Below are 115,343 nucleotides of genomic sequence, written 5' to 3' on the forward strand. Positions count from 1 at the left end.
AGGCTAGGAGTTTTTATCTATAAGCGAATCAAGTTAACGTGGCGAATGAGCTCTCAACATTGTTTACTTTGTTCACTTATTATATGTAGGGATTTTAGCGTAAATAAAAGCAAAAAGCGAATTTGAATTTCGATATATAATATATTATACAACGACTTAGCATTTAGTTATGCATTTGTTAATCCAATATAAATTTAATGTCATGACGTATGTGGGTAAATGTATTTTGAACATTTTGAAAAGATTTGAAGATGATAAGAAAATCACTTCAATTATCGTTTTTTTAGTTAATTAAGAGCAATCTGAATTTAGGTTTAACACAATTATTGATCCTTTCTTGATTATCACAAATAACCCGATGAGATAATTAATTTTTAACTCATCATAATTTTAAATTTTTACTGTGAATAATGATGATAAATGAACCCAAACCAGGGTTTTATGGTAGATTAACGCGGTTTTGTGTTAAACGTGACAAATCGCGCCGTTTTTCGTTTAAATTACATCTCACTAACGAGAACACTGTATAATAGCCATGGCGCTGGAAAATAACTGATATAGGAACACTATGCCGAATAGTAGTCTGACTGATTTTAGGCATGTTGTCGCTCTTGGGGGCGGACATGGGCTTGGTCGTGTAATGTCTTCTCTCTCATCTTTAGGTTCTCGATTAACGGGCATTGTTACCACTACCGATAACGGTGGGTCGACTGGTCGTATCCGTCGAGCAGAAGGCGGCATCGCTTGGGGAGATATGCGTAACTGTCTCAACCAACTAATCACAGAACCTTCAATTGCCTCAGCTATGTTCGAATATCGCTTTAGTGGGAATGGTGAACTCTCTGGACATAATTTAGGTAACCTAATGTTAAAGTCATTAGATCACCTCAGTGTTCGCCCCCTTGATGCCATCAATTTGATCCGCAATATGCTAAAAGTGGATGCAAAACTCATTCCTATGTCTGAATCCCCTGTGGATTTGATGGCAATAGATGATATGGGGAATGAAGTCTATGGCGAAGTGAATGTTGATGCTTTAGTTGAATTGCCTCAAGAGCTACGTTTATACCCCAGAGTCAAAGCCACCGCAGAAGCGGTTGAAGCAATTCACCAATCTGACTTGATTTTAATCGGCCCAGGCAGCTTCTTTACTAGCCTAATGCCCTTATTGCTACTTGATGACATCACCGATGCATTACGTGAATGTAAAGCCCCTATGATTTATATTGGCAACCTTGGTAAAGAACTCAGTACCTCTGCTGCCAGTCTAACCTTAAAAGAAAAGTTACTGATGATGGAACAACATATTGGCTGCCAAAAAATTAATGCCGTCATCGTTGGCCCAAGAACCAATATTGAACCTATTCGCCATGAACGTTTAGTAACACAGCGTGTGTTAGAAGCCGACGATATCCCTTATCGTCACGACCGAAAATTGCTTTTGCAAGCGATTGAAGAAACAGTACAACTACTTTAATCATTCGTATAGCCGTCGACAATTTGCCACTCAAACGCTCTGAAGTTAACCACGAGAAAGGCATCTCGTGGTTAACGTTATCTCATCATGAATTAGCAATAAAACGTTCTCTGAGTTCTTGTAATTGATCGCGAACATTTGCAGCCGCTTCAAATTCCAAGTCTTGAGCATGTTTATACATCTGAGCCTCAAGCTGTGAAATACGTTGCTCCAATTCTTTTGTTGATAGCAATTGGATATCATCGCGATGATCAATTTTCGTATTCTCTTTATTGCGCCCTTTCGATTTTCCGCCCACTTTGTGGCCGATTTGTAGAATATCGCCGACTTTTTTATTCAGCCCTTGAGGAACAATACCATGCTGCTCGTTAAAGGCGATCTGCTTAGCTCGGCGTCGTTCCGTTTCTTTGATGGCTTTTTCCATCGAATTGGTAATTTTATCGCCATACAAAATCGCTTTACCATTTAAGTTACGAGCAGCGCGTCCTATTGTCTGAATCAATGAGCGTTCTGAACGTAAAAAGCCTTCTTTATCCGCGTCCAAAATCGCCACTAGTGAGACCTCTGGCATATCAAGACCTTCTCTAAGCAAGTTGATCCCGACTAAAACATCAAATTCACCAAGCCGTAAATCACGAATAATTTCAACACGTTCAACTGTATCAATATCAGAGTGAAGGTAGCGAACGCGCTCCCCATGCTCTTCAAGGTATTCTGTTAAATCTTCAGCCATCCGTTTTGTCAGTGTGGTGACCAACACACGTTCATTTTTCTGGGCGCGTATGCGAATTTCGGAAAGTAAATCATCAACTTGAGTCGCGACTGGACGCACCTCAATAATGGGATCCAATAAACCTGTTGGCCTAACCACCTGCTCTATCACTTCAGAGCCCGATTTTTCTATCTCGTAGTTACCCGGTGTTGCTGAGACATAAATCGTTTGTGGCGCCAACGCTTCAAACTCTTCAAAGCGCATTGGCCGGTTATCCAGTGCAGAAGGTAAACGGAAACCATATTCTACCAACGTTTCTTTACGAGAACGGTCTCCCTTATACATAGCACCAATTTGTGGAATGGTGACGTGAGATTCATCCACCACCAATAGGCCATCTGCGGGAAGATAATCAAACAAGGTTGGAGGTGGTTCTCCGGGAGCTCGACCAGATAAATAGCGTGAATAGTTTTCAATCCCAGAGCAATAGCCAAGTTCATTCATCATTTCAAGATCGAACTGAGTTCGCTGGGTAATGCGTTGCTCTTCTAAAAGTTTATTATTTTCGAGTAGCACTTTACGTCTATCAGCCAGCTCCACCTTGATTTGCTCCATCGCTTCTAAGATCCGATCTCTAGGAGTGACATAGTGGGTTTTAGGGTAAACGGTAAAACGAGGCACACGATGTTGGATCTGGCCTGTCAAAGGATCAAATAAAGATAGCCGCTCAACTTCTTCATCAAATAATTCAACCCGTAGCGCATATTCATCTGATTCCGCGGGGAAGATATCGATAACTTCACCGCGTACGCGAAATGTTCCCCGAGTAAAAGCTTGATCATTACGTGTATATTGTAGATCCGCTAAGCGGCGCAAAATAGCGCGTTGATCGATAATCATGCCATCGGTTAGATGCAACATCATTTTTAAATAGCTATCCGGATCACCAAGACCATAGATGGCAGAAACAGAAGCCACAACAATCACATCACGTCGTTCCAGTAAGGCCTTTGTGGCTGACAAACGCATTTGTTCAATATGCTCGTTAACAGAGGCATCTTTTTCAATAAAAGTGTCTGAACTCGGAACATAAGCTTCAGGCTGATAATAATCATAATAAGAAACGAAATATTCAACTGCATTATCAGGGAAGAAAGCTTTCATTTCGCTATACAATTGTGCAGCCAACGTCTTGTTGTGTGCCATCAACATGGTTGGACGGTTTTCTTTGGCAATCACATTGGCAATAGTAAAGGTTTTACCTGAACCCGTTACACCAAGTAAGGTTTGATGAGCTAGGCCATCTTCCAACCCTTCAGAAAGCCGACGAATGGCTTCTGGTTGGTCTCCTCCTGGTTGAAAATCAGAATACAATTTAAATACTTTACTCATTACCCACGCCTCTTAAACGATCATTCCCTTATAATACTGGATAAAAAACCAGCTTCAAGTACTGAATTTAAAATTTCTCTAGCACAAATTTTATTGTGGATAGCGTTAGGTTATCCCCAAAATTTTACTTGACCTAACGTTATTTATATATTTTATGCTGATGCCATTTCTGCTCTTATCTCAAATAAAAAATTGCGTATTGATTTTATTTAACTTATTGTATTTCAATACGATTATTTATGAGTCTGAAATCACATCAAATAAAGGCAAAGCCGCTTGTCACCTTGGATACGGTTGTTTTTTTAGATCTAATTCACAAGGTTATCCACAGAAATAGTGGATAACTCTGCAATCCCTTTAAGATAGTGCGTTTCCGTTCTACTCTAAAAACCACATAGACCAAATAAATGACAGAAAAATGGCAATTCAGTGAAAATTTTTTTACGCAGAATTTATCACAAAAACAATATTTATTCTGGTTTACAGGATCAGAGTTGACAAAAATGGCGGATTAACGATCCAGAATCACTTTTTACACTGCACAAACAGAAACATAAAAAATTATTCAGTAAGATCCATGAGATAGAACATGTCATGCTTTAATGGCATACGGAACATGCAAGTGTCATGGCGAAACAACTGGTGTTCGTCAGTATGTTTCCAACAATACCTGCGAACACTGCAAAACAAAAAATCCACTTTATTGTGGATTTTTTTGGCATTTAAATATTCCCACTCTTTAGCACTCATCACAACGCGTCAGCAACCGTCTCACATCAATATACTGACCAACATCCAAAAATGTATCGCTATTTTGATAGGGAATTGTACCAAGAGATGGGGCATTGATCGTGCGGTGTAACGTCTCTAAATATTCTGCTTGATAGATTCCTGCTGGCTCGACCTCATTAGCTATCCACCCCACCAATTTTAGTCCTGATTGCGCGATGGCCTGCGCTGTTAACAACGCATGATTAATACAGCCTAACTTGATACCAACAACCATGATCACCGGCAATTGTTGCTCAACCACCCAATCGGCATAACTGTGATGTGCTGATAGTGGCGTATACCAACCGCCAGCCCCTTCAACTAACACCCATTGGGCTTTTGATTGCAACTGTTTTAATCCATCAGTCATCACCGAAAACGCGATTGGTTGCCCGACTTTTTCACTAATAATATGCGGAGACGTTGGTGCTTCAAATACAATCGGATTCACTTCTTGGTAAGTTAATGGCAGTGTACTGTTTGCCTGTAAAAAGAGTGCATCACTATTACGTAGCCCTTGTGCCGTCTGCTCGCTACCTGAAGCGACTGGCTTATAACCCGCAGTTTGATAACCTAATTGATTAGCGGCTTGTAGCAATGCACAACTGGCTACCGTTTTGCCGACTTCAGTATCGGTGCCAGTCACAAAAAAGGTTTTAATCACGATAAATTATTCCAAATACAGTTTGATAAGTCAGTTCTAGGCCGTTCACTGACGCTGGGTAGGCATGTGTGAGTTGCTGTAATCGTTGCCTTGTCATCAATCCACCTTGGCGTCCTGCCGTAAGATGCGTCGCGCCTATCCCTTTTAATGAATTCAACAAGCGAGCTAAATCAGGAAAATACAGTTTATCGGGCTGAAGCAGTAATTGATGCTTCCATGGCTGGCAGCTCGCCGTAATCAGCTCAAAGCTCAAAAACTCATTCACATGTGAATAGCCATCTAACTTAGCCCAAGCTTGTGATAATTCAGACAGTGAGCCTTTCGCAAGAGTCGTAAATACAATAACGCCCCCACTTTTGGTCACTCGATGTAATTCCGTTAACGCTTGTGATAAGTTTGAGCACCACTGGATCGCTAAATTAGAAAAAACGATATCGAAGGTTTGGTCGGCAAAAGGCAGTAATTCCATATCTGCACAAATATATTGTGCAGCGGCCTTTTTATCGCGAGCAACCTCTAACATGCCTAATGACAAATCTAATGCGGTGACTTCAGCGCCTTGTCTTTTGATAATTTGGCTGAAAAATCCCGTTCCACAGCCAACATCAATCACTTTTTTATCACTTAAATTTACCTGCACTGAGGCTAATAAATCCAATAATTGGTGACCGCTGTTTTGCTGATAATACGCTATCGAATCATAGCGCTTTGCCGCTTTACCAAACGCAGAGGCAATTTTTTGCTTTTCATCACTTAACGGCAAAACCATGTAGCGCCTCCAACAGTTGGTCTATATCTTGTTGGCGATGAGCCGCACTCAGAGTAATGCGTAATCGTGCACTTCCGGGCGGGACAGTAGGCGGGCGGATCGCTTGCACCCAGAGCCCTTTTTGCCGAAGATAATTAGAAAGCTGAATACTGTCATCATTATCACCAACAATGAGCGGTTGGATTGCCATCGATGAATTCGCTAATTGCATACCACTCAACTGACTATTTTTTCTAAAATACGCAATATGCTGATTAAGCCGTTCCCTCTCGTCATCAGCGTTACGGATCTGTTGTAGAGCCGCTGATAGTGCAATAGCCTGAGCCGGTGGCATTGATGTACTATAAATAAGATGGCGAGCTGCTTGGATAAAATAATCTGCGGTAGCTTCATCACACAAAACCGCGGCCCCACTCAAACCAAAAGCTTTGCCGAAGGTGACAATCAGCAGTTCGGGTTTAATACCATCAACATCACAACTACCGCGCCCTTCTCGCCCTCGCACGCCAATACCATGTGCATCATCCACCATAAGCCATGCATTATGCTGTGTGGCAAGCCGCTGCAATTCAGCGAGTGGCGCACAGTCACCGTCCATACTAAAAACACCTTCAGTAATGACAAGCGTTTTCCCTTTTGCTGGAGGAGCGAGCAATTTTTCTAGTGATAGCGGGTTATTGTGGGTAAAACGCCGTAAAGTAGCGCGAGATAACATTGCTGCTTCAAGGATCGATGCATGGCTAAGTTTATCGGCTAAAATGCGGTCATCTTGGGTCATCAAAGCGGTGATTACCGCTTGATTTGCCGCAAAACCAGAGATAAAGAGCAGTGCTCTCGGATAGCCTAACCATTCAGACAGCGCATTTTCTAGCTGGTAATGGGCACGAGAGAACCCTGTAACATGCCCTGAACCACCGCTGCCTGTGCCATATTGAGCAGCGCCTTGCTGCCAAGCCTCAATGACTTTGGGATGGTGACTTAGGCCTAAATAATCGTTGCCTGAAAAATTCAGGTACTGATGGCCATCAACCTGCAATTCACGCCCCGTATTATGCTCAACACAGGTTCGTTTGCGCCAAATCGCATTCTGCTGGCGCTGTTTTAACTCTGCTTGAATAAAAGATTGCCAGCTCATTAGATCGCCGCATTGTAAAACTGTTGGTTGTCTGCGGTAAGGATTTTTTCCGCTAAATGCGCGGCTTGTTGATTGTCGCCTTCATTAACCTCAATACGTTCAGGGTTAATATTCAATTTTCTGAATAGTGCTAAATCTTTATTTTCATCTGGGTTTGGTGTCGTGAGTAACTTACAACCATAAAATACTGAATTCGCTCCTGCCATAAAACACAATGCTTGAGTTTGCTCATTCATGTATTCACGCCCAGCAGATAAGCGTACATAAGAGGTTGGCATCATAATACGTGCAACCGCAATAGTTCGAATGAAATCAAATGGATCGACATCGTCGTTATCAGCCATTGGCGTCCCTTCAACCTTCATCAACATGTTGATCGGCACACTTTCAGGCGGCTTAGGTAAATTGGCAAGCTGTACTAATAATGCAGCCCGATCGCTAATTTTTTCTCCTAAACCTAAAATTCCACCAGAACAAACTTTAATGCCGGCATTACGTACATTGTCTAGGGTATCTAAGCGGTCTTGATAAGTTCTCGTGGTAATAATGTTGCCATAGTATTCTGGTGAGGTATCAAGGTTATGATTGTAGTAATCGAGGCCTGCTTGCGCGAGGCGTTGAGCCTGATGATCGTCAATCATGCCCAATGTCATACATGTTTCCATGCCAAGAGATTTTACCTCTTTCACCATCATTTCAAGATAAGGCATATCTCTTTCACGCGGGTTACGCCAAGCGGCCCCCATGCAAAAACGTGTTGATCCTGCTTGCTTAGCTTTTTTTGCTGATTCAAGAACTTGCTGTACTTCCATTAAACGTTCGGTTTCTAAACCTGTTTTATAGCGAGCACTTTGCGCACAATATTTACAATCTTCAGGGCAAGCGCCCGTTTTGATCGACAGTAAAGTACTCACTTGCACCTGCTGTGGATCAAAATGCTGTCGATGCACTTGCTGAGCTTGAAATAGAAGTTCAAAGAAAGGCATAGAAAACAATTCATTAGCCTGTTTAGTTGTCCACTTTTTTAATTCGCTCACGGCAGTTCTCCATCGTAAAAAGTCGTTGCCAGTTTAAATATTGCGGTTATCATGTCAACCAAATTTAATAAAATAAGTTGACGATAAAATAAATGGACAGTTCAGATATTGCTTTCGATGCTAAACATATTTGGCATCCCTACACCTCGATGAGCCAGCCAATTCCAGCCTATCCTATTGTTGAGGCGAGAGGGGCAGAACTCATTATGGCTGATGGAAAAAAACTGGTTGATGGTATGTCTTCTTGGTGGGCTGCGATCCACGGCTACAATCACCCTGTGCTCAACCAAGCAGCAACAGAACAACTGCAAAAAATGTCTCATGTGATGTTTGGGGGTATTACGCATCCCCCAGCCGTCAATCTATGCCGTCAACTCGTTGACATCACACCTGAACCTTTAGAATGTGTTTTTCTTGCTGATTCAGGTTCAGTGGCCGTAGAAGTTGCACTAAAAATGGCGCTTCAATACTGGCAAGCGAAAGGAGAAAAACGTCAGCGTATTTTGACGTTACGTCATGGTTATCATGGGGATACCTTCGGTGCGATGGCGGTGTGTGATCCTGACAACTCTATGCATGGCCTCTACAAAGGTTATTTACCTCCGCATATTTTTGTCACAGCCCCCCAATGTGGTTTTCATGACCAATGGGATGATGATGACTTATTACCGATAAAGCAAGCATTGGCAGCGAACCATCGACACATTGCGGCGATAATACTAGAACCGATTGTTCAAGGTGCTGGTGGGATGCGTATTTATCATCCTCAATATCTGAAAGGCGTTCGCGAGCTTTGTGACTACTACGGGATCTTATTGATTGCGGATGAAATCGCCACCGGTTTTGGCCGTACTGGGGCATTATTTGCTTGTGACCATGCTAATATTTCCCCTGATATTATGTGTTTAGGAAAGGCTTTGACTGGCGGCTATATGACACTTTCAGCAACCTTAACCACTCGTCACGTAGCAGAAACGATTAGTGACGGTGAAGCGGGATGCTTTATGCATGGGCCAACCTTTATGGGGAATCCCTTAGCTTGCGCAGTTGCCAACGCGAGTCTGCAATTATTGCGTGAAAGCCCATGGCAGCAAACCATCGCCAATATTGAACAACAACTTTTTCAAGAACTTACACCACTTGCCCACCATGCCGATGTTAAGCAAGTTCGCGTTTTAGGTGCGATTGGCGTCGTTGAGATGCACCAGTCTGTCAATACTGCTGAGCTACAGAAAAAATTTGTTGCTGAGGGGGTATGGATCCGGCCGTTTGGGCGGCTCATTTATGTCATGCCACCTTATATCATCTCACCAGAACAACTGAGTAAAGTGACAGGGGCAATAAGAAAAGTGATCGAAGGGTAAAAGATCCCTTTATTTGTAAAGGGATCTTTTCATGCAATTTAGCGTGCAAGTACCGTTACCCACATAGGGCCTTTTCCTACTGGGTAGCGGCCAATTTGTGTGAGCTTACCGGTAATTGGGTCGATTTCACTGACCGAAATACTGTCGGACTTTTGTCCACTCGAAATCAAAAATCGTCCCGTCGCATCGATATTAAATCCACGAGGCTGCTCTTCAGTTGGATAAGTGCCCGCAAAGGTTAATTCACGGCCATCATCAGAAACCAGGAAGTGGCTAATATAACTATCTGAACGCTCACTCGCATAGAGATGACGACCATCTGGCGTAATATGAATATCTGCGGCCCAGCGTTGGCTGTCACTGCCTTGTGGATAGACATTGATATGTTGCGTTTGACGATAGCGTGTAAATTTATGGTAGACATTAATCGTCGAATCCAATTCATTAACACAATAAATCACTTTATGCTGAGGGTGGAAAGCCAAATGGCGAGGCCCTGCACCTTGTGCAGCACTAATTTGATCAGCAGAGGCTTCCGTTAAATAACCGTCAGCATGTAGATCAAATAAACGGATATGATCTTCCCCTAAACAAGGTACCCATAATTGCTGATTGTCTGCATCAACATGTGAAGAGTGCGGGTTACGTAACCCTTCAATAACTTGGATCGCCGTTTGCGGCACACCTGCGCTGTTTATTGGTAATACCGCCAAATTGTGTTGATGGTACGACGGCACAAACAGATACTTACCTGTGTTATCCAATGATAAATGTACTGGTGTACTTGGAATTGAGGTTTCCGCTTTGAAACTTAATGTGCCGTTATCTTCTATACGGTAAGTGATGACGCGAAAGTTGGGTCTTACCCCAATATAAAGATGTTTTTTATCATGGCTTAATACCATTGGCTGTACTTGGCCTGGCGTCGTCACAGTCTGCAACAAAGTAAGTTCACCGACTTCGTTCATAGACCAAACGTGGATCTGATGGCTTTCGGGGCTAGCAATATAGACAACCTGATTCATCCTGTCTCCTTTGTGTTTCATGATAAAGCGCTATTTTGTCATTATGACGGTTAATCTCTAGATACACTAGCGAATAACAATTAATAACGCTTTTTTAACGATATCAAGTTATTAATTTGTCGTAATATGACTAAAACAGTGGATTACCAATAACTTGACTCGATTCGTCAATACGCCACTTTAGTTAATCTCGAATATCCGCTAAGATGGTAAATTATACTCAACCTAGATTATTATCAGGCTAATCAGATTTCCCTTTCTGTTCAGCCTCCGACGTCAAAACCACCATATCGCCATTAAACCATGGCATATGTAACCTCAAATCACGTGGAGCCGTTTATGTCATACCGCGTTATTGCGCTCGATCTCGATGGAACACTACTTGATCCTCAAAAGAAGATTTTACCTGAATCTCTAGCTGCTTTGAATGAAGCACGCCGTCAAGGCGTCAAAGTACTGATTGTGACTGGACGCCATCATGTTGCTATTCACCCTTTCTATCAAGCTCTTAATCTTGATACTCCAGCGATTTGTTGTAACGGAACTTACCTTTATGACTATTTAGGTAAAAAGGTTCTTGCCTCTGATCCAATGACATTAGAGTCAGCAACACAAATGATAGAAAGGCTACGTGATACGGATATTCAACATTTAATGTATGTTGATGATGCAATGTTGTATAACGCGCCGACTGAAGGGATCAAAAGAACCCTTAGCTGGGCAGAAACCTTGCCAGAAGCACAGCGTCCAAATATTCAATTTGTCGAAAATTATGCTGATGTCATGCACGATTATCAATCGATCTGGAAATTTGCGGTAAGCTCCGAAAATCTGAATCAGCTTAAAGAAGTTGTCCATGGCATTGAAACTGATTTCGGTTTGGAGTGTGAATGGTCTTGGGTTGATCAGGTTGATATTGGGCGTAAAGGAAACAGCAAGGGCCTACGTCTCAAACAATGGGTTGAATCACAAGGCATGACCATGGATGATGTAGTTGCTTTTGGCGATAACTTCAATGACTTAAGTATGCTAACGACTGCTGGTCTAGGTGTTGCAATGGGCAATGCAGTCGATGAAATCAAACAACAAGCCAAGCTGGTCACTCGCGATAATACCCAACCGGGCATTGCCGAAGTGATCCGCAAGTATGTTTTGTAATTCCCATCAAGAAAATAATAATAAAGTGATCACTCAAAATACGTTAAGTTTTCACTAGGTTGCAATGGCGCGGATCCTGAGAAATCTATGGCTAGGATCCGTGTTCAGCATCAACAATACTATGACTTGGGGCTTGGAGTATGAAGCGTAATCTGCCGGCTGAGCGAAACACTCTTCACTTGAGCATAAACTTTCCGCCCTTTGCGGATAGAAAGCTCATCGCGCGCCCAGCGAGTAATTCGTGCCCATAAATAGTGCTGATCCCCTAAATCTAACTTCACGTCGACCTGTTCACCATCTTCTATCCACTCAACAACCTCCGCAGATAAAATATTACGAATACTGCTCACTTGAGGTTTTTCTAACACCAACGAGACATCTGAGGCATCAATGCGTAAACGTAACATGTGGTCTTTTTGAGTATCAATACGTGGGATCCACAGTTTTTGGTGACCTACCGTCACGGCGGTCATTGCATAATCAGGATGGTGACCATGGCAGATCACATTCAGCACACTACTTAATGTTTCTTGCTGCAACCAAGGACGTAATGCACTACTTGCCCATACCTCTTCTAACGGGCCGAAAGCTTTTACTTTCCCTTGTGCCATCACAATCACTTTATCAGCTAAACGTAAAATTTCATCAAGGCTATGGCTCACATACAAAATCGGGATTTTGACATCCTGAGAAAGCCTTTCCAAATACGGTAATAATTCACGTTTACGCGGTAGATCAAGAGAAGCCAAAGGCTCATCCATTAATAAAATTTCAGGGGCTGTTAACAACGCACGACCAATCGCAACACGCTGTTTTTCCCCCCCCGATAGCGTAATTGGAAAACGATTCAGTAATTTTTCGATCCCTAACAAACCCACGATTTCATCAAAACGCCCTTTCATCTCTGGCGCCATCCCGTAACGTAGGTTGTTTTTTACGCGATAATGTGGGAAAAGCCGAGCATCTTGAAACACATAGCCTATATGTCGCTGTTCAGGTGGTAAGCAGATCCCTTTTTCCATATCCACCAATGTGCGCCCATTAAGCACAATACGCCCACGATTCGGCTTGGTTAGCCCCCCAATGACATTGATCAAGGAGGTTTTCCCCGCACCAGACAAGCCAAATACTGCCGTTATGCTTTCTGTGGGTAATTCAGTGTTCACTTCAAGCTGTAAATCACCCAGTGTCTGTGAAAAATCAAGTTGTAACATATCAGGCTACCCCTAATCGCTTTTTACCCCAACGGGTTAGCCATTCTGAAATTAATAGTGAGATCAGTGCGAGCACTATCGCGATAACACACAGACGAGCAGCATCAACTTCTGCTCCCGGTGTTTCAATTAGCGTATACATCGCCAATGGTATCGTTTGAGTTTCACCTGGAATATTTGATACGAAAGTGATCGTGGCACCAAATTCACCTAAAGAACGCGCAAAGGCTAATACCGTACCCACAATAATACCGGGTAAAGAGAGCGGAATAGTGATAGTGAAAAAGACACGTAAAGGTGTCGCCCCTAGCGTTCTAGCGGCCTGTTCTAATTTACGGTCGACAGCCTCAAGCGCTAAACGAATGGCTCTCACCATCAAAGGAAATGCAACAACAGCAGAAGCCAAAGCCGCACCACGCCAACTGAACGTGAAGCTAAACCCAAACCAATGATACAACCACTCACCAATAAATCCACGGCGTCCCATACTGATCAACAGTAAATACCCCACTACCACTGGCGGTAATACCAGTGGTAGATGAATAATACTATCAAGCAGTGTTTTGCCAGGAAAATGGCAACGAACCAATACCCATGCAACTAATATCCCTAGCGGTAGGCTAAAGATCACCGCAACACTAGAGACTTTTAAACTTAGGTAAATCGCTTCCCATTCATAAGCACTTAACATCTGCAATACTATAATCTCTTAACGTGGAGTGAAACCGTAACGTTTGAATACCTCTGATGCCGCTGGCGTTTTCAGATATTCATAAAAGTCACGAGTGGCTTTATTATCTTGATCTTTCACAATAGCCATTGGGTATTCAACGGGTTTATGTGAGTCAGCTGGAAAGATACCGACAACTTTCACTTTTTGACTGGCAACGGCGTCAGAACCATACACGATACCTAAAGGTGCTTCATCGCGTTCAACAAGCGCCATACCGCTGCGTACGTTGTTTGTTCGCGCTAACATGGGATTGACAGTATCCCATGCCCCTAAGTAGTTCAACGCTTCTTTAGCATAAATCCCAACAGGCACATGATCAGGATCACCTACCGCAAGACGTCCGCCATCGAGCAGTTTTTTCCAATCAGTCTGTTTATTGATATCGACTTTTTCAATTTTCGAATCTTTTGGTGCAATAAGCACTAACTCATTACCTAATAAAGTGTAACGGGTATTTTCAACCATTAACTGCTTATCAATAGCATAATCCATCCATTGTTGATCGGCAGAAATAAATAGATTTGCAGGGGCTCCTTGCTCGATTTGGCGTGCAAGCGTTGATGATGATGCATAAGATGAAACCACTTCTACTTTGCTTTCTTTCTGAAATTGCTCAGAGATTTCATTCATCGCATTTGTCAAAGAAGCGGCAGCAAAAACGGTAATCTTCTCCGCAGCAACACTGTGGCTTGCCATTGAAAGCGTTATCGTGGCACCCGCCAGTAACTTAATTAAGCTTTTTTTCATGTTAATCCATCCTAAAATTTAACTGTCCCGTTATATATAACAGGACACAACGATAACTTAAAGTCATAGGATGCATAAAAGTGTGCTAGCGCAATGAATTGACCAAAAATTGGCGTCAATGGCACAAAATGCGGGGAGCCTACACTCAAATCGGATTAGTCAAAGAAAGGATGTTGAGTAGCCTGTTTCTTCACATTATCCGTCAAGAAACAGGCACACTTAAATAAGGAGGGAGAATTATTTATTCTCGGAGTGATGATGCGGAACGTGAGCTTTAGATAACAGGTTAAAGAAAGCCCCAAGGCCATAAATTAGCCCCATAATCAAAAACATCACAACTGGAACCATCAACAGGGCAAAACCCATGCTTTTTAGAATATCTAACATTAAAGCCTCTTCAGTGATACTGTGCCCACCAGCCAACTGATGCGCTGACGAGGGAAAATAAAGCTGAATTTAAATAATAACGTATATAATAGTGATAAAACAGCCACTATTGTAGACAAATTACATTTCAAACGACACACTAAACGTGCTTTTTCATCGCAGTTTCGTTGTTCATGGCGTCGTTCTTAACAGGAAATAGGAAGGGAGATATTTATGCAGGCAGAAATCTTACTCACGCTAAAACTACAAGGAAATTTATTTGCTGACCCTCGCCGAATTTCACTGCTTAAACAAATCAAAGCCACAGGATCGATTAGCCAAGGCGCTAAATTAGCAGGGATCAGCTATAAGAGTGCTTGGGATGCCATCAATGAAATGAATCAGTTGGCGGATGATATTTTAGTTGATAGAGCGACAGGCGGTAAAGGCGGTGGAGGAACAACGCTCACTCATTATGGTGAAAGGCTGTTACAACTTTACGATTTACTAGCACAAATCCAGCAAAAGGCATTCGATGTTCTCAAAGAGGACAATTTACCCCTTGATAGTCTTCTCGCTGCTATTTCTCGCTTCTCGCTACAAACCAGCGCACGTAACCAATTCTTTGGTACCTTAATTGCAAGAGACCATAGCCAAGTCCAACAACATGTCCAAGTGTTGTTAGCGGATAATAAAACCGTTATTAATGCCGCCTTAACAGAACAGAGTGCCAACCGCCTAGGCCTTGCCGAAGGTAAGGAAGTACTCGCTTTAATTAAAGCACCTTGGGTGAAATTGACTAAGCCGTCAGCAGCAACGGACGAATTTGATAATAAACTTGCAGGTAAAATCACAACACTTGAACGTGGTGACGAAAATAGCGAAGTTATCGTCACCTTATTAGGCGGTGAAACCCTGTGTTCAACACTCAGTAACCAAGAAGTCGATCAACAGCAGCTCCAGATCAATGACGATGTCACCGCCCAATTTAATGCCGATCAAGTGATCATCGCAACGCTTTGCTAATCAAACGCACTTATTTATTGCCACCATCATCCTCAATAAATAAGTGCCCTCATCTTTTTTTTATGCTTCATTTCTCAGTGAATTATTGACATTGTCTGCAATCATGATTATTTGTGGAGGAGACAGATAGGTAAATATAACATCGATACTCTAGCTAATTCGAGTTGGCAGCCAAAAAGCAAGTTAATGCATCACTAGGCATAAAGACAACAACCTGACTAGTGAGCGGGCGCTTAGCCAATATTATTCATACCGTGCAGCCGCTTGAAGCAGAGGGGTATATAAGAAGGAAGTATTATGGCTTCAATTACTCTGCGTCACAGTAGCTTTAGGCTCAATGACACGCAAACACTGGATATACCTGAATTAACAATTAATCAGCATGAAAACTGGGCATTTATTGGTGCTAATGGCAGTGGTAAATCCTCTCTTGCCAAGGCCTTATCAGGAGAACTGAAGCCGTTATCTGGTATCGTGGAAAATACGTTTAACACCCCCATTCGTCTCTCTTTTGAACAACTGCAAAAAATTATTAATGAAGAATGGCAACGTAATAACACCGACTTACTCGGCGAAAATGAAGATGACACGGGCTATACCGCCGCTGAAATTATTCAACTCCACCATCGAGATAATGAATATTGTTTAGAATTAGCCGCAAAATTTGGTATCAGTGATTTACTCTCTAGGCGCTTTAAATATTTATCTACGGGGGAAACCCGTAAAGTATTACTCTGCCAAACCTTAATGGCACAACCTGATTTATTGGTGCTTGATGAACCTTTCGATGGACTAGACGTCTATTCAAGAAATAATCTTGGCGAGTTGCTATACAGCCTATCTGAAAAAGGGCTAACCATTATATTAGTGCTTAATCGATTTGATGAAATTCCTGATTTCATTGATAACATGGGCGTTTTAGCTGATTGCAAGCTCAGCGTATCGGGAAATCGTGAGTCAGTACTTGCTAACACCCTAATCACTCAGCTGCAACACAGCGAAAACCTTAAACAACTCTCTATCCCTGAAATCGAAGACCCAACCGCACAAATTTCATTAGCAGACGATGTGCCACGCGTTATTTTGCGCAATGGCGTTGTCAGTTATAACGATAAACCTATTTTGCACGGTTTAAACTGGCAAGTTAACCCGAAAGAACATTGGCAAATTATTGGTGAAAACGGGGCGGGAAAATCCACATTATTGAGCTTAATTACAGGTGATCACCCGCAAGGCTACAGTAATGATTTAACTTTATTTGGTCGTCGCCGAGGAACGGGAGAAACCATCTGGGATATCAAACGCCATATTGGTTACGTCAGCAACAGTATTCACCAAGAGTATCGTGTCGCAACTAGCGTGATTAATGTCATTATTTCAGGTTTTCACGACTCTATTGGTTTATATCAAACACCTTCAGATCGCCAAGTACAATTAGCTTATGAATGGCTTGCTTTACTAGGATTTTCCGCACAATCCGCACAACAACCTTTTCATAGCTTATCATGGGGTCAACAACGCCTTGTACTCATTGCACGCGCACTTGTTAAACACCCAACAGTGTTAATTTTAGATGAACCCCTACAAGGGCTTGATGGCTTAAATCGTTTATTAGTACTCCGCTTTATCGATATCATGCTGAACCAAGGTTCGACACAACTGCTGTTTGTCAGCCACCACCAAGAAGATGCGCCTAGCTGTATTACGCATCGACTAAAATTTATTCCCGATAACGGCAAATACCGTTATGACATAGAAGTGGTTGAGCATCATCCCGCTTAATATCATGATAATCAGGGTCGATAATGTGATTTGATGATTTATCGACCTTAATTAATCTAATGATTGGCTTACCTATTCTAAAACAAAAATGTATAACTTCTTTATTTACGTTTACTTGTACAAATACTGTTTCCATATATTGGATTGATGCCTCGAAAAATGAGTCAAAATCATTACACTGTGCCGCTTTCAATAATTCTTAGTACGATTTAGGAGTATTTATGGCCGGCTGGCTTGTCTTGGCTATTTCACTTGCAACACTGGCAACACATCGATTTATCGCCCTATTTTTATTTTTTATTGCGGTCATTATAGCCTTGTTCACTCATGTCCTTAGCTGGCAAGCTATCTTACTGCTTCTTGTCATAACTATGATTGGAATAATTCGCTGGCGTTTTCAATACCATTTAGTCGTCAAAATCGTCAGTGAAATCGCACTGCTCGCCATTGTGGTTGGTCTATTTCTTCATGTATTCCCAGGTTTTAACAACCTCAAATACCTTGATAAGGTTATTGTCGGTGAGCAAAGCGCCCCTTTTACCCTGTATTTAAATTTCGACAAGGCAATAGTGCCTGTTGCTTTATTATTTTGTCTGCCTAATCTATTTTCTACTCAACCACTTAAAACCGCTAAACCTTGGCAATGGTGGATTTTAATATCCGCCGTTCCTGCATTACTGATTATTGCCGCGATCAGTGGAGGAATTGATGTTGAATGGCATTTCCCCACATGGCTGCCGATATTTATGATCAGTAATCTGTTGTTTGTCTCACTCGCTGAAGAGGCGCTCTTTCGCGGTTACTTACAACAACGATTCACCCAATGGCTAGGCTCCCCCTACCTAGCACTCATGCTCAGTGCCCTACTTTTCGGTGCAGCACACGCCGCTGGAGGCCCTTTATTGATCCTCTTTGCCACCCTTGCGGGGATTATCTATGGTTTAGCGTGGATGTGGAGTGGAAAATTATGGCTTGCTGTATCGTTTCACTTCGGGTTAAATCTATTACATCTATTGTTTTTTACTTACCCAGTCAAAATGGTCTCTGGATGAAAAATAAGCATAGAAGAGGATATTTTGCGGCTTCATCAGCGAAATTTTTGTCTAGTTAACGCGCTTACCATCACTTTTTTGATTTGGTTTGGGTAAAACATCAGTTGTGACTAGCGTTCGGATTGACTATCCCTATAATGTAGGTCAGCAATGATTCATTTTAATTTGAATGTACTGATAGGAGTTTAAGCTATGGCTGTAACTAAACTGGTTTTGGTAAGACACGGTGAGAGTGAGTGGAACAAAGAGAACCGTTTCACTGGCTGGACTGATGTTGAACTGTCAGACAAAGGCCGTGAAGAAGCAAAAATTGCAGGTCAACAGTTGAAAGAAGAAGGTTTTGTCTTTGATTTCGCATATACCTCAGTTCTGAAACGTGCTATCCATACTTTATGGAATATCCTTGATCAGGTTGATCAGCAATGGCTGCCTGTTGAAAAAAGCTGGAAACTGAACGAGCGTCACTATGGTGCACTACAAGGCCTAGATAAGTCTGAAACTGCGGCGAAATATGGTGATGAGCAAGTTAAATTATGGCGTCGTGGTTTCGCAATCACGCCTCCTGAGCTGACTAAAGATGATGAGCGTTACCCTGGTCATGACCCACGCTATGCAAAACTATCAAGCGATGAACTGCCAGTGACTGAAAGCTTAGCAACCACCATCGAGCGTGTTGTTCCTTACTGGGAGCAAGAGATCAAACCACGTGTTGCAGCAGGTGAAAAAGTGATTATTGCCGCTCACGGTAACTCACTACGCGCACTGGTAAAATACTTGGATAACATGGGTGAAGAAGAAATTCTCAACCTGAATATTCCAACCGCTGTCCCTTTGGTTTATGAGTTTGATGAAAACATGAAACCAATCAAGCATTACTATCTTGGTAACCAAGAAGAAATCGCGGCTAAACAAGCTGCGGTTGCCAACCAAGGAAAAGCGAAATAATTAACGCTTTATCCCACGTTGTCAACAACCTAAAGGGTTGGCAAATGCCAACCCTTTATATACGACATATCCCAATGAATAACAATGAGTTAATGTTTAAAACAGATATCTCACGCCCAGCACTAGCTCTTGTGATTTAAGATGCGCCTTCATTTGTTCATCCGTAGGCCACGGGCATTAGCAAAATTGTTCATTCCACTTTCGATCTTACCTAAATCAATATAACGGTAGCCTAAATCAAAATTCAGTCTTTCAATAGGCTCATAGCTGACACCCGCCCCAAGAGAGTATGCTAAGTTAGTATCGGTGTTACTGCCATATTGGCGTGAAGGGTTGCCTTGCCACCCTGAAGATTTCACTTTTGCAATACCGATACCCGCTGTACCGTACACTGAAACCCCTTGATGGATTTCATAGTCACGATAAACATTCAACATTAAGCGCTGTGATTCCGTTTTATGATGGTTAAAGCTTGTCGAAAAAATTGATGAACCACTCGTGTATTCTGCCTTTTTATTAAAGGTATATTCAGCTTCTGTACGCCAGCCATTACCATACTGATAACCCGCTGCCAGTGAAGCATTATAAAAATCATCTTTATCATCGCCCGAAACAAACTGACCAATTCCTGGGCGAAGACTCGTATCCATGCTATCCGCTTTTTGCCACACTTTCGCGAGTCGTGCAGCTCCGTAATATCCCTCGTGACCTGTTGATGCAATAGCACTACCAATCGAACTAATCAAAGCAAAGGCTAAAGATACAATTTGTACTTTTTTCATTAAATAATCCTATTTAGTTATAATTCCAGCTAGTGATTATTTAGCTTAAGTCAAATTAAAGATAGGGGACTTTTTTGAACGATTTGTTCATTTTTATTGAAAAAACAAAATTAAAATCTTGGAAGAAGATAATGTAAAGAATATAAAAAACGAGTAATCTCAGAACATTGATGATTAGGAATGTTCTTAAATATTGATTTTCTTGATTAACCCAAATAATGATAGAAAAAAACCCACCTAGTGGGTTGCGTTTTTTTCTGCCTACCATCAAAGAGTGCCAATAAATTTTGATTTATCGCGATAGCACTCGACACCCTACTTTTTTATGGCACAATTTATTTAATGATGAACTAATTGAGAATTTTATGAATAAATTCAATCTCTATGTTTGGGTTGGGCTGGCGCTTAATATTTCACTACTTGGCTCACTGCTGTATATGCTCCAAACAGGTGAACTGATTATTGATGGCTCTGACGGCGCCCAAAATGCACATTTAATGAGAATATTAATGATCATTGCGTGCGTTAGCTTTCCAATCCAGCTGATCAGCATGATGATCATGAGCTACAAACCCAGAGTTGCGATTGGTGTCGCGCTAATAAGTAGCTTAGCACTCATGCCAATCACGATTGTTTTCCTTTGTGGCATGATCTTTTCAGCGATACGTTGGCGTTTCCATCAACTGGAAAGCGTTGATCCAACCATCAAAGTTGATTTCGATACCAACCTTGTCTTTAACAATCGGCATAATACACTGCGGACCATCATCGTTGGCGTACTCGGCGCGATATTCGTGGTTTTGAGTCAAAGCTTAGGAATGTTCTTGATAGTCCTTGCGATTCTGCTATTTATTTTGGGAAAACGCATTCATGGCACACCTTACGTAGCAACCAAAGGTAGCTATTTTTATATCCGCCCCAGTTTATTTAGTCTCTATTACCGAATCCCATTAAAAGATGTTACTTACTTAAGACACGAAAAAAATACTGTTTTATTGCAAGCTCAAGCAGGACAAGGTAGCCAAAACATGATTCCTTTATCCATTTCACTGTCCCATTTAAGCGAAGAGGATAAAAACAAGTTGGGTGAAATATTAGAAAAAGTCGCTCATTAACCGATAAACCCCCTACAAAGCAAAAAGCCCGTGTCGCAAAATACACGGGCTTTTCTTTCGTATTACCGCTATCAGCCAGTTACTTCTGACGACGAGCAATCACAGCATCAGATAATTGACGTAGTACTTTTTCAGTATCATCCCACCCAATGCATGCATCTGTGACGCTTTTACCATAAACCAGTGGCTCACCAGAATCTAAGCTTTGGTTTCCTTCTACAAGATGACTTTCGATCATCACCCCTGTGATAGAACGATCGCCTTGGCGTAATTGTTCACTTACATCATCAGCCACAATCATCTGCTTCTCAAACTTCTTACTACTGTTAGCATGGCTGAAATCAATCATAATGCTTGGCGTTAGCCCTGCGTTGGCTAGCCCTTCACGTACCGCTTTAACATGCTCTGCGCTATAGTTAGGCTCTTTACCACCACGCAAAATAATGTGGCAATCCTGATTACCACTCGTATTCACGATAGCTGAATGGCCCCATTTGGTGACAGATAAGAAACAATGCGGCGAACGTGCAGAGTTAATTGCATCAATAGCAATTTTAATTGTGCCATCGGTCCCGTTTTTAAAACCGACAGGACAAGAAAGACCCGATGCGAGTTCTCGGTGAACTTGGGACTCCGTCGTACGTGCACCAATTGCTCCCCAGCTCATTAAATCAGCAACATATTGTGGGCTGATCATATCCAAAAACTCACCCGCCGTTGGTAGCCCCTGATCATTAATTTTGACCAATAGCTCACGAGCAATACGCAATCCTTCATTAATATCAAAGCTATTATCCATATGAGGATCATTAATTAGCCCTTTCCAGCCCACAGTGGTGCGTGGTTTTTCAAAATACACGCGCATCACGATTTCAAGTGAACCTTTAAGTTCTTCTCTTAATTTATTCAGGCGCTCAGCATATTCTAGAGCCGCTTTAGTATCATGAATAGAGCAAGGGCCAATCACAACAACAAGGCGATCATCTTCGCCTGACAAGATATTATGGATGGCGAGACGTGCTTCATGAACGGTAAACGCCGCTTTATCTGTTGCAGGAAACTTCTCCAGCAATGCAATAGGTGGCAATAATTCTTTTATTTGTTTAATTCTGACGTCATCGTTCTGATAATTCATACCCGTTAATCCAATGTTTATTTTTTTATACTGATGATTTACATACCCTATGGATCCCAATAGCAGAGCGATGGTAAACACTTACTTTAAGCGAAAAGATAATAATAAAATCCTTTTACCACTAACAAAGCTGCGATTAGAAAGACGGCAGGTATCGAAATTTTAATCTAACCGTTCAGCCGCCTTCTGTAAACAGCTAAACATGGTATGAAATTATCACTTTTAGGCTTTAAGATTATAAAATGAGGCTAAAGTCAATCAAATGGCGTAATAGCCCCATTTTTAGGATGATTTTTAGAGGAAAAAGAAACAAAAACGGCAAAACATCGATAATGTTACTTTCACCGTTTTATGATTAAATTTTGTCATGATGAGCGAGAAAGTGGCGCTGAACCATTTTGCTTCGCTGATTTCACCCACAATCTTGAACCATTCAACGCAATGCCTAGTAAGATTAAGTACTCTAAAGACATCGCATATACGCCTTGCTTATAGAATACAACAATACTAATCACGTTAATGATTACCCATAAAAGCCAGTTTTCAACATATTTGCGAGTCATTAGGACCATCGCTACCACAGATAAAACCGTCATAGTTGAATCCCAGAATGGAAACGCATCCGGTTCTAAGGCAGGTAACTGCAAGTTAGCGCCAAATAAATTTAATACGTCAACAGCCCATGTCGCCAATACCCCGAAAACCCTATCAATATTGTAAGTTAAGTAAGCGATTACTAACACAGAGACTAATAACGTTATCATTGCTTTCGGTAAACTCAGCCAACGAATTTTTAACTCCGTTTGCTGCTGATTATCAACACGGCTCCATGCGTACCAGCCATAGATATTCGCGATGAAGAAAAACACCTGTAACAGCAAGTTGGCGTAGAGTTGAATTTGAAAAAAGATCACCGCAAACAAGGTGACGTTGATTAACCCAAAAAAGTAATTGATGGTCTTTTCAAAACTGGCCAACAGAATGCATAATAACCCCGCAATCGTCCCTACCGCTTCGATATATGACAACTCATAAATACTACTCCACAACGGAATAGTGACTAAAATATTACTTGTGCTAAAGAAATCCATCCCAAAATCCTTATATTCATCATGTGTGACACTATAAATAGATTGCTCATCATCACGACACAGATAACAAAACGACTCCCTACCTATTTTAGACTCTCTGCAAAATCTAGCATTCTATTTAAGGGAAGCATTGCCTTTTCACGCAAAATATCACTCACATGAATTTGGTGCTGTTCACCATAGCTCTCTAACGCCTGTGTTATTGCCTTAAGTCCATTCATTCCCATCCAAGGGCAATGGGCGCATGTACGACAAGTCGCGCCTTCACCGGCGGTAGGTGCGATGTATAACGACTTATCTGGGCAAGCCTGCTGCATTTTATAAAAGATGCCTTTATCCGTCGCAACTATCATTGAAGGATTCGGTAACGTTTGTGCAGCTTTAATTAATTGACTGGTTGAACCAACGGCATCCGCAAGGTCAACCACGGCTTGAGGCGATTCAGGGTGAACTAATACAGCGGCTTCAGGATATAGCGCTTTCATTTTAGTTAAAGACTGAGTTTTAAACTCATCATGAACAATACAGGCCCCCTGCCAACATAAAATATCTGCTCCGGTTTGCTTTTGAACATAGCGACCAAGATGGCGGTCCGGCGCCCAAATAATTTTTTCGCCTAAACTATCAAGATGTTCGATCAATTCCACAGCAATACTGGATGTCACAACCCAGTCAGCTCGTGCTTTAACCGCTGCTGAAGTATTTGCATAGACTACCACCGTACGGTCTGGATGCTGATCACAAAAATGCGCAAATTCATCTTCGGGGCATCCGAGATCGAGAGAACATTCTGCGTCAAGTGTCGGCATTAATACCGTTTTCTCTGGGCTTAAGATTTTAGCCGTTTCCCCCATAAAACGCACACCGGCCACCAATAATGTGGAGGCAGAATGGCGGGCACCAAAACGAGCCATTTCTAAGGAATCAGCAACACAACCCCCCGTTTCTTCCGCTAATGCTTGAATATCGGGATCGGTATAGTAATGTGCAACAATAACCGCATTTTTTTCAATCAGTAAAGACTTGATGCGTTCACGATAAAACGCTTTCTCATCAGAGCTTAATCGTGTGGGTTTCGCTGGGAATGGGTAAACCGACTGATTAAAATCAATAAACTCGCTCATCTTCCGCCTCTGTTTAGCATAACGCAATTTTATTTCTAAAATTAGCGATAAAATAAGTAAAACAGCACCTTTTTGTTTTATATACTAAACAAGATACGCTAATTTATCGAGGAAGTCTCGTCGATTTTTCAGCCATTATTTTGTTAATTCAAACCAATAACTAAATAATAACATCTATAATTGTTATGTTTCTTAGCATTTCATTGACTTTACAGGTATCTTAACCGTTTTTATAAATTCGATGGGTTAGTTATGGAATCACCTGCATCTTTAATAAATAAAATTATTTCTGTTTCTTTAATCGATCCTAGAATTGAAGCGGTCATTTTAACGGGCTCTAGAGGAAGGGAACAACATATTGATCGCTATTCAGATATCGATATTGAATTAATCGGTTTAGGCGTAACAGACCTTTTTCATAACCCTAAATGGATTAATACGTTTGCTCAACCTTTGGTTGCATTGCATCTTATGAATGGCGGTGAAAATGAGCCTGAGTGGCCAACTTGTTTAGCGATTTATGAACAGGGCAGAAAGGTCGATTTTACATTCGCAGAACCCTCTCGACTGCAAAAAATGGCTCAACATGGGCTTGATAACACCTATGCACGCGGCTATACCGTGTTACTCGATAAAACGGGTATTACGGAAAAACTCCCTGAAAGTCAGCAAGCTCAACTTCCCCCCAAGCAACTTACCCAGAAGAAGTTTACATTTATCTGTAACGAGTTCTGGTATGAGGCACACCAAGTCGCTATCGCCCTGTCACGTGATGAACTCTGGAGTGCTTGGTCAAGAGATGTTGATATGAAAAAGGCCTTATTAACCATGGTTGAACTCCTCGCCTCTATCAAAAGTCATGGTCAGCAAGATGTGTGGTACCATGGAAAAGCTTATCAATCGTGGATGCCTGAACGGATACAACAGGCCACTCAAACCCTTTTTGACTATCGAACCCCACAGCAAGCGGCTCAATCTTTGCACCTATTGATGTCATGCTTCGATGAAGTCACAACCGAGATTGCTCAACACCTTAACTACCCTATCGATCATACATTGAGCCAACGTATGCAAACGCTAGTGATTGGTTTATTGCAGGATAATAGCCTACTCCCTGAAAATATTTGATTTAGACGCTTTCTATTAACCTCACCAACCACTTCACAATAAAAAACCGCCTTGCTACAGATAAATCAGCAAGGCAGTTCTGTTTTATCACAACTATTTTTTCAATTTAGCAAACTCATCTTTCGCTTTTTGTAGCTGTTTTTGAAACTCAGGATTAGAGTGCAGCGTTGCTACAGCCCCTGATGCAACAATACGTGCCGCATCAACATCACTTTGCCAATGGTAACCGCAAATCACACGGCTTTGACCGAGTTCATAACCGCGTTTTAAAATTTTGTCTTGGTTTTCAGGATTAATTTCTGATAGCACTAATGCTGAAGCCCAGCCAATTGATGTATGCCCTGAAGGGTAAGAACCATTTTTAGATAATTTATCTTGGTCTTTCGTGTTACAGGTTTCAACGCCATAGAATGCAAACGGGCGGATCCGCATGTATTTTTCTTTTGCAGAACGAGTCGCTAAATCCCCCGCATCTTCAATCATATTGGTGAGTAATTTATGAATTTCTGGCGAGTCTTTCTCAGTAATAGGGTAACCAAACGCCTCTGAGAATGCATTTGCCACCCCTCCAGCAGCGAGATCAGCATCTGCCGCAGCTTGTTTACCTCGCTCTGTGTTACGCAATAAACGCCCTTTTTCATACATTGCCTGATCATTTAAAAACAGAATACTGCCAACTTCGGGTGGTGGTGGTAGCAATGCTAAGCTATCAATCGCTTGAGCATTTTTTAAATAGTAAAGATCCGGTTTAGTGGTTACATCATTTCCTGGCGGAATGGCCGCAAATACACTCGTTGAAACAAATGCCCCTGCACAGAAAACCGCTAATAATTTTTTCATCCGTTAGTCCTTGCCTATGATTACTTAAAATAAATAACTTATATTTTACAATATGATCAATTATTTATGCTTTATTTAGACTAGTCTAAATCTGTATTCAATACCTTGAGTGAGTTCTCAAAAAAGGAAGCGTCATACGTTCGAATCATCGGGTCGTTGCCACAAGCGCAACGCGGTCTCGCTTCGCTCGGCTCGAACATGAACGCAGCGTCTCACCGGCATGTTTAGTGCGATCGGTAATTTCAACGTTTGCTGGATGATTTAGAGGAATAAGTGAGAGGGTGGGTCGTGCAGGATGATTTGGCCTTTGGCCTCACCCTTCGGGTCGTTGCCACAAGCGCAACGCGGTCTCGCTTCGCTCGGCTCGAACCTAAACGCAGCGTCTCACCGGCACGTTTAGTGCAATCGGTAATTTCAACGTTTGCTGGATGACTTAGAGAAATAAGTGAGAGGGTGGGTCGTGCAGGATGATTTGGCCTTTAGCCTCACCCTTCAGGTCGTTGCGACAAGTGCAACGCGGTCTCGCTTCGCTCGGCTCGAACCTGAACGCAGCGTCTCACCGGCACGTTTAGTGCAATCAGTAATTTCAACGTTTGCTGGATGACTTAGAGAAATAAGTGAGATGGTGGGTCGTGCAGGATTCGAACCTGCGACCAATTGATTAAAAGTCAACTGCTCTACCGACTGAGCTAACGACCCATCTGATATATCTGATTTTGGACTTTAAGATGGTGGGTCGTGCAGGATTCGAACCTGCGACCAATTGATTAAAAGTCAACTGCTCTACCGACTGAGCTAACGACCCATCTACTATATCTGGTTTTGAATTTTAAAATGGTGGGTCGTGCAGGATTCGAACCTGCGACCAATTGATTAAAAGTCAACTGCTCTACCGACTGAGCTAACGACCCATTTTAAAATACTTTTATCAACACAATTTATTCTTGTGTCAACGGCGGCTTATATTACTGATTTCTGACGATGGTGCAATGATTTTTTTGAAAAAAACGATTGAATGCACACTTATCATACGGTTAACCCCGAAATATTCGGTAACCACTTCTTCGGGGTTAATCATTATAACGAGCTGAGTTTCTTCTCCGCGAGCTTCGCTCCAGAGCTATTTGGATACTGCTTCAATACCTGCTGGTATACCGCTCGCGCTTTATCCTTTTGCCCTTTGTCTTGCATAATCAAACCGACTTTATACAAGGCTTCACTGCTTTTTTGAGATTTAGGGTATTCTTTGACAACAGTGGCAAAATAGAATGCCGCGTCATCTTTGCTACCTTTATTGTAATTAAGTTGCCCTAACCAATAGTTAGCATTCGATTGATAGTTCGATTTAGGATAATTTTTCACAAAGCTTTGTAGTGCACCGATAGCTTCATCGATTTGCGCTTTAGATTTGCTGTTCATCGCCAGTGTAACCGCAGCATTATAATCTTCTTTTTCACCGCCGCCCGATGCTGCTGGTGCTGGGGTGGCCGAAGAGGAAGAATTCGTTGCTGCTGAGTCAGGCGATGCTGCCGCTCCACCACTAACCTGATCTAGTTGCATATACAAATCTTTTTGACGCTCAACAATTTGATTCAGTTTATATTCACTTTCCTGAATTTGCCCACGCAACATATCAATATCGCGTTGGTTGTCAGCAATCTGTTGCTGGATTTGATATAAGATCTGGCCTTGAGAGTTAACTGCTGTCTCAAGCTGAGTGAGGCGGTCACCGGATGATCCGGATCCGACATTAATGATTGGCGCTTGGGCAATAGCGGCCCAAGGGGCCGCTACACCAACCAATAACGACAGACCTACAAATAAATGTCTGAAGTTACTGTTCATAAGAGATAATTCGCTTATTAATTAGTATGCAATTACTGCACGACGGTTTTTAGCGTAATCAGCTTCTGTGTGACCTAACACTGCTGGTTTTTCTTTACCATAAGAAACCAGAGAAACTTGATCGCCTGCTACACCTTTGCTTTGCAGATACATTTTAACTGCATTAGCACGACGCTCGCCCAGTGCGATGTTGTACTCAGGAGTACCGCGCTCATCCGCGTGACCTTCAACAACAACTTTAACAGATGGGTTGTTGCGCAGGAATGCAGCGTGAGCGTCTAACATATCAGCATATTCTGGAGATACGTTGTATTTATCGAAACCGAAGTAAACGATATTGTTATTTTGCAGCTCTTGCATTTGCTGACGTGCCAGCTCTTCCGCAGACAGACCTGAGTTAGTTTGGTTCATTGAAGAATCCGCACCATTTTGGTCATTGTTTTTGTTAGAGCTACAAGCTGCGACTGCCATGATTGGTAATGCGATCATCAGCCCTTTAAGCACTTTATTCAGTTGCATCGTTTTGATCCTTAATAGTTTGCCACACATTATTATTATGCATCACAGATACGGCGACCAAGCAGGGAATTTAACCTGTCCATCGGTAGCCGGAAGACGCGCTTTGAAACGCCCGTCGGTCGAAACTAGCTGCAATATAGTCCCCAAGCCTTGAGAGGAGCTATAAATAACCATAGTGCCGTTAGGTGCGATACTCGGCGTTTCATCTAGAAACGTTTTCGTTAAATATTCAACGTTACCCGTTGCCAGATCCTGTTTGGCGATATGCTGCTGACCGCCACCGGAACTGACCATTACAATGAAAGATCCATCCGGGCTAACATCAGCGTCCTGATTTTGTGTACCTTCCCAGGTCACACGTTCAGGGCTACCGCCATTAATATTAATTTTGTAAATTTGCGGGCGACCCGCTTGGTCTGAGGTATAGACCAACGTTTGACTATCTGGCATCCAAGTAGGTTCAGTGTTGTTACTACGCCCATCAGTCACTTGACGAATTTGGCCGCTCGCTAAATCCATCACATAAAGATTTAAGCTACCTGTTTTTGATAGTGCAAATGCCAGTTTAGTGCCATCTGGAGAAAATGCCGGCGCACCATTATGACGAGGGAATGATGCCACCTGACGAACAGCTCCAGTAGACAGTGTCTGAATAACCAGAGCAGAACTGCCACTTTCAAATGTTACATACGCCAAACGCTCACCATCAGGTGACCATGCTGGCGACATTAACGGTTCTGGAGAACGATGAACTGTAAATTGGTTATAGCCATCATAATCAGAAACGCGTAATTCATATGGGTATTGACCGCCTTTATTTGTGACCACATAGGCGATACGAGTACGGAATGCACCACGGATACCTGTTAGCTTCTCAAAAACTTCATCGCTTGCGGTATGGGCTGCATAACGTAACCACTCTTTGGTCACTTTATACTGATTCTGAGATAAAACAGTGCCTGGGCTACCCGCAACATCAACGAGCTGATAGCTAACCACATAACTACCATCTGCCGCAGGTTGAATCTGACCTACAACAACAGCATTGATTCCAAGTGTTGTCCAAGCCTCTGGCGTAACTTCAGAAGCGGTACCCGGTTGTTGTGGCATACGGCTAGGGTCAATAGGATTAAACTTGCCGCTATTGCGCAAGTCAGCACCAATAATTTGTCCGATTTCTTGCGGAGGCGTACCTGAGCCAGACCATTTAAAAGGCACAACACCTATTGGCTGAGCACTGTTTACACCTTCCGTGATCTCAATACGGATTTCAGCCTGAGCCACTGTTGCCCATAGCATTAAGAACCCGAGAACTACTTTAAAAGCCTGCTTCATCCTTATCTCCCTTACTGTGGAATTCACCGCCACAATAATTCGCTGAATTTTAACAAAGGTATACTAACAAAACTAGATATTGTAAGAACTATTTATGCTATAGCAGACATAAATTCAATACAGACAGCTCCGACTTATCTTATTTTGGACTAAATATAACTGTACTTCCTTGTTTTTTAAATGCTTCATACACATCTGGCGATGGACGCGGTAACGTGGCAAGTTTTGCTGCTCTGATTGCCGCATCACACAGCGCTGGGTCATTAGAAGCATTACTTTTAGGAGTAATGTTTACTAATAAACCATCCGATGCAATTTGTAACTTAAGTTCACACGTCCGTCCACGGTAAGTGTCTGAATCATAAAACTTACTCTGAATCGCTGCTTTTACTTTACCTGCATAACTATCGACATCTGCATTTGATGCTCCAGAGCGTTTTCCACCACCTTGACCAGCGGAAGCAGCACCACCTTGCTTACTTGGACCTGAAGCAGTCAAATCGCCGAGTAAATCATCAACGGAAGCCGAATTTTTAGCGGCCTCTGCTTTCGCTTTAGCAGCTTTGGCTTTTGCTTCTTTTTCGGCTTTAGCTTTCGCTTCTTTTTCAGCTTTAGCTCTGGCTTCTTTATCTGCCTTAGCTTTCGCTTCCTTCTCTGCTTTTTCTTTGGCTTCTTTTTCTGCTTTCGCCTTAGCATCGGCAGCAGCCTTGGCTTTTACAGCTTCGGCCTCTTTTTTCGCTTCAGCTTCCGCTTTTTCCTTCGCGGCAGCCTGCTCTTTAATCAAACGTTCTTTTTCAGCTTTTGCTTTTGCAGCCGCTTCTTCAGCAATTTTTTGCTCTTCCTTCGCTTTTTTCGCTGCTTCTGCCGCTTGCTTTTGCTGCTGCTCAGCTTGTTTTTGTCGTTCTTGAGCTTCACGCTCGCTCTGAATACGTTCTTGTTCAAGCTGTTGCAGACGCTTTTGTTCCTGCTCTTGCTTTTCCCTTAACTCAGCTTCTTGTTTCTGTTCTTTCTCTTTGCGCTCTTTAGCGGCCTGTTTGGCGCTGTTTTCTTGTTGCTGCATTTGATTATATTGTTGGACAACTGCGCCTGGGTCGACCATTACAGCATCGATAACAGTCCCCTCTTCTCCGCCACCGCCAAGTTTGACGACGGAGACTAAGGAACCAATTATAATTAGGCCAATCAGTAGCACGTGCAGTGCTACTGATGTCAACAAAGAGCGCCTAAAATTATCTTTTTTCTCTTTTGTCTTTCCCACAATTGGTATCCAAAAAAAGAATCGTTACTCACTCAAACTACATGGGTTGAGTCATTAAGCCGACGGATTTGATGCCTGCCTGATGCAAAATATTTAATGCCTTAATCACTTCATCATAAGGAACTTCTTTTGCACCACCGATGAGGAAAATCGCCTTTGGATTTTTCTCTAATTGAGCTTTCGCCTCTGCGGCAATCTGTTCTGGTGGCAGCAAATCTAATCGCTCACCATCAATTAACATATTATATTGCCCAACGCCCGCCACCTCTAAAATAATCGGTGGATTATCACTTGATGATACAGTTTGGGTATCTGTGGCATCCGGCAGATCAACTTCCACACTTTGAGAGATAATCGGTGCTGTCGCCATAAAAATTAGCAGTAACACCAACAATACATCCAATAATGGAACAATATTGATTTCGGATTTCAGCTCACGTCTGCGACTATTGCGCGCCATTCGCTTATCCCCTCGTATTATTTCTTGTCAGCAGAGAATGCTTGGCGATGTAAGATAGCCAGAAACTCTTCCATAAAGTTATCGTAGCTCTGCTCTAGCTTGTTCACACGCAGGTTCAAACGGTTATACGCCATAACAGCAGGGATCGCGGCAAACAGACCAATTGCAGTAGCAATCAACGCTTCTGCAATTCCCGGTGCCACCATCTGTAGCGTCGCTTGTTTCACCGCACCTAACGCGATAAAGGCATGCATAATTCCCCAAACAGTACCAAACAACCCAATATAAGGGCTGATAGAACCAACGGTACCCAAAAATGGAATATGCGCTTCAACAGATTCAAGTTCACGGTTCATCGAAATACGCATAGCACGAGACGCACCCGTAACCACCGCATCGGGCGCGTGAATATTAGCTTGGTGTAAACGCACAAATTCCTTGAAGCCCGCATGGAAAATTTGCTCTGCCCCACTTAGCGAATCACGGCGTGCCTGACTTTCTTTATATAAACGCGATAACTCAATACCTGACCAAAATTTATCTTCAAACGCTTCAGCCTCTCGAGTGGCCGCATTTAAAATTTTTGTTCTCTGTATAATGATGGCCCAAGAAGCGATAGAAAAACCAATCAAAACGAACATAATGATCTGAACCAATAGGCTCGCTTTTAGGAATAAATCCAGGATATTCATGTCAGTCACTGTTTAAACTCCGCGACAATAGACTTAGGAAGCGCTGTCGGCTTCATTTTTGATATGTCCACACAAGCAATCAGGGCTGTCGCCCCACAAAGCAGGTTACCTTGTGAATCAATTAACCTTTGTTGAAAGGTTAAAGAGGCACGCTTCATTTCCACGATTTGTGTCTCAATTTCCAATAAATCATCCAGCCGAGCTGCTCTCACAAAATCAGTTGTCATACTCCGAACAACAAATCCAATGTTCTCGGCTAGTAAACTTTGTTGATTGATATCTTTATCCCGTAGCATCTCGGTTCTAGCTCGTTCAAAGAAAGCAAGATAACGTGCATGGTAAACCACACCGCCCGCATCTGTATCTTCATAATAGACGCGAACAGGCCAACGAAATAACATAACAACCACTCCATCCTAGGTTAAATTAATTAACCGTGCCACTATACTCAAGACGGTGTCGCTTTGGAATGACCTAGGGGTAAAGTTATCAAAAAAAAATTATGGATCCGCAGACCCATAATTGACAATTAGATTAGCTGAGGACTTTAACCAAGCCCCAGATAAGGATGATGACAGCAGGTAATGGATGGAAAACTGTTCGCCAAATCAATTTGTTAGGTCTAAAACCAACCCCAAAGATCATCGCGCTACACGTTGCCCAAATAAGTAATAACCCTTGCCAAATTAGGAATGAACTGGTTTTTGCAGCGAATTGGGTCGGATCCCACATAACGCTTCCCGCAATCACCAAAGCTAATAAAAGGATAAGGAACCTTATCGGCCCCTTATCCAATAGCTGATAGCATTTATCCACCAGCATTATTTATTACTCGCCATCTTTAGCTGCGGCTTTGTCTTCCGCATGCTCTAACGCTAGAGCTGCAATCACTGCAAAACTACAAGCTAACAGCGTGCCGAGGATCCAGGCAAAATACCACATATGTTATGCTCCTTAATACAGTGAATGCTTGTTGCCTTCGATAAAGTTTTTGTCCAAACGGCCAAACATTTTGTAGTAACACCACGCTGTGTAAGCCAATACGATTGGAACAAAGATAATAGCAACAACTGTCATAACTTGCAGAGTAAACAGGCTAGATGTTGCATCCCACATAGTCAAACTTGCGTTTGGCATAATGCTTGAAGGCATAATGAATGGGAACATAGCAACACCGCAAGTTAAAATGATACATGCGATAGTCAGTGATGAACTCACAAACGCAAGCGCATTTTTGTCTGCTTTACTAAACAGCATCGTTAACAGTGGTAAAACCACACCCAGCGCAGGCAGAGCCCACAATACAGGGTAGTTGTTAAAATTAGTCAACCAAGCGCCAGATGCAACCTCAACTGTTTTATTCAGTGGGTTTGATACGCTTAATGTATCGATAGTTGACGTCACCACATAACCATCAATGCTCATCACTAACCAAGCACCTGCACCCGCAAATGCGATTAGGGTCAGTAATGCAGTGACATAAGTTGCTTTACGAACGCGTAGGTGTAGTTCACCCGTTGTACGCATTTGCAAATAAGTTGCACCTTGAGTCACAATCATCATTAAGCTAACAACACCCGCTAACAAGCCATATGGGTTTAGCAGACCAAACAGGTTACCTGTATAAGTCAGGTACTGTTGGTTATCGATTTGGAATGGAACACCTAACAGTAGGTTACCAAACGCCACCCCGATAACCAGTGGTGGAACGAAACCACCGATAAACAGACCCCAGTCCCACATGTTACGCCATTTTGGATTTTCCAGCTTAGAACGGTAGTCAAAACCGACTGGGCGGAAGAACAGCGCAGCTAGCACTAAAATCATAGCGACATAGAAACCAGAGAATGCAGCAGCATAAACTTGTGGCCATGCCGCGAACATCGCACCACCGGCAGTGATTAACCAAACTTGGTTACCATCCCAGTGCGGTGCAACCGCATTAATCATGATACGGCGATCAGTATCTGTTTTACCTAAAATTGGTAATAAGAAGCCGACGCCCATGTCAAAGCCATCCGTGACAGCGAAGCCAATCAGCAGAACGCCGATTAGAATCCACCACACAAATCGAAGAACTTCATAATCAAACATAAGTGGACTCCTGTTTACTGAACGTCTTGTGCAGAGCTGTTTTTCTGTTCAAAGTGATAGCGGCCAGTTTTCAGGCTGCTTGGCCCTTTACGAGCGAATTTGAACATTAGGAACAATTCAGCAATTAAGAACAGTGTATACAGACCACAGATCAGAGCTAGAGAGAAAATCAGATCATGGGTTGTCAAGTTTGAGTGTGCAACGGATACAGGAAGAACCTCACCGATAGCCCAAGGCTGACGACCATATTCTGCAACAAACCAACCTGATTCAATCGCAATCCATGGTAATGGGATACCGAACAATGCGGTACGCAGCAGCCATTTGTTTTGGCCGATACGGTTGCGAACAACAGAAAGGAAGGAGAGACCGATGATAATCAGTAGTAAGAAACCGACACCAACCATGATACGGAATGCCCAGAACAATGGACCGACATTTGGAATACTATCTTTAACCGCTTTTTGGATCTGTGCTTCAGTTGCATCAACAATGTTTGGTGCATATTGTTTCAGCAGAAGACCATAACCTAAATCTTTCTTATTTGCTTCAAAAGACTTACGTAATTCAGGATCTTTATTGCCCGCTAACAGCTCTTGCAGTTCACCGTATGCGATCATACCGTTACGGATACGAACTTCATGCTGCTTCATCAGATCTTTCAGACCTAAGACAGGCGTGTCGAGTGAGCGTGTTGTGATAAGCCCCATCACCCATGGAATTTCAATCGCAAATTTGTTTTCCATTTTTTCGGTGTCAGGCCAAGCAATTAGGTTAAACGCCGCAGGTGGTGCATGCGTTTCCCACTCAGCTTCTACCGCAGCCAGTTTGGTTTTCTGTACGTCACCCATTTCGTAACCTGATTCATCACCAAGAACGATAACAGACAACACAGCCGCAATACCAAAGCTTGCAGCAATCGCAAATGAACGTTTAGCAAATGCAAGGTCACGACCTTTAAGCATGTAGTAAGAACTAATGCCCAATACAAACATCGCACCAGTACAGTAACCAGCAGCAACGGTGTGAACGAATTTAACTTGTGCAACTGGGTTTAAGACTAGCTCAGAGAAGCTAACCATTTCCATACGCATAGTTTCAAAGTTAAAGTCTGCTGCTATTGGGTTTTGCATCCAGCCGTTCGCAACAAGAATCCACAGTGCAGAGAAGTTAGAACCTAAAGCGACTAACCAAGTAACTGCAAGGTGCTGGGTCTTGCTCAAACGATCCCAACCAAAGAAGAATAAACCAACAAAGGTCGATTCAAGGAAGAATGCCATCAAACCTTCGATTGCAAGAGGTGCACCGAAGATATCTCCAACATAGTGGGCATAGTAAGACCAGTTAGTACCGAATTGGAACTCCATAGTCAAACCAGTGGCAACACCTAGAGCAAAGTTAATACCAAATAACTTGCCCCAGAACTTAGTCATATCTTTATAAATTTGCTTACCAGACAGCACATATACCGTTTCCATAATCGCAAGCAAAAACGCCATACCGAGCGTTAATGGCACGAATAGGAAGTGATACATCGCAGTTAAGGCAAACTGTAATCTTGACAGTTCGACAATATCAAACATCTTGACTCCTTGCTCCTAGCAGGAAGACACCGACTTGCGGCAACCCAGCTTCCAATAAAATTAAAGAAAGCCTCTTAACTACCAGCAAAAAATGCCTCAAAACAACAAATAATTAACAAAATTCAAAACTCTAACGACACTATAATAATAGTACGCTTATCTTCACATACAATAAACTTCTTTTGCGTGATTCAGATTTGAATTCTGAATATATATCAATAATTATACCCTATAATAGAAAAACGAGTATTTGATCGAGCACCAATTTAAGCAATTTAGAAAAATAATGCCAGCACTAATGAATTGATTTACGTCAATTTTTTAAGCATTGTTAATTGATTATCCTTATCATCAATTAATGGTTAGTTAAATGTTAATTGAGTGTTATTGAGAATAGTACAAATATTCTTATTTTTCTAAAAGACTACCTAAAAAAATTAACTTTTGATTTGAAACTTCATAAAAAGATAATTTAATTTATAATTTTAGCCTATTTTGTTTTTATTATGACTTTTATTAATTACTAAATAAATTCTGATGACTTGCTATTTCTGATTAATTAATTCTGACCGACACCGTTATTATTAACGAAACACAATTCATCAGCATTATATCTGTTGATTGACAAAAAATAGCTTATTTAGCCTACCAAAATGACGAAATAACCAGCAGTTTATCCTTGATTGACTATCTATTTATTCAAGTAATCACAAGAATACTGCCATCAACGACGTGAGATACTCTTCAACGCCAAAGTATCCACAAGCGCATTCAGTCAGCATTGTAGCCTGTCAATTTACGCCCCCCTTGTTAGGACATTGCACGTAGCTTGCTTCGCTCCTAGCGCTATAGCAAGCATCAGCGGCTTCTTTTTAGCATACTGTTGATTCTGAATGATTGTTTGTGAAATAACTCGCTATTGAATAACGGTTTTATCATTTAAAGGAGAAACCTTCGATCGCCCAAATACCGCCAAACGTGCCACCGTACGGCAGAATACGGCTAGGCTTGCACTCCCTCCCCCACATCACCCAGTAAAACGGTTATCATGAGTGGTAGACATGCGTTCATCGTGTAGAAAGGGATACATACCGCCGTTGGCCGGCTTTACTCGCAAAACCCCTGATTTCACAATCAAAAAATATTCGAGTATTTAGGCGTTGCTCTCAATCATGACGCTTTTTTAAAGCCTATAGGCTAGAAATTTCTCTCGACCATACAAAGCGCGGATACACAAAAAATTGACCAATGGATGGATAACAGTCGCGCGTTTGATGCCAGGATGGATAGCGATAGATAGGTAAGTACGTACTCGAAGATGTTGTCAGCAACTCAACTTATGATTCAGCCACCTGATCTGAGTTCTGAGAATACACACTGACCACAGAGTTAATTGCGCTTGAACAGGAGTTGCAATTTCATCTTTTTAAATAAAAAGCCCGCGATTCGAATTTGAATGCGGGCTTAATTGGGTTTAATCGTCAGTTCAAACGACTAAACTTATTTTGCTAGCAGTGATTTTACTGCATCACCGATATCCGCTAAGCTACGAACCGTTTTAACACCGGCCGCTTCTAATGCAGCAAATTTCTCATCAGCAGTACCTTTACCGCCCGCGATAATTGCACCTGCGTGACCCATACGCTTGCCTTTAGGTGCAGTTACACCGGCAATATAACCAACAACAGGTTTGGTTACATGGTCTTTAATGTAAGCAGCCGCTTCTTCTTCAGCATTACCACCAATTTCACCGATCATCACGATCGCTTCAGTTTGTGGATCTTCTTGGAACATTTTCAGGATATCAATGAAGTTTGAACCCGGAATAGGGTCACCACCGATACCAACACATGTTGATTGACCAAGACCAGCATCTGTCGTCTGTTTAACCGCTTCATAAGTCAGTGTACCTGAACGAGAAACGATACCCACTTTACCTGGCATATGAATGTGACCGGGTTGAATACCGATCTTACATTCACCCGGAGTGATAACACCTGGGCAGTTTGGACCGATCATACGAACGCCAGCTTCATCTAATTTTACTTTAACAGTCAGCATGTCCAGAGTTGGAATACCTTCGGTAATCGTAATAATCAGTTTGATGCCCGCATCAATAGCTTCAAGGATCGAATCTTTACAGAAAGGAGCCGGAACATAGATCACAGAGGCGGTAGCACCTGTTGCTTCTACAGCTTCACGAACGGTGTTAAATACAGGCAGACCTAGGTGAGTTGTACCACCTTTACCTGGCGTTACACCGCCGACCATTTTTGTACCATAAGCAATAGCTTGCTCAGAGTGGAATGTACCTTGACCGCCAGTGAAACCTTGGCAAATTACTTTGGTGTTTTTATCAATTAAAATAGACATTATTTAGCCTCCGCCGCTGCTACTGCTTTCTTAGCTGCATCTGTCAGGCTATTTGCTGCGATGATATTCAAGCCGCTATCTGCCAGTTTTTTCGCACCTAACTCTGCATTGTTACCTTCTAAACGAACCACTACTGGTACATTTACGCCAACTTCTTCTACTGCACCAATGATGCCGTCTGCAATCAGGTCACAGCGAACGATACCACCAAAAATGTTAACGAAAACAGCTTTCACGCTCTTATCTGAAAGGATAATTTTAAACGCTTCAGTTACGCGTTCTTTCGTTGCGCCGCCGCCAACGTCAAGGAAGTTAGCTGGTGCACCACCGTGCAGTTTAACGATGTCCATCGTCCCCATAGCAAGACCTGCACCGTTAACCATACAACCGATGTTGCCATCTAGCGCAACGTAGTTCAGCTCCCACTGAGCTGCTTGTGCTTCACGCGCATCTTCTTGAGATGGGTCATGCATTTCGCGCATTTCTGCTTGACGGTATAGCGCGTTGCTATCAACACCTAATTTACCATCTAAACAAACAAGGTCACCCTCAGTATTAATCACTAATGGGTTAACTTCGATGAGTGCAAGGTCACGTTCTAGGAACATCGTTGCTAGACCCATGAAAATTTTAGCGAATTGGCTAACTTGTTTACCCGTTAGGCCTAATTTGAACGCTAACTCACGGCCTTGGAAAGGCATAGGACCCGTTAATGGATCGATAACAGCTTTATGGATAAGCTCTGGCGTTTCTTCAGCAACTTTCTCAATCTCAACACCACCTTCCGTTGATGCCATAAACACAACACGACGTGTGCCACGGTCAACTACCGCACCTAGGTACAGTTCTTTAGCAATGTCAGTCGCGTTTTCAACCAAAATTTGGTTAACTGGCTGACCATTTGCATCTGTTTGGTAAGTGACAAGGTTTTTACCTAACCATTTATCAGCGAACTCTTTGATATCATTGATATCATTTGTCACTTTTACGCCACCAGCTTTACCACGTCCACCCGCGTGAACTTGGCATTTAACAACCCATGGGCCGTTTCCGATTTTTTTTGCTGCTTCTACAGCTTCAGTTGCTGATGTACAGGCATAACCCGTTGGTGCTGGCAAACCATAGCGTGTAAAAAGCTGTTTTGCCTGATACTCGTGTAAATTCATGATGTTCTATCCATAATTGAGTCTGAAGAGGCGTTTATTCGCCTCCTGCAATTGTTACTGATTTAGCAACCGGCGAACCGGTTGCATCGGTTACTTCAGACCGGGCAGGTCATACCCTGCCCTGTTATGTTGCTATACGTCCAGCAGTAAACGAGTTGGATCTTCCAGCATATCTTTGATGGCGACTAAGAAGCCAACTGACTCGCTACCATCAATCAGACGGTGGTCATAAGATAGTGCAAGGTACATCATTGGAAGAATTTCAACCTTACCGTTAACCGCCATAGGGCGATCTTTAATAGCATGCATGCCTAAGATTGCACTTTGTGGTGGGTTAATGATAGGAGTAGACATTAGAGAACCGAATACGCCACCGTTGGTAATTGTGAAATTACCCCCCGTCAGATCATCAACAGTCAGCTTACCGTCACGACCTTTGACTGCCAGTTCTTTAATTTTCTTCTCAATATCAGCCATGCTCATTGCATCAACATCACGCAATACTGGGGTGACCAGACCACGTGGCGTTGAAACAGCAATACTGATATCGAAATAGTTATGGTAAACAACGTCTGTACCATCAATAGAAGCATTCACTTCAGGATAACGTTTGAGTGCTTCAACCGCAGCTTTAACATAGAAAGACATAAAGCCTAAACGTACACCGTGACGTTTTTCGAATGCTTCACCATATTGCTTACGCAGATCTTTAATTGGCTGCATGTTAACTTCGTTAAACGTCGTTAACATCGCGGTGTTATTTTTCGCTTCCAATAAACGCTCAGCAATACGCTTACGTAAACGCGTCATAGGAACACGTTTTTCGCTACGATGAGCCAGAGGTGCTTGTGGTGCAGCTGGCGCTTCAGCTTTAGCCGCCGGAGCTGATTTATTCGCTGCTAAGTGTTTCTCAACGTCTTCACGAGTCAAACGACCACCAACACCCGTGCCTTTAATGTCAGCAGGATTGAGATCATGCTCAGCCACTAAACGACGGATCGCTGGAGAAAGTGCATCATTGCTCTCTTCTTCCAAGCTCGCTGTTTGACGTTGTGCAGGTGCAGCTTCTTGAGTGGATTTCACTTCAACAGGCATCCCCGTGCTGTCACCTAAGCGAATACGACCTAACAGCTGTTTAGACAGTACAGTTGCGCCTTCATCTTCAACGATAGCTTCTAATACACCCGCTTCACTTGCAGGAACTTCTAATACAACTTTATCCGTTTCGATTTCAACCAGCACTTCGTCACGTTCAACGCTATCACCTGGTTTTTTATGCCATGTGGCAACCGTAGCATCGGCAACGGATTCAGGAAGATCTGGAACAAGAATTTCTACACTACTCATTTTCTATCCTTTAATTATTCAATGTTCAACGCGTCATTAACCAGAGCTTGTTGCTGCTCTAAGTGAACGGACGTATAACCAACTGCTGGAGATGAAGAAGCAGCACGACCTGCATAACGTAAAGTAGCCCCTGCTGGGATAGCTTCACGGAAGTTGTGTTGGCTGCAATACCAAGCGCCTTGGTTCAATGGCTCTTCTTGACACCAAACAAAATCTTTAACGTGCGCATATTGCGCCAGCGCTTGTTGGATATCTTCGTGAGGGAACGGATACAGCTGTTCAATACGGATAATCGCAACATCTGTTTGTTCGTTCTTACGACGCTGTTCTAACAGATCGTAATAAACTTTACCGGAACACAGAATGACGCGTTTCACGTTTTTCGGATTGATTTCATCTATTTCACCGATAACTGGCAAGAATTTACCATTCGCCAATTCTTCCATACTCGATACCGCTAATGGGTGACGTAGTAAGGATTTCGGTGACATTACAATCAGAGGACGGCGCATACCACGTAGAGCCTGACGGCGCAGCATGTGGTAAACTTGAGCAGGTGTTGATGGTACACACACTTGCATATTTTGGTCTGCACACAGTTGCAGATAACGTTCTAAACGTGCAGATGAGTGCTCAGGACCTTGACCTTCATAGCCATGTGGTAACAGCATAACTAGACCACACATACGACCCCATTTCTGCTCACCAGAGCTAATAAATTGGTCGATAACCACTTGAGCACAGTTTGCGAAGTCACCAAATTGCGCTTCCCAAATTGTCAGAGCACGTGGTTCTGTGGTTGCATAGCCATATTCAAATGCCAACACTGCGTTTTCAGTCAGAACAGAGTCCCAAACATTAAATACGCCTTGGCCATTATGGATATTTTGCAGTGGCACATAGACCGAACCGTTCGTTTGGTTATGTACAACAGCGTGACGGTGGAAGAATGTCCCACGGCCTGAGTCTTCACCAGACAGACGAACAGGGATACCTTCATCAACTAAGGTTGCATAAGCTAATGTTTCAGCAGCACCCCAATCCAACAGTTTTTTACCTTGCGCCATTTCCGCGCGGTCTGCATAGATTTTTTCTACACGAGACTGGGTAACCACTTCAGCTGGAATAGTACTGGTTTTAACTGCAAGCTCTTGTAAACGTTTTAAATCAAATGTGGATTTATACTCTTCATTCCATTCATGGTTCAGGTACGGTTCCCATGTATAAGAGTGCAGACCCATTTCACGCCATTCTTCAACGACACAATCACCTCTATCCAATGCATCGCGATATAAGTTAACCATTTCAGTAACTTCATCAGCAGTCACAACACCGCTTTCGATTAAGCGATCCGCATAGATTTTACGTGGTGTCGGATGTTTTTTGATTTTTTGATACATAATTGGCTGAGTTGCATTTGGCTCATCAGCTTCGTTATGACCATGACGACGATAACAAACGAGGTCAATCATCACATCACGTTTAAAGGTATTGCGGAAATCCAGAGCCAGACGAGTGACAAAAGCAACCGCTTCAGGGTCATCTGCATTGACATGGAAAATAGGTGCTTGAACCATCTTCACGATATCGGTGCAATACTCTGTTGAACGGGTATCTTTCGGGTTTGACGTGGTGAAACCAATTTGGTTATTGATTACGATACGCATTGTACCGCCAACTTCATAACCACGTGCCTGAGACATGTTCAGCGTTTCTTGAACAACACCTTGACCTGTTACCGCCGAGTCACCATGAATAGTGATTGGCAGAACCATATTACTACGACCTTCATCAAGGCGGTCGCGACGAGCACGAACAGAACCAATAACAACTGGGCTAACAATCTCAAGGTGAGATGGGTTAAAGGCCAGCGCTAAGTGGACACGTGAGCCCGCGGTTTCAAAGTCAGAAGAAAAACCTTGGTGATATTTCACGTCACCAGCACTTGAATGGTCTTTATGTTTGCCAGCAAACTCATCAAATAGTTCTGCTGGTTTTTTACCTAAGATATTAATTAATACGTTAAGACGACCACGGTGAGCCATACCTAATACGACTTCACGTGTATCTTGTTTACCCGCATGGTGAATCAAATCTTTCAGCATTGGGATCAGTGAATCACCACCTTCCAATGAGAAACGTTTTGCACCTGGGAATTTTGCGCCTAAATAGCGCTCTAGCCCTTCTGCTGCTGTTAGCTCAGCCAAGAAGCGACGTTTTTCTTCTTTAGAGAATTGCTCAGCGACATTCACTGATTCAAGGCGTTGCTGAATCCAACGTTTTTCCTCAGTATTAGTGATATGCATATATTCCGCACCGATAGAACCGCAATAAATGCGTTTCAGCGCGTCATACAAATCGCTCAGTTTCATGGTCTCTTTGCCAATTGCAAAAGAACCCACATTGAATGTTTCGTCAAAATCTTCTTTCGTTAGATTATGGAATGCTGGATCTAAATCTGGAACAGATTCACGTTTCCATAGACCTAATGGATCAAGATTTGCGTTTTGATGTCCGCGGAAGCGGAATGCGTTAATCAGCTGCAAAACTTTCACTTGTTTTGCATCGATTGCAGGATCGCTAACAGAGGTATGATAACGAGTCGAGTCTTTTGCTAAGCGACGGAAATAATCGCGTGCTTGTGAGTGGAATTGCTCAGCGTTGGTGCCTGCTCCAGGCAGTTGCTGGAAGATTTCTCTCCAGCCAGCATCAACAGAATTGGGGTCAGTTAGATAATCTTCATAGAGCTGTTCTATGTAAGTCTGGTTCGCGCCTGCCAGAAAGCTCGAATCCAGCCAGTCCTTCATTACGCCGTTCTGCATTGTGATCCCTTAAGCTTTGATAGCTTTAGTTTTCGCCGTGGTTAACTAATTGCCGCGTTTAGGCGGCCTCGATAAAGGTTCTTCTGGACGTGCTTTATGCATGTTCTCACTTTGGGTTTCCCTTTATCACTCCGGGCTCCCCTTCTAAGGAACCTTTAAAAACTGTCTGCAGTTTTTAAAGGCCCCTCGAGTCAGCTCGCGTCTTCATCATTTGCAGTTTGGCTTATTACTTTCACTTTTTTGCTTTTACTTTGTTACTATTCAACAGCCTGCGGCACTTAGGTGCCGCAGGTAATCACCGGTTTTATGCACTATGTTTTAGTAACATAGATTTAATATGACCGATAGCTTTCGTTGGATTTAGTCCTTTAGGGCATACATTGACACAATTCATGATGCTATGACAGCGGAAAACACTAAAAGCGTCGTTCAGATCATCTAATCGAGCATCTGTTTCAGTATCTCTACTATCAATTAAGAATCTGTATGCGGCTAAAAGACCTGCCGGACCAATAAATTTGTCGGGATTCCACCAGAAAGATGGGCAAGACGTTGAGCAACATGCACACAGAATACACTCATATAACCCATCGAGTTTTTCACGTTGTGCCGGCGACTGTAAATTCTCACGCGCTGGTGGATTCTTATTATCATTAATCAGATAAGGACGAATTTTTTCGTATTGAGTATAGAACTGGCTCATGTCAATAATCAGGTCACGAATCACGGGTAGACCTGGTAATGGACGAATAACAATTTTCTTCCCACCACGAATTAAAGCAGACAGTGGTGTGATACAAGCCAAGCCATTTTTACCATTCATGTTCAGACCGTCAGAGCCACATACCCCCTCACGGCAAGAACGACGGAATGATAAAGTGGGATCTTTTTCTTTCAGTTGGATCAACGCATCTAGCAACATCATGTCACGCCCTTCAGGAACCTCGAGCGTGTAATCCTGCATACGTGGTGCGTTATCTACATCCGGATTATAGCGATAAATCGAAAATTCAAGTTTCATAGTTCATTTCTCCGCAACTGGATTAACACCACGCATTAATAGGTACGTACTTTCGGCGGGAAGGCTTCACGCAACTTAGGTTGCATGTTGACTTCTCGGCGGGTCATCGTTTCAGATTGCGGTAAATACAATGAGTGACATAGCCAGTTAGCATCGTCACGATCTGGGTAGTCGAAACGGCTATGTGCACCGCGGCTTTCTGTACGGAAATTCGCTGCCTGCGCTGTTGCATAAGCCGTTTCCATCAAGTTATCCAGCTCTAAACATTCAATACGCTGTGTATTAAACTCGGTAGAGGTGTCGTCAAGACGAGCATTTTGCAGACGTTCACGAATCACTTTCAGCTCTTCCAAACCTTTCGCCATTGCATCACCTTCACGGAATACCGAGAAGTTGTGTTGCATGCAGGTTTGCAGTGCTTTACGGATTTCAACAGGATCTTCACCTGTACGCGCATTTTCCCAACGGTTAAAGCGAGTCATGGCAGCATCAATATCCGATTCAGATGCATCACGCATTGAACCTTGCTCCATCAGAGACTCTTTCAAGTGGAGACCCGCTGAACGACCAAATACCACTAAGTCAAGCAGTGAGTTACCACCGAGGCGGTTTGCACCATGTACAGATACACAAGCAATTTCACCCACAGCAAATAGACCTGGAATAACCTCGTCTTCGCCTTTTTCGTTATAACGAATTGCTTGACCTGTTACTTTAGTTGGGATCCCCCCCATCATGTAGTGACATGTTGGAATAACTGGGATTGGCTCTTTAATTGGGTCAACGTGAGCAAAGGTACGAGATAATTCAAGGATACCCGGTAGACGTGATTCCAGAACTTCTTTACCTAAGTGATCTAATTTCAGCTTAGCATGCGGGCCCCATGGACCATCACAACCACGGCCTTCACGGATCTCAATCATAATTGAACGAGCAACAACGTCACGACCAGCAAGGTCTTTCGCGTTAGGCGCATAACGTTCCATGAAACGTTCGCCATCTTTGTTCAATAGATATCCACCTTCACCACGGCAACCTTCCGTTACAAGTACACCTGCACCAGCAATACCTGTAGGATGGAACTGCCACATTTCCATATCTTGCAATGGAACACCAGCACGGGCAGCCATACCAACACCATCACCAGTATTGATGTGCGCGTTAGTGGTTGATTGATAAATACGACCTGCTCCACCTGTCGCTAAAATAGTCGCTTTAGCTTTGAAGTAAACCAGTTCGCCTGTTTCCATACAAATTGCAGTACAACCAACGACATCACCATCCTGATTTTTAACTAAATCAAGGGCATACCATTCAGAGAAAATGGTTGTGTGATTTTTTAGGTTTTGTTGATACAAGGTATGTAACAGTGCGTGGCCAGTACGGTCAGCAGCGGCGGCAGTACGCGCTGCCTGTTCACCACCAAAGTTCTTCGATTGGCCACCAAATGGACGCTGATAGATTCGCCCGTCATCAAGACGAGAGAATGGCAGCCCCATATGTTCTAATTCGAGGATCGCCTCTGGACCCGTTTTACACATATACTCGATTGCGTCTTGGTCACCGATATAGTCAGACCCTTTAACAGTATCGTACATGTGCCACTCCCAGTTATCTGGATGAGTGTTACCTAGTGCAACTGTGATCCCACCTTGCGCTGACACCGTATGAGAACGGGTTGGGAAAACTTTTGACAACAAAGCACAAGATAGGCCAAGTTGTGAAATTTGTAGTGCAGCACGCATACCAGCGCCACCAGCACCAATAACAATAGCGTCAAATTCTCTTATTGGCAGATTCATTTATGCACCCCACACCACAATTGTTCCGTAAATTAAGTAAGCCAGCAGAGCAACAACAATCACAAGTTGCAGCACTAAACGTAATGCTAGTGGCTTAACATAGTCAGTCAGTACTTGCCATAAACCAATCCAGGCATGTACTAAAATCGAGAACAATGTGAGGACTGTGAATACTTTTGTCACAGAAGAGGCAAAGAAACCACGCCATGTTTCATAGGTGATGTCATTAATGGCAATAAAGCCAACGAGATACAACACGTAGAGTACGATAACAATCGCAGAACCACGGATTAACAGCCAGTCCTGAATACCAGTACGGCCTAAAGCTGAAGCATTACTTACCATACTAATATCCCCGCCAGAATTGCCAGAATGACCGTAATAACAAACGTAATTTTTGCAGATGAATTGCCTGCAACAAGCGTTTCATCAATACAGCCGAAATCCATTAACATGTGACGAATACCCCCACAAATGTGGTACGCCAATGCCGTTAGAATTCCCCAAAGAATGAACTTAGCAAAAAAGCCAGTCATTATTTCGGATGCATATTGAAAACCTTCTGGAGAGGAGAGAGATGTCCCTAACAACCAAAGCAGAATACCTACTGCGATGAAAGTGATGACGCCAGAGACACGGTGCAAGATCGAAGAGATCGCAGTGATCGGGAAGTGTATCGTCTGCAGATCAAGGTTGACAGGTCTTTGTTTTTTCACAATTTTGCCCACACAGCTCTTTATTATTTTCCTTCCTCCGGACCTGGGGCGGAAACTGACAGCGACAGGGGTACAAAATGCAACTTAAGCTAAACGCTAATCCATCATGTTCAAATAGAGTTGCATACTGATTACGCTGGAACTCCTACATCAGGGTAATCCGGAGACCTGCCGTCAGTATAAAGTCTTCACATTGCTATTACAATTCCCACACAAAATGTTTGGTGACATTTAGCCCGAACAGTGAGAGGGATCACGATTTAAACATTTTATATAAATGTGCTTATCTTATTTGACAATGATTCAACATTTATCTTACATATATGGCTGGTAGAATTATTTGAACGTCGCCAGTATCTCAACCGGCGTAAAAAAACAAAAGTTATGAAATTCGTTTCCCTTACTAAAAATAATGATATTGTAGGGAAAACAACAAAAAGAACATAACATCTACACACTCGTAAACAACCTAAAAAAACATTGTCGTCGGTCGTACGGTTTCAGAATTTAATGTGATAGCTAGCTGATTTCCACAACACACCGGTAGAACAATGCGCAAAGACACAGTATAACGCTGGGTTCTGGTTGTTGGGTGTTGATTATCAAGCGCTAAGGAGACCGTAAATGGCTGATAACAAAGCTAAGCTAACGACTGAGAGTGCAAGTACAATTGAACTAGACATTCTATCCCCAACTCTCGGTCAAGACGTTATCGATGTCCGAACTTTAGGTTCAAAAGGGTATTACACTTACGACCCTGGATTTACTTCTACTGCTTCATGTGAATCAAAAATCACGTATATCGACGGTGATAAAGGTATTCTGCTACACCGCGGTTTTCCAATTGACCAATTGGCAACCGAAGCCTCTTACCTTGAAGTCTGCTATATCCTGCTCTACGGCGAAGCACCTACTCAAGAACAATATGAAACATTCAAAAACACGGTCACTCGCCATACCATGATCCATGAGCAGATCACTCGCATGCTGACGGGTTTCCGTCGTGACTCACACCCTATGGCTGTTTTATGCGGCGTTACGGGTGCATTAGCCGCTTTCTACCATGATGCTCTGGATGTTAATAATCCGCGCCATCGTGAAATCACGGCTTATCGCCTGCTGTCTAAAATGCCTACCGTTGCGGCGATGTGCTACAAGTATTCAATCGGCCAACCTTTTGTTTATCCACGTAATGACCTGTCGTATGCAGGTAATTTCTTGTACATGATGTTCTCAACACCTTGTGAAGATTATGTGGTTAACCCAGTGCTTGAGCGCGCGATGGATCGTATTTTAATCCTGCACGCTGATCACGAACAAAATGCCTCTACCTCAACGGTACGTACTGCGGGTTCTTCCGGCGCTAACCCATTCGCTTGTATCGCTGCGGGTATTGCCTCTCTATGGGGACCAGCTCATGGTGGTGCTAACGAAGCTTGCTTGCGTATGTTGGAAGAAATTCAAACTGTTGAGCACATTCCTGCCTTTATCGAACGTGCGAAAGACAAAAATGATTCTTTCCGCTTGATGGGCTTTGGTCACCGTGTGTACAAAAACCACGACCCACGTGCAACCGTGATGCGTGAGACCTGCCATGAAGTTCTTAATGAGCTAGGCCTCAATGACAGCTTGCTTGAAGTGGCCATGGAACTGGAACGTATCGCACTGAACGACCCGTATTTCATTGAGAAAAAACTGTACCCGAATGTTGACTTCTATTCAGGTATCATCTTGAAAGCAATGGGTATTCCTTCATCTATGTTCACCGTTATCTTTGCAATTGCCCGTACTATCGGATGGATTGCCCATTGGAACGAAATGCATGATGACGGACTGAAAATCGCGCGCCCTCGTCAGCTATACACGGGTTATGGCAAACGTGATTTTAATTCGAACCTAAAGGCTAAATAATTCAAAGGGCAGCTAAGCGATCATTGCATGCGCAACGATACACAGGCACTAGCATGTGAATTCGTGTAAACAGATAAAATCGCCAATGCAGCCACTTGAAATATAAAGAATTAGTCAAAAATAATATTCTAACTAAATAACAAGATACAACCCTACATACCAAAGCCCCATTTTCGGGGCTTTTCTATTTTTTATCCGCAAGGTGCTGATATTCTTTTGGGGTAACACCACTCATTTTTCGAAAGAAACTAATGAAAGCACTATCACTACTCAATCCCAGCTCTTGAGTAATAAAAGAGTAAGTTTTCCCTTGCGCTAATAGCTCAACCGCCTTGATAAAACGCCATTGTTGCCTCCATGCCTGATAACTCATTCCTGTTTCGTGTAAAAATAGACGAGTAATGGTTTTTTCACTCGCGCCTATTGTTTTAGCCAGTTCCATCAAGGGCGGAGGAAGTTGTTCCATGTTTAAATTTTTCATACGACGATCTTGCGGTATCGCTAGTAGCATTGGCTCTTTGCTAGCATGTTGTAATTCATCAATAAACACGGGTAATAAATTAGCAAGCCTTCCCTGCTGCCAATTGCTATCAAATGGAGCCACTGCGATACGCTCAAGTAATTCCCTTAATAATGCGGTTACCGTTAAAATCATCACCTCATCACCTACTTGATGAGCAATTTGTTGGTTCAAATACACTGAACGATAGCCAACCGAAGCCCTCATTTGTGCTCGATGGACAATATTTGCGGGGATCCACGCCACTCGTCCTGGCGGTAATAACGATAAACGATTTTCTAATGAAATAAGAATACAACCTTGCTGAGTGAACAGTAATTGCCCCATGTTGTGAGAATGAAATCCCGAATCATGCCGACCCATTTCTGCTGCAATACCCAAGATAGGCGCCTGATACCAATGGGTTTCAAATTTATCATGCTGATTAAGCCAAGCCATAACATGTCCTATTTTTGATATTTATTGTCTTTATTATTGTAATAAGACAGCGAAAATACAATTAAACTGCCCGCCATTAGTGACAACTATAGGATTATTAACATGAAACATCCTCTTTCATTATGGCTGGCTGTGGCCTTAATGATGTTTCCACAAATCGTAGAGACCATTTACAGCCCCGCATTGACCAGTATTGCCATTGCATTTCAGGTTAATGCCGAACAAGCTTCACAAACGCTTTCATTCTATTTCTTTGCGTTTGCATTAGGCGTGATATTTTGGGGAAGAATGTGTGACACATTAGGTCGCCGTCCAACAATACTTGCGGGACTTTTGTTATATGGCATAGCTTCCATATATGCTTTATTTATATCACATTTTTATTTATTACTCTTTTTACGTATGGTCTCTGCTTTTGGTGCGGCAGTAGGCTCAATTGGTACACAAACGGCCATGCGCGACAGCTACCAAGGCCATGAATTAGCAAAAGTCTTTTCAATTATGGGGATCGCACTTGCTATCAGTCCTGCGCTTGGCATGTTAGCTGGCGCTATTTTGGTCAGTGGCGGTGGCTACCAAGCCGTTTTTATGGGTTTAGCCGTTTTAGCAATAGGGTTATTGTTATGGTCTTGTTATCGCCTACCAGAGACGCGACCTGAAAATGTGATACGCCACCCATTTTTAAGCACGTTATTGGCCATGATTCAGGATAAAGAAATTATCAGAAATGTGATATTAATAGCATTTTTCAACATTAATTTATTCAGTTATTATCAGTTAGCGCCATTCCATTTTGAACAATTGGCGCTATCGCAACAACAATTTGGTCTAACTGGCATTTTATTAGCGCTAGGCGTAGGCATAGGTTCCATCGTAAATCGTCATTTACTGACTAAAAATTGGACAGCAGAAAAGTTAGTGAAGCTATCAAGCTTTATTTCACTGCTTAGCAGCTGCTTAGTTTTTATACTTATGCATTCCGTTTGGTTTGTTTTGCCCGTTATTGGGGTCGTAATTGGTTATGGTATTGCCATCCCAAACATTCTTGCTCACGCACTTAATCGTTATTCGAGCAATAAAGGGACTGCTGGCGCAATATTAGGGCTGTTTTACTATGTTGGACTTGCGATAGGTTTACTGATTGCGGGTTGGAGTCAACATTTAGGCGCTACTTTAATCATTTCTAGCATCATACTTGGCGTATCATCATTACGTTATCGAACCCATTAATCTAATCATGTGCAGCACATACTGTCTTGTGCTGCACTTCTTTTATTTTTTATTCTAAAAACCGTTTAAGCTGGATTATCGATATCCACAAACACGGCATCTAACCCATGATTATCGACCAACCATTGGGTGAGTGCTTTAATTCCGTAACGTTCCGTGGCATGGTGCCCTGCCGAATAAAAATGGATCCCCATCTCTCTTGCAATATGAATCGTTTGTTCAGAAACTTCCCCTGTCACAAACGCATCAACACCAAATTCAGCCGCCTGAAGAATAAAACCTTGCCCGCCACCAGTACACCAAGCAATTTGACGGATCTCTTGTTTACCTGTTTCTCCACAATGGAGTGTTTTACGATTAAGACGAGTTTCCAATCGTTCATTGAGCTCAGCAGGCGTAATAGGTTGATCAAAATAGCCAAAAGGCATTAGCGGGTCGATGTGCCCATCAATTTTTACCCCCATGAGGTGCGCTAGCTGAGTGTTATTACCAAGGTGGGGATGTGCATCTAAAGGTAAGTGATACCCGTATAAATTAATATCATTTTCAAGCAAAGTTTTTAAACGCTTCCTCTTCATGCCCTTGATAACCACAGGTTCATTTTTCCAAAAATAACCATGGTGAACAATGACCGCATCGGCATTCATCTCAACCGCTTTATCAAGTAGAGCTTGGCAAGCTGTCACCCCTGTCACTATCTTTTGTACATGTGAACGGCCTTCAACTTGTAAACCGTTAGGTGCATAGTCATGAAACTCGCTAACCTTCAGCTCATTATTGATAAGTTCTTCCAACGCTAAATTACGCATAATCGAGTCCTTTTACAGCATCATTTTGTCTTTACTGGATAAAAATGATTTATTCATTGGCAAAATTCAATACTGCCTAGCTTATAAGCCTATGCCATAAAAGGAAACGGCTATTTTAAACAATTCGTAGAGAGCTGATCTCTACAGAAACTAAAGATGAATCCGTCGTTTATCCTATGCTGCAATCACAAAGCGCTTGTCAATATGTTATCTAGCGCTTTTAAACACAGATAGCCTACCTCAAACACTTGCTCCCATATGACGCGAGCTTATTTCAATAAGAGGAATATTTTATGCAAACACTTTTAACGTCAATAACATTAAGTTTGCCCTGCAACCTCTAAGCAAAAGTAATGTTATTATCTTTAGGCATACCCCTCTTAAATAAGCGTAAAATCAGACTGGGTATTTTACGTCGTTTTTCCTCTAAAGATTATCTACTTTAAATTAATCATTAAAATAAAACCCTTATTACGAGTATATAAATCAACTTATCATAGATTAATCATTTTTTATTTTTAAACAAACGAACATATTAAAAACAGGCAACCTAAACACTAAAATAAAAACAACAAAAATGTGTTAAACCCATTTTCAATGATAACCCTCTGTTATACAAAACCATTAATAAACACACCAATATAAAATATAAATCAATCTTTTGAATTTATTACCTTCATTATGATAAACAACATAAAAAAACACAAATTATTTGTGTTTCCCCCGCATATATGTCAGCACCTTTTTATTTTATATTTATAGGGAAATTAAACGAAATTTAAATAATGTGTTATTTTTCGTTGCCATCAAAAACAATCTAAAATATTACTAATAATCCCATTCAGTCTTAATAGGTACTAATAATAATGATTAAATTACCCTTATTGGTGGTATTGTCTTTTTCTTTGGCGGGTTGTTCCTCAAGTGAGAAAATTAAAATTGGTTATCCTATTTTAATAACAGAAAGCACCAAACAAAAAATCAATGATATCATTAATAATGACGTCATACCGAACCAGACGTTGAGTTATGATGAAAAGATCAATCGTATCTCAGCTACATTTTTAGGCACGCCGTATGTTGCGAATACATTAATAGGTGGTCCAGAACAACAAGAAACCCTCGTCGCGAACTTTGAGGGTGTCGATTGTTTTACATATCTGGATTATGTCGTTGCACTTAGCCTTTCTAATAATGAAAAATCCTTTTTAAATTCATTGGTTAATACCCGTTATAAGGATTCCCAAGTCACTTATTATAAACGTAAGCATTTCTTCACAGATTGGTATGCCGTAGCACCTAAAAATGCCATTGATGTTACTGCAACAATTAGCCCAAATAGCATCACGGTAGAAAAAAATTTAAATATAAAATCAGATGGCAGTGAATATATAAAAGGATTAGGCGCTATTCCTAGAACAATCACTTATATTCCGGGTAATATGATCAACCAATCGGTGATTGATAACATAAAAACAGGTGACTATATTGGCGTATATTCACCAATAAGTGGTTTAGATGTCTCTCATACTGGCTTTGCGATTAAGAAGGATGGTCAATTATGGTATCGAAATGCCTCGTCTTTATCTAAAAATAATAAAGTCGTTGATACGCCCTTTCTTGAATATATGAGCACAAGGCCCGGTATTTTAGTTTTACGCTCGATATCTAAATAAATGCATATGAAAGTAAAGAGCCCCTTAACTTTTCACAAGTAATTTAAAACTGATAAAAACACTAAGCGCATTTTATTTTTCAACACCATCATTTCATATATTAAACGCTTTAATTAATACTGTTTGGAGGAATAATGAAATATACAATGTTACTTATATCGACATTTTACCTACTCCCTCTAACGGCAAAAGCAATTACCGTTGAAGGCAATGATGTTAAACCCATCAAAAAGATTGAATATTGTTTTGTCGATTGGGTTAATAACCCACTAAAATTACTCTCTTGTAGCTTAATTGGAGAAGTCCCACCTGATAGTGATAAATAAACCTATTCATCACTCGTCACGATACTCATTCTATCTTATGTTTGATTTATCAAAGAACATAAAAATTCATGATGAAAAATCGTCAGAAAAGGCGTGATAGAAAGAGGGAGATAACGAGTTAAAGTCATCGTTTGATTTAATCCCCTTTCCCCACAATATTTTGTCGTTATTGCGGGGACAGGGTCGCACTAATACGTATCGTTATTAACGATGCGTCTCCATTGTCATTTCAGAACGATCAAGCCAAACAGGCTTATCGCTTGTTTTTGCCCAAACTTTATGGAGATAACTATAAAACTTAGCGCGTTGTGGATAAAAAGCCATAACCGGAAATGCAAGTATGCCAGCGGTTAACGCTGCTGTGCGGCGTAAAAGCACCTGATTACGGGAATATTCGTGATATGTGGACATCGATATCCTCCTGTCAGTAGCCACATTATTTGCCGATTTTAACTTCTCTCTTTCACAACACATCATCTCATTGGAGAGTGACTAAAATCGGACAGATAGTATGAAAGGTAAATTAACTACCTTAATAATACTCTTCATTTGGTAATTTTACTACTGATCTGACCACTTAAATAAGAAAAAAATCACTAATTCACCCGTAAAAATGTAAGTTTATTACAGATCTTAACAAAATAACGAACAAAAGAAACAAAATAACCACAGAAAATTAACAATGTATTGTTAACAAATCAGGCCATGACTGCTTTTGATTGCGATTTTTATACTTTTTTTACACCGCTCTCTGGTTTTTTTTCAGCTTATTTACAACGCAATTCTTATGCTGTCTCCATGGGAATAATAAGGAGAAACTACAGTGTCATTACTTTCCATCCTCGGGACAGTCTTCGTTGCTTTACTGTTGGTCTATCTAATTTATGTTCTGCTTAATGCGGAGGAATTTTAAGATGGCCGTAACTGCGCTTCTACTCATCGCCAGCTTTTTGCTGGTGCTTATTGTATTAGCAAAACCATTAGGTTTGTTTATTGCTCGTTTAATTGAAGGTGACATGCCACGTTTTGTTATGAAAACTGAAGCCGTGGTATGGCGTTGCAGTGGACTAAAACAACCAGGTCGAGAAATGACCGAAATGAATTGGTCACGTTACGCTCTGGCGATACTTCTATTTAACCTTTTAGGTTTTATCCTGCTGTTCACTCTATTGATATTTCAAGGGCATCTTCCACTTAATCCACAACAGCTGCCAGGAATGAATTGGGATCTCGCGTTCAATACTGCGGTGAGCTTCGTGACGAATACTAACTGGCAATCGTACAGCGGCGAAAACAGCTTAAGTTACCTTAGTCAAATGGCAGGCTTAACAGTGCAAAATTTTTTATCTGCCGCGACAGGAATTGCAGTCGTCTTTGCATTAATCCGTGCTTTTGTACGCCACAATAGCAAAACGTTAGGTAATGCTTGGGTAGATATCACCCGCATTACCCTCTATTTACTCTTACCTTTAGCCATTATTTTTGCGCTATTCTTTGTAAGCCAAGGCGTCATTCAAAGTTTTTCCCCATACGCTTTAAGTGATAACTTAAATAGCTCCGCACAATTCATTCCAATGGGGCCAGTTGCATCCCAAGAAGCCATCAAACTATTGGGAACAAATGGTGGCGGTTTCTTCGGTGCTAACTCATCCCACCCTTTTGAAAACCCAACAGCACTGAGTAATTTTGTGCAAATGCTCGCGATATTCTTGATCCCAACAGCATTGTGCTTTGCTTTTGGTCGTACTGTTGGCGATAACAAGCAAGGCAACGCCCTGCTTTGGGTGATGGCCATTATCTTTGTTATTGCCGCAATGCTGGTGATCAATGCCGAATATGTTGGTAACCCTTTCTTAAGTGAGTTTTCCGCGAGCAGTACCGCCAATATGGAAGGTAAAGAAAGTCGATTCGGTATTCTTGGCTCTGCATTGTATGCCGTTGTCACTACCGCTGCGTCATGCGGCGCAGTAAATGGAATGCATGATTCGTTCACCGCTTTAGGTGGCATGATCCCAATGTGGTTAATGCAGATCGGTGAAGTGGTGTTTGGTGGTGTGGGTTCAGGCCTATATGGCATGCTGTTATTTGTTTTACTTGCCGTATTTATTGCTGGCTTAATGATCGGACGTACACCTGAGTATTTAGGTAAAAAAATTGAAGTCCGTGAAATGAAATTGGTCGCTATTGCCATTTTAGTCACGCCCACTTTAGTACTTTGTGGTACGACTCTGGCGTTAATGACCGAAACAGGACGTGCTGCCATTTTAAATCCAGGTGCTCATGGGTTTAGTGAAGTGCTGTATGCCTTCTCTTCAGCAGCAAATAATAACGGTAGTGCTTTTGCTGGACTCAGTACTAATACCCCGTTTTATAACACAATATTGGCGATTGTTATGCTACTAGGACGTTTTGGTGTCATCTTACCCGTCTTGGCCATTGCAGGTTCTCTGACCATGAAAAAACCACAAATAGCCAATACGGCAAACTTACCGACTCATGGCCCTGTATTTGTCGGCCTATTGATCTTAACCGTTTTACTCATCGGTGCGCTAACTTTCGTTCCCGCTCTCGCATTGGGACCGATAGCAGAACATTTGCAAATTAAGTTAGCAGCATAATGAGGGTCATTAAAATGAACAGTAAAAAAACTCAATTATTCGATAGTGCGTTAGTTCGTCAATCAATTATTGATGCAGTTAAGAAATGTGCTCCACAGGCGCAATGGCGCAACCCTGTTATGTTTGTGGTGTATATTGGCAGCATTATCACTACCTTGCTATGGCTAGCAATGTTAGCGAATTACGCAGAAGGTAATGCTTGGTTTAGTGGCATGATTACGCTATGGCTATGGTTTACCGTTTTATTTGCTAATTTTGCTGAAGCACTTGCAGAAGGACGCAGTAAAGCTCAGGCGGCGAGTTTAAAAGGCGTTAAAAAACGCAGTAGCGCTATCCGCCTTGCTGAGGCCAATTTAGATTCAGCACAAGAAACGGTAAATTCAGATCAACTTCGCAAAGGTGACATTGTTTTGATCCGTGCGGGTGACATCATTCCTTGTGATGGTGAAGTTCTGGAGGGGGGAGCTTCCGTCGATGAAAGTGCGATCACGGGTGAATCAGCCCCTGTGATCCGTGAGTCAGGGGGGGATTTCTCTTCTGTCACCGGCGGTACTCGTGTCTTATCCGACTGGCTGATCGTGGAATGTACCGTTAACCCCGGTGAAACCTTCCTTGATCGAATGATTTCCATGGTTGAAGGCGCACAACGCCGTAAAACACCGAATGAGATAGCACTCACCATTCTATTAACTGCTCTTACTATTATCTTTTTATTGGCCTGTGCAACCCTCTACCCATATACCCTGTTTTCAGCGGAATATGCTGGGGCAGGTAACGCCATTTCCGTTCTCGTGCTTATTGCGCTATTAATCTGCCTCATTCCTACAACCATTGGAGGGTTACTTTCCTCGATTGGTGTTGCTGGCATGAGCCGTATGTTAAGTGCCAATGTCATTGCCACCAGCGGACGTGCTGTTGAAGCTGCTGGTGATGTTGATGTGTTGCTGCTCGATAAAACAGGAACTATCACGTTAGGAAATCGACAAGCGTCGGCATTTTTACCGTTAACAGGCGTAACCGAACAACAATTAGCGGATGCAGCACAACTGTCCTCTTTAGCGGATGAAACCCCTGAAGGACGCAGCATTGTCGTCCTTGCAAAACAAAAATTTAATTTGCGTGAAAGAGACATTCATTCATTAAATGCTACTTTTGTTCCCTTTTCAGCAATGACACGAATGAGTGGAGTTAATGTGGGTGACAGAATGATACGCAAAGGCTCTGCCGATGCGATACGCCGTTATGTTGAAGCCAATCACAGTAAGTTTCCACTTGAGGCGGATCAATTGGTAGAAAAAGTTGCTCACCAAGGAGGCACCCCATTAGTTGTTGTCGATAACCAAACCGTCCTAGGTATTGTCGCTTTAAAAGATATTGTTAAAGGGGGGATCAAAGAACGTTTTGCTCAGATGCGTAGCATGGGGATCAAAACCGTGATGATTACCGGCGATAACCATCTAACGGCTGCCGCTATCGCTGCTGAAGCAGGTGTTGATGATTTCTTAGCGGAAGCGACCCCAGAAACGAAATTAGCCTTGATCCGCCAATATCAAGCAGAAGGTCGGTTGGTTGCCATGACGGGTGATGGTACTAACGATGCTCCAGCTCTGGCTCAAGCCGATGTCGCTGTTGCCATGAACTCAGGAACTCAAGCGGCAAAAGAAGCGGGTAACATGGTGGACTTAGACTCTAACCCGACTAAATTAATTGAAGTCGTACACATTGGTAAACAAATGCTCATGACGCGAGGTTCGTTAACCACATTTAGTATCGCCAATGATATCGCCAAATATTTTGCCATTATTCCTGCTGCTTTTGCCGTGACTTGGCCACAGTTGAACGTATTGAATATTATGAACTTGCATTCACCTGCTTCGGCACTGTTATCGGCAGTCATTTTTAATGCGTTGATCATTGTCTTTTTGATCCCCTTAGCCTTAAAAGGGATCAACTACCGCCCTATGAGTTCGCAATCACTGCTACAACGAAATCTCAGTATTTATGGTCTTAGCGGCTTACTCGTTCCCTTTATCGGTATCAAGCTTATCGACATGATTATTAGCTTATTTGGTTTTTAAGGAATAGATTATGAACACGATTCGTTCATCAATTGTGGTATTAATTTTATTAGCGATAATAACTGGTGTGGCTTATCCTTTACTTGTTACAGGACTCGCGAATGTACTGTTTCCTTGGCAGGCGCAAGGGTCGCTCATAGAACAAAATGGGCGAGTGGTTGGATCAGCATTAATTGGTCAACACTACCAGTCCGACCGCTACTTTTTCGGCCGCCCTTCAGCAACGGCGGAGTTCCCATATAACTCATTAGCCTCTGGAGGCAGTAATCTTGCGGTAAGTAATCCAGTATTATATGAGTCATTTGAACAACGTCGTGAACAACTGAGAAAACAAAATCCAGATGCTGGACAAGCCGTTCCCGTCGATCTACTAACCGCTTCTGCAAGTGGCTTAGATCCCAATATTTCGGTTGCGGCTGCACTTTATCAAGCGCCTCGTATTGCGAAAAAAAGAGAGATTGCGCTGAGGGAGGTTGAATCTCTCATTGCAGCACAAACTGAAAGCCCCCTCCTTGCCTTTATGGGAGAACCCGTTGTGAATGTATTGCAATTGAACATCGCATTGGATGAGCTTAAACCACAAACGCATCAGCCCACTCACTGAGGTTAATTATGGATAATCAAGACCCAGTACGCCCAAATCCAGATGAGTTGCTCGTAAAAGCAAATGAAACTGGCCGAGGCAAGCTTAAGATATTTTTCGGCGCCTGTGCAGGCGTCGGAAAAACGTATGCGATGTTACAAGAGGCTCAACGCTTACGCACTCAAGGGTTAGATGTTGTGATTGGCGTTGTCGAAACACATGAACGGGAAGAAACGGCGGCATTACTGGATGGGCTATCTCAGCTGCCGCCTCGTCGGTTAAACCATCGTGGGCGCCGCATGAGCGCCTTTGATATTGATGCTGCAATTGCAAGGCATCCAGCCATTATTTTAATGGATGAATTGGCATTTAGTAATCCAGCCGGTAGTCGCCATCCTAAACGATGGCAAGATGTGGAAGAACTTCTTGATGCCGGCATTGATGTTTTAACGACAATTAATGTACAGCATATTGAAAGTTTAAATGATGTGGTCGGTAGCATCACGGGGATCCGTGTGCGAGAAACCGTGCCCGATCATATTTTCGATGCAGCCGATGAAATTGTCTTAGTCGATCTACCTCCCGATGATCTCCGTCAGCGTCTTAACGAAGGCAAGGTCTATATCCCAGCACAGGCAGAACGCGCTATTGAGCATTTTTTTCGTAAAGGGAATTTAATAGCTCTAAGGGAATTAGCGCTACGTCGCACCGCGGATCGCGTTGACGACCAAATGCGAGAGTTTCGCGATGGTAAAGGACAAGCCCCTGTCTGGCATACGCGCGATGGCCTGTTATTATGCATAGGGCATAATCGTGGCAATGAAAAGCTCGTTCGTGCCGCAGCACGGCTCGCTGCAAAATTTGGGTCTGTCTGGCACGCCGTGTATGTTGAAACGCCAAAACTGCATCGGCTTCCAGAGGGGCACCGTAGAGCGATTCTTAAAGCATTACGTTTAGCTCAAGACTTAGGCGCTGAAACAGCAACGTTATCTGACCCTTCTGAAGAAAAAGCGATTTTACGTTACGCACGTGAACATAATCTTGGCAAAATTTTGGTTGGACGGCGCATTAAACGCCGTGGATGGTTAGGCTCACGCACTAGCTTTGCGGATCGATTAGGTGCATTAGGGCCAGATTTGGATTTAATCATCGTTGCACTCGAAGAAAAGAGTGATTGGGTGAAAGAGCCTGAACGGAAACCATTTTCTGAAAAATGGCGTACTGACATTAACGGTTTTTTAGTTGCGATCGCGATATGTGCGCTTATCACTGTATTTTCGCGTACTTTTTTACTGGCGCTCGATAAAGCCAACCTAGTTACCCTGTATTTACTCGGTGTGGTTCTTGTGGCGCTCTTTTATGGACGCAGACCATCCATTTTTGCAGCGCTTATCAATGTCATTAGTTTTGACCTCTTTTTTGTACAGCCCCACTTTTCTCTGGCCATTATGGACATGCAATACTTGGTGACCTTTACCGTAATGCTTATTGTCGGTGTGGTGGTTGGTAATCTCACGGCAGGTATGCGATATCAGGCAAGAATTGCCCGTTATCGAGAGCAACGGACTCGCCACCTGTATGAAATGACGAAAGAATTAAGCCAAGCGCTCACCGAGCAAGATATCGGTAAAGCAGGCTACCATTTTATTAACAATGCCTTTCAGGCGAAAACCTGCTTACTCTTGCCAGATGAAAACAATCAATTAATGCCATTGTTATGTGAAGGCCATAGCGCGATGCAAATTGATCAAGCTATCGCTAAATGGAGTTTTGACAAGCGTCAACCCGCGGGTGCTGGTACCGATACACTACCAAGTGTACCTTATCAACTACAACCCATTACCACGGTCGATCAAACGCTAGCCGTACTCGCTATCGAACCCAATAATTTGCGCCAACTATTGATCCCTGAACAACAGCGCATGCTACAAACATTTACAGGGTTGATTGCTAGCGCGCTAGCGCGTTTACAATTAGCAAAACAAGCGGAAATCGCAAAACTCAACATTGAGCGCGAGCAGTTGCGAAACTCTTTGTTAGCAGCACTATCCCATGACCTAAAAACACCGTTAACGGTACTGTTTGGCCAAGCAGAAATTTTGACCTTGAACCTTAGCGCAGAAAACTCCCCTTATACGGAGCAAGTTAACCAAATGCGCCAGCAAATACTCAGTACTTCCCGTTTAGTGAATAACTTGTTGGATATGGCAAGACTGCAATCAGGGGGGATACAACCGAATTTTGAGTGGCAATCACTGCAAGAGATCACAGGCAGTGCGATAAGAACCCTTGATTACACATTGCATAGTCATCCTTTATCCATTGAAATCCCAGCTAATTTGCTGCTCTACTGTGATGGTAACTTAATTGAACGAGTATTAATTAACTTATTAGAGAACGCCATCAAATACAGCGAAAAAGATACACCAATGGGGATTTGTGCCAATATAGAGGATAACCAAGTACACATTGAAGTTTGGGATGCCAGTAATGCGATTCCCAATGGGCAAGAAAAAACAATTTTTGATAAGTTTTCTCGAGCACAAAAAGAGTCCGCAATCCCTGGTGTTGGCCTTGGATTAGCGATCTGTCGCGCCATTATTCAATTACATGATGGCACCATTTGGGCTGAAAATAACAAAAAAGGTGGAGCCAGCTTCCATTTTGTTTTACCTTTTAAACAACTCCCTGATATTGAAGAGATAGCTGACTATTGTGAACCCCCATCAAATATTGATCATTGAAGATGAAAAAGAGATTCGTCGCTTTGTCCGATTAGCTTTGGAGGGGGAAGGCTGGAAAGTTTTTGAAGCGGAAAATGGCCATCGTGGGTTAATTGAAGCCGGAACTCGCCAACCAGATCTGCTTATACTGGATCTTGGTTTGCCTGATGGTGATGGCCTAAACCTCATTCGTGACCTACGCCAATGGAGCAGCATCCCAATTATCGTACTATCGGCTCGCGAAGAAGAATCACAAAAAGTCGCCGCATTAGATGCTGGCGCAGATGATTACCTCACTAAACCCTTTGGCATTAGTGAGCTGCTCGCAAGAGTAAGAGTCGCGTTACGCCGCTTCAGCAAAAATCAAGAAAGTTCACTATTTCAATTCGGTGATATCTGTATTGATTTTATTAATCGCATCGTCACTAAACAAAATGAAGAATTGCACCTCACCCCCATTGAGTTTCGCTTACTCAGTGAGCTAGTCGCCAATAGCGGTAAGGTTCTAACCCAACGCCATCTGTTATTGCAGGTTTGGGGGCCTAATTATGTTGAACACAACCACTACTTACGCATTTATATGGGTCACTTACGGCAAAAACTGGAAAATGATCCAGCCCGCCCGATTCATTTGCTCACTGAAACGGGGATTGGCTATCGCTTTATGCCATAGCGATTGCATATCAAACGACGGGTTCTGCCGCATTAATACAGTGGAGCGACAGAACGTTAATTAGCTTCTAAGACTAACACCCCAGACGCCGACGATTCGCCAGAAGATAATGCAACACCGGTTAAACTGGCGGTGACATTAATATTGATTGTTTTTAGGGCATTTAATGCAATACCTGAGCCATTCGCGCTAACATTAATATCATTAAGCGCTATTTTAGCTGCGACACCATTTCCAAAACTTAAATTTCCATTTGTATCTACCTTTGAAGAGATTAATTTCAAGGTATAGTCTCTTGCATTACCGCTAGTACAATTTATGGCTAAGTTTCTATTTTGCTTAGCGCTATTTACATCCAATGCGTTCGATAAAAAGTTAAAGTTTAATAATTGATCATTTAGCGTACAGATACTTTTTTGATTTGGCGGATTAATAATCTCAATTTCCCCGTTACGACTATTTCTACCTAGACCTGCTGAAGCTCTATTTATTGCATCATAACAAGCATAAATAAACTCTACATTAATATTTTCCATAAGTTCTAAATTTAGCGGATCACCAAATGATATCGCTGGAATATTTATTCTATTGTTCATGAGATTTGTTATTGTATTTATTGCTGCTGCCCGAGAGCCCAACCGACCATTACACTCATTAGTTGACAGCCTTTCATAATAGGCCGTGTAATTGCCTCTATTTGGAATATAACCAAAAGCTTCCAAACCAACCCTTACCGATGTAGGAAGACCCGTTCCCGGTCTGTTATAAGTTATAAATGTAATCTGTCCTGTACCACCATTACTGACAACCGCGTTCCTATAAGGCCTAGGACCAAAGTCTACCCGTGAATCAGCGAAAGCATCAAAACTGAGGATTAGTGGGAATATTAAACATAGATTGATCTTGATTTTATGCATTGCCATATATCACTTTTCATGAAGTTATAGAATATTGTGTTGCTGATTTATTACCATTAACTTAAACTATATTAAAAATTCACCTTTAATCTTTTTTTTGATTGATGAAAATAAATATCCTCGCGCATCGCTATCAATATTCTCACCGAGAATAAAATCACCTTAAATAAAGAAAATAACTCACATAATTACTAACACAATCTTAATAATAAATGACAACCAAGCTAGCGTGTATACCCCTCTATTGTTTTCACTATATAATGCGTTATTTATGAATTGCACGGTTATTTATGAATATATTTTAACTTTTTGAGATTTTTTAAAATTAACTTTACGTAATACGTTTTCTTTTTCATATCATGAATAGTTAATCGTTATAATAAATTAAATAATTATTAATAATATAAAATAGATGACTATCCCTCAATAAATGATAAAAAACACTGTAAAAATTATCAGGCATCACCATCAGAAAATCAACACCACCATTTATACCTATGAAAAAAAACACCGAACAAGGGTTTCTTTTTATATCTTAAGTTAATATATAACAATGAGTTATATATTAATCGCCATTTATCGTCTTAATAAGATGGTGATAAACGCTATTTGCTATAAAAAAAACAAAAAAGAACAATATATTAATCCAAAAATAATTATTATTAATAATTCCTCACCCTTTGACACATTTTACTCAACTCTAGCGTATTAACAGGCTATCACAACACATCTTAGCGCTTGGTTATTCTTTTGACACAACAAGGGCAACGTATTGTTATTCCGGTGATAGCCAACTATTCCTGCTGAGAACAAACCGCCCTTGATAAAACATTGCCATCCATTCAATCGCCAATAATAGAATTTGTACAGTAGGAAAAATTTTAAATTCCAATATGGTTCGTACCCGCCTTTTAATATTTCGACAGCCTTACCCCGCGGCTATGGCCTAAATAAATCATCCCGCGGTGCAGCGTTAAGTCAGCAACCTAGATATCCCTTCTTCCAGAAAAGCTAAGCTCAAAGAATTCGCTAAATAGCACCGGACACATAGTGCAATGATATCGGTTGGATCTTGGAGCCGTGTGAAGGCTTTTGGGTAAGTAAGATATGATATTTCCGTTCAATGGTGGCCCGCTTACCGTTATTGCGTCTTTCTTAGGCCGTCACCTTTAGCCACAATGGTTCTGAATACCGCACTGCCGATGCGGGATCACATCTACGCTTAAAACTGAGCAGAATACAAAAACGTTTGAAAATCCCTAAACAGTTTATCGATAATATTGCCTCAAAATCATCGTTTACTAGGTGAAGAGTATCAAGTTATCGGTGAAAAAAGTCAGGTGACCTTAGGCAGCAATGATCTTCATGATTGCTGAAATGAAAAGATGCCGCCCACAGCGCCTTAATGTATTTTATCGCCATAAAAAAATCTCAGGCTCCATTAAGAGTCTGAGATTTTTATTTGTGGCCTTGACATAGCAGACCATCATCGCATTTCCTTTCGATCATTCGTACCACAGCTAAGTGGTCAGCGAAGTCTGAGGAGGAAATTATTGAGCTTCGATCTTAGCCCAAGTATCGCGCAATCCTACTGTACGGTTAAACACCAACTTATCAGCACTGCTTAAACGATTATCGGCACAGAAATAACCTTCACGTTCAAATTGATATGGCTTATCTGTTGCTGCATCACGTAGACTTGGCTCAACAAAGCCTTGTCGAATTACTAATGACTCTGGATTAATCACCGATAAGAAATCATCTTCAGCAGCAGGATTTGGTACAGTAAACAAGCGGTCATAAAGACGAATTTCAGCTGGTAGTGCATGCGCTGCACTTACCCAATGGATAACGCCTTTCACCTTACGGCCATCTGCTGGGTCTTTATTTAGCGTTTGTGGATCGTAAGTGCAGTAAATCGTTGTAATGTTACCCTCTGCATCTTTTTCAACACGTTCCGCTTTAATGATATAGGCATTACGCAAGCGTACTTCTTTACCTAATACTAAACGCTTATATTGGCGGTTAGCTTCTTCACGGAAATCCGCACGATCGATATACAACTCACGGCTAAATGGCACTTCACGAGTTCCCATCTCCGGTTTATTCGGATGGTTAGGCGCGGTTAAGATCTCTTCACCTTCAGGCATATTTTCAATGACTAAACGAACGGGATCAATTACCGCCATCGCACGTGGTGCATTCTCATTAAGATCATCACGAATACAAGATTCTAGCGCTGCCATTTCAACGTTATTATCTTGTTTAGTTACCCCAATACGCTGACAAAATTCACGGATTGATGCCGCTGTGTATCCTCGGCGACGTAAACCGGAAATAGTCGGCATACGTGGGTCATCCCAACCATCAACTAATTTATCAGTCACCAGCTGGTTCAGCTTACGCTTAGACATTACCGTATATTCAAGGTTTAACCGCGAGAACTCATATTGACGAGGGTGGCAATCAATGGTGATGTTATCGAGCACCCAGTCATACAAGCGACGGTTGTCTTGGAATTCCAATGTACATAACGAGTGTGTAATTCCTTCCAGCGCATCAGAAATACAATGCGTAAAGTCATACATTGGATAAATACACCATTTGTTACCTGACTGGTGGTGCTCCGCAAACTTGATTCGATACAAAACAGGATCGCGCATAACGATAAAAGGTGATGCCATATCGATTTTGGCGCGTAAACATGCTTTACCTTCTTCAAAGCCACCAGCACGCATTTTTTCAAACAGCGCTAAGTTCTCTTCAACACTACGATCGCGGTAAGGGCTATTTTTACCTGGCTCTTTTAATGTGCCACGATATTCTCGAATTTGTTCTGGGCTCAGTTCATCAACATAAGCCAAACCTTTGTTGATCAGCTCAATCGCATATTGATATAGAGTATCGAAATAATCAGAAGAATAGTGAACTTTACCGCTCCATTGGAACCCAAGCCACTTAACATCTTCTTGAATTGAATTCACATATTCAACATCTTCTTTGACTGGGTTGGTGTCGTCAAAACGTAAGTTGCACTGGCCCTGATAGTCCTGTGCGATACCAAAATTCAGGCAAATTGATTTTGCATGACCAATGTGTAAATAGCCATTCGGTTCAGGTGGGAAACGTGTATGTATCGATGTATGTTTCCCGCTCGCCAGATCTTCATCTATGATCTGACGGATAAAATTGGTTGGGCGAGTCTCTGCCTCATTCATTGTCATCATTCCTCAATGCCAAAAGCGCGTAATAGCAAAATATATTCTACCATAATCTGTCAAGAAACAACCGTTTGATCAAATATGTATAATTAAAGATATATTAGCGGATATTTCTCGTACTCATGATGACTTAACCCAATTAATATTCAAATAATTAAGTTAACAACATGACAGCCAATACTATCAGTAATAGCAGTGGATAGCTTTGCGCATGGCGTTTATCACTCAAATATGGCATGAGTAAATTCGCGAAGCGGATCCCTAACCAAGAGCTGACAATTAAGATTAAAGCCCCTTTGACATAAATCATTCCAAGAAACCCATCACCTAGCTCAATATGCTGAGTAAAAGCAAAATAGAGATAAGTGAATGTTCCAGTCACTGCCATCGGTAATGTTAGCGGGTTAGCGAAAGCAGCGGCTTGGATCATACTCGCCCCACGACGGCGCATGAGTGGAACGGTCATCACGCTGCCACCTACCCCTAAAAATGCGGCGACAGCGCCAATCAATAAACCAATAGGTGTATCTGCAACATGGTGCCTATGTGAAGGTGTGATGCCCTCGCGCGATGTCTGCATAAACCCAGGCCTCAAGAAGCAATCTAAAATAGTGATAATAAGATAAATAATAAATAACCAACGGATCCATTCACTATTGACAAAAAGAGCAATAAAGGCACCTAAAACGCCCCCTAAAGAAATGGGGATAATAAATGGACGAATAATGTTCCAGTTTAAATGACCTTTGCGATAATGTGCACTCGTCGAAAGTGAAGCCGAAAAAATCATTACACAAGTTGAGGTCGCCACAGCAATTTGCATTGCCACATCATTCGCCTCATTTTGAGGCCCCCATACCAAGGTAATAAGTGCATAAAGTAGCGGAACGGTAATAAAGCCACCACCAAAACCAAACAAAGCGGTAGTGATCCCTGATATAAAGCCAAAAAGACACAATAATAAAACCACAACTAAATCTCCACACATGATTGTTTTATTATCATATCGAGAAGAATTAAAGCCGACTTACGCAAATCAGACAAACTGCATTGAGATTCCGCCAAATTAACATTGGCCTGTCGATCAAAAAAGGGAGGCGATTGCCTCCCTTTGCTCTGTCAATTATATCTTTGCAAACTCTTATTTTAGTACGTTGTAAATAACGGTTTCGCCTGCCGTTACATTACCACTAGCTAAAATTTCAACACCGGCAAAATCATCAATATTACTGATAATTACTGGGCTAATCATGGATTTTGCATTCGCTTCTAAGAAGGCGATATCCAGCTTCAGAATCGGTGTTCCTGCTTGAACTTCACTACCTTCTTCCACTAAACGAGCACAGCCTTCACCTTTTAGAGCAACGGTATCGATGCCCATGTGAACAATTAACTCAACGCCATTATCTGTTTCAATACAGAATGCATGGTTCGTTTCGAAAATTTTCACAACGGTGCCCGCTACTGGTGCTAACACTTCATCACTAGTCGGTTTGATCGCAATACCATCCCCGACGATACGGCTAGAGAATGCTTCATCAGGCACATCATCAAGAGAATAAACTTCACCACTCACTGGCGCAACCAGTGACAGAATAGTTTCACCTTTCGCCTTTGTTGGCTCAGTTACTTTTGTCGTTTGTGCCGCTGCGGCTGGCGCCGAACCGGCAATGGCCCCTTTCGCCATCACTTCTTTCATGGCAGATGCAACCAACTCAGCACGGGTACCAACAATAACTTGAACGCTTTGTTTGTTCAGACGAATAACCCCTGACGCACCAAGACGTTTTGCCATCGCATCATTAACAACACTAGAATCTTTCACACTTAAACGAAGACGAGTGATACATGCATCAATACCTGTAATGTTGTCACTTCCCCCCACTGCCGCAACATATTGGCGCGCTTCTTTTTGAATGTCGCTTTCTGAGCTATCGGCTGGGCTTAGATTCTCATCATAGCCATCGATAGTTTCATCACCAGCACTCTCTTCACGGCCCGGCGTCATCAGGTTGAACTTACGGATCATGAAGCGGAAGATAACATAATAGATGCAGAAGAAGACAAGCCCTTGAACAATCAGCATCCACCATTGTAATGCAAGAGGGTTACGTGATTGCAGCAGCATATCGACTAAGCCCGCACTGAAGCCAAATCCTGATAACCACTGCATTGATGCAGAAATAAAGACCGAAATACCGGTTAAGAATGCATGGATAACATACAATACTGGTGCCACAAACATGAATGAGAATTCAAGTGGCTCAGTGATACCCGTAAAGAATGCGGCAAAAGCACCGGCCAGCATGATACCAGCGACTTTCGCTTTATTTTCAGGACGTGCACAATGATAGATCGCTAACGCCGCCCCTGGTAAACCGAACATCATGATCGGGAAGAAACCAGCCTGATAACGCCCCGTAATACCTGGAATTGCCAGACCCTCTTCAATTGACTTAGCACCGCCAAGGAAGTTAGGAATATCGTTAATTCCTGCAACATCAAACCAGAACACTGAGTTCAAGGCATGGTGTAGACCGACTGGAATCAGTAAACGGTTAAAGAAGGCATAAACACCAGCACCCACTGAACCTAAATCTTTGATACTCTCACCAAATGAGACTAGGCCATTATAAACTACCGGCCAAACATACATCAGCACAAAAGCAAGGATGATCATTAGGAACGATGTCAAAATCGGGACAAGACGGCGTCCACTAAAGAATGACAATGCTTTTGGTAACTCTACCCCGCTATAACGGTTATATAACTCAGCAGAGAGCACACCAACAAGAATACCGACAAATTGGTTGTTAATCTTATTGAAAGCCGCTGGCACATTTTCAAGCGGAACATTCATAATCATGGAGTAAGACGCCGGTGAACATAATGTTGTTACCACTAAGAAACCGACAAACCCCGTCAGTGCAGCTGCACCATCTTTATCTTTTGACATACCATAAGCGATACCGATAGCAAACAGCACAGACATATTATCAATAATAGCTGCACCTGATTTTATCAGTAACGCTGCGATTGCACTATTGGCACCCCACCCATCTGGGTCAATCCAATAGCCAATACCCATCAGGATCGCGGCGGCAGGTAATACTGCCACAGGCACCATCAATGCCCTACCAATCCGCTGTAAGTAGCTAAGAATATTCACAAACTCCCCCTTTATAGCCCAGTATTGCCCCATTTACGGGATCTTATTGTTCATACACCTTGATAATAGTTTAGGTGATTGAGCGTAGCAATTTCATAGTCTAGTTGAATTCTTTCGCGATACAAAATAAATAGGTGTGATTTGTGATAAATGTCAATGATAAATTTCATTATCCGCCTAAATTAGTGGCTATTATTGAAAACTTATTTTATGATTAAAAATAACTTATCCACTGGATTTAGCTTTATAGCTAATAGAGAATCTGTACTCCCTGAAACATCCTATAGTTAATTAATAAAACTCAGGGACATAGCAACTGGAGAGTAGCGAAAGTGCATATCGGCAACGGAAAACAATCACGGAATTGCAACCTATGCCATGTCGATTAAGCTACGCCAGATAAAAAATATTCAAGATTTCATAGAATTAACAGACTGTTACTAGAGGTAAGTATCATGAGGCTTCTGCCACTAAAAACGGCTCACGCCGTTGGGATTTGGTCTGCACAATATATCGTAGACAAAATCAATGCATTTAACCCAACTGCCGAGCGTCCTTTTGTGCTAGGTTTGCCAACCGGTGGAACCCCGCTTGCAACCTACAAAGCGCTTATTGCTCTATATCAAGCTGGCAAAGTGAGCTTTAAGCATGTTGTCACTTTCAATATGGATGAATATGTCGGTATCCCAGAAAATCATCCACAAAGTTATCATACCTTTATGTATGAAAACTTTTTCAATCACATTGATATTCAAAAAGAAAACATCAATTTACTCAATGGTAATGCACCTGATGTTGATGCGGAATGTCAACGTTATGAAGACAAGATCAAATCCTACGGCAAAATTAACCTCTTTATGGGTGGTGTTGGTAACGATGGGCACATCGCATTTAACGAACCCGGTTCATCATTAAGCTCTCGTACGCGCATCAAGACGTTAACACCAGAGACTCGTATCGCTAACTCACGCTTCTTTGATAACGATGTGAACCAAGTTCCTAAGTATGCATTAACCGTTGGCGTCGCAACGTTAATGGATGCCGAAGAATTGATGGTATTAGCGACTGGTGCGAATAAAGCAAACGCTGTACAAGCCGCGGTTGAAGGTTCAGTCAACCATTTATGGACCGTCAGTTGCGTACAGATGCACCAAAAAGCACTGATCGTCTGTGATGAGCCAGCGACACTTGAGCTAAAAGTAAAAACGCTAAAATATTTCAGTCAATTAGAATCAGACATTATCGAAGCATTTAATTAATAATCATTCGAACACCCGACTTGTGAAAGCAAGTCGGTGACCCGAAGTTTATCTCTCCAGAAGTCAGGAGCCAAAGACTATGTATGCACTAACTCATTGTATTATATATACCGGTCATGAAAGACTAGATAATCACGCCGTCATCATTGATGGTGCTCTTATTAAAGATATCTGCCCATTAAACCAACTCCCAGCAGGTATCGAGCAACATGATTTACAAGGTGCGATTCTTTCTCCCGGTTTTATTGATCTACAAGTCAATGGCTGCGGTGGTGTCCAATTCAATGACAACAAAGAAAATGTGACACTGAAGCATCTGGAGATAATGCAAAAAGCCAATGAACGTACCGGATGCACAAGCTACCTACCAACGTTAATTACTTGTTCTGATGACCTCATGAAACATGCCATTGAGGTGATGACTGAATATCTAAAAACGCATCATCATCAAGCTCTTGGATTACATCTAGAAGGCCCTTACATCAACGTGATTAAAAAAGGTACTCACAATCCTGAGTTTATTCGTAAACCTTCAGCAGAAATGATAGCGCATTTAGTGGCGCATGCTGATGCGATTACCAAAGTCACTTTAGCGCCTGAAATAGTGGATGAGTCCTATATCCGACAACTCACTGACGCTGGTATTGTGGTTTCAGCGGGCCATTCAAACTCAACCTATGAAGAAGCTCGTCTTGGTTTTAAAGCAGGTATTGGTTTCTCGACCCATTTATTTAATGCAATGCCATATATCTCAGGGAGAGGCCCAGGCTTAGTTGGGGCAATTTATGATACTCCTGAAGTGTATGCTGGCATTATTGCAGATGGTCTTCATGTTCAATGGGCAAATATTCGTAACAGTAAGCGCTTGAAAGGTGATAAATTAGTTTTAGTTACGGACGCTACAGCGCCTGCTGGTATTGATCCACAAACTGGTGAAATGGATCATTTTATCTTCGCAGGCAAAACCATATACTACCGTGATGGATTGTGTGTTGATGAGAACGGAACCCTCAGCGGATCATCACTAACAATGATTGAAGCAGTTAAAAATACGGTAGAACATGTCGGTATCGCATTAGATGAAACATTAAGGATGGCAACACTTTATCCCGCAAGAGCCATTGGTGTCGAATCTAGCTTAGGCTCGATTGCACCGGGTAAGGTTGCAAACTTAACTGCGTTTAACCACGACTTCCAAATCCTATCAACTTATGTCAATGGAGAGGAAGTCTACAAAAAATGAGTATATAGCTGATGAACCATAGTCACTCGCTAAAGCAAATTGGTAATATTGATCTGGTAAAACAACTCAACGGTGCCGTGGTATATAGCCTAATTGACCAACAGGGTCCTATATCTCGCATCCAAATCGCAGAACAGAGCCAACTTGCGCCTGCAAGTGTCACCAAAATCACTCGTCAGCTACTCGAACGCGGCTTAATTAAAGAAGTCGACCAACAGGCCTCAACCGGAGGCCGACGTGCCATATCTATCGTATCTGAGTATAAAAACTTTCATACGATAGGTGTGCGCTTGGGTCGTTATGATGCTACCGTCGCACTGTATGATTTAAGCGGCAAACTGCTCAATGATGCCCATTACCCTATCTCAGCGCCATCCCAACAAGCCTTAGAGCAAAAACTGACTGAAGCGATTGAAGACTTTATTGCTCTCAATCAACGACGCATTAAAGAGCTTATTGCAATATCCGTGATCTTACCGGGCCTTGTGAACCCTCATAACGGTATCGTTCACTATATGCCGCATATCAAAGTAGATAATTGGCATCTCATTGATAATTTACAAGCGCATTTTAAAATTACCTGCTATGTGGGTCATGATATTCGCAGTCTCGCGTTAGCTGAAAGCTACTTTGGCGCCACCAAGGATTGTGAAGACTCACTACTGGTGAGAATACATCGGGGTACAGGTGCTGGGTTGGTTATCAACAATGAAATTCTGCTAAATCATCGGGGGAATCTCGGTGAAATTGGGCATATTCAAGTGGACCCTTTAGGTGAGCTGTGTCATTGCGGCAACTTTGGCTGTCTTGAAACAATCGCTTCCAATCAAGCTATTGAAAATCGGGTAAAACAACGCTTAGAACAAGGCTTTGTCAGCTCACTCTCACTGGAGCAATGCACCATTCAACAAATTTGCCAAGCCGCAAATAAAAATGATCCACTCGCAACGGAAGTCATTCAGCATGTGGGCCGCCAAATCGGTAAAGCTATCGCCATTTCAATAAACTTATTTAACCCTGAAAAAGTAGTGATTGCGGGTGATATCACCGAAGCTGAGCAGGTATTGCTACCTGCGATTCAAAGCTGTATTGATACACAAGCTTTGAAGGGATTTCGCGAAAATTTACCCGTTGTGACTTCACAATTGGTTCATAACTCGGCAATTGGCGCATTCGCCCTGACTAAACGTGCCATGCTCAATGGTGAATTACTCCAAAAACTCCTCGATAACTAGTCCTTTTTATCATTGTTCAAAAAAACCAGAATTTGCCCGTTGCACTTCTGGTTTTTTGTGCATTAAATTAGACAAAAAATAAAGACTCAGACGTTTATATCGTGCCATGTTCATGCTAATAAACGTAAAAACTAAGCCTTAATTCGCACAATACCGTTGAGAATTTTGACGGAGACTGTTTGTTTTCTAACTTCATTATTTACATCATAATTTATTACGATATATCGCAGCAGAGATAATCGCCTTCATGTGACACACTTCCGTTATTTTGATGCAAGTCTTGTTTTTTGCTGTCTTTATCGACAAAATGATTATTCATCAAACAAACGGACGCATTTTCACAAAAATAGTGAAAAAAGCAGTTGACTGTCTCAGCTGTAATTAGCATAATGCGCCCCGCAACGCCGATGAAGGTAATGCAAAAAGATGGCTATGTAGCTCAGCTGGTTAGAGCACAACACTCATAATGTTGGGGTCACAGGTTCGAATCCCGTCATAGCCACCATGTTTGCGGGAGTGGCGAAATTGGTAGACGCACCAGATTTAGGTTCTGGCGCCGCAAGGTGTGCGAGTTCAAGTCTCGCCTCCCGCACCATTTTCCTTCTCGGTAATAGAATTTAAGATTGGGGTATCGCCAAGCGGTAAGGCACCAGGTTTTGATCCTGGCATTCCCAGGTTCGAATCCTGGTACCCCAGCCATCTTAAATCAACAAATTTGAAGACATCCTCGGATGGGGTATCGCCAAGCGGTAAGGCACCAGGTTTTGATCCTGGCATTCCCAGGTTCGAATCCTGGTACCCCAGCCATCTCTCCTCTCCAAGGAATGTCTTAAAAATCCCATACAGTAACTTTATAAAGATAGATTAACTGTATAGATGGCTATGTAGCTCAGCTGGTTAGAGCACAACACTCATAATGTTGGGGTCACAGGTTCGAATCCCGTCATAGCCACCATGTTTTGCGGGAGTGGCGAAATTGGTAGACGCACCAGATTTAGGTTCTGGCGCCGCAAGGTGTGCGAGTTCAAGTCTCGCCTCCCGCACCATTCCCTTCTAGGGAATAAAATTAAGTATTGGGGTATCGCCAAGCGGTAAGGCACCAGGTTTTGATCCTGGCATTCCCAGGTTCGAATCCTGGTACCCCAGCCATATTTATATAGCCGGTCTTAGTACGGGTTATAAGAAACCATCCTTTATTAAGGGTGGTTTTTTTTTGCTTATTATTATTCGCCTTCCAATAGAAACACCTAACCCTGACTTTTATTTATTTCACTTCAATTATTAAGTTTTACTCACATTTTCACCAATTAACTTTCAGACTTTTCCCTATTTAAGGTAACTACCCCCCTCCTTTTAATAACCATAATGCTGGGGTTTACCTGTTCTTATTACCTATAAGCATCATAAAATAACAATTAGAACATTTTTTTTACTTTTAATTATCTCTGATATCAATTATGTGATTTTAGTCATTTTTTCATAACGACTAATAGTGGTAATCTCCAGTCAGATTTTGGTTAGTACCGATTAATGGCTTTCGGGATCCCTCTACCTTCCGCCATGACTCATGCATTATCCAACTCATGACCCCAAATAAATAAAAAGTTCTCACAACCTAATAATTATAAATTGCAGCAATGCAATACTTTACAGAGAAAATTTATGCAAAACATGATGAAACAACCACTCTATAAAATCCTATATGTACAGGTCATTGTCGCCATCGTGCTAGGTATCGCACTTGGTCACTTTTTTCCTGATATCGGAGAATCCTTAAAACCACTTGGTGATGCCTTCATCAAGATCGTTAAAATGATTATTGCACCAGTCATCTTCTTAACCGTCGTGACTGGCATTTCAGGCATGAGCAACATGAAGGCCGTCGGGAGTGTTGCTGGAAAAGCCATGCTCTACTTTATTACCTTCTCAACCATTGCACTTATCATTGGTTTGATCGTGGCTAACATTATTCGCCCTGGCTCAGGTCTGAATATTGACCCTGCAACTCTTGATAGTAGCAAAGTCGCAGGTTATGTAGAGAAAGCTCACGAATCATCGATTGTCAGTTTCTTGATGAATATCATTCCTGATACTGTCATTAGCCCACTTGTGAACGGGAATATCCTTCAAGTGTTATTTATTGCGGTGATTTTTGGTTTAGCACTTGCTGCTACCGGTAAGCACGGTGAGCCAATTGTGAAATTACTGCAAAACTTTTCTGAACCTGTGTTCAAAATGGTTGCCATGCTAATGAAACTGGCTCCTATCGGTGCATTTGGTGCGATGGCATTCACGATAGGTAAATATGGTATCTCTTCTATCGGCAACTTAATGATGCTGATCATGACGTTCTATATTACGTCATTATTGTTTGTGCTTATCGTATTAGGTGCGGTTGCTAAATATAATGGCTTCTCCATTATTGAACTCATCAAATATATTAAAGATGAGCTTTGGCTAGTCTTAGGCACGTCATCCTCTGAAGCAGCCTTACCGAGCTTGATGAGGAAGATGGAGCATGCAGGGTGTGAAAAATCTGTCGTTGGCTTAGTGATTCCAACAGGATATTCATTTAACCTTGATGGCACCAATATTTATATGACCATGGCAGCGTTGTTTATTGCCCAAGCAACAAATATTGACCTAACAATTTGGGAGCAAGTTTCACTGTTACTTGTGGCAATGATCAGCTCAAAAGGTGCCGCAGGCGTTACTGGAGCCGGTTTTATTACTCTAGCGGCAACACTAATGGTCGTTCCAAGTATTCCCGTAGCAGGTATGGCGTTAATCTTAGGTATCGACCGCTTTATGTCCGAATGTCGTGCACTCACTAACTTGGTGGGGAATGCTTGTGCCTGTATCGTCGTTGCACGTTGGGAAAAAGAATTAGATACCGACAAACTGGCTAGGGCATTTGCAGCAAAAGGGGAAAGTATCGATTCAATTATTACTGAAGAAAACGTTGAAATCCCTTCCCATCATGCTCAGCCATTTGATGTTGCGAAAGATAAATAATTAGCGCCTCGCGATAACCTCATCGGGGAAGCCTCATTGTGATGAGACTTCCCCTTATAGCTTATTAATTTGAAATGACGCTCAAAGCCCTAAAGCATACTTCAGTGCTAACTTCTTCGCTTCTCCAGCACGTTGCGCTGCCATCAAACCAAGATTTCTCAGTACTTTCAAACCTGGCAAGTTCTCACTAAACGCCATGTAAAATACATCCATGCCCGCTTGCATGACTAAATTATCAGGTAAACGACGACGCTGATAACGCTTTAGCACTTCAAGAGACGACCAAGGCTCTAGGTATTCTTTCGCTTGCGTCACCACGTTAAGTAACACATCGACATCGCGATAGCCTAAATTCACACCCTGTCCAGCCAATGGATTGATGGTATGGGCAGCATCACCAACCAATGCAAGCCCTTCGATAACATAGCGATTCGCATGGTGACGGGTGAGTGGAAACGCCCCAGAAGCAACCGCGACGACATTCCCCACACGTTCAGGGAAAGCTTCATAAATGGCCCCCGTCAGTTGTTCCATCGACATTGACTGCAAACGGCGAATTTTGGCAGGGCTATCATACCAAACCAATGACGCCCAGTTATCATAAAGCGGTAGAAATGCTCTAGGCCCCGATGGGAAAAATTGCTGCCATGTTTTATCTTGCTGTGGCTCAGACGTTTTCACTGTAATCAACATGCAAGATTGGCGATACTGCCAACCACGGCTGCCAATCCCCACCAATTTGCGCACTTGAGAATTGGCACCGTCAGCACCAATAACCAGCTTCGCTTGCAAATCACGCCCATCATCCAAAGATATCACCCAATCTTTTTGACCATGAGGTTGATAAAGATGTGTTAACTGTGCCGGACAAATTCGCTCGAGGTTGGTGTATTTTTCGCATTCTCGCCATAACGCTAATTGTAAAACGCGATTCTCTACCATAAAACCCAGTTCAGGTAGCCCCAAGTCATGGGCATCAAAAACAACGTTACTCCCCTGCTCTTCCCACGTTTCTAATTGCCGATAAGGCGCACTACGCATCGCTTCAACATGCTGCCAAGCGCCAAGTTGCTTGAGTAAATCGACAGATGAACGACTAATCGCAGAAATACGAACATCAGGTGAGCTGTTCACATCGAATGCTGCTGGTTCTGCTTTTTCGAGTAATGCAACACTCAGCCCTTCTTGAGCAAACCCCAAAGCTGCTGCTGCACCTGTCATGCCAGCCCCAACCACGACAACATCATAATATTCTGTTAATTTATTCATTACATTAGCTACTATTAACTGTTTGATTTATGTAGTGTACCGAAAAATTGTTACACTGACAGGGAATATCTCTATCACAGACTCTGGTCACTGGTGCTTCAAATGAATACAATACACGTTAATCTTAAAACAATGGGCGATAACCTGTCTTTGAGAGTGCGTACCGCATAGCCTTAGAATTTTCGAGCCTGGCTATTTTGACATTTTTCGTATCATAGAGTGATGTTTGTGATCAAAAATGCGTACGCCTTCCCAAAACGGGACAGGACTTTGGATTTATACACAAAATAATTCGAGCACGCGCGTATAGCACTGCTGCTTGAAGTATAACGGGTATACAACGCGTTTCGGAGTCCATTATACTAAGCCACTTCGAAAACACCGGATATAAACATGTCGACGAATAAAAAGTTATACATTAAAACATGGGGCTGCCAAATGAATGAGTACGACTCATCTAAAATGGCATCATTATTAGAAAGCACCCATGGTTATCAGATCACTGAAATTCCTGAAGAAGCAGACGTCTTACTGTTGAACACCTGCTCGATCCGTGAAAAAGCGCAGGAAAAGGTTTTCCATCAGCTTGGGCGCTGGAAAAATTTTAAAGATAGTAATCCTGATATCATCATTGGTGTCGGTGGCTGTGTTGCCTCTCAAGAAGGGGATTTTATTCGTCAACGCGCACCGAGTGTCGACATTGTTTTTGGCCCACAAACGCTACACCGTTTGCCTGAAATGATTAATCAAGTAAAAGGCACTCGCAGCCCTGTTATTGATATTAGCTTCCCTGAGATTGAGAAATTTGACCGCCTTCCAGAACCTCGCGCTGAAGGCCCTACCGCATTTGTTTCTATCATGGAAGGCTGTAATAAATATTGTACATTCTGTGTCGTACCTTATACACGTGGTGAAGAAGTCAGTCGCCCTTGTGATGATATCTTATTTGAAATTGCACAATTAGCAGCACAAGGTGTACGTGAAGTTAACCTACTCGGCCAAAACGTAAACGCTTATCGTGGTGAAACTTTCGATGGTGAAATTTGTACTTTTGCCGAATTAATTCGTTTAGTGGCGGCAATTGATGGTATCGACCGTATTCGTTTTACCACTAGCCACCCCATTGAATTTACTGACGATATCATCGAAGTCTATGAAGATACTCCTGAGTTAGTCAGCTTCCTGCATTTGCCTGTACAAAGTGGCTCAGATCGCATCTTAACGTTAATGAAACGTGCTCATACCGCACTCGAATATAAAGCCATTATTCGTAAATTACGAAAAGCACGCCCAGATATTTTGATTAGTTCTGACTTCATTGTTGGCTTCCCTGGCGAAACCGATGATGACTTTGAAAAAACCATGAAGCTCATCGCCGATGTCAATTTTGATATGAGCTTTAGCTTTGTTTACTCAGCACGTCCAGGTACACCGGCAGCTGACTTACCAGATGATGTTAGCGAAGAAGAGAAAAAGCAGCGTCTCTATCTCTTACAACAGCGCATAAATCAGCAAGCAATGAGCTATAGCCGTGCTATGTTGGGAACAGTGCAGCGTGTTTTAGTCGAAGGCCCTTCTCGTAAAAATGTTATGGAGCTTTCAGGACGTACTGAAAATAACCGTGTAGTCAACTTTGAAGGCTTACCCGATATGATTGGTAAGTTTGTTGACGTAGAGATTGTCGATGTTTATGCCAACTCACTACGCGGTAAAGTGATCCGCACAGAAGACCAAATGGACTTACGCGTTCACGAATCACCAGCTTCCGTCATCGCACGTACTCGTAAAGAAGATGAGCTTGGAGTGGGTAACTACCAACCCTAAAGATAGGATACTCAGTGACCGATAAAAAACCGTTGCAAATAGCAACACAAGAGATCTTTCTAGAGCCCGCAGATAACCAACGCTTAATGAGCCTTTGCGGGCCATTTGATGATAATATCAAGCAACTAGAACGCAGACTTGCGATCGAAATTAATCGTCGTGATAACCGTTTCAAATTATCAGGCAAGCCATTTAACGTTCAAGCTGCCAGTAAAATTTTACGCCAACTTTATGTTGAGACTGCCCCAATACGTGGCGTGATCCCTGATATTGACCCCGAACAAATCCATCTTGCTATCTCTGAAAGCCGCGTATTAGAGCAAGCCGCAGATAGCATCCCGGATTATGGCAAAGCCGTTAATATCAAAACCAAGCGTGGTGTTATCAAGCCGCGAACACCAAATCAAGCCCAATACATTGCGCATATCTTAGATCATGATATTACCTTTGGTATTGGCCCCGCTGGTACAGGGAAAACATATCTTGCCGTTGCAGCAGCCGTTGATGCACTTGAACGCCAAGAAGTACGCCGTATTCTCTTAACTCGACCAGCCGTTGAAGCAGGCGAAAAACTTGGTTTTTTGCCGGGCGATCTAAGTCAAAAAGTGGACCCTTATTTGCGTCCACTTTACGACGCACTCTTTGAGATGCTTGGGTTCGAGAAAGTTGAGAAACTCATCGAACGTAATGTCATTGAAGTCGCACCACTGGCTTATATGCGGGGTCGTACACTCAATGATGCCTTCATTATTTTAGATGAGAGCCAAAATACCACCATTGAGCAAATGAAAATGTTCCTGACTCGTATCGGTTTTAACTCTAAGGCCGTAATTACAGGGGATATCACTCAAGTCGATTTACCACGAGGCAATAAATCAGGCTTGCGTCATGCCATTGAGGTTCTCTCCGACGTCGATGAATTGAGTTTTAATTTCTTCCATAGCGAAGACGTTGTGCGTCACCCAGTGGTGGCGAAAGTCGTTATTGCCTATGAAAAATGGGAAGAGCAAGATAGCAAACGTCGTCAGCAACTCAAAGAAGAACGGGAACAACAAAAAGAATTAGAAAAGCAGGAAAACCATTAAATGCGTGAAGTCATTCTCGATTTACAACTTGCTTGTGAAGAAACAACTGATTTACCCAGCGAAGTCCTATTTCAACGCTGGTTGGAAGCTGTATTACCTAAGTTTCAAGCACAAAGTGAAGTCACCATTCGTATTGTTGATGAAGAAGAAAGTCACCATTTAAACCTGACTTATCGCGGCAAAGATAAACCGACTAACGTGTTATCATTCCCCTTTGAATCACCTCCGGAAGTTGAATTACCGTTACTTGGTGATTTAATTATTTGTCGCCAAGTGGTTGAACAAGAGGCCATTGAACAGCAAAAAAGTGCAGAAGAGCATTGGGCACATATGGTGGTACATGGCTGCCTACATCTGCTTGGTTATGACCATATTGAAGATGATGAAGCAGAAGAAATGGAAAGCCTAGAAACAGAAATTTTAGCTGAATTGGGCTATGCTGATCCTTATCTAGTAGAAAAAGAATGACCCATAGTCTATTTTTATGTTAAATATTAGCTGAGTAACTTTAAAGCCTGTCGTTTAGGGTGTAAATGTGAACAATATCACTTTTTGTTAAACACTCGCAGGAGTGTATTATCCCCCTAAACGACTGACTGGTTAACTTAATAAATCTTATTATTAATTGAGGAATAATTAATTAAACGCCATGAGCGACGATAACTCTTCGAGTAGTGACAACCCTGGCCCTAAGAAAGGGTTCTTTGCACTATTAAACCACCTCTTCCATGGTGAACCTAAAAACCGTGATGACTTGGTCGAGCTGATCCGTGATTCTCAGCAGAATGACCTTATCGATCCAGATACTCGTGACATGCTAGAAGGCGTCATGGATATTGCCGATCAGCGGGTACGTGACATTATGATCCCGCGTTCCCAGATTGTGACGTTAAAACGAAATCAAACGCTGGATGAGTGCCTTGATGTCATCATCGATTCCGCACACTCTCGTTTTCCTGTTATCAGTGAAGACAAAGATCATATTGAAGGGCTATTAATGGCAAAAGATTTATTGCCATTCATGCGTACCGATGCCGAGCCATTCAGTATTGACAAAGTGTTGCGCCAAGCTGTTGTTGTCCCTGAAAGTAAAAGGGTCGACCGCTTGTTAAAAGAGTTCCGTTCACAACGCTACCATATGGCCATTGTTATTGATGAATTTGGCGGTGTTTCTGGACTTGTTACCATTGAAGATATCTTAGAGCTTATTGTTGGGGAAATTGAAGATGAGTATGATGATGAAGACGATGTTGATATTCGTCAACTCAGTCAGCACTCCTATTCAGTAAGAGCGTTGACCCAAATTGAAGACTTCAATGACGCGTTTGACACTAATTTTAGTGACGATGAAGTTGATACTGTCGGCGGCCTAGTTATGCAAGCCTTCGGCCATTTGCCATCACGAGGTGAAACTATCACGATAGATGGCTATCAATTTAAAGTTGCAATGGCGGATAGCCGTCGGATTATTTTACTGCATGTAAAAATTCCTAATGGCGCTCCCGTCCCAACCTTAGATGAAGAAAAGAGTTAATGAACTTAGCGCCATCCTATCAAAGTCAGTGGTTACGCCTGTTACTGGCTTTAATTTTCGGAGCCAGTGGTACACTGGCTTTTTCGCCTTTTGATTTATGGCCTGCGGCACTCCTGTCGATTCTCTTTCTCCAATTATTAACCTTACATCGCACTGCCAAACAATCCTTTGCAATTGCCTTTGTCTGGGGCTTTGGCCTATTTGGCTCAGGCGTTAATTGGGTTTATGTCAGTATTGCTGACTTTGGCGGTATGCCGGAAGCCGTCAACGTTTTTCTCGTTATATTGCTCGCCGCATACCTTTCTTTATACACAGGGCTGTTTGGTTATCTACTCAGTCGATTTTTTCCAACAGCAAACGTATGGCGACTCGTATTTGCAGCCCCTGCAATTTGGCAGCTTACTGAATTTCTCCGTGGCTGGGTTCTTACGGGTTTTCCATGGCTACAATTTGGTTACAGCCAAATCGACGGTCCATTGAAAGCGCTTGCCCCTATTTTCGGCGTGGAAATGATTACCTTAATACTGTTTAGTATTAGTGGATTGATTGTTTTATCTCTCGTGCGTCGTCGTTTTAGTGTACTTGCCATTGCGGCGGTACTACTTTTTGCGCCTTTTGCGCTTAAAAATCTTCAGTGGTATACCCCATTAGAATCAAAAGCGACCGACGTCGCTTTAGTTCAAGGAAATATCCCACAGGCAATGAAATGGGAAGCAAGCTACTTACAACAAATTAAAGATACCTATCTTAAGCTATCTAGCCCGTATATCGGCAAAGCCTCATTAATTATCTGGCCTGAATCAGCGGTTCCGTCCGTTGAGCTTGATAACCAATCTTGGTTAAAATCACTGGATAAAGTGCTGGCAGAATCAAATACTCGGCTCATCACGGGGATTGTCGATGCTCGACCTATTGATGGTGAGTATGAGTTTTACAATACAATCATAGTATTAGGTGACAAAAAACCTTACCTATATCCGTCCCAAAATCGCTACAACAAACACCACTTAGTTCCATTTGGTGAGTTTGTTCCACTAGAAGATATTTTACGCCCTATCGCACCTTTCTTTAACCTACCAATGTCTGGTTTTAGTCGTGGTGATTATCAGCAAGCTCAACTTGCGGTTGGTAATATGCATCTGACTGCTGCAATTTGCTATGAAATTATTCTAGGTACACAGGTTCGCGATAACTTTCAACCTGATAGCGATTACCTGCTCACCATTTCTAATGATGCATGGTTTGGTAAATCGATCGGTCCATGGCAGCATTTCCAAATGGCACGCATGAGAGCCTTAGAGCTTGGGCGCCCGCTATTACGCGCCACCAATAATGGTGTCACCGCCGTTATTCGTGCAGACGGAACTGTTCAAGCTGAATTACCTCAATTTAAAGCGGCAACACTATCGACATCAATTATTCCAACCACAGGTTTAACGCCGTATGCGCGCTGGAGTAATTGGCCTATGTGGGGAGTGGTTGTCATATTTATATTCATCGCGCTGTCATTAGATCGCCGGCCAAAAAACAATTCAAATAAATAATAATCAACCCCAATAGTATGCCAAGTAAAACTACTGGGGTTATTATTTAACTTGTTTATTACTAAGCATTTAACCAATCAATTGCCCTTTTACCTTTGCAATACCAATAGAGGCAATGCAGCCCGAGTTGAAATGCAAATAATCGTCCTCAATCCCATCTGAAAAAATGATGCCATTTTCTGGCATAAGTGATTCCAGCTGAAGAGGTGAATGGCTATCAATGGCACCGAAAACCAATTTAACCCCTGTAGTTTTGCTCGGAAAAGGCTCCCTAACACTAAATTGCAATTTACTTTCCTCCCAAGAAAATCCTTGAGATAAAGGATGAGAGGTCTCCCCCATCACAGCTAAAGCGCCCGCTAAAATAGACTGGAACCACCCGGTTGAACCTAAGCCTGTGGAAACAATGATGCCAGATGAAGATTGAAATTCCTGCTGACCATTCCAGTTAAGTTTATAACGAGCAGATGTGTGACTCTTAGGACCAATAAAAAGATCATTCACGGCTAATAATGTCTGTCCATCGTTGGTTGTCGCCTGCGCAAACGTAATTGATTTACTCGGCATCTTTTCTTTTAATGTCTTTAAAACGGTTTCTCGAAGCTGACTAATCTCAAAGGGCAATAACTTACCATCCCAGCGAGTAGGGTCTGGATTTACTGCAATGACAGGCTGACCATTTAAATATTTCAATGCATTTGCAACCAATCCATCCTGCCCTATGACAATCACAATATCACGATGAGAAAACTGATAGCTTGGCAGCAATGAGCGTTCTAATAGTTGGAATCGCCCCAATGACCTAAGAATCGCTTCAGCCTCAGTTAATTGCTTCAGATACCGATTATGCTCTTCCAGATAATCATTGACCTCAACATGATTGTGTTCTAAATAAAACTTGGCTTGTGACCATGTATTAAAACGTTCAATCAACTCCTGCATACGCGTTTTGCGCATAATCAAAACAAAGCGAACATCATCTAATCTATGCATGTTTAGCGCCCTTTTTAACTATTTGGCTAAATAGATCAGGCGAAATATTTAACTCACCAATTTTTCCCGCATTTAACGCTAATGACTCGAATGCCATTGCCATTAATTGCTCTGGATTCATTTTTGCCAACGCCATTGCTTTTAAGTTTTCCACGGGGAGTTCTCGATAAGCCTTCATTTTTGCTTGGATAGCATACGCATCGGCATCGGATTGAATGCGTTGATTTTCAACGCTTAAAGCCACCAGCTCATTGCGTTTAGCTTCTTCATTAACTTTGGCAGCCAATCTTTCTTGTTCGAGTTCAGCGCTTTCACGCAATAGAGTACGTTCATTTTCTAAGCGCGCCTCTTCAATTTGTTGCTGCTTGTTTTGAATAGACAAGTCTGTTTCAAGTTCAGCCTCTTTCAGCATGCGTTCTTGTTCAACAGAAAATTTACGTCTAGCGTAAATAGCATCGTCGGCTTCTTTAAGAATTGACTCTCTAGCCTCTGCTTCAAGCGCTTTTAAAGTCTCTGGTGAAGGGGTAATTGCGCTTATCGAAATATCCAGAACCTCGATTCCTAATGTTGCCAATGCATCATGGACAGCCAACTGATGAGTTACTTCAGAAACTAATGTTTGCCCCATCAACAATGCATCACGCATTGAAGTGCGTTGAATTTTGGCTTGGATGAGCGTTTGTACACTACGAACGATTCTATCACTGAGCTTTAGAGGATCTTCAGAGGCATAAGACTGACCATCTTGAGCAAGATTATAGTTGAGCACATCCGCCGTTTTTTCAGGATACCTAATTTGAAATGAAACCTGCCCCTGAATCCGTAAACTTTGAAAATCAGCAGATTGCATATTAAAAATAAATGGCGCTTCAAGTGCATTCAGTGGTAATACAGAAATGGATGTTGTCGCAGAGTTATACCAAAAACTGAGCCCCTTACCTTGCTTAATCACTTTGCCATTGACTGATTTGATAATAAAACTCGAAGAATTGGCCTTGAAATAATTAATATTAAACATAGTTAACCTCTTTAGTGTCCTTATGACAATAATAGATTATTGTCCTATAGACACTAAACTGTCAAGCAATAAGTGTCTTAATGACACAAAGAAAATTTTAACGTATCATCATTACCATCAACATAAATCTGCTTTTATGGTCATAACACTATGAATGAACAAGAATATTTAGCTAAATATGACAGAAACGCCTATCTTTCCCCGCTTGTCACTGTGGATGGCGTCCTGTTTACCTACCATGAAGAAACGCTGAAAGTATTGATTGTTGAACGCGCGAATTATCCGAATAAGGGGATGTGGGGATTACCTGGCGGGTTTATTGATGAAACTCAAGACAAAACACTTGAACACGCTATTTTACGCAAACTGAAAGAAAAAACGGGGGTCATCCCACCTTACATAGAACAACTCTGCACTATTGGTAATGATAGCCGAGATAAACGAGGCTGGTCAGTAACGGTTTGTTATACCGCTCTTATCGCCTATCAAGCATGCCAACACGATATTGATAGTGTTGAGTCGGCTAAATGGGTGACAATTGACGAAATTGAAAATATGTCACTGGCCTTTGACCATAATGAACTCTATCGACAAGCACGTGAACGATTAAAACAAAAATCGCTATATTCAATTGTGCCAGGATTTGCCTTACCTGACGTTTTCACACTGACAGAATTGCAACGCGTTCATGAAGTTCTCATTGGTAAAACGCTGCAAAAAAAATCTTTTCGTCGTCGCTTAGAACAAGCCGACTTATTAATTGATACCGGAGAGAAACGTCAAGAAACAGGTAGACCAGCAAACTTATATCGTCTAAAACCGGAATCAGCAGATTACCGTTTTATCCGTAATTTGGAGTTTTAATCTTAATACTATAAAACCTTGTGTGTATTTTTAATACAGGGTTTTATATTACCAAACACTATACTGTCATACATCAATAAATATGATGATATATCCCAGTTCATTAATTGGTTGGCTCTGGTCGCTCAAATCATTGCAAAAATGATATCGCTCACGAGAAAATTAATTTGCAAATGAGTTTATTATGCTATATTCATTTTTTATTAAAAATAGTGGCATACTCAATATAAAAATGCGTTCTATTTCCCCTCCGCATCATTCATCCGCAAATAACATCATCTAATATGGCATTTTTTAAATTAAAGCATTTTTCTAACTCAGCTTAATAAGCTATAACCTTATTTTTTATTCTTATCGAGTAATGATGACTACTTCCCCAAGACTAGAAGACTTGTTTAATAAAAGTAGTCATCATCAATTAATTATTTTTTAAAATGATAATAGTGCTTATTTATATCGACAAATAGCAATACCAACCGTGTTACTCGGTACATTTTCATTAGGTGGAAGGAATATAATTTCCAATTCCATTTTATCTGCTGGTTTTGAGTTTAGTTTACACTCTGTATAATAGTTCCAGTACGCCATAAATACCTCTGCGGATCCACCAAGAAATTTGAGATCACCTTTAATAGGTGGTGATAAGAACTCACTACCATCCATTTTTTGGTAACTAAATTCAACCACGATTCCCTCAGAAGAAGTACCAGAAATAGAATATATATTTTTAACAATATTAGTCATCTTACATTCCTTTTTTAAATTAATATTTAACTTGCACCATTAACAATAGTATAAGTTGGTAAAATTTAAATTAAATAAAATCAAAAAAGACAATGTTTTTTATTTTCATTTTATTTTTTATCTTTATGCAGTTTGCGCTCTCATTAAGAACGACTACCCTGTTAAAATTCCACCATGATTTTCTTATTTAGATTTTCGATTTACCCATACTGAATTTGTTTATTCAAAATAAAGTTAAATTACTCAATTCCTTTTCGATTAATACTCATAATGTCTAACCAAATTAAATCTGTAACATTCTCTAATTCTGATTAATTAAAGTCGCCCCGCCAAATATTAACTTATTAAAAGCATTTTAATTCATTACTCGATTATTTATCGAGCATGTATTTTTATCAATATTAAAAATAGTCATTTATCTATTATCATTAAACACCTTATCTTGCCAAATAGTAACCATAAAAACAGATAAGCATTCCTAACAGAGTGATGCTATTACCGGTTTAATCAAAAAAAGATAAGTTACGTGGAGACGTGAGATAACAACGTCAATATAGGCGATAAGCAAACGTACCCAAAATACCATTATAGAACACGAGAAAAGCATTGTAACAGTAGGCTTTTCAAGCCCCTCAGCTAAGCTTAATGCGCCATTTAAGGATAAAAAAGCCTTACTTAGATTGAATCAAGAAAGGCTAATTTGATAATGAGTCACACCATGATGTATTAGCCGTTTGGGATAAGAGCGATACGTCTATATAAATTAAGGGCACAGTAAAGTAATATTTTTAAGCTGATAACCGCGCTCACTAACGTAAAAAATAATACGCTCCAAATCGCGTTAACACGTTTTAAATTCACTCATACAATGCTTCTTTGCAACGACGTATATCGCTCAGCCTAATCCCTCACGCAAATTTGATAACACTGTCAAACCTTCTAACGAAGACATTCATTAAAAAGAAGCCATCCACAGGCGTGCTTTAAGTCCCCAATAGCTAGTGTAGCCACTGGTAAAACTGACCATTTCACCTTTATCAATAATCATAAATGTCGGCGTAGCACTTATACCAACGGCATTAGCGAGTTGCCCATTCATGTCATTAATGACAGGAAAATTAAGGTCCTTTTTTTCCATTCCCACCAACAAGCGTTGGCTATCACCTGAACGTATCGCAACAGAAATAACAGGAACACCTGATTTGGCTATATCAGCAACAGTCGGTGAGGTGATTTTACACACCCCACACCAAGTTGCCCAAAAATAAACCAAAACAGGCTGTTTTTTGCTTAATTCTGCTAACGAGACACTATCGCCTGTTGCAAGCATTTGTGGCTCAAGCAAAACGGGAGCTAGGCTTTCAGGTTTTCGCCAAAAATCCATTACCGTAAAGACGATGAACAGAATCACCACCAAACCAATAATTTCTTTTGACCACTTTCTCAGTCTAGCCATATTTTCCTTACTTAACTTTTTCTAATTGCGCTTTAACAATTGCTTCCAGTTGTTGAGTATCAATAGCTCCTGGGATCATTTCATCGCCAACTAGAGTTGCAGGTGTCCCATTAACCCCCAGTTTTTCAGCCAACATCATATTCGTACGGATAGTCTCCATGCTCTTATCATTAGCAACCAGTTTCTCGTTACCTGTTGCCTTCAATGCTTGCTTAATGTTTTCATCCGTTAACATTCCTTGTTTTTGCATAAATTTTTGATGCAAAGCTTGGAATGCTTTTGGATCTTTTTCCCACAATGTCAGCGCTAATTGTGAAGATTCAACAGACGTTTTACCTTTAAATGGTAGTGGCTTTATCACCACCGCAACATCTGGGTATTTCTTCACTATCTCTTCTAACTGAGGGTCAAAACGCTTACAGAATGGACAGTTATAATCGGTAAAGTTAACTAAAACTAATTTAGCGTCTTTAGCACCGATACGAGGGCTTGCAGGGTCATTAAACAGCTTATCATGCTCAGCTTTAAGGGTTTCTTTCATCTGCGCTTGCTGCTTTTCGCCTTGTTTAGCTTGCAACGCAACAATCGCTTCTTCTAGTATTTCAGGATTTTCAACCAACGTATCACGTACCAGTTTGCGAACTTGCGCTTCTTGGTCTGCTGTTAATGGAGCCGCATGAGCAGTTGCACCAAACACTAGCGATGAAAACAGGACAGCTACAATCGTTTTTTTCATTTTTCGGCTCCTTTGGCCTCATTCATAATTGATAATAAAACGTCACGATCAAGTATTGTTGACAGTATTTCACCCTCTGCCAACTTAGGGCCATAAATTTGGTTAAATGGTACGGCCACTTGCCCACGCTTTTGTAAAAACGCGGTAATTTCAGGTGAGGGTTTAGTCCAATCCCCTCTTAATGCCACAACATCTGGCTCGTTTAATAATTGCTGTACATCATCTCTCAACAATACATTATATTTATTTGCCTTACAGGTCACACACCAATCAGCAGTTACATCGATGAACACACGCTTATTTTCTGACAGGGCTTGTGTTATCGCCTCTTCACTTAAAGGCTGCCAATTCACATTATCTTGTACAATATTGCGGCTACCCGTGGTTTGTTCCATGGTCACCCAAGCGAATCCAGCCGCGAGCAACGCAAACAATACAAATGCGACAGATGCCGCTCGTAAACTGTATTTTTTCCAAATAAATGCAACAAGTAATAATAAAAAGACAATAGCGATTATTAATGCAGCTATTTCACCGAAATGCGGGATCAGCAAACTGATCAACCATAAGCATGACAACAGCATCATCATACCAAGGATGATTCTAAGTTTATTCATCCACGCGCCAGGCTTAGGTAGTAGACGTGAAATCGCAGGGAAAGCAGCGATCAGTAGCCAAGGCAAACTCATTCCTAAACCAAGCGCAGTGAAGACAAGCCACAACTCTTCGATAGGTGCCGCCAATGCAAATGCCACTGCTGTGCCCAAAAATGGTGCGGAGCATGGCGTAGCAAGTAACGTCGCAAATACCCCTTGCCAGAAATGTCCACGATTACCCTGTCCCCCCGCAGTTGCTAAACGCGTGTTCGCCTTACTGCCTAAGTGGATTTCGAACAAACCAAACAAGTTAGCCGTGAAGATTCCGGTGATTAAGACCATAAACCCGATAAACCAAGGATTTTGGAACTGGATCCCCCAGCCTACGGCTTGCTGACCTACCCGTAATAACGTCATTAACAACGCGAGTAACCAGAAGGATACAAGGATCCCCGAGGACGATAGGAGGAACTGCCGGCGGATAGTTTTTTGTTCACCTTGCGGCACCATTAAAACTGAACCGAGTTTCATGGCAAGAACAGGCAATACACAAGGCATCAGGTTTAAAATCAAACCACCCAGCAAGGCAAAGGCGAGGATCTGCCACAGTGGAATAGCCTGCCCGCTATTTCCTTGATTAATTACCCCTGAAAAAGGCGTAGCGGGTACATCAATTTGTTGTGAGAGTTCACCCTCTGTGACAACAAAAGAGATATTTTTTCCTGTAAGATCAGGTGCTTTATCTCCCCAGTCATCACTGACGTCAATCGTCGCGGTCAATTTTCCATCCGCAACACTCACCTTCGGAACGCCTAACGTTGTTCCTTCTGGTGTGTCAGTGAAGATCCCAGCGTTGTGACGCCAAGGTTCCCCAGAGGCCTTTTGCAGCTCAATCACTAATTTATCGCCAGTGAATCCAACTGTCGGATCTTTCACTAAGCCTTTGGATGGCGGAACACTCCCCATCGCTTGATTAAACGCCCATTCAAAGTTTGAAGGCGCAGGCTCGGTTAAATCAAGCTCAAAAGGGTAATCCGTTAAGATGCAGACATTACTACAAGTCGATAGCGTTAACACACCCGAAAGTTTATTAAGCTTTTCATCCACATCGACAATAATAGGGAAAACAACATCCCCCATATAGCCCTGCGTTGAAATCCCTGCGACATCAAAACGCCCTGGAGCTGGCCACTGCCACTCCATATTCTTGATAGGTGATTGCCAATTGATCTCAGGGGCTATCCCCCCTTCTCCTGGAGAACGCCAATACGTTTTCCACCCATCCTGTAGTTGGACATCCAATAATAAAGCGACTTTCCCATCTTTTTGAGAAGCGCTTAAAAAACGTACTTTTGCGTGATCATTATGTTTATCTGTCAACCAGCCAGTATCCGCAGCATGTATCATGCCAGATAAAAGAGCAGACAAAATAATTAACGCATTAATAAAAAAACGCATAATTCCTCCAGAATAAAAAACACCAACATGCCGAACGCAATGGTGTTCTAATCTCGAAGATTACAATATTGTAGATGAAGTCTAACTTTAGGTGGTGGGTGCTTATCTTCACGATTTGTTCGACGTGAGAATAGATTAGAGCAAAAAAGACTTAATGCAGCGATTGATAGAAATAAAAAGAAAAAGGGTTCAATAACCGCTGGCGTTAATGTTAATAGGGATTTTGCACTCAACTCACAGGTAGACAGGTGAGAGCCTTTATCGTCTATTTGTGGGGTTTGGAAAATAGCTGACGGTGCATTCTGTTGCAGCTGTATAACAGGGGATTGAGGCGAAAAATGGGCGAAAAGACGCTCTCCGAGGGCTCTTTGGTTCATACAAAGTAAAACCATCAGACAGGCGAGTAATACTAATCCTTTGCCTAATTTAAGTTGCCTGTTCATGCGTGTCTCTATCTATTCGTCCTGAAATGCACACTGTTAAATACAGATTAGTTAATCCACTATTAAAATTTAACCAATTTACTAAAGGTTACATCTTACACAGCAAACGTCCTTACACAAGTAACATAATCTAACTTTACAAATCCTCGTCAGATTTATCCATTTTCTCTAAAAACTGGTACGTAAAATGCATTATAACTTTACGACATCGAAAAATAAGCTTGTTTTTCACTCTAATGGTGCATAACTCGCTTTTTTAGCGCATTTTTCCCAGCAATAGTGCAACAAATTAGGAACTGCCCAAATAATATGCGAGACAGCTCCCGATTTTGAAACAATTCGTTTTCATTATTTAACATTTTTATTTAGTTTTTAACAATAATAAAACATACAGCCGATGATCGCGACTCCAATTGAATCAACGAGACATCAGCAAGCACAACAAACAAGACAGATACCCGATCTCAGAAAGGAGCTGTAACTATGCGTATGAGCAAGATTGTATTATCTATGATGGTGTTAGGTGCGACCTGTGCCGTTCAAGCCGAAGAATTGACCGGTACACTAAAAAAAATTAACGACAATGGTGTCATTGTTGTCGGGCACCGTGAATCATCAGTGCCATTCTCTTATTACGATAACAGCCAAAAGGTGGTTGGTTATTCTCAAGACTATTCCAACGAGATTGTTAACGCGGTCAAAAAGAAACTTAATAAACCTAATCTTGAAGTTAAACTCATTCCAATCACATCACAGAACCGCATTCCTCTATTACAAAACGGTACCTATGACTTTGAATGTGGCTCAACTACCAATAATTTAGAAAGACAAAAACAAGCCGCTTTCTCAAATACTATTTTCATTGTAGGGACTCGCCTACTGACTAAAAATGACTCCGGAGTCAAAGATTTTGCGGATCTCGCGGGTAAAAACGTTGTCGTCACTTCAGGTACAACGTCTGAAATTTTACTCAATAAACTTAACGACGAAAAAAATATGAAGATGCGCATCATCAGTGCAAAAGACCACGGTGACTCTTTCCGTACACTGGAGTCTGGCCGTGCCGCTGCCTTTATGATGGATGACGCATTACTAGCAGGTGAGCGTGCGAAGGCGAAAAAACCCGATATCTGGGAAATTGTAGGTAAACCACAGTCTGAAGAAGCGTACGGTTGTATGCTGCGCAAAGATGACCCTCAATTCAAAGCACTGGTCGATGAAACTATCGCAAAAGTACAAACAGATGGTACCGCTGAGAAGTCATTTAACCAGTGGTTCAATCAACCTATTCCACCAAAAAATCTTAACTTAAAATTCACGTTATCGGATGAAATGAAAACACTATTCAAATCACCTAATGACAAAGCTCTAAACTAAATAAAAAAGACAAACAGGGTGTTACTGAAGTGAGATTTGCAAGGCGGTCGTTCCCCGCCTTGCACTTTCTTACCAGTAGTAGGGTCAATCTAATTGCCCACAGGAAGTAGAATTATGTCAATTGATTGGAATTGGGGGATTTTCCTACAGGAAGCCCCATTTGGGAATACCACCTATTTAGGTTGGTTATTATCTGGCTTAGAAGTTACCGTCGCACTTTCCATCTGTGCTTGGATCATCGCATTTCTCGTCGGTTCATTTTTTGGCATCTTACGGACTGTTCCAAATCGCTTTCTCGCGATGACGGGAACTGTTTACGTTGAGCTATTTCGCAATGTGCCTTTGATTGTACAGTTTTTCACTTGGTATTTAGTGATCCCAGAGCTGTTACCTCAATCTATTGGTGATTGGTTTAAAATGGATTTAGATCCTAACTATCAATTTTTTATCTCTTCTACGCTGTGTCTTGGTTTATTTACTGCTGCTCGTATGACTGAACAAGTCAGAGCCGCTATCCAATCATTGCCAAGAGGACAAAAAAACGCCGGCCTCGCGATGGGACTGACTTTGCCACAAACTTATCGCTATGTGCTGTTACCCAACGCATACCGAGTTATTCTGCCACCCATGACGTCTGAAATGCTTAACCTAGTCAAAAACTCGGCCATTGCTTCAACTATCGGCCTAGTTGATATGGCGGCACAGGCAGGTAAATTGCTGGATTACTCTGCGCATGCTTGGGAGTCATTCACCGCGATCACCCTCGCCTACGTTGGCATCAATATCGTCATTATGGTGTTAATGACCTTGCTCGAACGTAAAGTTCGCTTACCTGGCACATTAGGAGGGCGATAATATGTTCTATGAATTTGATTGGAGCTCCATCGTACCAAGCTGGCCATTCTTACTCGATGGCTTAATTATCACAGCGAAAATCACCATTACAGCGATTGTGGTAGGGATACTGTGGGGAACCGTTCTTGCCGTAATGCGACTTTCGACATTCAAACCAATTAGCTGGTTTGCGGCACTGTACGTGAACACCTTCCGCTCTATTCCATTAGTCATGGTGTTATTGTGGTTCTATTTAATTGTGCCTAACTTAGTCCAAAATGTTCTAGGCATATCGCCAAAAAGTGATATCCGTTTAATTTCAGCAATGGTAGCCTTCTCGCTTTTTGAAGCAGCCTATTACTCTGAAATTATTCGAGCAGGTATCCAAAGTATTTCACGAGGCCAAGCTTCTGCGGCATTGGCTCTCGGTATGACGAATATGCAAACCATGAGGCTAGTCATACTACCTCAAGCCTTCAAAGCTATGATCCCACTGTTATTAACACAAGGCATTGTGCTATTTCAGGATTCATCATTAGTCTATGTGCTGAGCTTAACGGATTTCTTCCGTACCGCCACCAATATTGGCGAACGCGACGGTACACAGGTAGAAATGATATTGTTTGCAGGCTTGGTGTACTTTATTATCAGTTTCGGCGCTTCAATGCTGGTGAATTATCTTAAGAAAAGGACTGTTTCATGATTACCCTGAAAAATATATCCAAATGGTATGGCCAATTTCAGGTACTTACTGACTGTACAACTGAAGTCAAAAAAGGTGAAGTTGTCGTGGTCTGTGGGCCATCTGGTTCTGGTAAATCCACATTAATAAAAACGGTGAATGGCCTTGAGCCTGTTCAACAGGGTGAAATTTTTGTAAATGGTATCCAAGTCAATGATAAAAAAACTGATTTGGCAAAACTACGTTCTAAAGTGGGTATGGTCTTCCAACATTTCGAGCTATTCCCTCACCTATCTATTATCGAAAATTTAACACTTGCCCAAGTTAAAGTGCTAAATAGAAGTAAAAAAGAGGCTGAAGCGAAAGGGTTGAAATTGTTAGAGCGTGTTGGGTTGGCAAACCATGCTAATAAATTTCCATCCCAGCTTTCCGGTGGTCAGCAACAACGTGTGGCGATCGCTCGTGCTCTATGTATGGACCCTGTAGCGATGCTATTTGATGAACCGACATCAGCACTTGACCCTGAAATGATCAATGAAGTGCTTGATGTTATGGTCGAATTAGCCAACGAGGGTATGACCATGATGGTCGTTACCCACGAAATGGGTTTCGCTAAGAAAGTCGCTAACCGTGTGATTTTTATGGATGAAGGTAAAATTGTCGAAGACAGTAAAAAAGAAGACTTTTTTGCTAATCCAAAATCAGAAAGAGCGAAAGATTTCCTCGCGAAAATACTGCATTAGTGGTGACTAATTCCTATTCCAAGCCATAGGGAGAGACTGTCTCTCTATGGCTTCCTCCCTGCACGACACGCTTATCCCTTTCTATTTTTGTTTATCCAAAGATTGTTGTCCCCTAATACATACTGATATAGATTAGAAATCCAATTAATATCAATTTAATAATCTAAGAACCATAATGAAAAATATTCAGCAAATAACAATTACCCCTTTGCAAGATGATGCTGTTCTAGATATTTCGGGCTGTCATTTTACTGTGATGATAACCGATGAGTTACTCCATCCCTATGAGGATATCAACAGGAAAAAAGCAATTAAGCCCTACCTAAAGGATTATCATTTTTCTCCTGAGCAATGGTTGAATGAACAAGAGAGTTTAAGTGCTTTATATGTTGCTAAATTGGGTGATAAAACTATTGGCTATGCCTGTGCAAGTCTTTGTTGGAATGGCATGGCACAACTTGATGAATTGGCTATCGATGAGCCATATAGAGGTAAAGGTATCGCCAAACAATTACTCGAAAAAATTGAAGCTTGGGCAATCGATAATGGCTTAACCCATATCAGATTAGAATCTCAATCCACCAATACCACCGCCGCTAAATTCTACTACAAGCACGGTTTTCGCATTCATGGTTATGATAAGTCACTCTATTTGTGTACGGAAAATGCGCATGAAGTCGCATTATTTTGGTATAAGACATTATAAACATTAACGCACCACGTTTACTTTTATAAATAAGTTGCCCCACCTTTCGGATGGCGATATTCCATCCCTCAAAACGATGCCAAATCAAAAAGAGAGACGCCTTCAGTGCAAGTCACGCTTACGCCTTATTCTTGTGGGCTTGCGCGTCGTTGATGGAAAGTATCAATTTCGCAAATTGAATAAAAAAATGGGCGGTTTGCTTTGTGTTAACCGCGTATTCCGTTCGTTTATCTTTTTCTTCTAAAATAGTGATGCCTCCCTACATCTTCAGCAAGCAGGCAGTGACATCTTTTTGCTCTGTTGTATCTATCTGTCAAAGCAACCTTAAATTTCACTGTACCACAATAGTATTGGGCGTAGATTTCAATCATCACTCTCTCCCTAATAGCATATGCAAAAACGCAATCAATAGATTAAGGTCGTTAAACAGATTGAATAGGTTTTCTTCATTGATTTGATTTATTGATGCTTTATTTGGTTTCTAGAGCATCTTTGCACTTTAGCACTAATAAAATAGAGTGAATAAATACGCCACCCTAGATATTGTGCAATATTTGCTAATTTTTTGCGTTTTTTTGCGTAAAACACTACCAATCTTACTGTTTTTTGGTTAAGTTTGATGCTCATCGGAATAAAATATTCTGACTCCGCCCCCCAAAAACAATATCCAGCTTCCCCCACCGGTTCAGCTAATCAACTATTGTTGTTTTAGGGTATGATCCGCTATGCTATGCGGATCTAAATTATAGAAAGACATTAACGCTACTGAGTAGCATTTATTCACCATAGGATTATCGGTGCCATGCAAGAACAATATCGTCCAGAAGATATAGAGCCTAAAGTACAGCGTCACTGGGATGAAAAAGCCACATTTAAAGTGACAGAAGACAACAGCAAAGAGAAGTACTACTGCCTGTCCATGCTACCTTACCCTTCTGGTCGACTACACATGGGCCATGTGCGTAACTACACTATGGGTGATGTTATCTCCCGTTATCAACGCCTTTTAGGTAAAAACGTCTTACAACCTATTGGTTGGGATGCTTTTGGTTTACCCGCAGAAGGCGCGGCTGTAAAAAACAATACAGCTCCTGCACCATGGACCTATGCCAATATCGATTACATGAAAGGCCAGTTGAAAATGCTGGGGTTTGGCTATGATTGGGATCGTGAAGTTACCACTTGTACGCCTGAATACTATCGTTGGGAACAGTGGTTTTTTACTAAGCTGTATGAAAAAGGCTTAGTTTATAAAAAAACCTCCGCAGTAAACTGGTGTCCGCACGATTTAACTGTTCTCGCGAACGAACAGGTTATTGATGGCTGCTGCTGGCGCTGTGATACGCCCGTAGAGCGCAAAGAAATCCCTCAGTGGTTTATCAAAATCACCGATTACGCTGAAGAATTGTTGAACGATCTCGATAAACTCGATGATTGGCCTGAACAAGTCAAAACAATGCAACGTAACTGGATTGGCCGTTCTGAAGGGGTTGAAATCACCTTTAATGTTGCCGACCGTGATGACAAACTAACCGTATACACAACTCGTCCAGATACCTTTATGGGCGCCACCTATGTTGCCGTTGCGGCAGGTCACCCATTAGCCCAAGAAGCCGCAGCAAACAATGCAGAATTAGCTCACTTTATCGATGAATGCCGCAACACCAAAACAGCAGAAGCTGATATGGCAACCATGGATAAAAAAGGTATGGCAACGGGCCTGTATGTTATCCATCCGCTAACTCAAGAGAAATTGCCAATTTGGGTGGCTAACTTTGTATTGATGGAATACGGCACAGGCGCAGTGATGGCAGTACCAGCTCATGACCAACGTGACTGGGAATTTGCACATAAATATCACCTACCACTTAAAGCCGTTATTGCTGACGCAGAAGGCAATGAGCCAGATATCTCCCAAGAGGCGATGACTGAAAAGTATGCGTTGATCAACTCAGGTGAATTTAGCGGTCTCGACAATACAGCAGGGTTCAACGCGATTGCCGATAAGTTAGTGGCTATCGGTGCTGGCCAACGAAAAGTGAACTATCGCCTACGTGACTGGGGCGTTTCCCGTCAACGTTATTGGGGAGCCCCCATTCCGATGGCGACATTAGAAGATGGCACGGTTGTACCTGTTCCTGAAGACCAACTGCCGGTTATTCTACCTGAAGATGTTGAAATGAATGGTATCACCAGCCCAATCAAAGCAGATCCTGAGTGGGCAAAAACAACCATCAACGGTCAACCAGCGCTACGTGAAACAGATACATTTGATACCTTTATGGAATCATCTTGGTACTATGCACGCTATACCTGCCCACAATTTGACGAAGGCATGTTGGATCCGGCAGCAGCAAACTATTGGTTGCCAGTAGACCAATACATTGGCGGCATTGAACACGCGATCATGCATCTGATGTATTTCCGTTTCTTCCATAAATTGATGCGCGATGCAGGTCTAGTCAACTCTGATGAACCGGCAAAACGCTTACTATGCCAAGGCATGGTACTGGCAGATGCATTCTACTATATCGGCAATGATGGTCAGCGCGTCTGGGTTTCACCTACCGATGCGATTGTTGAACGCGATGATAAAGGTCGTATCACCAAAGCGGTTGATAACGAAGGACATGAGCTGGTTTACACTGGCATGAGCAAAATGTCTAAGTCGAAAAATAACGGTATCGATCCACAATTGATGGTCGAAAAATATGGCGCAGATACCGTCCGACTGTTTATGATGTTTGCAGCACCACCAGAGTTAACCCTTGAATGGCAAGAATCTAGCGTCGAAGGTGCAAACCGTTTCGTCCGTCGTGTTTGGCGTCTCGTTCACGAACATTCACAAAAAGGGGCCACTCAACCGCTGAATATTGATTCATTAACGACTGAGCAGAAAGACTTACGCCGTGATTTACATAAAACGATTGCCAAAGTCACCGATGACTTTGATCGTCGTTATGCCTTTAATACGGCAATCGCTGCCATCATGGAGTTCATGAACAAACTGGTTCGTGCACCACAAGAAACAGAGCAAGACCGTGCATTAATTCAAGAAGCTCTGGAAGCCATTACCTTGATGTTGTCGCCAATCATTCCACATGCTTGCTTTGAAATGTGGCAAGCACTGGGTCACAAAGAGGATATCGATTTTGCTCGCTGGCCTATTGCTGACGAAAACGCCATGGTTGATGATACCAAGCTGGTCGTGATCCAAGTTAATGGTAAAGTTCGTGGACGTATCACCGTGCCTGCGGATGCCGAACAAGATTTTGTTTTAGATATGGCGAAAAATGAGTATAGCGTCTCGAAATATCTCGAAGGCGTGACTATCCGTAAAGTAATTTATGTACCAGGTAAATTACTCAACTTGGTTGTTGGCTGATAAGGAGGCCAGGTGCGCTATCTGATAACTTTATTGCTGAGCCTGTCGGTGCTAGTCACCGCTGGCTGTGGTTTTCGTCTTCAAGGAACAACACAGATCCCTGACGAGCTGAAAACATTACAGTTAAGTTCGAATGCACCTTATAGCTCTCTAACCAGAGCCGTTAGGGAGCAACTCAGGCTGAATAATGTCAAGCTAGTGGAAAACGGCAGCGCTGATATCCCGATTTTAAAAATTACGGGATCGTCAGAAAAAACGGAAACCGTCTCGATTTATCAGGATGGTAAAGCCGCTGAGAAGCAATTAACTTTCGTTCTCAATGCGCAAGTTATGATGCCAAATGGCTCAGTTTATCCATTACAAACCCAAGTTGAGCGTACCTTCTTTGATAACCCATTAGAAGCTCTTGCAAAAGATGCTGAAAATGAACTGGTTAAACAAGAAATGCGTGAACAAGCTGCACGTATGTTAGTACGTAAGCTGTTAATCGTTCATACCGCAGAACTTGAGAAGGCTAACGCTAAAACGACAGTCCCTGTTGTTGAGCCATAATGATCCGTATCTATCCTGAACAGCTGGCCTCTCAGTTACAAGATTCACTGAAAGGCCGCTATTTAATCTGGGGCAATGAGCCCCTATTAATTCAAGAGAGCCAAGATGCGATTCGAAAAACAGCCCAAAGTCAGGGGTTCGAAGAACATTTTACTTTCTCACTTGAGCCACAGACTGATTGGGATGAAATTTTTAGCCTCTGTCAGGCTCTCAGTTTATTCGCCAGCCGCCAATCGTTAACCTTAATTTTGCCTGAAAACGGGCCTAATGCTGCCATGGCTGAAAAGCTGACTCAGCTAGCTCAGTTACTCCATCCTGATATTCTGTTATTGCTGCGTGGACAAAAACTCACGAAAGCTCAAGAGAATAGCGCTTGGTTTAAAGCTATAAGCAATGAAGGTGTCTATGTCAGTTGCCTAACCCCTGAATACCAACGATTGCCGCAATGGGTAGCTAAGCGCGCCAATACTATGCACCTAACCTTAGAAACAGAAGCGAACCAACTGCTTTGCTACTGTTATGAGGGGAATTTACTGGCATTAGCTCAAGCCCTAGAGCGGCTATCATTACTTTATCCCGACGGTAAGTTAACACTGCCACGCGTCGAAACAGCGGTCAATGACGCAGCTCATTTTACGCCTTATCATTGGGTCGATGCACTATTAGCGGGTAAATCGCGCCGTGCTTGGCATATCTTAGAGCAGTTACAACGCGAAGATACCGAGGCTGTGATTTTACTGCGTGCAATCCAGCGTGAACTAATGCTTTTACTGACTTTAAAGCGCCAGTCAGCGACAGCATCATTAAAATCCTTATTTGACCAACACAAAGTTTGGCAAAACCGCCGCCCATTACTGACGGCAGCATTACAGCGGCTGAGTTTACATCAATTACAATCGGCTCTTCTTTTGCTAACCCAAGCAGAACTACATGCTAAACAAGACTTTAGTCACTCGGTGTGGCCAGATTTACAATCCTTGTCTATGTTAATATGTACCAAAGCCTTACCAGAGAGTTTTATACATGACCTTTAAGCACAAAGGCCTTCAAGCGTTATTTGGTGGGACATTTGATCCAATACATTACGGCCATCTACGCCCCGTTGAAGCACTGGCAAAACAGGTGGGCTTGCAAAAAGTGATCTTACTTCCCAACCATGTTCCCCCTCATCGACCACAACCAGAAGCGAGTCCAGCTCAAAGGTTAGAAATGGTGCGCTTAGCGATACAAGATCAGCCACTTTTTACCATTGATACGCGGGAACTTGAGCGTAATAGCCCATCCTATACCATAGAAACCTTAACCGCATTGCGTAAAGAAATGGGCCAAGAGCAACCATTAGCCTTTATTATTGGACAAGATTCACTCTTATCGATTAATACATGGCATGGTTGGGAACAACTGTTGGATAATTGTCATTTATTAGTTTGTTCACGTCCGGGTTATGCCGCAAATTTTAGCGAACCACAAATGCAAGCATGGCTCAACAAACACAAGACAGACGATACCAATAAACTAAGCCAAACACCAAATGGATATATTTTTCTTGGTGATACTCCATTAGTGGATATTTCAGCGACAGAAATCCGTAATAATCTAAATAATGGCAATGTAAATGAAAACCTTATTCCCGCTGCGGTGATGGCTTATATAAAACAACAGCACCTCTATCAAAATTGATGTAATGCTCTGACTTTTTCACATCCAGAGTAAGGGGATAAATAAAATTGCTCACTGAGATAGCTATCAGGATACTGAGTGAGCAATTGTAAAATCATCGATAACGGATTATTGATCGACAAATAGCCTTCTTGGTAATCGTTAATTAGCCATCTTAAACGTGTTTTTTCGTCCTTGGTCGCTTTATATTTAAAATAGCCTTGTATATGCGAAATGGCATTCACCTGTCGTTTCCGTGTGGGGGTCGTGGCTAAAATGCTGAGTAATTGCGTTCGATACTGGCGATAAAAACCCGTTAATTCACTCCCTTTTGGTATGCTAGCAACCAATTTTCCTGTCGTTTGATAGCCTTTGGGCGAATATGCCATTAACAAATATTTATACCTGCTATGAAAACGAATCACTTGATGATGAGTCAAATGACCGCTTAATTGAGCTAGACGATGTCCCGTATGCAACTGGATCAGGAAACGATCAAGATGCTCAGGGCATTGCCATTCAACGGTCGTTAATATAGGCGTATTTTCAGGAAAGTGCTCAAGTAGCTGCGCGCGAACGGCCTCACTGCAAATCACCCCGTGATATTTAAGCGGCATATCCAAAAGCTCACCCACGGGCAGTAAATTCATATGCTCGGTGGTTAGTTGAATAATATCCTCTGTGGGATAATCGATATCGCCAAACAAAACTACATCAAACATAATCATTTCCCATCTATTTTTATTTCGCTAAATTAAAACAAACCTTGCTGATTATTACCTGTATGGCTTTGTAAAGTTTGTACAAATCTCTTGCCCTAAGCGCTGGTTATTCATATAAATCACACTCGATAAGGAATATAAAATAATTTAGCCGATTTTTCTGAAAATCTAGGGTAAAATGTTCAAACCTTAACAGGTATATTACAAACAGTGTTTAACGTCGTTATATCCGCCATGCGTCAAGTTGTATCTGTATTGGCAACGCTAAGCTATTCGTTTCATTCAAATGGCTTTGCTTGACCACCAAAACACAACTGATTAGGTTATGTCGTGGCTGAGTATAATTAGAATAAAAGGTGAACCTTTTGCAAGGAACTGAACTCCAACAATTTATTATTAATCAGCTTGACGATGCAAAAGCTGAAGATATTATCTCGATCGATGTGCATGGGAAATCGAGTATCACTGACCAAATGATCATCTGCACTGGCACATCTAGCCGTCATTTAATGTCTGTTGCGGATCGATTAATTGAAGCTTGCCGTAAAAATGGTTTACAGCCTTTAGGCGTTGAAGGTCAAGGGATTTCTGATTGGATTGTCGTTGATCTGGGTGAAGCGATTGTTCATATCATGCAAGATGAAAGCCGTCGTATGTATGAACTTGAAAAACTCTGGAGCTGAGTTTGAAATTACAACTCATCGCTGTAGGAACAAAAATGCCGGACTGGGTTCAGACCGGCTTTATGGATTATCTTCATCGTTTTCCTAAAGATATGCCGTTCGAGCTAATTGAGATTCCAGCGGGAAAACGAGGAAAAAACGCAGATATTAAACGTATTCTCGAAAAAGAAGGTGAGCTAATGCTGGCCGCTGTCGGCAAAGGTAATCGGATTATCACATTGGATATACCGGGTGAGAAATGGGATACTCCCAAGCTCGCTAACCAACTTGAAAATTGGAAACAAGATGGACGCAACGTTAGCCTGCTGATCGGCGGCCCGGAAGGACTTGCGCCTGCTTGTAAAGAAGCTGCCATGCAAAGTTGGTCATTATCTCCACTGACACTCCCCCACCCTCTAGTGAGAGTGCTTGTTGCAGAAAGTCTGTATCGTGCGTGGAGTATTACGACTAACCACCCATATCATCGGGAGTAGTCAGTTTTTAATATGTTCAATATGGCAGTGGGATGAAAAATCAACGCACCCCTTTTCGCGACCATACAGCTGAATCAATGTTATTTATTCGCCGAGCATTAATTGCCTTTGGCGTCATAGTGCTATTAACAGCTGTTCTTGTCACTAACCTTTATCATATACAAGTTGTTCGCCATGAAGATTATCAAACAAGATCGAATGATAATCGGATCAAACTCGTTCCCATTGCCCCTAGTCGCGGTATTATTTATGACCGCAACGGAACTCAACTCGCTTTAAACAGTACTTTTTATCAACTGGAAATCGTGCCTGAAAAAGTGTCTGATCTCCAAGAGACACTCGATAAACTACGTGATGTCATCGGTCTAACCGATGAAGATATCGCCAACTTTGAAAAAGAGCGAAAACGTTCTCGTCGCTTCACTTCTATCCCTCTCAAAACCCAGCTCAATGAAGTGCAAGTCGCACGTTTTGCCGTCAATCAATATAGGTTCCCTGGCCTTGAGGTTAAGAGCTATCAACGTCGTTCCTACCCTTATGGTTCTGCATTAACCCATGTCATTGGTTATGTGGCTAAAATTAACGATAAAGATGTTGAGCGCCTTGATAAAGACGGAAAACTTGCTAATTATGCCGCCAGTCATGATATCGGTAAATTAGGTATCGAACGCTACTATGAAGATGTGTTGCATGGAAAAACGGGCTATGAAGAGGTTGAAGTTAATAGCCGTGGCCGAGTGATTCGCCAATTACATGAGCAACCCCCTCAAGCAGGCCGCGATATCTATTTGACTATCGATCTTGAACTGCAAATTTATATTGAGAAATTACTAACAACCAGTCGTGCTGCCGTTGTTGTCACAGACCCTCGCAATGGTGAAATATTAGCGTTAGTTTCTAACCCAAGTTATGACTCGAATTTATTTGTTAATGGTATCTCAAATAAAGATTATCAGGCACTACTCAATAACCCCGATAGGCCACTGATCAACCGAACAACACAAGGGCTGTATCCACCCGCTTCAACGGTGAAGCCATTTATTTCTGTTGCGGCCCTCAGTGAAAAGGTGATCACACCTTCCACAACCATTTTCGACCCAGGTTGGTGGCAGCTCCCCGGTTCCGAAAAACGCTACCGTGATTGGAAACGGTGGGGGCACGGTAAATTAAATGTGGTTAAATCAATCATTGAATCTGCGGATACGTTCTTCTACCAAGTCGCCTACGATATGGGGATTGATAGGCTATCCGACTGGATGAGTAGGTTTGGTTTTGGTGATTATACGGGGATCGACCTTGCCGAAGAGAGGGCGGGGATTATGCCAACCCGCGAATGGAAGCAAAAACGTTATAAGAAACCTTGGTATCAAGGGGATACTATTCCAGTTGGTATTGGACAAGGTTACTGGACGGCGACCCCAATTCAAATGTCTAAAGCGCTCATGACACTTATCAATGATGGGCAAGTTAAAACGCCACATCTGCTATATGGCACAAAACTAGGCAATGCGATGGTGCCTTATGAAGATAAAGAGACGAAGCAGATTGGCGATATTCACTCAGGCTATTGGGAGTTAGCCAAACAAGGTATGTACGGTGTGGCCAATGCACCAAACGGAACGGGTAGACGTAGTTTTATTGGCACTCCTTACAAAGCAGCAGCTAAATCAGGTACGGCTCAGGTCTTTAGTTACGAAACCTATAATGCGAGCAAATTAGCCGAGCATTTACGTGACCATAAATTAATGATTGCTTATGCTCCTTATGATAAACCGACCGTTGCTGTCGCCATTATTTTAGAAAATGGTGGAGCAGGCCCTGCTGTCGGCGATATCGTTAGGCAGATATTTGACCATGTTCTATTAGGCGACAATAAAACCCAAGTCAACAGCGTATCAACAGGCTCTGAGGAAGACCGTTAACACTATGACTGACGATAAGAAAAAATTATCACTTGCTGCACGTCTACATATTGATGTGCCTATGCTATTAATCATTTTGCTATTGCTTGCCTACAGTGCGTTTATTATGTGGAGCGCTAGTGGTCAAGATCCCGAAATGATGGAAAGAAAACTGGGGCAAATTACCTCAGGGTTTATCGTCATGCTCATCATGGCTCAAATTCCCCCTCGAATGTATGAGAACTTAGCGCCTCATTTATATATTTTTTGTGTCATTTTGCTTATTTTTGTCGATGTTTTTGGTCAGATCAGTAAAGGCGCTCAACGCTGGCTTGATCTTGGTATTATACGTTTTCAACCCTCTGAAATTGCAAAAATTGCGGTGCCATTGATGGTGGCTCGCTTTATGAACCGAGATCTCTGCCCACCCTCGTTAAAAAATACGATGATCGCGCTGATACTCATTTTTCTACCTACACTGTTAGTCGCAGCGCAACCCGATTTGGGAACCTCCATCTTAGTCGCGGCATCGGGCATTTTTGTACTCTTTTTAGCGGGTATGAGTTGGCGATTAATTACCATCGCCGTTACCGCCCTTGCCGCGTTTATCCCATTATTATGGTTTTTCTTAATGCACGATTATCAAAGAACGCGTGTGATGATGCTACTCGACCCAGAAAGCGACCCCTTAGGGGCCGGCTATCATATCATCCAATCAAAAATTGCCATTGGCTCCGGTGGTTTGATGGGAAAAGGTTGGCTGCACGGAACCCAGTCACAACTGGAGTTTTTACCTGAGCGTCACACTGACTTTATTTTTGCTGTATTATCGGAAGAACTTGGCTTAATTGGTGTTTTAGTATTACTCGGTCTCTATCTGTTGTTAATCATGCGAGGCCTTTATATTGCAGCCAGCGCCCAAAACACTTTCGGCCGTGTTATGGCAGGTGGTCTGATGCTGATCCTCTTTGTTTATGTCTTTGTTAATATCGGCATGGTCAGTGGGATATTACCGGTTGTCGGTGTCCCCCTTCCCCTTGTCAGTTATGGTGGCTCAGCACTCATTGTTTTAATGGCCGGATTCGGTATTATCATGTCTATTCACACACACAGAAAATTTCTGTCAAAGAGTTTATAAAAAGAGGCTTAGTATGCGTTTTCAATGGATTATGCTTGGCATTACCGCTGCATTACTTAGTGGTTGTGTCACGGAAGAAAACATTAAGCAGCCTAGTAACGTACCGGCTGTTCCTGTTCAAGACGTGCTTGGCGCTGAGCCTCATTATGAACCGTTTCATCCAACAGCCAACAGTGATTATCAACGTAATGGCCAGCAATACCAAATTGTCCGAGATATGTCGCAATTCTCGCAATTGGGTTATGCCTCTATCTTTGGCTCAGAATCAACCGGTAATATGACCGCCATTGGTGAGCGAGTGAATCCGCTTGAGCTTACGGCCGCGCATCCCACTTTGCCAATCCCAAGTTATGTACGCATCACTAATATGATGAATGGCCGCATGATGGTCGTTCGTGTTAATGATCGTGGCCCTTATACACAAGGTAAAAGCATTGCGGTATCACGAGCAGTCGCTGATCGCCTTAATTTAATGCCAACTACGCGGATCAAAATTGACGCAATTCAAGTGGCACAAGATGGCTCACTATCCGGTCCGGGCACTGTTGGCTCCAACTTTGTTAAGCAAAGTTATGCCCTACCGGGTCGCCCTCAATTAGGCTCAGGTCCTATGGGTACACCTGTGATGGAAAACTTACCCACACCAGAAAACGTCTTACCCGTAAAACAACCCACAGCACCGATGGAGCCCGTTGTTCCTGAGAGTAGCCTCAAGTCACCAGAGCCAGAAGAGCCAGCAGCAGCACCTGTTGCAGCGCCAGCAGTCCCTGAAAAAGGCTATCTCGTGCAGGTTGGTGCAATCGGCAATCAAAACAACGCTAAAACAATGCTAGAGGGTTTAAAAAATCAGTTTGGAGTGCCAGGTCGCTTACAGCCTTACAACAATATTTATCGTGTTCAATTAGGGCCATTTGCCGATAGGCAACAAGCAGTTGATTTACAAGGGCGAATTCAATCTGAGTTAAATCAGACGTCGATGGTTATCGCTCCATAATCAATATAAACTCTGAATAATTCAAGGCGCGGCGTGATGATGAACAAACCATTGCCATCAATAACGCTGCAACTTGAAGTATGACGAGTATAAAATTTATGTAAAACATCGGTGCATAGCATTAATCATTGATGACACTTTTGCTACACTGCGCCTCCTTGTGTTAACCGAATTCCGGATGTAACAATACAAACATGAAAAATTTTGCCCCATCATGCACCGTTCGCCATACCTTACTGGGTGCTGCACTGCTATTTACGATGACGAATCTTGCACAAGCTAATGAGCCATTTCCGAATAGCCCGATCCCTGCTGTGCCTGATATTGATGCCGAAGCTTATATTCTGATTGATTACAATTCAGGTAAAGTGCTTGCTGAAAAAAATGCCGATCAACGCCGTGATCCTGCCAGTTTGACTAAGATGATGACCAGTTATGTTATTGGTCAAGCGATCAAGTCAGGAAAAATTGGTGCAGAAGATATCGTCACTGTTAATGAAGATGCTTGGGCTACAGGTAACCCAATATTTAAAGGGTCGTCGTTGATGTTCTTGAAACCCGGCGATCGTGTTAGCGTTTCTCAATTAACTCGTGGTATTAACTTACAGTCAGGTAACGATGCGTGTGTTGCAATGGCCGATTATGTGGCTGGCGATCAGGCGAATTTCGTTCAATTGATGAATGGCTACGTGAGTAAGCTTGGGTTACAAAATACGCATTTTAAAACCGTTCATGGATTAGATGCCGAAGGTCAATATAGCTCAGCTCGTGATATGGCTTTGATTGGTCAGGCGTTAATCCGTGATGTTCCGGATGAATATGCTATCTACAAAGAGAAAGAATTCACTTTTAATAACATTCGCCAAACCAACCGTAATGGACTGTTATGGGATAAAAGTTTGACGGTGGATGGAATTAAAACAGGCCACACGAATGCCGCGGGTTATAACCTTGTTGCTTCTGCAACTGAAGGTGAAATGCGCTTAATCTCTGCCGTCATGGGCGGTAAAAGCATGAAAGGCCGTGATGCCGAAAGCAAAAAATTGCTCACCTATGGTTTCCGCTTTTATGAAACAGTCAAACCATTACAAGCAGGCGTCGAGTTTGCGTCTGAACCCGTTTGGTTTGGCGATGAAAATAACGTCAAACTTGGTGTTACTGAGGACTTATTTTTAACCATCCCTCGTGGACGTTTGAAAGATCTGAAAGCAAGCTATGATATTTCAACACCTGAGTTGGAAGCTCCGCTGAAGAAAGGGCAAGCGGTTGGTACCATTAATTTCCAACTTGATGGTAAAACGATTGAGCAACGACCTTTAGTGGTACTTAAAGATGTCGAAGAAGGTGGCTTTTTCAGTCGTTTGATTGACTACATCAAATTACTCTTCCATCGTTGGTTTGGTTAACCCTTGAATCAGATAAACACCATCCCCATATAAGGTATATCTGACGTTTGAGGGATGTTTTTCCCTCAAACACTATTATTGTTATTAGGAGCGCACATGAAAACGAAATTAAACGAACTACTTGAGTTCCCATGCTCTTTCACTTACAAAGTGATGGGTTTAGCGGAACCTGAGCTGGTTGATCAGGTCGTTGAAGTGGTTCAGCGCCATGCTCCGGGCGACTATTCTCCAGAAGTGAAGCCAAGTAGCAAAGGCAATTACCACTCAGTTTCGATTACCATTAATGCAACGCATATTGAACAAATCGAAAAATTATATGAAGAGCTCGGTGCATTAGAACGCGTACGCATGGTTCTGTAATTTACCTTGTATCTTATAAAAAAACCGAGTCGCAATAGCCACTCGGTTTTTTGCTATTATCTGCTATTGACATTATTTGTAGATCGTTATCAGACAAAGTCTACAGGAATAACCTCTCTTTTTAGCTCGTTTAAAACGCTAATTTATGCTTCACCTTGTAAAAAACAACAAACAGCCGCCACTGTAACATTTTAATAACATGACAGAACTGGCGATAACCCGCGACCAGCGTTATACTACTCGCACATTTCTAATGTGGATGTTAAAACATTGTCAGCACGAACTATTATTGTACGTCAATTAGGGCTTGCCCCTTATCAAAGCGTTTCTGATGCGATGCACCAGTTCACTGAAAACCGCGACAAAGACACTCCAGATGAGCTATGGCTTGTCGAGCACCCGCGTGTCTTTACTCAAGGCCAAGCCGGTAAAGCAGAGCATGTTCTCGCGCCGGGTGATATTCCCGTCATCCAAAGTGATAGAGGGGGTCAAGTGACCTATCATGGACCGGGGCAACAGGTTATGTATGTCATGCTTGACCTTAAGCGTAACAAATTAGGCGTACGCGATTTGGTGACCGCACTCGAAAATACAGTCGTCAAGACGCTCGCTCATTATCACATCGACGCTTACCCGCGCCCTGATGCACCGGGAGTCTATGTCAATAGTGATAAAATCTGTTCTTTAGGATTACGTATACGAAAAGGCTGCTCTTTCCATGGACTCGCACTGAACATCAATATGGATCTTGAGCCTTTTAATCGCATTAACCCCTGTGGCTACGCTCAATTGAAAATGACCCAAGTACGTGATTTCATACCTAATGTGACATTACAAGATGTTCAACCCGTGCTAATTGAACAGTTCTGTGACACACTGGGATTTCATATTGTTCAATAATGATGCTATAATTTTTTAACATTTTTAAAAAAAATTTTAATGGATAAGTAACGGCTCCCATACTTTACATTTCTAATAATCGACTTATCCAATGACTCAAAAAGATAACTGGAACCGGTATAATTATGAGTAAACCAATTCAGATAGAACGCGGAATTAAATATCGTGACGCCGATAAAATGGCGCTGATCCCTGTCAAAAACGTTGTCACTGAGCGTGAAGAAATTCTACGTAAACCTGATTGGATGAAAATTAGGTTGCCAGCCGATTCTACTCGCATTCAAGGGATCAAAGCGGCCATTCGCAAAAATGGTCTTCACTCCGTTTGTGAAGAGGCATCCTGCCCTAACCTATCTGAATGCTTTAACCACGGCACTGCAACTTTTATGATCCTTGGTGCAATCTGCACACGCCGTTGCCCATTCTGCGATGTTGCTCATGGTCGCCCGAATGCACCAGATGCTAATGAACCCGTTAAATTAGCCCAAACGATCAAAGATATGGGGTTACGTTATGTCGTCATCACCTCCGTTGACCGTGATGATTTACGTGATGGCGGTGCTCAGCATTTTGCTGATTGCATTAGCGCTATCCGTGAAAAAAACCCATCAATAAAAATTGAAACATTGGTTCCCGATTTTAGAGGAAGAATGGACCGTGCATTAGACATTCTCACGGCCACACCACCCGATGTTTTTAACCATAATCTTGAAAACGTACCACGTATCTATCGCCAAGTTCGCCCGGGTGCTAACTATGAATGGTCTTTAAAGTTACTTGAAAGATTTAAAGAAGCACACCCCGACATTCCAACTAAATCAGGCTTGATGGTTGGATTAGGTGAAACTAACGACGAGATTATTGAAGTGATGCGTGACCTGCGTCGCCATGGAGTCACCATGTTGACACTCGGTCAGTATTTACAGCCAAGCCGTCATCACCTCCCCGTTAAACGTTATGTCAGCCCTGCTGAATTTGATGAAATGAAAGAAGAGGCACTGGCGATGGGCTTTACACACGCAGCCTGTGGCCCATTTGTACGCTCTTCTTATCACGCCGATCTACAAGCAAAAGGCGAAGAGGTTAAATAATCGCAAAACGTGTCATCATCTCTCTAAGGCCTCGATTTTCGAGGCTTTTCATTTTATATCTAACCATCAATGCTTGAATCTGTCGCCAGCCTCATTAACACATCCCTGAGACAGATGAATAGCTATAAACAATCCATAAACCCCATGCAAAATAAAACTCGCTCCAGTTAAACTGGAGCGAGTTTAGAGGCTGTTCGTTTCTATTTGTTGAAATTACAGAGAGACAACGTTTACAGCAGATGGGCCTTTAGCGCCTTCAGTGATTTCAAATTCAACTTTCTGACCTTCTGCTAGGGTTTTGAAACCTTCGCTCGCAATAGCAGAAAAGTGAACAAACACATCTTTGCTGCCATCTTCTGGAGTGATAAAACCGAAACCTTTAGACTCGTTGAACCACTTAACGTTACCTTTAACTTTAGACATCAAATTATTACCTTTAAAATAGAAATAGACACACCATCAGTGTCAAGCTCAGTACAACAGATATACAACTTACTTGTCTACAACCTAGATCACGAAAATTGACAAAAAGCATAAAAAAATATTATTTATCAGGATAAATTTCTAATTTAGCATGAATTATTCTTTATAATAGCAATTAATCCGAATAATAATATTACTGTTAGCCGACTATTTAGCATATTACTTTTCATGCTCTAATAACCAGCCTTTAATGTCTAAACCACCAGTATAACCGACTAGCTTGCCATCATGTCCTAACACACGATGGCAAGGAACAATCAAAGAAATTGGATTACGTGAATTCGCCATACCGACTGCTCGGCAATAGTTCACCGACCCCAATTTCAGTGCGAGGTCTTTATAGCTCCAGCGTTCCCCAAAAGGAATACTACAGAGATGACCCCATACTTTTTTTTGAAATTCAGTTCCTTGTGGATTTAATTTTACGGTGAACACTTTCCGCTTGTGGTTAAAATATTCTTCAAGTTCTTTTGCACATAATTGAGAATGTTCATTCTTGTGCTCAGGATGACTCTTTTGTTCAACAAAATAGATACTTGTCACCCCTTCATCATCTGCCGTAATTTGTACCCAAGGCTTAGGAAATTTTTCCGGTGTCGCCAAATATTGATGATACATAATATCCCCTTAAGAGAATGCCATTATCTGATCGTATATACAGTTATAAACTGTATTATTTCTACTTGGCAATGATATTTTTTCTTAGTCTTGATAACAGAACTATTCAAAACCTCAAAATTTAATTCCTCAACATAAATAATCACCTAGCCAATAATTAGAATAATTATCATTCAATATTGCCAATCCACTATATATTGTGTGGTTGAAAAAAATTAGATCTATATATAGTCTTTAAATACTAATCATCACACTACTGATAGTCTTCAATACACTTAAAGGTACTCAATATGGCTGTTATTACAATTTATAGTAAACCCGACTGCGTGCAATGTAATGCGACTTACCAAGCCTTAGACCGTAAAAGTATTCCGTATCAAGTGGTCGATCTCACTCAAGATGATGAAGCCTTACAGTTTGTTCGCCAGTTAGGTTATCAACAAGTTCCTGTTGTCGTGGCAGATCAAGAACATTGGTCTGGTTTTCGTCCTGACATAATCAGCCGCCTTTCAGCTTAGGAGAGGGTTATGCAAACGGAATCACTGATCTACTTTTCGAGCCACTCAGGTAATTGCCATCGCTTTGTCGAAAAAGTTGGCCTTCCAGCAACCCGCTTACCTATCGGTGGACAGCAATGCGACATTATTGCGACGACACCATTTGTGCTCTTGCTACCGACTTATGGTGGTGGCGGAAGCCGCGGAGCGGTACCAAAAGAAGTGATCCGTTTTCTTAATATTGAATCAAATCGGCAGCTCATTCGAGGAGTTATCGCGGCGGGTAATACGAATTTTGGCGAGGCCTATGCCATTGCTGGCGATATCATCGCGAGCAAGTGCCAAGTCCCCTATTTGTATCGATTTGAATTATTAGGCACGGAGCGCGATGTACAACGTGTCCGTGATGGACTAAACGCTTTTTGGCAACAAAAACATCATTAGAGCAAGTCAATGGAAAATACCAAAACTAAAGCCACTGTTGATTATCATGCACTTAATGCCATGCTGAACTTGTACAACAGTGCAGGCGAAATCCAGTTTGAAAAAGATCGCGAAGCCGCGCATCATTATTTTCGCCAACATGTAAACCAAAACACCGTTTTCTTTCATGATTTAAAAGAAAAACTCGACTTTTTAGTTAACGAAAACTATTACGAGCCACAACTCCTTGAGCAATATGACTTTGCCTTTATTAAAAAGCTTTTTAAGCAAGCCTATGCACACAAGTTTCGTTTTCAAACCTTTTTAGGTGCGTTCAAATACTATACAAGCTATACCTTAAAAACGTTCGATGGCAAACGTTATCTTGAGCGTTATGAAGATCGTGTATGTATGGTCGCCCTCACCCTTGCACAGGGAAATCAGGCACTAGCAAGCTCTTTGGTTGATGAAATCATTAGCGGACGCTTTCAACCGGCAACCCCGACGTTCTTGAATTGCGGAAAAAAGCAGCGTGGAGAACTGGTTTCCTGTTTTTTACTGCGCATTGAAGACAATATGGAATCTATTGGTCGCTCCGTTAACTCGGCTCTTCAATTATCCAAACGTGGCGGCGGCGTCGCTTTTCTGATGACCAATTTGCGTGAACAAGGAGCACCAATAAAACTTATTGAAAATCAGTCATCTGGCGTCGTTCCTGTCATGAAAATGTTGGAGGATGCCTTTTCATATGCCAATCAATTAGGTGCCCGACAAGGCGCGGGGGCCGTGTATTTACATGCCCACCACCCTGATATAATGCGTTTTCTTGATACTAAAAGAGAAAACGCGGATGAAAAAATTCGCATTAAAACATTATCATTAGGCGTCGTC

101 protein-coding genes, 10 tRNA genes, 2 other RNA genes, 2 pseudogenes and 1 riboswitch (2 of these 116 cut by a window edge) are annotated in these 115,343 nt (G+C 42.1%); of the genes and pseudogenes, 58 read left to right on the plus strand and 57 right to left on the minus strand.

The window, feature by feature from the left end; all coding sequences use genetic code 11:
• Nucleotides 1-22, minus strand: a riboswitch (molybdenum cofactor riboswitch) (it extends 119 nt beyond the left edge of the window).
• Between the two features lie 546 nt (nt 23-568).
• Nucleotides 569-1,477, plus strand: coding sequence for a uridine diphosphate-N-acetylglucosamine-binding protein YvcK (gene yvcK / locus P2E05_RS14630; RefSeq protein WP_154624710.1), 909 nt, complete (start codon nt 569-571; stop codon nt 1,475-1,477).
• An 85-nt stretch (nt 1,478-1,562) separates the two neighbouring features.
• On the opposite strand, the gene uvrB is transcribed toward yvcK, so the two are convergent.
• The 5 genes from uvrB to bioB form a co-directional block, all read right to left on the minus strand.
• A complete protein-coding gene (gene uvrB / locus P2E05_RS14635) occupies nt 1,563-3,581 on the minus strand; it encodes an excinuclease ABC subunit UvrB (protein ID WP_154624709.1) in 2,019 nt (672 codons plus the stop codon).
• Nucleotides 3,582-4,320: 739 nt separating this feature from the next.
• The gene (bioD, locus tag P2E05_RS14640) at nt 4,321-5,016 is read right to left on the minus strand and encodes a dethiobiotin synthase (RefSeq protein WP_276122863.1); all 696 of its coding nucleotides are present in this window, start codon (nt 5,014-5,016) and stop codon (nt 4,321-4,323) included.
• A complete protein-coding gene (gene bioC / locus P2E05_RS14645) occupies nt 5,009-5,785 on the minus strand; it encodes a malonyl-ACP O-methyltransferase BioC (RefSeq protein WP_276122864.1) in 777 nt (258 codons plus the stop codon). The genes bioD and bioC overlap by 8 nt, the downstream gene beginning before the upstream one ends.
• Entirely contained in the window at nt 5,766-6,920 is a 1,155-nt protein-coding gene (gene bioF, locus P2E05_RS14650; protein WP_163862733.1) for an 8-amino-7-oxononanoate synthase, read from the minus strand. The genes bioC and bioF overlap by 20 nt, the downstream gene beginning before the upstream one ends.
• Nucleotides 6,920-7,957, minus strand: a complete 1,038-nt coding sequence (gene bioB / locus P2E05_RS14655; RefSeq protein WP_163862735.1) for a biotin synthase BioB — start codon at nt 7,955-7,957, stop codon at nt 6,920-6,922. The genes bioF and bioB overlap by 1 nt, the downstream gene beginning before the upstream one ends.
• Nucleotides 7,958-8,049: 92 nt before the next feature.
• Here bioB and bioA point away from each other — a divergent pair, with 92 nt between their 5' ends.
• Nucleotides 8,050-9,321, plus strand: a complete 1,272-nt coding sequence (gene bioA / locus P2E05_RS14660) for an adenosylmethionine--8-amino-7-oxononanoate transaminase (protein WP_272657964.1) — start codon at nt 8,050-8,052, stop codon at nt 9,319-9,321.
• Between the two features lie 38 nt (nt 9,322-9,359).
• Here the strand turns inward: bioA and pgl are convergent, their stop codons facing one another.
• Nucleotides 9,360-10,346 carry a 6-phosphogluconolactonase gene (gene pgl / locus P2E05_RS14665; protein ID WP_163862739.1) on the minus strand — a complete coding sequence of 329 codons (987 nt, stop codon included), beginning with the start codon at nt 10,344-10,346 and terminating at the stop codon, nt 9,360-9,362.
• 339 nt (nt 10,347-10,685) lie between these two features.
• Between pgl and P2E05_RS14670 the strand changes: the two genes are divergently transcribed.
• The gene (locus P2E05_RS14670) at nt 10,686-11,504 is read left to right on the plus strand and encodes a pyridoxal phosphatase (RefSeq protein WP_276122865.1); all 819 of its coding nucleotides are present in this window, start codon (nt 10,686-10,688) and stop codon (nt 11,502-11,504) included.
• A 119-nt stretch (nt 11,505-11,623) separates the two neighbouring features.
• Here P2E05_RS14670 and modC read toward each other — a convergent pair whose 3' ends face one another.
• From modC to P2E05_RS14690, 4 genes are all read right to left on the minus strand, one after another.
• Nucleotides 11,624-12,718 (minus strand): molybdenum ABC transporter ATP-binding protein ModC, encoded by a 1,095-nt coding sequence (gene modC, locus P2E05_RS14675; protein ID WP_163862741.1) that lies wholly within the window; start codon nt 12,716-12,718, stop codon nt 11,624-11,626.
• A 1-nt stretch (nt 12,719) separates the two neighbouring features.
• Nucleotides 12,720-13,409, minus strand: coding sequence for a molybdate ABC transporter permease subunit (gene modB, locus P2E05_RS14680; RefSeq protein ID WP_154624721.1), 690 nt, complete (start codon nt 13,407-13,409; stop codon nt 12,720-12,722).
• Nucleotides 13,410-13,427: 18 nt separating this feature from the next.
• Nucleotides 13,428-14,147, minus strand: coding sequence for a molybdate ABC transporter substrate-binding protein (gene modA, locus P2E05_RS14685; RefSeq protein WP_231131863.1), 720 nt, complete (start codon nt 14,145-14,147; stop codon nt 13,428-13,430).
• Nucleotides 14,148-14,435: 288 nt separating this feature from the next.
• Entirely contained in the window at nt 14,436-14,585 is a 150-nt protein-coding gene (locus P2E05_RS14690) for an AcrZ family multidrug efflux pump-associated protein (protein ID WP_154624701.1), read from the minus strand.
• A 213-nt stretch (nt 14,586-14,798) separates the two neighbouring features.
• On the opposite strand from P2E05_RS14690, the gene modE reads away from it, so the two are divergent.
• The 4 genes from modE to gpmA all read left to right on the plus strand — a co-directional run bounded on the left by modE (nt 14,799) and on the right by gpmA (nt 19,369).
• Complete coding sequence (gene modE, locus P2E05_RS14695) at nt 14,799-15,590, plus strand: molybdenum-dependent transcriptional regulator (RefSeq protein ID WP_154624700.1); 792 nt, start codon at nt 14,799-14,801, stop codon at nt 15,588-15,590.
• 297 nt (nt 15,591-15,887) lie between these two features.
• Nucleotides 15,888-17,372, plus strand: coding sequence for a molybdate ABC transporter ATP-binding protein ModF (gene modF, locus P2E05_RS14700; protein ID WP_154624699.1), 1,485 nt, complete (start codon nt 15,888-15,890; stop codon nt 17,370-17,372).
• Nucleotides 17,373-17,593: 221 nt separating this feature from the next.
• Nucleotides 17,594-18,424, plus strand: a complete 831-nt coding sequence (locus P2E05_RS14705; protein ID WP_163862745.1) for a CPBP family intramembrane glutamic endopeptidase — start codon at nt 17,594-17,596, stop codon at nt 18,422-18,424.
• Nucleotides 18,425-18,616: 192 nt separating this feature from the next.
• The gene (gpmA, locus tag P2E05_RS14710) at nt 18,617-19,369 is read left to right on the plus strand and encodes a 2,3-diphosphoglycerate-dependent phosphoglycerate mutase (RefSeq protein ID WP_154624697.1); all 753 of its coding nucleotides are present in this window, start codon (nt 18,617-18,619) and stop codon (nt 19,367-19,369) included.
• Nucleotides 19,370-19,465: 96 nt separating this feature from the next.
• Here gpmA and P2E05_RS14715 read toward each other — a convergent pair.
• Nucleotides 19,466-20,151: pseudogene (locus tag P2E05_RS14715) on the minus strand (outer membrane protein).
• Nucleotides 20,152-20,516: 365 nt separating this feature from the next.
• Between P2E05_RS14715 and P2E05_RS14720 the strand changes: the two are divergent.
• Complete coding sequence (locus P2E05_RS14720; RefSeq protein ID WP_163862746.1) at nt 20,517-21,266, plus strand: hypothetical protein; 750 nt, start codon at nt 20,517-20,519, stop codon at nt 21,264-21,266.
• 79 nt (nt 21,267-21,345) lie between these two features.
• Here P2E05_RS14720 and aroG read toward each other — a convergent pair whose 3' ends face one another.
• The 3 genes from aroG to nadA all read right to left on the minus strand — a co-directional run bounded on the left by aroG (nt 21,346) and on the right by nadA (nt 24,616).
• Nucleotides 21,346-22,401 (minus strand): 3-deoxy-7-phosphoheptulonate synthase AroG, encoded by a 1,056-nt coding sequence (gene aroG / locus P2E05_RS14725; RefSeq protein ID WP_154624694.1) that lies wholly within the window; start codon nt 22,399-22,401, stop codon nt 21,346-21,348.
• A gap of 365 nt (nt 22,402-22,766) precedes the next feature.
• Nucleotides 22,767-23,492 (minus strand): nicotinamide riboside transporter PnuC, encoded by a 726-nt coding sequence (pnuC, locus tag P2E05_RS14730; protein WP_154624693.1) that lies wholly within the window; start codon nt 23,490-23,492, stop codon nt 22,767-22,769.
• An 83-nt stretch (nt 23,493-23,575) separates the two neighbouring features.
• Nucleotides 23,576-24,616, minus strand: a complete 1,041-nt coding sequence (nadA, locus tag P2E05_RS14735; RefSeq protein WP_196714039.1) for a quinolinate synthase NadA — start codon at nt 24,614-24,616, stop codon at nt 23,576-23,578.
• 252 nt (nt 24,617-24,868) lie between these two features.
• Between nadA and P2E05_RS14740 the strand changes: the two genes are divergently transcribed.
• A complete protein-coding gene (locus tag P2E05_RS14740) occupies nt 24,869-25,744 on the plus strand; it encodes an aminoglycoside 6-adenylyltransferase (protein WP_154624691.1) in 876 nt (291 codons plus the stop codon).
• 93 nt (nt 25,745-25,837) lie between these two features.
• Here P2E05_RS14740 and phoC read toward each other — a convergent pair whose 3' ends face one another.
• From phoC to sdhC, 25 genes are all read right to left on the minus strand, one after another.
• On the minus strand, nt 25,838-26,584 hold the full coding sequence (gene phoC, locus P2E05_RS14745) for an acid phosphatase PhoC (protein WP_154624690.1): 747 nt from the start codon (nt 26,582-26,584) through the stop codon (nt 25,838-25,840).
• A gap of 279 nt (nt 26,585-26,863) precedes the next feature.
• Nucleotides 26,864-26,992, minus strand: a non-coding RNA gene (locus P2E05_RS14750) — RtT sRNA.
• Between the two features lie 43 nt (nt 26,993-27,035).
• Nucleotides 27,036-27,164: non-coding RNA, RtT sRNA (locus P2E05_RS14755), on the minus strand.
• Between the two features lie 43 nt (nt 27,165-27,207).
• Nucleotides 27,208-27,283, minus strand: a tRNA-Lys gene (locus tag P2E05_RS14760).
• A 30-nt stretch (nt 27,284-27,313) separates the two neighbouring features.
• Nucleotides 27,314-27,389, minus strand: a tRNA-Lys gene (locus P2E05_RS14765).
• Between the two features lie 30 nt (nt 27,390-27,419).
• A tRNA-Lys gene (locus P2E05_RS14770) sits at nt 27,420-27,495 on the minus strand.
• Nucleotides 27,496-27,661: 166 nt separating this feature from the next.
• A complete protein-coding gene (cpoB, locus tag P2E05_RS14775) occupies nt 27,662-28,429 on the minus strand; it encodes a cell division protein CpoB (protein ID WP_272657963.1) in 768 nt (255 codons plus the stop codon).
• 21 nt (nt 28,430-28,450) lie between these two features.
• Nucleotides 28,451-28,948 carry a peptidoglycan-associated lipoprotein Pal gene (gene pal, locus P2E05_RS14780; protein WP_014657760.1) on the minus strand — a complete coding sequence of 166 codons (498 nt, stop codon included), beginning with the start codon at nt 28,946-28,948 and terminating at the stop codon, nt 28,451-28,453.
• A 42-nt stretch (nt 28,949-28,990) separates the two neighbouring features.
• Nucleotides 28,991-30,283, minus strand: a complete 1,293-nt coding sequence (gene tolB / locus P2E05_RS14785) for a Tol-Pal system beta propeller repeat protein TolB (protein ID WP_154624837.1) — start codon at nt 30,281-30,283, stop codon at nt 28,991-28,993.
• Nucleotides 30,284-30,422: 139 nt separating this feature from the next.
• On the minus strand, nt 30,423-31,541 hold the full coding sequence (gene tolA, locus P2E05_RS14790) for a cell envelope integrity protein TolA (RefSeq protein ID WP_272667666.1): 1,119 nt from the start codon (nt 31,539-31,541) through the stop codon (nt 30,423-30,425).
• 37 nt (nt 31,542-31,578) lie between these two features.
• Nucleotides 31,579-32,001, minus strand: a complete 423-nt coding sequence (gene tolR, locus P2E05_RS14795; RefSeq protein WP_154624836.1) for a colicin uptake protein TolR — start codon at nt 31,999-32,001, stop codon at nt 31,579-31,581.
• 17 nt (nt 32,002-32,018) lie between these two features.
• Nucleotides 32,019-32,702 (minus strand): Tol-Pal system protein TolQ, encoded by a 684-nt coding sequence (gene tolQ, locus P2E05_RS14800; protein ID WP_163862761.1) that lies wholly within the window; start codon nt 32,700-32,702, stop codon nt 32,019-32,021.
• Complete coding sequence (ybgC, locus tag P2E05_RS14805) at nt 32,699-33,094, minus strand: tol-pal system-associated acyl-CoA thioesterase (protein WP_420794206.1); 396 nt, start codon at nt 33,092-33,094, stop codon at nt 32,699-32,701. The genes tolQ and ybgC overlap by 4 nt, the downstream gene beginning before the upstream one ends.
• A gap of 133 nt (nt 33,095-33,227) precedes the next feature.
• Nucleotides 33,228-33,515, minus strand: a complete 288-nt coding sequence (gene ybgE, locus P2E05_RS14810; RefSeq protein ID WP_154624833.1) for a cyd operon protein YbgE — start codon at nt 33,513-33,515, stop codon at nt 33,228-33,230.
• A gap of 6 nt (nt 33,516-33,521) precedes the next feature.
• Nucleotides 33,522-33,635: a cytochrome bd-I oxidase subunit CydX gene (gene cydX / locus P2E05_RS14815; protein ID WP_008912071.1), complete on the minus strand. Its 114-nt coding sequence runs from the start codon at nt 33,633-33,635 to the stop codon at nt 33,522-33,524.
• A gap of 12 nt (nt 33,636-33,647) precedes the next feature.
• Nucleotides 33,648-34,787, minus strand: coding sequence for a cytochrome d ubiquinol oxidase subunit II (cydB, locus tag P2E05_RS14820; protein WP_154624832.1), 1,140 nt, complete (start codon nt 34,785-34,787; stop codon nt 33,648-33,650).
• Nucleotides 34,788-34,801: 14 nt separating this feature from the next.
• Nucleotides 34,802-36,370, minus strand: coding sequence for a cytochrome ubiquinol oxidase subunit I (cydA, locus tag P2E05_RS14825; RefSeq protein WP_154624831.1), 1,569 nt, complete (start codon nt 36,368-36,370; stop codon nt 34,802-34,804).
• A 1,500-nt stretch (nt 36,371-37,870) separates the two neighbouring features.
• A complete protein-coding gene (gene sucD / locus P2E05_RS14830; protein WP_096618019.1) occupies nt 37,871-38,743 on the minus strand; it encodes a succinate--CoA ligase subunit alpha in 873 nt (290 codons plus the stop codon).
• Entirely contained in the window at nt 38,743-39,909 is a 1,167-nt protein-coding gene (sucC, locus tag P2E05_RS14835; protein ID WP_154621928.1) for an ADP-forming succinate--CoA ligase subunit beta, read from the minus strand. The genes sucD and sucC overlap by 1 nt, the downstream gene beginning before the upstream one ends.
• Nucleotides 39,910-40,041: 132 nt before the next feature.
• Nucleotides 40,042-41,256 carry a 2-oxoglutarate dehydrogenase complex dihydrolipoyllysine-residue succinyltransferase gene (gene odhB / locus P2E05_RS14840; protein WP_154621927.1) on the minus strand — a complete coding sequence of 405 codons (1,215 nt, stop codon included), beginning with the start codon at nt 41,254-41,256 and terminating at the stop codon, nt 40,042-40,044.
• Between the two features lie 14 nt (nt 41,257-41,270).
• Nucleotides 41,271-44,078 (minus strand): 2-oxoglutarate dehydrogenase E1 component, encoded by a 2,808-nt coding sequence (gene sucA, locus P2E05_RS14845; RefSeq protein WP_154621926.1) that lies wholly within the window; start codon nt 44,076-44,078, stop codon nt 41,271-41,273.
• A 304-nt stretch (nt 44,079-44,382) separates the two neighbouring features.
• On the minus strand, nt 44,383-45,099 hold the full coding sequence (locus P2E05_RS14850; RefSeq protein WP_154621925.1) for a succinate dehydrogenase iron-sulfur subunit: 717 nt from the start codon (nt 45,097-45,099) through the stop codon (nt 44,383-44,385).
• 35 nt (nt 45,100-45,134) lie between these two features.
• Nucleotides 45,135-46,901, minus strand: a complete 1,767-nt coding sequence (gene sdhA, locus P2E05_RS14855; protein ID WP_154621924.1) for a succinate dehydrogenase flavoprotein subunit — start codon at nt 46,899-46,901, stop codon at nt 45,135-45,137.
• Nucleotides 46,902-47,246 (minus strand): succinate dehydrogenase membrane anchor subunit, encoded by a 345-nt coding sequence (gene sdhD, locus P2E05_RS14860; RefSeq protein WP_154621923.1) that lies wholly within the window; start codon nt 47,244-47,246, stop codon nt 46,902-46,904.
• Nucleotides 47,240-47,629: a succinate dehydrogenase cytochrome b556 subunit gene (sdhC, locus tag P2E05_RS14865; RefSeq protein WP_163862765.1), complete on the minus strand. Its 390-nt coding sequence runs from the start codon at nt 47,627-47,629 to the stop codon at nt 47,240-47,242. Before sdhC ends, sdhD begins: the two co-directional genes overlap by 7 nt.
• 612 nt (nt 47,630-48,241) lie before the next feature.
• Between sdhC and P2E05_RS14870 the strand changes: the two genes are divergently transcribed.
• A complete protein-coding gene (locus tag P2E05_RS14870) occupies nt 48,242-49,528 on the plus strand; it encodes a citrate synthase (protein WP_154621922.1) in 1,287 nt (428 codons plus the stop codon).
• Nucleotides 49,529-49,712: 184 nt separating this feature from the next.
• On the opposite strand, the gene P2E05_RS14875 is transcribed toward P2E05_RS14870, so the two are convergent.
• Nucleotides 49,713-50,486 carry an AraC family transcriptional regulator gene (locus P2E05_RS14875; protein WP_154621921.1) on the minus strand — a complete coding sequence of 258 codons (774 nt, stop codon included), beginning with the start codon at nt 50,484-50,486 and terminating at the stop codon, nt 49,713-49,715.
• A 102-nt stretch (nt 50,487-50,588) separates the two neighbouring features.
• Here P2E05_RS14875 and P2E05_RS14880 point away from each other — a divergent pair, with 102 nt between their 5' ends.
• Nucleotides 50,589-51,716, plus strand: coding sequence for a multidrug effflux MFS transporter (locus P2E05_RS14880; RefSeq protein ID WP_272657960.1), 1,128 nt, complete (start codon nt 50,589-50,591; stop codon nt 51,714-51,716).
• Between the two features lie 65 nt (nt 51,717-51,781).
• Here the strand turns inward: P2E05_RS14880 and P2E05_RS14885 are convergent, their stop codons facing one another.
• Nucleotides 51,782-52,525, minus strand: a complete 744-nt coding sequence (locus P2E05_RS14885; protein ID WP_154621919.1) for a type 2 GTP cyclohydrolase I — start codon at nt 52,523-52,525, stop codon at nt 51,782-51,784.
• Between the two features lie 866 nt (nt 52,526-53,391).
• On the opposite strand from P2E05_RS14885, the gene P2E05_RS14890 reads away from it, so the two are divergent.
• Both P2E05_RS14890 and P2E05_RS14895 read left to right on the plus strand, forming a co-directional pair.
• Nucleotides 53,392-54,201, plus strand: a complete 810-nt coding sequence (locus P2E05_RS14890) for a DUF1460 domain-containing protein (protein WP_196714035.1) — start codon at nt 53,392-53,394, stop codon at nt 54,199-54,201.
• A 134-nt stretch (nt 54,202-54,335) separates the two neighbouring features.
• The gene (locus P2E05_RS14895) at nt 54,336-54,527 is read left to right on the plus strand and encodes a hypothetical protein (RefSeq protein ID WP_154622182.1); all 192 of its coding nucleotides are present in this window, start codon (nt 54,336-54,338) and stop codon (nt 54,525-54,527) included.
• A 204-nt stretch (nt 54,528-54,731) separates the two neighbouring features.
• Here the strand turns inward: P2E05_RS14895 and P2E05_RS14900 are convergent, their stop codons facing one another.
• The gene (locus P2E05_RS14900) at nt 54,732-54,938 is read right to left on the minus strand and encodes a YbfA family protein (RefSeq protein WP_154622181.1); all 207 of its coding nucleotides are present in this window, start codon (nt 54,936-54,938) and stop codon (nt 54,732-54,734) included.
• 412 nt (nt 54,939-55,350) lie between these two features.
• On the opposite strand from P2E05_RS14900, the gene P2E05_RS21965 reads away from it, so the two are divergent.
• Genes P2E05_RS21965 through kdpE form a run of 6 tightly spaced genes read left to right on the plus strand, consistent with a single transcriptional unit; the run spans nt 55,351 to nt 63,202 of the window.
• Nucleotides 55,351-55,440 (plus strand): potassium-transporting ATPase subunit F, encoded by a 90-nt coding sequence (locus P2E05_RS21965; RefSeq protein WP_163862769.1) that lies wholly within the window; start codon nt 55,351-55,353, stop codon nt 55,438-55,440.
• A gap of 1 nt (nt 55,441) precedes the next feature.
• Entirely contained in the window at nt 55,442-57,145 is a 1,704-nt protein-coding gene (gene kdpA, locus P2E05_RS14905; RefSeq protein ID WP_163862771.1) for a potassium-transporting ATPase subunit KdpA, read from the plus strand.
• Between the two features lie 14 nt (nt 57,146-57,159).
• Nucleotides 57,160-59,223, plus strand: coding sequence for a potassium-transporting ATPase subunit KdpB (gene kdpB, locus P2E05_RS14910; protein ID WP_272657959.1), 2,064 nt, complete (start codon nt 57,160-57,162; stop codon nt 59,221-59,223).
• Nucleotides 59,224-59,233: 10 nt separating this feature from the next.
• Nucleotides 59,234-59,827, plus strand: a complete 594-nt coding sequence (gene kdpC / locus P2E05_RS14915) for a potassium-transporting ATPase subunit KdpC (RefSeq protein WP_154622178.1) — start codon at nt 59,234-59,236, stop codon at nt 59,825-59,827.
• Nucleotides 59,828-59,835: 8 nt separating this feature from the next.
• Entirely contained in the window at nt 59,836-62,550 is a 2,715-nt protein-coding gene (gene kdpD / locus P2E05_RS14920; protein WP_154622177.1) for a two-component system sensor histidine kinase KdpD, read from the plus strand.
• Nucleotides 62,522-63,202 (plus strand): two-component system response regulator KdpE, encoded by a 681-nt coding sequence (gene kdpE / locus P2E05_RS14925; RefSeq protein WP_163862776.1) that lies wholly within the window; start codon nt 62,522-62,524, stop codon nt 63,200-63,202. The genes kdpD and kdpE overlap by 29 nt, the downstream gene beginning before the upstream one ends.
• A 56-nt stretch (nt 63,203-63,258) precedes the next feature.
• On the opposite strand, the gene P2E05_RS14930 is transcribed toward kdpE, so the two are convergent.
• Nucleotides 63,259-64,125: a hypothetical protein gene (locus P2E05_RS14930; protein ID WP_154622175.1), complete on the minus strand. Its 867-nt coding sequence runs from the start codon at nt 64,123-64,125 to the stop codon at nt 63,259-63,261.
• 1,216 nt (nt 64,126-65,341) lie between these two features.
• On the opposite strand from P2E05_RS14930, the pseudogene P2E05_RS14935 reads away from it, so the two are divergent.
• A pseudogene (locus P2E05_RS14935) lies at nt 65,342-65,428 on the plus strand (hypothetical protein); the annotation flags it as partial.
• Between the two features lie 241 nt (nt 65,429-65,669).
• Here P2E05_RS14935 and glnS read toward each other — a convergent pair.
• The 3 genes from glnS to nagE form a co-directional block, all read right to left on the minus strand.
• Entirely contained in the window at nt 65,670-67,337 is a 1,668-nt protein-coding gene (gene glnS / locus P2E05_RS14940; RefSeq protein ID WP_154624770.1) for a glutamine--tRNA ligase, read from the minus strand.
• Between the two features lie 157 nt (nt 67,338-67,494).
• Complete coding sequence (locus P2E05_RS14945) at nt 67,495-68,310, minus strand: sulfite exporter TauE/SafE family protein (RefSeq protein ID WP_276122867.1); 816 nt, start codon at nt 68,308-68,310, stop codon at nt 67,495-67,497.
• Nucleotides 68,311-68,481: 171 nt separating this feature from the next.
• Nucleotides 68,482-70,467: an N-acetylglucosamine-specific PTS transporter subunit IIBC gene (gene nagE, locus P2E05_RS14950; RefSeq protein WP_231131860.1), complete on the minus strand. Its 1,986-nt coding sequence runs from the start codon at nt 70,465-70,467 to the stop codon at nt 68,482-68,484.
• A gap of 497 nt (nt 70,468-70,964) precedes the next feature.
• Between nagE and nagB the strand changes: the two genes are divergently transcribed.
• The 11 genes from nagB (at nt 70,965) to P2E05_RS15005 (ending at nt 77,261) form a co-directional block, all read left to right on the plus strand.
• The gene (gene nagB, locus P2E05_RS14955; protein ID WP_154624767.1) at nt 70,965-71,768 is read left to right on the plus strand and encodes a glucosamine-6-phosphate deaminase; all 804 of its coding nucleotides are present in this window, start codon (nt 70,965-70,967) and stop codon (nt 71,766-71,768) included.
• 79 nt (nt 71,769-71,847) lie between these two features.
• The gene (nagA, locus tag P2E05_RS14960) at nt 71,848-73,011 is read left to right on the plus strand and encodes an N-acetylglucosamine-6-phosphate deacetylase (protein ID WP_154624766.1); all 1,164 of its coding nucleotides are present in this window, start codon (nt 71,848-71,850) and stop codon (nt 73,009-73,011) included.
• Between the two features lie 11 nt (nt 73,012-73,022).
• Nucleotides 73,023-74,246 carry a DNA-binding transcriptional regulator NagC gene (gene nagC / locus P2E05_RS14965; protein ID WP_154624765.1) on the plus strand — a complete coding sequence of 408 codons (1,224 nt, stop codon included), beginning with the start codon at nt 73,023-73,025 and terminating at the stop codon, nt 74,244-74,246.
• A gap of 428 nt (nt 74,247-74,674) precedes the next feature.
• Nucleotides 74,675-74,751: transfer RNA gene (locus tag P2E05_RS14970), tRNA-Met, on the plus strand.
• A 5-nt stretch (nt 74,752-74,756) separates the two neighbouring features.
• Nucleotides 74,757-74,841: transfer RNA gene (locus P2E05_RS14975), tRNA-Leu, on the plus strand.
• 29 nt (nt 74,842-74,870) lie between these two features.
• Nucleotides 74,871-74,945, plus strand: a tRNA-Gln gene (locus P2E05_RS14980).
• Nucleotides 74,946-74,978: 33 nt separating this feature from the next.
• A tRNA-Gln gene (locus tag P2E05_RS14985) sits at nt 74,979-75,053 on the plus strand.
• A gap of 71 nt (nt 75,054-75,124) precedes the next feature.
• Nucleotides 75,125-75,201, plus strand: a tRNA-Met gene (locus P2E05_RS14990).
• A 6-nt stretch (nt 75,202-75,207) separates the two neighbouring features.
• A tRNA-Leu gene (locus P2E05_RS14995) sits at nt 75,208-75,292 on the plus strand.
• 28 nt (nt 75,293-75,320) lie between these two features.
• Nucleotides 75,321-75,395, plus strand: a tRNA-Gln gene (locus P2E05_RS15000).
• A 525-nt stretch (nt 75,396-75,920) separates the two neighbouring features.
• Nucleotides 75,921-77,261, plus strand: coding sequence for a dicarboxylate/amino acid:cation symporter (locus P2E05_RS15005; RefSeq protein WP_195848205.1), 1,341 nt, complete (start codon nt 75,921-75,923; stop codon nt 77,259-77,261).
• Between the two features lie 81 nt (nt 77,262-77,342).
• Here the strand turns inward: P2E05_RS15005 and ubiF are convergent, their stop codons facing one another.
• Nucleotides 77,343-78,530 (minus strand): 3-demethoxyubiquinol 3-hydroxylase, encoded by a 1,188-nt coding sequence (gene ubiF / locus P2E05_RS15010; RefSeq protein ID WP_163862785.1) that lies wholly within the window; start codon nt 78,528-78,530, stop codon nt 77,343-77,345.
• Nucleotides 78,531-78,923: 393 nt separating this feature from the next.
• Here ubiF and miaB point away from each other — a divergent pair, with 393 nt between their 5' ends.
• From miaB to lnt, 5 genes are all read left to right on the plus strand, one after another.
• Nucleotides 78,924-80,354: a tRNA (N6-isopentenyl adenosine(37)-C2)-methylthiotransferase MiaB gene (miaB, locus tag P2E05_RS15015; protein WP_154625082.1), complete on the plus strand. Its 1,431-nt coding sequence runs from the start codon at nt 78,924-78,926 to the stop codon at nt 80,352-80,354.
• A gap of 86 nt (nt 80,355-80,440) precedes the next feature.
• The gene (locus tag P2E05_RS15020; protein ID WP_230085934.1) at nt 80,441-81,439 is read left to right on the plus strand and encodes a PhoH family protein; all 999 of its coding nucleotides are present in this window, start codon (nt 80,441-80,443) and stop codon (nt 81,437-81,439) included.
• Complete coding sequence (gene ybeY / locus P2E05_RS15025; RefSeq protein ID WP_272658099.1) at nt 81,440-81,907, plus strand: rRNA maturation RNase YbeY; 468 nt, start codon at nt 81,440-81,442, stop codon at nt 81,905-81,907.
• 181 nt (nt 81,908-82,088) lie between these two features.
• Nucleotides 82,089-82,973, plus strand: coding sequence for a CNNM family magnesium/cobalt transport protein CorC (gene corC, locus P2E05_RS15030; RefSeq protein ID WP_154625084.1), 885 nt, complete (start codon nt 82,089-82,091; stop codon nt 82,971-82,973).
• Nucleotides 82,973-84,517: an apolipoprotein N-acyltransferase gene (lnt, locus tag P2E05_RS15035; protein WP_154625085.1), complete on the plus strand. Its 1,545-nt coding sequence runs from the start codon at nt 82,973-82,975 to the stop codon at nt 84,515-84,517. Before corC ends, lnt begins: the two co-directional genes overlap by 1 nt.
• 69 nt (nt 84,518-84,586) lie before the next feature.
• On the opposite strand, the gene P2E05_RS15040 is transcribed toward lnt, so the two are convergent.
• On the minus strand, nt 84,587-85,510 hold the full coding sequence (locus P2E05_RS15040) for a sugar kinase (RefSeq protein WP_154625086.1): 924 nt from the start codon (nt 85,508-85,510) through the stop codon (nt 84,587-84,589).
• Nucleotides 85,503-86,528 carry an SPFH domain-containing protein gene (locus P2E05_RS15045; protein ID WP_154625087.1) on the minus strand — a complete coding sequence of 342 codons (1,026 nt, stop codon included), beginning with the start codon at nt 86,526-86,528 and terminating at the stop codon, nt 85,503-85,505. The genes P2E05_RS15040 and P2E05_RS15045 overlap by 8 nt, the downstream gene beginning before the upstream one ends.
• Nucleotides 86,529-86,678: 150 nt before the next feature.
• Here P2E05_RS15045 and P2E05_RS15050 point away from each other — a divergent pair, with 150 nt between their 5' ends.
• The gene (locus P2E05_RS15050) at nt 86,679-87,392 is read left to right on the plus strand and encodes an NUDIX domain-containing protein (RefSeq protein ID WP_272658097.1); all 714 of its coding nucleotides are present in this window, start codon (nt 86,679-86,681) and stop codon (nt 87,390-87,392) included.
• A 447-nt stretch (nt 87,393-87,839) separates the two neighbouring features.
• Here the strand turns inward: P2E05_RS15050 and P2E05_RS15055 are convergent, their stop codons facing one another.
• The 5 genes from P2E05_RS15055 to P2E05_RS15075 form a co-directional block, all read right to left on the minus strand.
• A complete protein-coding gene (locus P2E05_RS15055; RefSeq protein ID WP_154635680.1) occupies nt 87,840-88,136 on the minus strand; it encodes a hypothetical protein in 297 nt (98 codons plus the stop codon).
• Nucleotides 88,137-89,091: 955 nt separating this feature from the next.
• A complete protein-coding gene (locus tag P2E05_RS15060) occupies nt 89,092-89,592 on the minus strand; it encodes a protein disulfide oxidoreductase (protein ID WP_154622632.1) in 501 nt (166 codons plus the stop codon).
• A gap of 7 nt (nt 89,593-89,599) precedes the next feature.
• The gene (locus P2E05_RS15065; protein WP_154622631.1) at nt 89,600-90,328 is read right to left on the minus strand and encodes a DsbA family protein; all 729 of its coding nucleotides are present in this window, start codon (nt 90,326-90,328) and stop codon (nt 89,600-89,602) included.
• Nucleotides 90,325-92,382: a protein-disulfide reductase DsbD family protein gene (locus P2E05_RS15070; RefSeq protein WP_249999229.1), complete on the minus strand. Its 2,058-nt coding sequence runs from the start codon at nt 92,380-92,382 to the stop codon at nt 90,325-90,327. Before P2E05_RS15070 ends, P2E05_RS15065 begins: the two co-directional genes overlap by 4 nt.
• A 47-nt stretch (nt 92,383-92,429) precedes the next feature.
• Complete coding sequence (locus tag P2E05_RS15075) at nt 92,430-92,825, minus strand: metal resistance protein (RefSeq protein WP_154622629.1); 396 nt, start codon at nt 92,823-92,825, stop codon at nt 92,430-92,432.
• A gap of 483 nt (nt 92,826-93,308) precedes the next feature.
• Between P2E05_RS15075 and P2E05_RS15080 the strand changes: the two genes are divergently transcribed.
• From P2E05_RS15080 to nadD, 9 genes are all read left to right on the plus strand, one after another.
• A complete protein-coding gene (locus P2E05_RS15080) occupies nt 93,309-94,202 on the plus strand; it encodes a glutamate/aspartate ABC transporter substrate-binding protein (protein WP_154622628.1) in 894 nt (297 codons plus the stop codon).
• A 114-nt stretch (nt 94,203-94,316) separates the two neighbouring features.
• Entirely contained in the window at nt 94,317-95,057 is a 741-nt protein-coding gene (locus tag P2E05_RS15085) for an amino acid ABC transporter permease (protein ID WP_154622627.1), read from the plus strand.
• Nucleotide 95,058: 1 nt separating this feature from the next.
• Complete coding sequence (gene gltK, locus P2E05_RS15090) at nt 95,059-95,739, plus strand: glutamate/aspartate ABC transporter permease GltK (RefSeq protein ID WP_154622626.1); 681 nt, start codon at nt 95,059-95,061, stop codon at nt 95,737-95,739.
• A complete protein-coding gene (locus tag P2E05_RS15095; RefSeq protein ID WP_154622625.1) occupies nt 95,736-96,461 on the plus strand; it encodes an amino acid ABC transporter ATP-binding protein in 726 nt (241 codons plus the stop codon). Before gltK ends, P2E05_RS15095 begins: the two co-directional genes overlap by 4 nt.
• A gap of 175 nt (nt 96,462-96,636) precedes the next feature.
• Nucleotides 96,637-97,167, plus strand: coding sequence for a GNAT family N-acetyltransferase (locus P2E05_RS15100; RefSeq protein ID WP_154622624.1), 531 nt, complete (start codon nt 96,637-96,639; stop codon nt 97,165-97,167).
• An 802-nt stretch (nt 97,168-97,969) separates the two neighbouring features.
• Nucleotides 97,970-100,552: a leucine--tRNA ligase gene (gene leuS, locus P2E05_RS15105; protein ID WP_163862804.1), complete on the plus strand. Its 2,583-nt coding sequence runs from the start codon at nt 97,970-97,972 to the stop codon at nt 100,550-100,552.
• A 12-nt stretch (nt 100,553-100,564) separates the two neighbouring features.
• Nucleotides 100,565-101,104: an LPS assembly lipoprotein LptE gene (lptE, locus tag P2E05_RS15110; RefSeq protein ID WP_163862806.1), complete on the plus strand. Its 540-nt coding sequence runs from the start codon at nt 100,565-100,567 to the stop codon at nt 101,102-101,104.
• Nucleotides 101,104-102,138: a DNA polymerase III subunit delta gene (gene holA / locus P2E05_RS15115; protein ID WP_154622622.1), complete on the plus strand. Its 1,035-nt coding sequence runs from the start codon at nt 101,104-101,106 to the stop codon at nt 102,136-102,138. The genes lptE and holA overlap by 1 nt, the downstream gene beginning before the upstream one ends.
• Nucleotides 102,128-102,784, plus strand: coding sequence for a nicotinate-nucleotide adenylyltransferase (gene nadD / locus P2E05_RS15120; protein WP_276122868.1), 657 nt, complete (start codon nt 102,128-102,130; stop codon nt 102,782-102,784). The genes holA and nadD overlap by 11 nt, the downstream gene beginning before the upstream one ends.
• Here the strand turns inward: nadD and P2E05_RS21710 are convergent.
• Nucleotides 102,775-103,485 (minus strand): YbgA family protein, encoded by a 711-nt coding sequence (locus P2E05_RS21710; RefSeq protein ID WP_247046793.1) that lies wholly within the window; start codon nt 103,483-103,485, stop codon nt 102,775-102,777. The genes nadD and P2E05_RS21710 overlap by 10 nt on opposite strands.
• Before the next feature lie 356 nt (nt 103,486-103,841).
• Here P2E05_RS21710 and rsfS point away from each other — a divergent pair, with 356 nt between their 5' ends.
• From rsfS to lipA, 9 genes are all read left to right on the plus strand, one after another.
• Nucleotides 103,842-104,168 (plus strand): ribosome silencing factor, encoded by a 327-nt coding sequence (gene rsfS / locus P2E05_RS15130; protein WP_163862811.1) that lies wholly within the window; start codon nt 103,842-103,844, stop codon nt 104,166-104,168.
• Nucleotides 104,169-104,170: 2 nt separating this feature from the next.
• Nucleotides 104,171-104,641 carry a 23S rRNA (pseudouridine(1915)-N(3))-methyltransferase RlmH gene (rlmH, locus tag P2E05_RS15135; protein WP_154622618.1) on the plus strand — a complete coding sequence of 157 codons (471 nt, stop codon included), beginning with the start codon at nt 104,171-104,173 and terminating at the stop codon, nt 104,639-104,641.
• A gap of 32 nt (nt 104,642-104,673) precedes the next feature.
• A complete protein-coding gene (gene mrdA, locus P2E05_RS15140; RefSeq protein WP_154622617.1) occupies nt 104,674-106,563 on the plus strand; it encodes a peptidoglycan DD-transpeptidase MrdA in 1,890 nt (629 codons plus the stop codon).
• A gap of 4 nt (nt 106,564-106,567) precedes the next feature.
• Nucleotides 106,568-107,680, plus strand: coding sequence for a peptidoglycan glycosyltransferase MrdB (mrdB, locus tag P2E05_RS15145; RefSeq protein ID WP_276122869.1), 1,113 nt, complete (start codon nt 106,568-106,570; stop codon nt 107,678-107,680).
• A gap of 13 nt (nt 107,681-107,693) precedes the next feature.
• Nucleotides 107,694-108,674: an endolytic peptidoglycan transglycosylase RlpA gene (gene rlpA, locus P2E05_RS15150; protein ID WP_154622615.1), complete on the plus strand. Its 981-nt coding sequence runs from the start codon at nt 107,694-107,696 to the stop codon at nt 108,672-108,674.
• A gap of 194 nt (nt 108,675-108,868) precedes the next feature.
• Entirely contained in the window at nt 108,869-110,080 is a 1,212-nt protein-coding gene (dacA, locus tag P2E05_RS15155; protein WP_154622614.1) for a D-alanyl-D-alanine carboxypeptidase DacA, read from the plus strand.
• Nucleotides 110,081-110,176: 96 nt separating this feature from the next.
• Nucleotides 110,177-110,440, plus strand: a complete 264-nt coding sequence (gene ybeD / locus P2E05_RS15160; RefSeq protein WP_004917614.1) for a DUF493 family protein YbeD — start codon at nt 110,177-110,179, stop codon at nt 110,438-110,440.
• Nucleotides 110,441-110,776: 336 nt separating this feature from the next.
• A complete protein-coding gene (gene lipB / locus P2E05_RS15165) occupies nt 110,777-111,340 on the plus strand; it encodes a lipoyl(octanoyl) transferase LipB (RefSeq protein WP_375097500.1) in 564 nt (187 codons plus the stop codon).
• 125 nt (nt 111,341-111,465) lie between these two features.
• Nucleotides 111,466-112,431, plus strand: a complete 966-nt coding sequence (lipA, locus tag P2E05_RS15170) for a lipoyl synthase (RefSeq protein ID WP_276122870.1) — start codon at nt 111,466-111,468, stop codon at nt 112,429-112,431.
• Nucleotides 112,432-112,644: 213 nt separating this feature from the next.
• Here lipA and cspE read toward each other — a convergent pair whose 3' ends face one another.
• Both cspE and P2E05_RS15180 read right to left on the minus strand, forming a co-directional pair.
• Complete coding sequence (cspE, locus tag P2E05_RS15175) at nt 112,645-112,854, minus strand: transcription antiterminator/RNA stability regulator CspE (protein WP_014657708.1); 210 nt, start codon at nt 112,852-112,854, stop codon at nt 112,645-112,647.
• Between the two features lie 219 nt (nt 112,855-113,073).
• Nucleotides 113,074-113,532 (minus strand): methylated-DNA--[protein]-cysteine S-methyltransferase, encoded by a 459-nt coding sequence (locus P2E05_RS15180; protein ID WP_154622611.1) that lies wholly within the window; start codon nt 113,530-113,532, stop codon nt 113,074-113,076.
• A 290-nt stretch (nt 113,533-113,822) separates the two neighbouring features.
• Here P2E05_RS15180 and nrdH point away from each other — a divergent pair, with 290 nt between their 5' ends.
• The 3 genes in view from nrdH to nrdE are tightly spaced (at most 9 nt apart) and all read left to right on the plus strand, a layout consistent with a single transcriptional unit that may run on beyond the window.
• Nucleotides 113,823-114,050 (plus strand): glutaredoxin-like protein NrdH, encoded by a 228-nt coding sequence (nrdH, locus tag P2E05_RS15185; protein WP_154622610.1) that lies wholly within the window; start codon nt 113,823-113,825, stop codon nt 114,048-114,050.
• Between the two features lie 9 nt (nt 114,051-114,059).
• Nucleotides 114,060-114,473, plus strand: a complete 414-nt coding sequence (nrdI, locus tag P2E05_RS15190) for a class Ib ribonucleoside-diphosphate reductase assembly flavoprotein NrdI (protein WP_154622609.1) — start codon at nt 114,060-114,062, stop codon at nt 114,471-114,473.
• A 9-nt stretch (nt 114,474-114,482) separates the two neighbouring features.
• Nucleotides 114,483-115,343, plus strand: partial view of a class 1b ribonucleoside-diphosphate reductase subunit alpha gene (nrdE, locus tag P2E05_RS15195; RefSeq protein ID WP_272658067.1) — the start only. Its footprint extends 1,272 nt past the window's final position; only the first 861 of its 2,133 coding nucleotides appear in the window; the start codon lies at nt 114,483-114,485; its stop codon lies off the right edge, out of view.

The organism is Providencia stuartii, from assembly GCF_029277985.1.
Classification (GTDB): domain Bacteria; phylum Pseudomonadota; class Gammaproteobacteria; order Enterobacterales; family Enterobacteriaceae; genus Providencia; species Providencia zhejiangensis.

What these genes read in the sequence shown, in the direction of transcription:
- kdpB (WP_272657959.1), top strand. Translation starts at nt 57,160, where the DNA reads ATGAACAGTAAAAAAACTCAATTATTCGATAGTGCGTTAGTTCGTCAA.
- P2E05_RS15065 (WP_154622631.1), bottom strand. Translation starts at nt 90,328, where the DNA reads ATGAAAAAAACGATTGTAGCTGTCCTGTTTTCATCGCTAGTGTTTGGT.
- glnS (WP_154624770.1), bottom strand. Translation starts at nt 67,337, where the DNA reads ATGAATGAGGCAGAGACTCGCCCAACCAATTTTATCCGTCAGATCATA.
- cydB (WP_154624832.1), bottom strand. Translation starts at nt 34,787, where the DNA reads ATGTTTGATTATGAAGTTCTTCGATTTGTGTGGTGGATTCTAATCGGC.
- P2E05_RS15050 (WP_272658097.1), top strand. Translation starts at nt 86,679, where the DNA reads ATGAATGAACAAGAATATTTAGCTAAATATGACAGAAACGCCTATCTT.
- nrdH (WP_154622610.1), top strand. Translation starts at nt 113,823, where the DNA reads ATGGCTGTTATTACAATTTATAGTAAACCCGACTGCGTGCAATGTAAT.
- phoC (WP_154624690.1), bottom strand. Translation starts at nt 26,584, where the DNA reads ATGAAAAAATTATTAGCGGTTTTCTGTGCAGGGGCATTTGTTTCAACG.
- bioF (WP_163862733.1), bottom strand. Translation starts at nt 6,920, where the DNA reads ATGAGCTGGCAATCTTTTATTCAAGCAGAGTTAAAACAGCGCCAGCAG.
- P2E05_RS15070 (WP_249999229.1), bottom strand. Translation starts at nt 92,382, where the DNA reads ATGCGTTTTTTTATTAATGCGTTAATTATTTTGTCTGCTCTTTTATCT.
- sdhD (WP_154621923.1), bottom strand. Translation starts at nt 47,246, where the DNA reads ATGGTAAGTAATGCTTCAGCTTTAGGCCGTACTGGTATTCAGGACTGG.
- ybeD (WP_004917614.1), top strand. Translation starts at nt 110,177, where the DNA reads ATGAAAACGAAATTAAACGAACTACTTGAGTTCCCATGCTCTTTCACT.
- bioA (WP_272657964.1), top strand. Translation starts at nt 8,050, where the DNA reads ATGGACAGTTCAGATATTGCTTTCGATGCTAAACATATTTGGCATCCC.
- modC (WP_163862741.1), bottom strand. Translation starts at nt 12,718, where the DNA reads ATGTTACAACTTGATTTTTCACAGACACTGGGTGATTTACAGCTTGAA.
- P2E05_RS15180 (WP_154622611.1), bottom strand. Translation starts at nt 113,532, where the DNA reads ATGTATCATCAATATTTGGCGACACCGGAAAAATTTCCTAAGCCTTGG.
- sucC (WP_154621928.1), bottom strand. Translation starts at nt 39,909, where the DNA reads ATGAATTTACACGAGTATCAGGCAAAACAGCTTTTTACACGCTATGGT.
- P2E05_RS15080 (WP_154622628.1), top strand. Translation starts at nt 93,309, where the DNA reads ATGCGTATGAGCAAGATTGTATTATCTATGATGGTGTTAGGTGCGACC.
- nadD (WP_276122868.1), top strand. Translation starts at nt 102,128, where the DNA reads ATGACCTTTAAGCACAAAGGCCTTCAAGCGTTATTTGGTGGGACATTT.
- pgl (WP_163862739.1), bottom strand. Translation starts at nt 10,346, where the DNA reads ATGAATCAGGTTGTCTATATTGCTAGCCCCGAAAGCCATCAGATCCAC.
- P2E05_RS14930 (WP_154622175.1), bottom strand. Translation starts at nt 64,125, where the DNA reads ATGGCAATGCATAAAATCAAGATCAATCTATGTTTAATATTCCCACTA.
- P2E05_RS14875 (WP_154621921.1), bottom strand. Translation starts at nt 50,486, where the DNA reads ATGGCTTGGCTTAATCAGCATGATAAATTTGAAACCCATTGGTATCAG.
- modF (WP_154624699.1), top strand. Translation starts at nt 15,888, where the DNA reads ATGGCTTCAATTACTCTGCGTCACAGTAGCTTTAGGCTCAATGACACG.
- yvcK (WP_154624710.1), top strand. Translation starts at nt 569, where the DNA reads ATGCCGAATAGTAGTCTGACTGATTTTAGGCATGTTGTCGCTCTTGGG.
- miaB (WP_154625082.1), top strand. Translation starts at nt 78,924, where the DNA reads ATGTCGACGAATAAAAAGTTATACATTAAAACATGGGGCTGCCAAATG.
- ybeY (WP_272658099.1), top strand. Translation starts at nt 81,440, where the DNA reads ATGCGTGAAGTCATTCTCGATTTACAACTTGCTTGTGAAGAAACAACT.
- P2E05_RS14880 (WP_272657960.1), top strand. Translation starts at nt 50,589, where the DNA reads ATGAAACATCCTCTTTCATTATGGCTGGCTGTGGCCTTAATGATGTTT.
- rlpA (WP_154622615.1), top strand. Translation starts at nt 107,694, where the DNA reads ATGCGTTTTCAATGGATTATGCTTGGCATTACCGCTGCATTACTTAGT.
- P2E05_RS15085 (WP_154622627.1), top strand. Translation starts at nt 94,317, where the DNA reads ATGTCAATTGATTGGAATTGGGGGATTTTCCTACAGGAAGCCCCATTT.
- P2E05_RS14890 (WP_196714035.1), top strand. Translation starts at nt 53,392, where the DNA reads ATGATTAAATTACCCTTATTGGTGGTATTGTCTTTTTCTTTGGCGGGT.
- lipA (WP_276122870.1), top strand. Translation starts at nt 111,466, where the DNA reads ATGAGTAAACCAATTCAGATAGAACGCGGAATTAAATATCGTGACGCC.
- lipB (WP_375097500.1), top strand. Translation starts at nt 110,777, where the DNA reads ATGCACCAGTTCACTGAAAACCGCGACAAAGACACTCCAGATGAGCTA.
- uvrB (WP_154624709.1), bottom strand. Translation starts at nt 3,581, where the DNA reads ATGAGTAAAGTATTTAAATTGTATTCTGATTTTCAACCAGGAGGAGAC.
- holA (WP_154622622.1), top strand. Translation starts at nt 101,104, where the DNA reads ATGATCCGTATCTATCCTGAACAGCTGGCCTCTCAGTTACAAGATTCA.
- corC (WP_154625084.1), top strand. Translation starts at nt 82,089, where the DNA reads ATGAGCGACGATAACTCTTCGAGTAGTGACAACCCTGGCCCTAAGAAA.
- P2E05_RS15055 (WP_154635680.1), bottom strand. Translation starts at nt 88,136, where the DNA reads ATGACTAATATTGTTAAAAATATATATTCTATTTCTGGTACTTCTTCT.
- sucD (WP_096618019.1), bottom strand. Translation starts at nt 38,743, where the DNA reads ATGTCTATTTTAATTGATAAAAACACCAAAGTAATTTGCCAAGGTTTC.
- pal (WP_014657760.1), bottom strand. Translation starts at nt 28,948, where the DNA reads ATGCAACTGAATAAAGTGCTTAAAGGGCTGATGATCGCATTACCAATC.
- pnuC (WP_154624693.1), bottom strand. Translation starts at nt 23,492, where the DNA reads ATGGATTTCTTTAGCACAAGTAATATTTTAGTCACTATTCCGTTGTGG.
- P2E05_RS15100 (WP_154622624.1), top strand. Translation starts at nt 96,637, where the DNA reads ATGAAAAATATTCAGCAAATAACAATTACCCCTTTGCAAGATGATGCT.
- P2E05_RS14690 (WP_154624701.1), bottom strand. Translation starts at nt 14,585, where the DNA reads ATGTTAGATATTCTAAAAAGCATGGGTTTTGCCCTGTTGATGGTTCCA.
- kdpD (WP_154622177.1), top strand. Translation starts at nt 59,836, where the DNA reads ATGGATAATCAAGACCCAGTACGCCCAAATCCAGATGAGTTGCTCGTA.
- nadA (WP_196714039.1), bottom strand. Translation starts at nt 24,616, where the DNA reads ATGAGCGAGTTTATTGATTTTAATCAGTCGGTTTACCCATTCCCAGCG.
- sdhA (WP_154621924.1), bottom strand. Translation starts at nt 46,901, where the DNA reads ATGAATCTGCCAATAAGAGAATTTGACGCTATTGTTATTGGTGCTGGT.
- cydX (WP_008912071.1), bottom strand. Translation starts at nt 33,635, where the DNA reads ATGTGGTATTTTGCCTGGATCCTCGGCACGCTGTTAGCTTGTAGTTTT.
- mrdA (WP_154622617.1), top strand. Translation starts at nt 104,674, where the DNA reads ATGAAAAATCAACGCACCCCTTTTCGCGACCATACAGCTGAATCAATG.
- P2E05_RS15045 (WP_154625087.1), bottom strand. Translation starts at nt 86,528, where the DNA reads ATGTTTAATATTAATTATTTCAAGGCCAATTCTTCGAGTTTTATTATC.
- nagB (WP_154624767.1), top strand. Translation starts at nt 70,965, where the DNA reads ATGAGGCTTCTGCCACTAAAAACGGCTCACGCCGTTGGGATTTGGTCT.
- aroG (WP_154624694.1), bottom strand. Translation starts at nt 22,401, where the DNA reads ATGAATTATCAGAACGATGACGTCAGAATTAAACAAATAAAAGAATTA.
- cpoB (WP_272657963.1), bottom strand. Translation starts at nt 28,429, where the DNA reads ATGAACAGTAACTTCAGACATTTATTTGTAGGTCTGTCGTTATTGGTT.
- P2E05_RS14900 (WP_154622181.1), bottom strand. Translation starts at nt 54,938, where the DNA reads ATGTCCACATATCACGAATATTCCCGTAATCAGGTGCTTTTACGCCGC.
- kdpA (WP_163862771.1), top strand. Translation starts at nt 55,442, where the DNA reads ATGGCCGTAACTGCGCTTCTACTCATCGCCAGCTTTTTGCTGGTGCTT.
- modA (WP_231131863.1), bottom strand. Translation starts at nt 14,147, where the DNA reads ATGGCAAGCCACAGTGTTGCTGCGGAGAAGATTACCGTTTTTGCTGCC.
- P2E05_RS21710 (WP_247046793.1), bottom strand. Translation starts at nt 103,485, where the DNA reads ATGTTTGATGTAGTTTTGTTTGGCGATATCGATTATCCCACAGAGGAT.
- ybgC (WP_420794206.1), bottom strand. Translation starts at nt 33,094, where the DNA reads ATGTTATTTCGTTGGCCTGTTCGCGTCTATTATGAAGATACAGATGCG.
- P2E05_RS14720 (WP_163862746.1), top strand. Translation starts at nt 20,517, where the DNA reads ATGAATAAATTCAATCTCTATGTTTGGGTTGGGCTGGCGCTTAATATT.
- ybgE (WP_154624833.1), bottom strand. Translation starts at nt 33,515, where the DNA reads ATGCTGGTGGATAAATGCTATCAGCTATTGGATAAGGGGCCGATAAGG.
- nagE (WP_231131860.1), bottom strand. Translation starts at nt 70,467, where the DNA reads ATGGTGCCTGTGGCAGTATTACCTGCCGCCGCGATCCTGATGGGTATT.
- P2E05_RS15075 (WP_154622629.1), bottom strand. Translation starts at nt 92,825, where the DNA reads ATGAACAGGCAACTTAAATTAGGCAAAGGATTAGTATTACTCGCCTGT.
- P2E05_RS15040 (WP_154625086.1), bottom strand. Translation starts at nt 85,510, where the DNA reads ATGCATAGATTAGATGATGTTCGCTTTGTTTTGATTATGCGCAAAACG.
- gpmA (WP_154624697.1), top strand. Translation starts at nt 18,617, where the DNA reads ATGGCTGTAACTAAACTGGTTTTGGTAAGACACGGTGAGAGTGAGTGG.
- kdpC (WP_154622178.1), top strand. Translation starts at nt 59,234, where the DNA reads ATGAACACGATTCGTTCATCAATTGTGGTATTAATTTTATTAGCGATA.
- tolR (WP_154624836.1), bottom strand. Translation starts at nt 32,001, where the DNA reads ATGGCGCGCAATAGTCGCAGACGTGAGCTGAAATCCGAAATCAATATT.
- dacA (WP_154622614.1), top strand. Translation starts at nt 108,869, where the DNA reads ATGAAAAATTTTGCCCCATCATGCACCGTTCGCCATACCTTACTGGGT.
- bioC (WP_276122864.1), bottom strand. Translation starts at nt 5,785, where the DNA reads ATGGTTTTGCCGTTAAGTGATGAAAAGCAAAAAATTGCCTCTGCGTTT.
- P2E05_RS14670 (WP_276122865.1), top strand. Translation starts at nt 10,686, where the DNA reads ATGTCATACCGCGTTATTGCGCTCGATCTCGATGGAACACTACTTGAT.
- P2E05_RS15005 (WP_195848205.1), top strand. Translation starts at nt 75,921, where the DNA reads ATGAAACAACCACTCTATAAAATCCTATATGTACAGGTCATTGTCGCC.
- P2E05_RS14870 (WP_154621922.1), top strand. Translation starts at nt 48,242, where the DNA reads ATGGCTGATAACAAAGCTAAGCTAACGACTGAGAGTGCAAGTACAATT.
- P2E05_RS15060 (WP_154622632.1), bottom strand. Translation starts at nt 89,592, where the DNA reads ATGGCTAGACTGAGAAAGTGGTCAAAAGAAATTATTGGTTTGGTGGTG.
- nagA (WP_154624766.1), top strand. Translation starts at nt 71,848, where the DNA reads ATGTATGCACTAACTCATTGTATTATATATACCGGTCATGAAAGACTA.
- sucA (WP_154621926.1), bottom strand. Translation starts at nt 44,078, where the DNA reads ATGCAGAACGGCGTAATGAAGGACTGGCTGGATTCGAGCTTTCTGGCA.
- P2E05_RS14885 (WP_154621919.1), bottom strand. Translation starts at nt 52,525, where the DNA reads ATGCGTAATTTAGCGTTGGAAGAACTTATCAATAATGAGCTGAAGGTT.
- P2E05_RS14705 (WP_163862745.1), top strand. Translation starts at nt 17,594, where the DNA reads ATGGCCGGCTGGCTTGTCTTGGCTATTTCACTTGCAACACTGGCAACA.
- P2E05_RS15020 (WP_230085934.1), top strand. Translation starts at nt 80,441, where the DNA reads ATGAGCCTTTGCGGGCCATTTGATGATAATATCAAGCAACTAGAACGC.
- gltK (WP_154622626.1), top strand. Translation starts at nt 95,059, where the DNA reads ATGTTCTATGAATTTGATTGGAGCTCCATCGTACCAAGCTGGCCATTC.
- P2E05_RS14740 (WP_154624691.1), top strand. Translation starts at nt 24,869, where the DNA reads ATGGAATCACCTGCATCTTTAATAAATAAAATTATTTCTGTTTCTTTA.
- modE (WP_154624700.1), top strand. Translation starts at nt 14,799, where the DNA reads ATGCAGGCAGAAATCTTACTCACGCTAAAACTACAAGGAAATTTATTT.
- P2E05_RS15095 (WP_154622625.1), top strand. Translation starts at nt 95,736, where the DNA reads ATGATTACCCTGAAAAATATATCCAAATGGTATGGCCAATTTCAGGTA.
- ubiF (WP_163862785.1), bottom strand. Translation starts at nt 78,530, where the DNA reads ATGAATAAATTAACAGAATATTATGATGTTGTCGTGGTTGGGGCTGGC.
- tolB (WP_154624837.1), bottom strand. Translation starts at nt 30,283, where the DNA reads ATGAAGCAGGCTTTTAAAGTAGTTCTCGGGTTCTTAATGCTATGGGCA.
- P2E05_RS14850 (WP_154621925.1), bottom strand. Translation starts at nt 45,099, where the DNA reads ATGAAACTTGAATTTTCGATTTATCGCTATAATCCGGATGTAGATAAC.
- nagC (WP_154624765.1), top strand. Translation starts at nt 73,023, where the DNA reads ATGAACCATAGTCACTCGCTAAAGCAAATTGGTAATATTGATCTGGTA.
- cspE (WP_014657708.1), bottom strand. Translation starts at nt 112,854, where the DNA reads ATGTCTAAAGTTAAAGGTAACGTTAAGTGGTTCAACGAGTCTAAAGGT.
- P2E05_RS14895 (WP_154622182.1), top strand. Translation starts at nt 54,336, where the DNA reads ATGAAATATACAATGTTACTTATATCGACATTTTACCTACTCCCTCTA.
- modB (WP_154624721.1), bottom strand. Translation starts at nt 13,409, where the DNA reads ATGTTAAGTGCTTATGAATGGGAAGCGATTTACCTAAGTTTAAAAGTC.
- cydA (WP_154624831.1), bottom strand. Translation starts at nt 36,370, where the DNA reads ATGTTTGATATTGTCGAACTGTCAAGATTACAGTTTGCCTTAACTGCG.
- leuS (WP_163862804.1), top strand. Translation starts at nt 97,970, where the DNA reads ATGCAAGAACAATATCGTCCAGAAGATATAGAGCCTAAAGTACAGCGT.
- lnt (WP_154625085.1), top strand. Translation starts at nt 82,973, where the DNA reads ATGAACTTAGCGCCATCCTATCAAAGTCAGTGGTTACGCCTGTTACTG.
- nrdI (WP_154622609.1), top strand. Translation starts at nt 114,060, where the DNA reads ATGCAAACGGAATCACTGATCTACTTTTCGAGCCACTCAGGTAATTGC.
- odhB (WP_154621927.1), bottom strand. Translation starts at nt 41,256, where the DNA reads ATGAGTAGTGTAGAAATTCTTGTTCCAGATCTTCCTGAATCCGTTGCC.
- mrdB (WP_276122869.1), top strand. Translation starts at nt 106,568, where the DNA reads ATGACTGACGATAAGAAAAAATTATCACTTGCTGCACGTCTACATATT.